The following is a 108,613-nucleotide window of genomic DNA, read 5'->3' on the forward strand; positions in this document are numbered from 1 at the left end:
GGGTCACGGAGGGCAGCCCGCGCAGTGAGGCGAAGGGGCCCGAGGTCGCGCAGGCGCCGCGCGAGAGGCCCGGCTCCTGCACATGGCCGATCACCAGCGCCTTCATCGCCGCGGCATAGCCGAGCGCGCGGGAGAAGACGCGGGTATCGGTGACGACGTGGTCGCAATCGGAAAAGGCGACGGCGCCGGCATCCGAAAGCAGGCCCAGCTCCGTCATCTCGCGGCCCTCGCGGCCCTTGGTGAGGGCGGCCATGGGCAGCACCCGCACTGGCGCATCGGCCTGCGCGCGGCGATGGACGAATTCCAGCGTCTCGGGCGTGTCGATGGCGGGATCGGTGTCGGGGCGGGTGACGATGGTGGTCACGCCGCCGGCGGCGGCGGCGCGGCCGGCGCTGCGGAAGCTTTCCTTGTGCCGCTCGCCGGGTTCGGAGACCTTGACGCCAAGGTCCACGATACCGGGGGCAAGGCAGGCGCCGCGACAGTCGATGCTGCCCTCGGGCGCCGCGCCGGGGGAGAGGAGGGCGGCGATGCGCCCGTCCTCGATCAGCAGGCCGCCCGGACTTTCGGTGCCGGCCTCGGGGTCGATCAGGCGCAGGTTATGCAGGCTCGTTCGGGTCATGGTCCGCCGCTACCGGAAGGGGGCGCGCCGCGGGTCGCGGCGCGCTGGGGCCGGGGGCGGGGCCCCGGCCGGGCGATCAGCCGGCGAGGCCCTGGTCGATCTCGCGGCAGGCCTCGACGAGGCCCTTCACCGAGGCGACCGACTTGTCGAACATCGCCTGCTCGTCCTTGTTGAGCTTGATGTCCACGACGCGCTCGATCCCGCCGGCGCCGATTACCGTGGGCACGCCGACGTAGAAGCCGTCGAGCCCGAGCGCGCCCTTCACATAGGCGGCGCAGGGCAGGAGGCGCTTCTGGTCCTTGAGATAGGCCTCGGCCATCTCGATCGCGCTGGTCGCGGGGGCGTAGAAGGCGCTGCCGGTCTTCAGCAGGCCGACGATCTCGGCGCCGCCGTCGCGGGTGCGCTGGACGATGGCGTCGAGCTTGTCCTGCGTGGTCCAGCCCATCGAGACGAGGTCGGGCAGGGGAATGCCGCCGACGGTCGAATAGCGGGTCAGCGGCACCATGGTGTCGCCGTGGCCGCCGAGGACGAAGGCGGTGACGTCGCGCATGGAGACGTTGAACTCCAGCGACAGGAAGTGGCGGAAGCGCGCGGAATCGAGCACGCCCGCCATGCCGCAGACCTTTTCGTGCGGCAGGCCGGAGTATTCGCGCAGCGCCCAGACCATCGCGTCGAGCGGGTTGGTGATGCAGATGACGAAAGCGTCGGGGGCATTGGCCTTGATGCCCTCGCCGACGGCCTTCATGACCTTGAGGTTGATGCCGAGAAGGTCGTCGCGGCTCATGCCCGGCTTGCGCGGCACCCCGGCGGTGACGATGCAGACATCGGCGCCGGCGATATCGGCGTAATCGCTGGTGCCCTTCAGCTGCGCGTCGAAGCCTTCGGCCGGGCCGCTTTCGGCGATGTCCAGCGCCTTGCCCTGCGGCGTGCCTTCGGCGATGTCGAAGAGGACGATGTCGCCCAGCTCCTTGACCGCGGCGAGATGGGCGAGCGTGCCGCCGATCTGGCCGGCTCCGATGAGGGCAATCTTGGGTCTGGCCATGTCACAGGCTCCTGTCCGTTTTGCTGTCGCGTGGGTGCTAGGCGCCGCCGCGCCGTCGCGCAAGTCCGGTGATGAAGCGCGCCGGGGCCTGCGCGGGTTCCGCTACGGCATATCGGCACGAAAAGGCACATCCTCACGAACAAGCAGGGCGGCACGAAAAAGGCCGCCCCCGAAGGGACGGCCCGTTTGATGCAGGCGAGGCGTGACTTATTCGGTCACTTCCGTGTCGGTGACGGCGCCGGCATCCATGCTGCCGTCAACGGCGGCTGCTTCGGGCTCGTACCGGGGCAGGTTCTTCAGCTCGTCCTCGGTGGCACCGATGTAGACGCGGATGTCGGACCGGTCTTCGTCGGTGAGGATCTGCAGGTCGTCGAAGCTGACCGCGACCGGCTTTTCGCCGATGCCGAGGAAGCCGCCGACGTCGATCACCGCCTCGTCGATGCTGGAGTTATCGGCGGACATCACCAGATCGCCGATGTCGCCGACGTTCTCGTCGTCGAGGCCATAGACCGTGGCGCCGGTCAGCTCGTCGACGCTGAGCTCGCTGGCGTCGGTCAGGGCATAGCCCTCACGCTCGACCATCATGTCGGAGCCAGTCTGCGCTTCGGTGCCGTCGGCCATGGCGGTATCCTCGGCCATGCCGGTGTCACCGACCGCGGTCGTGTCTTCGGCCATGACATCCGCACCTTCCTCGGAGGTGGCGACGGCGTCATCGCTGGCGGCCATCGTGGTGTCTTCGCCGGTCAGGACGGCGTCCTGGCCATTATCGGCGCCGGCCATTGCGGTGTCGGTGGCCATGGCCCCTTCGCCGCCGGTGGTCGTGTCGGTCGCCATGGTGCCGTCCTCGGCCATGGGATCGGCCGGATCGGTGAAGGCGGGCGCCGCTTCAAGCGCCTCGGCGGTGGTGTTCACCACCATGTAGCGGACGCCGCTCTCGTCTTCGTAGGTCTGGATCTCGTCCATGGAGACGGCAACGCGCTTTTCGCCGATGCCGAGGAAGCCGCCGACGCCGACGATCACGGCACCCACTTCACCCTCGGGCGTCAGGACGATGTCGTTGATCTCGCCGATGTCGTCCCAGTCCTGCTGAGCGGCGTCGATCATGCCGTCGGTCTCGGCAACGGATTGGGCAGCATAGACGTCCATGCCCATCAGGTCGCTGGCGAAGAAGTCTTCGGCAGTGATCTCGACGTCGCCCAGGCCGTTGGTCGTGGCGGCGTCCTGTGCATAAGCAGTGGTGCCGAGGGCGAGGGCGGTTGCGGCGGTAGCGAGAAGGATTTTCATCTTGTGTCCTTTCGACTGATGTCCGGGTCAGACGTCGCCGACTGGCAACGTCCCCGGGTTGAAAGGACAACGCGCAAAGGCGCTTTCGGGTTCGCGATCACGCAAGCGTGACAGCGCCCCCGGCAGCGGCGTCAGGCCTGCGGGTCGGTGTTCGGAAGCGCCTCCTTGAGTTCCTCGAAGGCGACGCCGGCGGCGATCATGCAGGTCTGCCCGCCGGGCCGGGTCATGGTGATCGTCCATGTCCCGGTCTCGTCGGCGGCGAAGATCTCGATCACCGCATTGTCCTGCGCCAAAGCGACGGCGTGGCGGCTTTCGCCGTAGCGTTCGGCAAGGCGTGAGGTCATCTCCTGATGGTCGGAGCAGCGGCCTTGCCGCGCCGTCTCGGCGGTGGCGGGCGGCGCCGCGGCCAGGCAGGCGGCGACGAAGAGGGCGGTGCAGCAGGCTTGGCGTGACATCATGACGGGATCCCCGTGCTGAAGGCGCGGCTGGCGGCGCCGCAGAATGGGCGGACCTCTTGCCGTCTTCCCCTGCGGCCCGCGCCGACCCTTGTGCCACGGGCCCGGCAAAGACCGGGTTAAGGCGGCGCGCGTTGCGCGAGGCTTGCAATGCGCGGCGGGCCCGTCATGCTGACCTCGACCCGAAAGCGGCGCGAGGAGGCATCATGCCCGGTCTTGTCCTGGGGCTCCTGCTCTGGAGCCTGCCGCATATGTTCAAGCGCCTCGCCCCCAACGCGCGCGCCAAGCTGGGCGAGCCGGGCAAGGGGCTGGTGTCGCTTTGCCTGGTGCTGGGCATCGTCTGCATGACCCTCGGCTACAAGAGCTGGGCCTCACCGCAGCTGTGGTATCCGGCGCCATGGCTGACGGGGGTGAACAACCTGCTGGTGCTGGTGGCCGTCTACCTCTTTGCCTGTTCCGGCATGAAGACCCTGGTGGCGCGGCGCTGGCGGCATCCGCAGCTGACGGCGGTGATCCTCTGGGCCGTGGCGCACCTGCTGGTGAACGGGGATCTCGCCTCGGTCGTGCTGTTCGGCGGGCTGCTGCTCTGGGCGCTGGCCGAGATCGCCCTGATCGAGGCTGGCGGCCCGCGCGAGGCGGTGCCGCCGCCCGCCGGCCCCCGCAAGGAGATGATGGCGCTCCTGGGGGCTGTCGTGGTCTATGGCCTTATCGGTCTGGTCCACGGTTGGGTCGGGCCCTGGCCCTTCGGAGGATGAGATGAAGGCATACCGATTCCTGAGCGGCGACGACACGAGCGCCTTCTGCCACAAGGTGACCGAGGCGCTGAGCAAGGGCTGGGTGCTGCACGGCGACCCGACCTACGCCTTCGATGCGGCCAATGGCGTGATGCGCTGCGGACAGGCCGTCACCAAGGAGGTCGAGGGGCCCTACGATCCCGAGGTACGGCTGGGCCAGCTGTAAAGCTGTGATCACACCGATCCGGCGCGTGATCACATTCGCCAGTTCATCCGTATAGTGATGGCGTTTTCGCCCCTTCGCCCTTGCCCCGGCAGGGCTGAGGCGCGACAGTCGCGACCAACCGGGCCAGCCAGGGCGCCCGCGCCGCAGCAGGCGCCGCGCCCGCCCGCCGCAGGAGGAGCCGATCATGGCCGACATTCCCCGGGGCAACCGTCCCCTGTCGCCCTACATGCTGGGGCCATACTACCGGATCCAGCTTACATCGCTGACCTCGATCCTGACGCGGATCACCGGGAACGCGCTGATCGTCACCACCGCGCTCATCGCATGGTGGTTCGCGGCGCTCGTCTCGGGGCCCGAGGCCTACGCCACCGCGAACGGTGTGATCACAAGCTGGTTCGGCGATCTGGTGATGACCCTCTCGCTGCTGGGGCTGTGGTACCACACGCTCGCCGGCATCCGGCACCTGATCTGGGACAACCTCGCCATGCTCGAGGTGCCCAAGGCCGAGATGCTGGGCTGGGCCTGCCTGGGCGGCTCGGTGGTGCTGACCCTTCTGACGATCATCATCCTCTGAGGCTGGCCATGCATTTCATCACCGACCGCAAGCGCGCCACCGGCCTCGGGGCCTCGGGCTCCGGCACGACCCGGCACTGGCGCCTGACCGTCACCTCCGTCGCGCTGGTCGCGCTGGTGGTCTTCTTCGTCTTCAGCTTCGGCTTCGCGCTGGGCATGCCCTACGAGGAGGCCGCGGCCTTCTACGGCCGGCCCTTCCCGGCGATCGTCGCGCTGCTGACCTTCGTCGTGGGCATGTATCACTTCCGCCTCGGCAGCCAGGTGATGATCGAAGACTATGCCGGCGGCGCCACGCGTCACTGGCTGGTGATCGGCGCGATCTGCCTGGCCTACCTGCTGCTCGCCATCGGCGCGTTCTCGGTGATCGCGCTGGCCGTCCGGCCGCTGATCGTGCCCGCCGCGCCCCTCGTCCTTCCTGCCTGAGGTTCCCCATGGCCGCCTATGAATACGAGACCCATTCCTTCGACGTCGTCGTGGTCGGTGCCGGCGGTGCCGGGCTGCGCGCGACGCTTGGCATGGCCGAGCAGGGGCTGCGCACGGCCTGTGTGACCAAGGTCTTCCCGACCCGCTCCCATACCGTCGCGGCGCAGGGCGGCATCGCCGCCTCGCTGTCGAACATGGGGCCGGACCACTGGCAGTGGCACCTTTACGACACGGTGAAGGGATCCGACTGGCTGGGCGATACCGACGCGATGGAATACCTCGCGCGCGAGGCGCCCAAGGCAGTCTACGAGCTGGAGCATTACGGCGTTCCCTTCAGCCGCACCGAGGAGGGCAAGATCTACCAGCGGCCCTTCGGCGGCCATACGACGGAGTTCGGCGAAGGCGCCCCGGTGCAGCGCACCTGCGCCGCCGCCGACCGGACCGGCCACGCCATCCTGCACACGCTCTACGGCCAAAGCCTGAAGCAGAAGGCCGAGTTCTACATCGAGTATTTCGCCATCGACCTGCTGATGAGCGAGGATGGCCAATGCCAGGGCGTCCTCGCCTGGAAGCTGGACGACGGCACCCTGCACGTCTTCTCCGCCAAGATGGTCGTTCTGGCGACGGGCGGCTACGGCCGCGCCTACTTCAGCGCCACCTCGGCCCATACCTGCACCGGTGACGGCGGCGGCATGGTCGCCCGCGCCGGCCTTCCGCTGCAGGACATGGAGTTCGTGCAGTTCCACCCCACCGGCATCTACGGCGCCGGCTGCCTGATCACCGAGGGCGCCCGCGGCGAGGGCGGCTACCTGACGAACAAGGACGGGGAGCGCTTCATGGAGCGCTATGCCCCGACCTACAAGGATCTCGCCAGCCGCGACGTCGTCAGCCGCTGCATGACGATGGAAATTCGCGAGGGGCGCGGCGTCGGCGAGAACGGCGACCACATCCACCTGAACCTGTCGCACCTGCCGCCCGAGACGCTGCACGAGCGTCTGCCCGGCATCAGCGAATCGGCCCGCATTTTTGCCGGCGTCGATGTCACGAAAGAGCCGATCCCCGTGTTGCCGACCGTGCACTACAACATGGGCGGCATCCCGACGAACTACTGGGGCGAGGTTCTGAACCCGACCGCAGAGGATCCCGATGCCGTGGCGCCGGGCCTGATGGCCGTGGGCGAGGCCGGCTGCGCCTCGGTCCACGGGGCGAACCGCCTCGGCTCGAACAGCCTGATCGACCTCGTGGTCTTCGGCCGCGCCGCCGCGATCCGCGCCGGCAAGGTCGTCGATCCCGCGACCCCGGTGCCGGATGTGCCCAAGGCCTCGCTCCAGAAGGCGCTGGACCGCTTCGACCACTTCCGTCACGCCAGCGGCGGCACACCGACCGCCGCCCTGCGCGACGAGATGCAGCGCACCATGCAGCAGGACGCCGCCGTCTTCCGCACCGACAAGACGCTGGCCGAAGGCCTCGAGAAGATGACCGCCATCGCCGGCAAGGTGGGCGATCTGAAGGTCACCGACCGCTCGATGGTCTGGAACAGCGACCTGATGGAGACGCTGGAGCTGACCAACCTGATGCCCAACGCGCTGGCGACCATCGCCGGGGCCGAGGCGCGCAAGGAAAGCCGCGGCGCCCATGCGCATGAGGATCACCCGGAGCGTGACGACGCCGAATGGCGCAAGCACTCGCTCGCGCATGTCGACGGCGACAAGGTGACGCTGGACTACCGTCCCGTGCACCTCGATCCGCTGACGCAGGAGGCCGAGGGCGGCATCCCGCTGGCGCGGATCGCGCCGAAGAAGCGGGTCTACTGATGCGCGGCCCTGCCATCGGCGCCGTCCTCGCGGGCTGCCTTCTGGCGGGCTGCGCGCGGGCGCCGATGGATCCGATCTCGGCCGCGGACTACTGCGAGCAGCGCGCCCGCGCGGCGCAGGCCCCGACCGGCAGCGTCGCCGTCGGCGCCAGCAGCGGCGGCCGCGTCCGCAGCGGCGTCTCCATCGGCGTCAGCGCCGATCTTCTGAGCGGGCGCGACCCGACCACCGTCTACAATTCCTGCGTCTTCGAGCGCACCGGCCGGGCGCCGATCCGGCCCCCCAGCCTGCGCCCGTGAGGAAAGGAGCCGATCCATGGTTCAACTGAGACTTCCGAAGAACAGCCGCATCACCACCGGCAAGACATGGCCGCAGCCCGAGGGCGCGAGCCGGATTCGCAAGCTGCGGATCTACCGCTGGAGCCCCGAAGAGGGCGGCAACCCGCGGATGGACACCTACTTCATCGACCAGGACAAATGCGGGCCGATGGTCCTGGACGCGCTGATCAAGATCAAGAACGAGATCGATCCGACGCTGACCTTCCGCCGGTCCTGCCGCGAAGGGATCTGCGGGTCCTGCGCGATGAACATCGACGGGGTGAACACGCTGGCCTGCACCTGGGGTCTCGACCAGGTGAAGGGCGACGTGACGATCTACCCGCTGCCGCACATGCCCGTGGTCAAGGACCTGATCCCGGACCTGACGCACTTCTACGCCCAGCATGCCAGCATCAAGCCCTGGCTCGAGACCTCATCGAACACGCCGGCGAAGGAATGGCGCCAGTCCATCGAGGACCGGCGCAAGCTGGACGGGCTGTATGAATGCATCATGTGCGCCAGCTGCTCCACCGCCTGCCCGAGCTACTGGTGGAACGCCGACCGTTTCCTCGGGCCGGCCGCCCTGCTGCATGCCTGGCGCTGGATCGTCGACAGCCGGGACGAGGCGACGGGCGAGCGGCTGGACGACCTTGAGGATCCCTTCAAGCTGTATCGCTGCCATACGATCATGAATTGCGCCAAGACCTGCCCCAAGGGTCTGAACCCCTCGAAGGCGATCGCGCAGATCAAGCACAAGATGGTCGAGCGGCAGATGTAAGGGCCGGCGGGGGAGGGGGGCTGCCGCCCCCCGGCGCGCTGCGCGCGCCTCCCCCCGCGAGTATTTGAAGAAACATGAAGGGGCGCGCCCTCAGACGAAGGCGGCCTTCAGCGCGACCTCGACCATGGCCTCGAAGCTGCGTTCCCGATCCTCGGCGGGGAGGGCAGCGCCGGTGACGAGATGGTCGCTGACCGTCAGCACCGCCAGCGCCCGGGCGCCGTGGCGCGCGGCGAGGGTATAGAGCTCTGCCGCCTCCATCTCGACCCCGAGGATGCCGTGACGCATCAGCTGCTCGGTCAGGTCGCGGCGTTCGTCGTAGAAGGTGTCGGTGGAGTAGATGCCGCCGACGTGGACGGCCCCCGGCATCTGCTGCGCCGCCTGCCATGCTGCCTGCAGCAGGCCGAAATCGGCGCTGGGGGCGAAGTTGATCTCTCGCATGATGGCGCTGGAGGGGGTCGCGATGCTGGTTGCCGTCATCGCCAGGATCAGGTCGCGCAGGCCCACCTTCTCCTGCATGCCGCCGCAGGAGCCGATGCGGATGATCGTCTTCGCGCCGTAGTCCCGGATCAGCTCGTTCACGTAGATCGAGAGCGAGGCCATGCCCATGCCGCTGCCCTGGATCGTGACGCGCTGCCCCTGCCAGGTGCCGGTGTAGCCCGACATCCCGCGGGTGCGATTGACGAGGATCGGATCGGTCAGGAAGCGCTTGGCGGCCCATTCCGCGCGCAACGGATCGCCTGGCAGCAGCACCGTTTCGGCGATCTGACCGGGTTCGGCTGAAATGTGAACGGTCATGCCTGTCGCCTTGCGCCTGGTTTCCTGTTTATCTTTGCTAGCAAGCTGCTGCAGGAGGTCCAATGCGCAAGGCCATGTTTTTCGCCCTTCTGATCACGATGCCGCAGGCCGCGGCGGCGCAGACACAGACGGAGATCGACTTCGTCAAGGACATGTTTCGCCCGATGCAGCAGGACAGTTTCGCCAAGCGGCGCGAGTATTGCGGTGTGATCGGCTACGATGAAACCGGGGAGCTCGTGGCGACCGAGGCGGCGCCGGGGACGATCGATTCCTGCGACTTGACCTTTCCCGAGGATATCGCGGTCATCGCGAGCTATCACACGCATGGCTCTTTCGAGATCCCGTATTACAACGAGATGCCGAGCGAGATCGACATGCTCTCGGATCAGGCGATGCGGGTGAACGGCTGGATCGCGACGCCGGGCGGACGTCTATGGTATATCGACAGCCGCGCGATGATCGCGCGGCAGATTTGCGGTGTGGGCTGCCTGCCGATCGCCCCCGGCTTCTACAAGGCGCAGGCCGGGGACGTGGCCGAGGAATACAGCTACGACGAGCTGGTCGATCGATTGGGCCGCTGAGGCCTAGATCGCGAAATCCGAAATCGGACGGCCGGCGGATTCGGCCTCGACGATCCAGCGCGGTTTGCGGCCACGACCGGACCAGGTCTGATCGGGATCTTCGGGATTGCGGTACTTCGGCGGCGTCTTGCTGCCGGTTTTCTTGCGCGTCGCGCTCGTGCCGCCGGCGAGATCGGAAACGCTGTAACCGTATTCGGCCGCCGCTTTTTCCATCGCGGCAATCGCCCGTTTCCGGTCGCGATCAGCGGCGGTGGAAAGCGCCTTGTCGACGTCACGGCGCAGGGTCTCAAGCTCCTGGCGGGACAGTGCGTCCAGATCGATTTGCATGATCTTCACCCGTTTCTTCTATCTGCATTACGAATTGAAACGGCTATTGCAGAACAAAGTTCGCCGGGCAAGCGAAAACGGAATGGCATTGGGGCCGGGCCGGAGGCCGCCTCAGTTAAATTTCCGGAGAAATTGTCCGATATTGCCATCGCTCCAATTGTTCGCCGGGCGAACGATCGGCGTGAAAGCCGAGCGAATGACCTCGGACCATTCGTCCGTTGTGGCACCGGCGCGGGCGCAGGCGATGGACGGCCCCATCAGGTTCACACGGCGTTTTGCCGCCTCGCGCAGGGCGAGGAAATACTTTTGCAGGGCATTGCCGTCGCGGCCCGGGTCCGCGGGTTTTCCCATGGTGCTTACCGTTTCCCGGCGCGGGCCTTCGTCGCGCAGCAGCGCCTGCCTTTCGGCGGGAAGCCGCTCCATTATCTGGCGCACATCCTTTTCGGGAAAATTGCTGACGTCATGCAACTGGCTGCTGAATTGCAATTCGGCGTTGCGGCATAGAACGTGACGCAGCATCGCATTGAGCATGAGATCGGAACGATGATCGACATCGAGCAGATCGATGGTTGCGACCATCGAGCGATATTCCGTTGCCTTGCACCGGCGTTTCAATTCCTCGGCGAGGAGCACACCGGCCGCGAGCTGGCGCGCCGCGCCGGCCGGATCGGGGGCGAGGGTCATCATCCGCCAGCCGGGCATGGCCTGGGCACCCCAGTCCGCCGCCTCGGCCACGAGGCGCAGCTGCTCGCGGACCGGGCAGAAGCTGTGCCCGATGCGGCTGACCATCAGGCCGCGCTCGGAGGCGCCCTCGGCAGGCCGCGCCACGTGGTACAGCGCCAGCAGCCAGGGGGCGAGGGTGCCGCCGCAGATCACCGGCCGCGCGGTCCGCGGCGCGCCGGCCAGCAGATCCCGCATCTGGCCCAGGTCGTTGAGACCGCCTGGCAAGCCATCATGGCTGATGACGAAGCTGGGGCGGGGCTGGTCGGTGTCGGTCGGAATGTCAGTCATGGGCCGGTGCGGATATCCCGTCGTTGATGCGCGGCGCGGCAGACTGCCCGCGCCGTTCGCCGCCAATGGCAGCGCGCCCCGCGCGTATCTTGGGGCACCGGGCCGTTTTGGCAAGCCCTTCGGCCGCATCCTCTGGGCTGCGGCGCCGATTGCTGGCAGGATGGCCGCATGTCGCGTACCGTTTCCCTGCCGCTTTGGCTCTTCGGCCTGATCCTGCTCTTCGCGGCAGTGACCTTCGCATCGCACTTCCTCTTCCCGTCGGTCCGCTGGTTCTTCCGCAAGCGGATGGAGCGGGCGGTGGCCCGGCTGAACCGCCGTCTGGCACGCCCCATCGAGCCGTTCAAGCTGGCCCGGCGGCACGACATGATCCAGCGGCTGATCTACGACCCCTCCGTCGTCGAGGCGGCGCTGGAGCATGCGCGCAGCCAGGGCGTGCCCGAAAACGTGGCCTTCGAGCTGGCCCGCGACTACGCGCGCGAGATCGTGCCGGCCTTTTCCGCGACGGTCTATTTCACCTTCGGCATCCGGCTGGCCAAGGCGCTCTCGCGCCTGCTCTACCGCGTTCGCCTGGGCGAGCTGGACATGAAGCGGCTGGAGCGGATCGACCCCGAGGCCTCGGTCATCTTCGTGATGAACCACCGCAGCAACATGGATTACGTGCTGGTCACATGGCTGGCCTCGCGCACATCGGCGCTGAGCTACGCGGTGGGCGAATGGGCGCGGATCTGGCCGCTCTCCGCGATGATCCGCTCGATGGGGGCCTATTTCATCCGCCGCCGGGATCGCACGCATCTCTACCGGCGGGTGCTGGCGCGCTACGTCCAGCTGGCGACGGAAGGCGGCGTGACGCAGGCCTTCTTCCCCGAAGGCGGGCTCAGCCTGACGGGCCGGCAGGCGGAGCCGCGGCTGGGCCTTTTGAACTACATCGTCTCGGGCGCGAGCGAGCGGCGCGACGTGATCTTCGTGCCGGTCGCGATCAACTACGACCGGGTGCTCGAGGATCGGGTCCTGATCGCCGCCGGCGCGCTGGGGCAGCGGCGGTTCAGGGCGCCGATCCGGCCGCTGCTGCGGGGAACGGTCTTCTACCTCTGGCGGCGGGTCACCGGGCGGCTGACCGGCTTTGGCACCGCCTCGGTCGCCTTCGGCACGCCCCTGTCGCTGGCGCAGTTCCGCGCCGGCCACGGCGGAGAGACCACTGCCGCGCTGGCCGAGGAGTTGATGCGCCGCGTCGCCGAGACGGTGCCGGTGCTCCCGGTGCCGCTGGTCTGCTGGCTTTTGCTGGAGCGGCAGCCCCGGACCGAGGCGGTGCTTCTGGAGGAGGTCGGGGCCGCGCTGGACCGGCTGACGGGGCTTGGCGTTCAGGTGCCGCGCCGCGACACGGGAGAGGTTATGGCCGATGCGCTGCGCATCCTGCGCCGGCGGCGGCTGGTTGCGCCGTCCAGCCTGTCCCTTTCGGAAGAGGGCATCCCGCTGCTGCGCTACTATGCCAACAGCATCGCCCATCATTTCGAGGCGCCGGCCCTGCCGGCCCCGACGCTGCGGCCCGAGCAGGTGCTTTAGATCGCGCCCGGCGCCTCTTCACGCGCCAGCTCCAGCGGGGCGGCGGGCGCCTTCAGATCGTCCACCCCCAGCGGCACCGAGGGCCGCGCAAGGCGGTTGCGCACGACCCAGCGCAGTTCACGCTCGGCGCGGGTGACGGCGACATAGGCAAGGCGCTTCCACAGCGGCTGCCCGGCCTCGACCCGCCCGGTGCGCGCCGCGACGAAGAGGTCGGGGGCAAAGACCTGCACCGTGTCCCACTGGCTGCCCTGCGCCTTGTGGATCGTCACGGCGGCGCCATGCAGGAAGGTCGCGCCCATGCGGGCGGCATAGGGGATGAAGGGCTCTGCATCGCCCTCCTGCTCGATCCGCACGATGGACGAGACGCTGACCTGCGGCTCCTCGGCGCCGACCATCCAGAGCTTCGAGAAGCCGGGCCGCCGCCCGGGGCCCATGTAGATCGCCTGCGCGCCCTTGATCAGGCCCCGCGCCTCGAGATCCAGCCGCTTCTTGCGCTGCTTCAGCGGCAGCTCGATCCCGTCGCAGATCAGCGGCTCTCCGGGCAGCAGGTCGTCGACCGGCGCGCCGTAGGCATTGCGGAAGGCGTGGATCAGCCGGATGCGGGTCGCGTTGCGCCAGACAAGGACCGGGCTGCGCGCCATCAGATCGGCCTCGACCCGCTGCGCCATGACCACGCGCTCGTCGCGGGCGGCGGCCTCTTCGACCATGCGCTCGAAATCGGCGAACTCGAGGTCAGGATCGGCGAGGGCATGGGCCAGGTCGAGGATCGGGTTGCCGGCATCCTGCCGGTGGATGCGCGTCAGCTCCATCCGCTGATCCTCGGGCAGGGTCTCGAAGACCATTCCGCCCGAGGATTGCACCGGGGGCAGCTGCGCGGGATCGCCGAAAAGCAGCAGGGTGGGGAAGATCTCGCGCAGATCCTCGAGCTGGCGCGCGTCGAGCATCGAGCTTTCGTCGACGAAGCCGATGTCGAGCGGATCCTCGCGCCGTTTCCAGCCGGTGATGAAATCCGATCCGCGCAGACCCGCGGCGGCCAGCGCCGCCGGCACCGATTCGTGCTTGGCGAAGCTGTCCTTCGCGCGGTCGAGCAGCGCGTCCTCCAGCCCCTCGATGCTGGGCCGCTCCCCCTCGCCGGTCAGCCATTCGGCGATCTTCTCGTACTGCGGATCGTAGACCGGGGTGTAGAGGATGCGGTGGATCGTCGTCGCGGGCACCCCGCGCGTGCGCAGCACGCTGGCGGCCTTGTTCGTGGGCGCCAGCACGGCAAGGGAGCGCCGCTCGCGCTTGCGCTTGCTCTCCCAGTCGCCGGTGATCATCTCGGCGCCCGCATCGCGCAGGGCGCGGGTCAGCTGCGCCAGCAGCATGGTCTTGCCCGAGCCCGCCTTGCCCGTGACGGCAAAGACCGAGGCCGTTCGCGTCGCCTCGTCCTTTTCCGAGGTCAGGAGGTCGGCGTTGTCGATATCGAGGCCGGCATCCGACAGCAGGGCGCTGACGCGATCCCAGGCCTCGGCCTGATCGGGAGAGAATGTCGGAAGCGGCGCTGTCATGACCGGCACAGTAGCGGTCGGGGCGGGCAGGGGCCAGCAGCGCCGTCACTCCCGCGGCGGCAGCGCCCCTTGTGGCGGCGCCCGGCCCGCCTCCTGCAGCGGCAGGCCGATCTCGCGCTGTGCCGTCGCGCTGGCGCCCGCGATCTCGGCGGCAAGGCGCGGCAGATCGTTGCACGCGGCATAGGTTTCGAGATCCGCGAGGACCTCGAGGATCCATCGGTGCTCCATGACCGCGTTCTCCTCGTGATGGGGGGCTTGCGGCGCAGGCTAGCATCGGCCCGGGCCGCTCCCAAACAGGCAACTGTTTCGCATTGCGGGGGCTAAGCCCGCCTTAACGCCGCAGGCCTTAACGCCGCAGCCGTCCGAAAAGGGCAGAGGCCGCCCAGCCCGCCGCGATCGCCAGGATCAGCGAGGTCAGCCCGTAGAAGAAGGCCTGCTCATGCGCGAAGTTGAAGAGCCAGCGTTCCAGCCCGACCTTCTGCACGCCGATGGTGGTGCTGTAGGTATCGACCACCGTGCCGCTGCGGGTCAGCAGGATGCGGACGGTGTAGTTCCCCTCAACGATATTGGCGGGCAGGGCGATGCGCGTGCTGAACAGCGTGCCCTCGGCCAGATCGACCCCCTCGTCGAGAAGCTGGTAGAGATCGTCGTCCTGCCGCAGCCGGATCAGGGCGGCGATGTAATCGCCCGAATTCTCGACGCTGTTGCCGATGGCGCGGATCGCCCGCGGGATGGTCACGGACTGGCGCAGGTTCTCGGTCGCGCTGAGGATATCGTCCAGCGGCGCGGTTCCGGCGACGGCGTAGAAGGAGGGGGCCTGACTGACGTTGACGGCATTGCTGTTGATCCAGATCCCCAGCCGCCGCTCCTTGCGGAAGACGGTCGCGGGGACCGAGGGGCCGGCGACGGTGACGATCACGCCCAGATCGTCGAGATCCATCTCGGCCACCCGGCGGATCGCGCCGAAGATCAGCAGGTCCGACCCGTCGAAGGTGGCGGTGATCGCCACCTCGTCCTGCGACAGGCCCAGCACGATCTGCTCTGGCGGGCGCTGCGCGCTTTCGGGGGCGCCGCGCGGGATGCGCGGACCCGCCGCCTCGTCCTGCGCGGCGGCGGACAGGGGGACCAGCAGCAGCACGGCCAGCAGAAGGGCCAGAGGGCTCATTCCGCGACCTCTCGCGCAGTCTCGACGACCTCGACGTTGTAAAGCTCCGAGGGGCGCAGCACGAGGCCCAGCGCCAGCTGCAGGCAGACGCCCAGCACCAGCAGGGCCAGCAGGATGCGCAGCTGCTCGGCCTTCAGCTTCGCGCCGATCCGTGTGCCGAGTTGCGCGCCGATGACGCCGCCGACGATCAGCAAGAGCGCGAGGATCATGTCGACGGTGTAGTTCGTTGTGGCATGCAGCATCGTGGTGAAGGCGGTGACGAAGATGATCTGGAACAGCGAGGTGCCGATGACGACCTTGGTCGGCATGCCCAGCAGGTAGATCATCGCCGGCACCATGATGAAGCCGCCGCCGACGCCCATGACGGCCGAGAGAACGCCCACCATCATCCCGATCGCCAGCGGCGGGATCACCGAGATGTAGAGGCCCGAGACCCGGAACCGCATCCGCAGCGGCAGGGCATGGACCCAGTTGTGCCGCTTGCGCCGGCCCCGCTTGCCGCCCTTGCGATGGGCGCGGAAAAGGGCGTTCAGGCTTTCGACCAGCATCAGCATGCCGACGCCGCCCAGGAAGAAGACGTAGGACAGCTGCACCAGCAGATCGACCTGGCCGCGCGCCCGCAGCCAGTTGAACAGCACCACGCCAAGGGCCGATCCCACGAGGCCACCTGCTAGCAGGACGCTGCCCATAGGGATATCGACCGTGCGCCTGCGCAGATGCGCCAGCAGCGCCGAGAAGGAGGAGGCGACGATCTGGTTGGTCGATGTGGCGACGGCGACGGCGGGCGGGATGCCGACGAAGAACAGCAGCGGCGTGATCAGGAAGCCGCCGCCGACGCCGAACATGCCCGACAGCACACCCACCAGCCCGCCGATCCCCAGAAGGAGAAAGGCGTTGATCGAGACCTCGGCGATGGGAAGATAAAGCTGCATTATGCCAAAGAGGCGTGGCGCGGGATTTCGGTCAAGGCAAGGGCTAATCGTGTTGGCCCCGTGGCGTCCCCGCCCATCCCCGTCGCCCCGGCAGGCGTGCCGCGATCCTCAGCGCCAGTCGCGCAGGAAGCGGCGCAGCACGGTCTCCAGCTTTTCCGCGCCGATCGGGGCCATGGCCTTGGTATGGGCATGGCTGATCGCCTCGTCCGAAAGGCCCGCGCCCATATTGGTGATCGCCGAAAGGGCGGCGGCGCGCAGGCCGAGGAACCGCGCGAGGATGACCTCGGGCACTGTCGACATGCCCACCGCATCGGCGCCGAGGCTGCGGATCGCCCGGATCTCGGCCGGGGTTTCGAAGCTGGGGCCGGAATACCAAGCATAGACCCCGTCAGCCATCTCGACGCTCTCCGCATCCGCCGCGGCGCGCAGCCCGGCACGCAGGCCCTCGTCATGGGCATCGGTCATCGGTACGAAGCGCGCCTCGGTCGGCTCTCCGATCAGCGGGTTCAGGCCCGAGAAGTTGATGTGATCCGACAGGCACATGATCGAGCCCGGCGGCATCTCGGGGCGCAGGCTGCCGGCGGCATTGGTCGCGATCAGCGCCTCGGCCCCCAGCGCCTTGAGCACCTCGAGCGGCAGGCGCATCGCATCCGGCCGCCCGCTTTCGTAGTAATGCGCCCGCCCGCCGAAGACGGCGACGCGTTGCCCTTCGAGGGTGCCGATGGCCAGCACCGGCACATGGCCCGAAACGCCCGCGTGGGGAAAGCCCGCCAGCCGCTCGTAGGGGATGCGCACGCCATCGACCGCCTCGGCGATATGTCCAAGGCCGGAGCCGAGGATCAGGCCCAGCCGCACCGGCTCTGGCCCGGCCTCTGCCCGGATCAGGCCGGCGAGGCCGGCGACATCAGCGTTCCTTGACATAGGGCTCGCCTCCGGCGCGGGGCGGGATCGCGCGGCCGACGAAGCCGGCAAGGATCACCACCGTAAGGATATAGGGAAGGGCATCGAGAAGCTGCGAGGAGACGTCGATGCGCAGCACCCCCTCCAGCACGTCGGGGCGCAGCGACAGTGCCTGCAGGAACCCGAAAAGCAGCGTCGCCCAGAGTGCGGCCCAGGGCCGCCACTTGGCGAAGATCAGCGCCGCCAGCGCGATGTAGCCGCGCCCGGCGGTCATGTCGCGCACGAAGCCGGCCTGCAGGCCCGTGGCGAGGTAGGCGCCGGCGAAACCGGTCAGCACGCCGCAGATCATCACCGCCGCATAGCGCAGCCGCTCGACCGAGACGCCGGCGGTATCGACGGCGGCGGGGTTCTCGCCCACCGCCCGCAGGCGCAGGCCGAAGCGGGTGCGCTGCAGCACCCACCAGCTGAGGGGCACGCAGAGCAGCGCGACATAGACGAGGATCGAATGGCCCGAGATCAGCTCGTAGTAGATCGGGCCGAGCACCGGCACCTCGCGCAGGGCCTCGGCGCCGGGCAGGGTGATCGAATGGAAGCGCGCGCCGCCCGCCAGCGCCGGGGTGCGGCCCCCCTGGTTGAACCAGCTTTGCGCGATGACCACCGTCAGCCCCTGCGCAAGAAAGTTGATCGCTACCCCCGAGATCAGCTGGTTGCCGCGGAAGGTGATCGAGGCGAGGCCGTGGATCGCCGACATCGACAGCGCGCCGACGATGCCCGCCGAAAGCCCGATCCAGACGCTGCCCGTCACCGCCGCGATGGCGGCGGAAAGGAAGGCCGCGGCCAGCATCTTCCCCTCGAGCCCGATGTCGACGATGCCCGCCCGCTCCGAGAAGAGCCCGGCGAGGCAGGCGAAGAGCAGCGGTGTGGCCAGGCGGACGGTGGTGTCCAGAACCTGCAGGATGGTCGCGAGATCCATGGGCCTTGTCCTATTCCGCCGTCCGGGCCGTGGTGGATTTGCTGTCGGGCTTGGGCGCGCGGCGCAGGGTCGAGAAGACCCGCTCCAGCGGCATCCGCACCATGTTGTCCAGCGCCCCGGTGAACAGGATCACCAGCGCCTGGATCACCACGACCATGTCGCGCGGGATGCCGGTCCAAAGCGACAGTTCGGCCCCGCCCTGGTAGAGGAACCCGAACAGCACCGCCGCAAGGAAGACGCCCAGCGGGTGGCTGCGGCCCATCAGCGCGACCGCGATGCCGATGAAGCCCGCGCCCTCGGCGCTGTTCAGCACCAGTCGCTCGGCCTCGCCCATCACGTTGTTGATCGCCATCATCCCGGCCAGACCGCCCGAGATCAGCATGGTCAGCATGATGATCCGCACCGGGCTGATCCCGGCGTAGCGGGCCGCGGGCTCCGACCAGCCGAAGCTGCGGATTTCGTAACCGAGGCGGCTGCGCCAGATCAGAAGCCAGACCGCGATGCAGGCGAGGATCGCGACGAAGAAGGCGACGTTCGCCGGCGCGCCGCGGAACAGCGGGTTGTCGGGGCTCGAGAACATGTCCTGAAAGGTCGGCAGACGCGCGGCCTCGGGGAAGCGGGCCGTCGCCGGCTCCATCCCGTCGGCCTTGAGCGGGCCGATCAGGAAGTAGTTCAGCAAGGAGGCAGCGATGAAGTTGAACATGATCGTGGTGATCACGATGTGGCTGCCGCGCTTGGCCTGCAGCAGCGCCGGGATCGCCGCCCATGCCGCGCCGAAGACGGCGGCCGTCGCCGCGGCGGCCAGCAGCGCCAGCGTCCAGTGCGGGAAGGGGATGTAAAGGCAGACAAGCGCCACGCCGAGGCCGCCCATCACGGCCTGCCCCTCGCCGCCGATGTTGAACATCTTGGCGTGGTTGGCCACCGCCACGGCGAGGCCGGTGAAGATGAAGTTGGTCGCGTAATACAGCGTGTAGCCCCAGCCGTAGGTGGAGCCGAGCGCCCCCTCGACCATGATCTTCAGCGCCTCCCAGGGGTTCTCCCCGATGGCGAGGATCACCACGGCCGAGAAGAAGGCGGCCAGTATCAGGCTGACCAGCGGGATCAGCAGCACATCGGCCCATTGCGGCATCTTTTGCATCAGGCCTCCTTCTCGGCGCTTGCGCTGCGGCGGGCGAGGTTCGCCTCGATCTCGGCCTCGCTGTGCGGGGCATCGGTGTCGGTGATCCCGGCCATCAGCAGGCCCAGCTCGCGCTCGTTGGTCTCGCTTGCCTGCCGCTCGCCCATGATGCGGCCGTCGAACATGACGGCGACGCGGTCCGAGAGCGACAGGATCTCGTCCAGCTCGACGCTGACCAGAAGCACGGCCTTGCCGGCGTCGCGTAGGGCGACGATCTGCTGGTGGATGAATTCGATGGCGCCGATATCGACGCCGCGGGTCGGCTGGCCGACGAGCAGGAGGTCCGGGTCGCACTCCATCTCGCGGGCGACGACGATCTTCTGCTGGTTGCCGCCGGAAAAGTTCTTGGCCAGCAGGTTCGGGTTCGGCGGCCGCACGTCGAAGCGTTCCATCTTGGCGGCGCAATCGGCCTTGAGGGCGGCGTGGTCCATCAGCGTGCCGCGGCTGTAGCGGTCCGTGTGGTGGTAGCCGAAGCCGACGTTCTCCCAAGCGGCGAATTCCATCACCAGCCCCTCGGACTGGCGGTCCTCGGGCACATGGGCGATGCCGGCGTCGCGGCGCGACCGGCCATCGGCGCCGCGCCCCGAAAGCGGCAGATCGACGCCATTCACCGTGGCGCGCCCGGTGGCGGGGCGGTAGCCGCCCAGCACCTCGAGCAGTTCGGACTGGCCGTTGCCGGCGACGCCCGCGATGCCGAGGATCTCGCCCGCCCGCACCTCGAAGCTGACGCCCTTCACCCGCGCGACGCCGTCATGCTCGACCTTCAGGTCGCTGACCTGCAGCACGGGGGCACCGGGCGTGGCGGGGGTCTTGTCGACCTGCAGCAGCACGGTGCGCCCGACCATCAGCTCGGCGAGCTCGGTGGGGTTGGTGCCGGCGGTCGTGACCGTCTCGATCATCTCGCCGCGGCGCATGACGCTGACGGCATCGGTGGCTTCCATGATCTCGCGCAGCTTGTGGGTGATCAGGATGACCGTCTTTCCCTGGTCCTTGAGGTTGCCGAGGATGCGGAACAGGTGGTCCGCCTCGGCGGGGGTCAGCACGCCCGTCGGCTCGTCCAGGATCAGGATGTCGGCCTGCCGGTACAGCGCCTTCAGGATCTCGACCCGCTGCTGCATGCCGACGCCGATATCCTCGACCACGGCATCGGGGTCGACGTTCAGCTCGTATTCCTCGGCCAGGGCCTTCAGCTCGCGCCGGGCGCGGGCGAGCGAGGGACGCAGCAGGCCGGAATCCTCGGCGCCGAGGACGACGTTCTCGAGGACGGTGAAGTTCGGGACCAGTTTGAAGTGCTGGAACACCATGCCGATGCCGGCGCGGATCGCGGTCTGGCTGTCGGTAATGTCGATCGGCGTGCCATGGATGGTGATCTCGCCCGCATCGGCCTTGTAGAAGCCGTACAGGATGCTCATCAGCGTCGACTTGCCGGCGCCGTTCTCGCCGATGATCCCGTGGATCGTGCCGGGCATCACCTTGAACGAGATGTCCTTGTTCGCCTGCACCGGTCCGAAGGACTTTGAGATGCCTTTCAACTCGATCGCGGGCGCGGCGTCAGCCATGGCGGGCCTTTCGGGCAGAAACGAAAAACGGGGCCGCGCGCAATGGCACGGCCCCGAAGGGATGCTCGATCAGAAGCTGATCGCGTCGCAGGTCTCGTCGGAGGCGTAGTCGTGCACCTCGATCGAGCCGTCTTCGATGCCGGCGCGCGCCTCGTCGAGGGCGGTGCGCATCTCGTCGGTGACGCGGCCCTCGTTGTACTCGTCGATCGCGGCGCCGACGCCCTCGTCGCTGATGCCCATCGTCACCACGCCCGGCTCGAGGCTCTCGCCCGCCGAGAAGGCGTCGTAGACGCTGTTGTCCACGCGCTTGACCATCGAGGTCAGCATGTTGTCGGGGTGCAGGTAGTTCTGGTTGGAATCGACGCCGATGCCCATCACGCCTTCATCGGCGACGGTCTGCAGAACGCCGATGCCGCTGGCCCCGGCGGCGGCGAAGATCACGTCGGCGCCCTGGCTGATCTGCGCCTGCGCCAGCTCCGAGCCGCGGACCGGGTCGGCCCAGGCGGCGGGGGTGGTGCCGACCATGTTGGCCAGAACCTCGGCCTCGGGGTCGGTCGCCTTGACGCCCTGCGCGTAGCCGCAGGCGAACTTGCGGATCAGCGGGATGTCCATGCCGCCGACGAAGCCGACGGTATGCGACTCGCTCGCCATCGCGGCCATCACGCCCACGAGGTAGGAGCCGGTGTGCTCGTCGAACACGACCGAGCGGACGTTGGGCTGGTCGACGACCGAGTCGACGATCATGAAGGTGGTGTCGGGGTAGTCGGGCGCGACCTGCTCGAGCACGGAGGCGAAGGAGAAGCCGGTCGTGACGATCGGGTTCAGCCCCTGCTCGGCAAAGCGGCGAAGTGCCTGTTCGCGCTGCGCTTCGGACTGCAGCTCGACCTCGGCGAAGCTCTCGCCGGTTTCCTCGGCCCAGCGGCTCGCGCCGTTGAAGGCCGACTCGTTGAAGGATTTGTCGAACTTGCCGCCGAGATCATAGATGATCGCGGGCTCGGCCAGCGCGGCGCCGGCGCTCAGCGCGATACCGGCCGCGGCACTGAAAAGTTTGGTGGTCAGCGTCATGATGATCTCCCAGTTGATCCGCGGGACTGTGCCGCCCCGTCCGCGGGCAGGCCATCCCCGCCCCATCATTGCGGAATAAGGCAACGCGCACCCCGGAGGGTCAACTGCTTTCTTAACGGTTTGCGCCACGTTCCGGAGCGTTTGCCGCCTAGCTGACGCCGGGGCAGGGCGGCAGCTCCTTGCGCATCACAACGGCGTCGACCGCGCCGCCGGGCCGCGCGTAGTACCGCCTCCGCCGCCCCGCGGCATCATAGCCCGCCGCCCGGTAAAGCGCGCCCGCGGCAGCGTTGTCCTCGGCCACCTCGAGAAAGACCGAGCGGACCCCGGCGCGGGCCGCAACCTCTTCGAAGGCGGCCAGCGCGGCGCTTGCGCGGCCCTGCCGGCGCTGCACCGGATCGGTGGCGAGGGTCACGATCTCGGCCTCGTCCAGCACGGCGCGGCCGATCACGAAGGCCTGCGCATCGCCCGCGGCAATCGCGCCGGGCGCGGCCAGAAGCTGCGCGAATTCCTCGGCGCTCCAGCCGCGCTCGGGGGCGAAGGCGCGGGCATGGGTCTCGGCCAGGGCCTCGGGGCGCAGGGCGGGGGGCGTCATGCGATCAGCGGCGGCGGCGCCTCGCGCGGCGGGGCGGCATCGGCGGCGCGGATGTAGAAGGGCGCCGGGCGCGGCTGCGGCGTGCCCGCGCGGCCCTGCGCGATGCGCGCCACGGCAAGCGCCAGCGCCTCTGGCGGCGGGGCGGGCCGGGCCTCGGGCGCGTCGGAGGCGGGCAGAAGCTGCGGCGTCTCGGCCCCCGCCTCGGTCAGCCGCTGCACCCAGAGGTGATCGCGCGGGGCCGGCAGGGCGATGGTGACAGGGCGGGGCAGGTCCAGCGCTGCCGCCTCGAAGCCGGTGACGCCCATGGCAGGCACGCCAAGGCCCAGCGCCAGCCCCCGCGCCGCCGAGACGGCGACCCGCAGGCCGGTGAAGTTGCCAGGGCCGGTGCCCACGCCAATGGCGCCAAGATCGCCCCAGGAAAGGCCGGCCTCGGCCAGAACCTCCTCGAGCAGCGGCATCAGCCGCTCGGCCTGTCCCCGTGCCATGGCTTCGGACCGCAGGATCGGGCCATCGTCATGCAGCAAAGCGGCCGCGCAATGCGCGGCCGAGCAGTCGAAGGCGAGGATGGGCGCGTGCACCGGGTCAGGCGGCGACGGGCCGCACCTCGGTCACCTCGGGGATGTAGTGCCGCAGCAGGTTCTCGATCCCCATCTTCAGCGTCAGGGTCGAGGAGGGGCAGCCAGCGCAGGCGCCCTGCATGTGCAGGTAGACGACGCCGCGGTCGAAGCCGTGGAAGGTGATGTCGCCACCATCCTGCGCCACGGCGGGCCGCACGCGGGTATCGAGCAGGTCCTTGATCTGGCCGACGATCTGCGCGTCCTCGCCGTCCTCGGCATGGGCGGCATGGCCGCTGGAGGCCTGCGTGCCCTCGACGGCGGGCTCACCCGACTGCGCGTGATCCATGATCGCGCCCAGAACAGCGGGCTTGATGTGATCCCATTCGATGCCGTCGGCCTTGGTCACGGTGACGAAATCGGCGCCAAGAAAGACGCCCGAGACGCCGCCCACGGCAAAGATGCGCCGCGCCAGGGGCGAGGCTTGCGCCGCCTCCGCCTCGGGGAAGTCTGCGGTGCCTTGTCCCAGCACCTCGGTTCCCGGAAGGAACTTCAGCGTCGCCGGGTTCGGCGTGGATTCGGTCTGGATGAACATGACATCGTCTCCCGTATAGGCCCTCGATATGCGCCCGGCCCCGCCACCTGTCAAGAAAGCTGGAACGATTCCAGATCGCGCAGGCGCTACCTGTCGAAAAAGGGGTTGGACGCGGCGATGTCGACGCGCCGCCGCGCGGCGACCACCTCTCCGCTCGGCCCGTCGTGCAGCAGCACGGCGAAGACGTCGCGCATGGCGTTGCGGTCCAGGTTGATGCGCAGCTGCGTGTCGAGGCCCGGCTCCACCGCGCGGCTGCCGATCACCCGCCCGTCCAGCGTATCGACAATCACCACCCGGCCCGGCGCGCTGCTCTTGACGATCTGCAGCACGACGTCGTTGCCGCGCGGATGCACCGGCCCGGCGATGATGTAATCGGGATCGCCCGCACCCTGTGCCGCCGCCTGCAGCGGCAGGGCGGCCAGCAGCGCGATGAGGGCCAGCACCCGCCGCATCAGTCGCGCCCGATCCGGGCGAGGAAATCCTCGTCGACGATGTTCAGGCGGCGCCGGGCCACGATCTCTCCGTCCTGCACGAGGACGGCGGTGACGTCCTGCGTCACCGGCAGGCCGCGGACCACCACGCGCACGTCGTGATGCGCCCCGGCGGAAATCGCCTGCCGCGAGATGACCTGCTCGCCCCGCAGGATCAGCAACTCGGACGGCGCCGTCGCCATGACGGAGCGGATGTCGAAATAGCCGCCTTCCTCGATGAAGGGATCGGGGACGATGTGGTTTTCGGTCGGGGTCAGCCCCTGCGCCCAGAGGGTGGCGGGGGCCGCGGTCAGGACCAGGGCGGCCATTGCGGCGCGGGCCGTTCGGATCATCGCTCCCTCCCTGAGGTCATTGCACCCTTCACCAGATGGGGCGCTTAGGCGCGATGTCAGCCCCCCGGGGCTGCGCCCTCGCGCCGGCGTGAGACCGTCAGGTGATCGCCTCCAGCCGCTCTTTCGAGATGGCGCCGGGCACGATGGTGATCGGGATCGGCAGCGATCCGGATTGCCGCGTCAGCTGGGTGACCAGCGGGCCGGGGCCGTTGTTGCCGTCGCCCGCGCCCAGAACGAGGACGCCGATGCTGGGATCGTCGCGGATCAGGGCCATGATCTCGGGCACCCGCTCGCCCTCGCGGATCACCAGCTCGGGCTCGACCTTCTGCCGGTCGCGCATCCACTTGGCATAGACCTCGAAATGGACCTCGATCCGCTCCTGCGCCTCCTCGCGCATGATGTCGCCGACGCCGACCCAATGGCCGAACTCGTCCGGCTCGATGATCGACAGGACGGTGACGCCCGCCCCGGTATGGCTGGCGCGCATGGCGGCAAAGCGCATGGCGTTCAGGCACTCGCGGCTCTCGTCCAGAACGACAAGGAATTTACGCATGATCGCCCCCCTCGGCTGTTCGCCGCGCCGCATGATGGAGTTTCAGCCGCGCTCTGGCAACGGGCATCCGCGCCGTCAGGCCCCCGAGAGCGCCCAGTCCCAGTACAGCCGCCGCGCCTGCGCCGCCACCGGGCCGGGCTGGTACTGCACCTCGTCGAAGGCGGTGACGGGCGTCACCTTGGACATGTTCCCGGTCAGGAAGACCTCGTCCGCGGCGCGCACCTCGTCGAAGGTCAGGACCCGCTCCTCGACCGTGACGCCGGCCTGTCGCAGCAGGGCGATATGGCGGTTGCGGGTGATGCCGGCAAGGAAGGTGCCGTTGGGGATCGGCGTGGCGACGACGCCGTCCTTGACGATGAAGACATTGGCCGTCGCCGTCTCGGCGACATTGCCCATGGCATCGGCCACCAGCGCGTTGTCGAAGCCCTTGGACCGCGCCTCCATGATCATCCGCGCGTTGTTGGGGTAAAGCGCCCCGGCCTTCGCATCCAGCACGGCATCGGCCAGCACGGGGCGGTGAAAGCGCGTGGTGGTCAGGCGAACGGTGGCATCCTCGGGCGCCAGCGGCACCGCCTCGAGGCAGATGCAGAAGCCGGTCGCGCCCTGCGGGTCGGGCGCGATGGCCCCGGCGCCGGCGTCGATCGCCCAGTACATCGGCCGGATGTAGAGCGCCGCGTCCGCGGGATAGAGGGCGAGGCCCTCCTGCACGAGGCGCACCATCTCTTCCGCCGTGACGCTGGGCCGGATCATCATCGCCTCGGCCGAGCGGTTGAGGCGGGCGCAATGCAGATCGAGGTCGGGCGCCACACCATGCGCGTAGCGCGCGCCGTCGAAGACCGTGCTGCCCAGCCAGGCGCCGTGGTCGGCGGCGCGCATCACCGCGATGTCGCCCTCGTGCCACTGCCCGTCGAACCAAGTGCGGATATCGCTGCCCGTCGCCATTCCCGGCCTCCTGTCTTGCGTGGCGGAGGCTAGGCGAGGGGCGGGGCAAGGTCCAGACTACCCCGCCGTCGGCCGGGCGGCGGGGGCGCGCACCCGCCCCCCGCGGCTGCCGATCCAGACGCAGCTCAGCACCACGGCGGCGCCCAGCATCTGCACCGGCCCGAGCCGCTCGCCCAGAAGGGCCCAGCCCAGCAGCACCGCCGTCAGCGGGCTGAGAAAGCCGAAGCCGGTGACGGCAGAGGGGCCGAGCCGCTCGATCCCGCGGAACCAGAAGAAGTAGCTCAGCGCCGCTCCGACAAACCCGAGCCAGAGGAACCCGGCGAGGTTTGCCAGGCTGGGCAGCGGCAGCGCCGGCTCCAGCGCCAAGGCCAGCGGCGTCAGCAGCACTCCGCCCGCCGTCAGCTGCCAGGCGGTGAAGGTCAGCGCGGGAACCTCGGGCCGCCACTTGCGCGTCAGCACCACGCCTCCCGCCATCGAGACGGCCCCCACCAGCGCGGCCATCATGCCCAGCGGGTCGAGGTCGGCCCGCGGCCCCAGTACCAGCAGCGCGACGCCGCCGATCCCGGCCAGCGCCGCGCCGATCCCGCGCAGCGTCAGCGGCGATCCCAGCACGAGATGCGACAGGCCCAGCACGATCAGCGGCTGCACCGCCCCCATCGTCGCCGCCACGCCGCCCGGCAGGCGATAGGCGGCGACGAAGAGCGCGGCCCAGAAGATCGCGAAGTTCAGCGCGCCCAAAATCGCCAACCGCCCCAGCCACGCGAGCGGCGGCAGGCTGCGCGTGACGGCCATCAGCAAGAGGCCGGCGGGCAGGGCCCGCAGCGCCGCATCCGTCAGGGGATAGCCCGGCGGCAGCAGCTCAGAGGTGACGATGTAGGTGCTGCCCCAGACGGCGGGCGCGGATGCGGCCAAGATGGCGTCGGTCCTGCGGGTCATGGCGGCTCTCCATTTATCTCGACATCAAGATAAATGGGAATAGCTTGACGTCAAGATAGTACCGCTTTAGGCCCCCGGCATGGATCAGGTGGATCACATCCTCGCCCAGTGGCGGCGCGAGCGTCCGGACCTGGACGTCGGGCCGATGGGCACCTTCGGGCGGCTGAAGCGGCTGGGCGACCACCTCGCGCAGGCATTGGCAGAGGTCTACAAGGCCCACGGCCTGACCGCCGCCAGCTTCAACGTGCTGGCGACGCTGCGCCGGGCGGGCCCGCCGCATGCGCTCAGCCCCTCGGCGTTGATTGCCTGGACGATGGTGACATCGGGCACGATGACGAACCGGCTCGACCGGCTCGAGGCTGCGGGCCTGATCGAGCGGCGGGTCAATCCCGAGGACGGGCGGGGATCGCTCGTGGCGCTGACCGCCGAGGGCTTCGCGCTGATCGAGCGGGTGGTGACGGAGCATGTCGCCAACCAGCACCGACTGGTCGAGGGGCTGCCCCCCGAGCAGCGCGAGCGCATAGACGAGGGGCTGCGGGCCTGGCTGGCCCTTTACGAAAGTGCGCCCTGACCGGGCCCGCGGCGCTTCAGCGCAGCAGGCCCATGATCTCGGTGGTCCGCGCGAGGATCGGATCGGCGATCTCGCGGGCCCGGTCGGCGCCCTTGGCCATGATCCGGTCGATCTCGGCCGGATCGCCCATCAGCCGCGCCATCTCGGCACTGATCGGGGCGAGCTTCTCGACAGCCAGATCCGCCAGCGCCGGCTTGAAGGTGCCCCAGCCGGCGCCCGCATGTTCGGCGATCACCGCCTCCGGGGTGGTGTTCGACAGGGCGGCATAGATCTCGACGAGGTTGCGCGCCTCGGGCCGCTCGGCCAGCCCCTCGACCGTCTCGGGCAGGGGGGCGGGATCGGTGCGCGCCTTCTTGAACTTCTTGGCGATGGTATCGGCATCGTCGAGCATGTTGATCCGCTCCATGTCCGACTCGCCGGACTTGGACATTTTCTTGGTGCCGTCGCGCAGGTTCATGATGCGCATGCCCGGCCCGTCGATCAGCGGCTCGGTCATCGGGAAGAACTCGCACCCGTAGTCGTGGTTGAACTTGGCCGCGATATCGCGCGTCAGCTCCACGTGCTGCTTCTGGTCCTCGCCCACCGGCACATGCGTCGCGTGATACAGCAGGATGTCCGCCGCCATCAGCGAGGGATAGGCAAACAGGCCAAGGCTCTGCTTCTCGGCGTTCTTGCCGGCCTTCTCCTTCCACTGCGTCATGCGGTTCATCCAGCCCATGCGGGCGACGGTGTTGAACAGCCAGGCCAGCTCTGCATGGGCGCCGACGCGCGCCTGGTTGAACAGGATCGAGCGGTCGGGATCGACGCCCGCGGCCAGGTAGCCGGCGGCGACCTCGCGGGTCATGCCGGGCAGCGCCGCCGGGTCCTGCCAGACGGTGATCGCATGCAGGTCGACGACGCAGTAGATCGTCTCGTGCTCCCCGTCCTGCATCTCGACGAAACGCTTGATCGCGCCGAGGTAATTGCCAAGCGTCAGCCCGCCGGAGGGCTTGATGCCGGAGAAGATGCGCGGGGTGAAGCGGGCGCTCGCGCCGCTCGGGGTCGTGTCTGACATGGGGCCGGACCTTCTGGAAAAGGGGCGGGAACTCGCTTAGGCCTGTCCCCGCCAGAGGTCAACCGACGGCACCAGCTCGAAAGGCCCGCAGATGAAGCCCCCGCATTACACGCCCCGGCCCGATCCCAACCACGCGCCGCTGCCAAACCCCTTCAACGCGGTCTCGCCGGTGATCGTGGTGGTGGCGCTGGCGATACTCGGGGTCGAGCTTCTTCTCGACGCGGGCGCCTTCGGCCTCGCCGGCGGGCGGATGGGCGTCGGCTGGCGCATCGCCGCGGTCGAGGACTGGGGCTTCGCGCCCGGCGTGCTGGACCGGCTGGTGCAGGCGCGCGATGTCTCACCGGACATCCTGATGCGCTTCGTTACCTATGCCTTCGTCCATGGCAGCTTCACCCATATGCTCTTCGGCGCCGCCCTCTTGCTGGCGCTGGGCAAGTTCGTGGGCGAGGTGCTGCATCCGCTGGCGCTGGCCGGGCTCCTGCTCGCCTCGACCGTGCTGGGCGCGCTGGCCTTCGGCGCGCTGGCGCCGGGCAACCCGCCGCTGATCGGCATCTACCCGGCGGTCTACGGGCTGATCGGCGGTTTCACCTACCTGACATGGCTGCGGCTGGGGCAGATGGGCCAGAACCAGCTCGCCGCGTTCCGGCTGATCGGCGTGCTGCTGGCGATCCAGCTGGTCTTCGGGCTGGTGCTGGGCAGCGACCCCAGCTGGATCGCCGAGGTCGCGGGCTTCGCCTCCGGCCTCGCGCTCTGCCCCTTCCTGATCCCCGGGGGATGGACCGCGACCCTGCGCCGCCTCCGGCGCCGCTAACCCGCGCCCCCCTTCTTCTCTTTCCAAATATCCCGGGGGGAGGCGCGCCTGCGCGCCCGGGGGGCTGGCCCCCCGTCCCCGGCCCGGGGGCCGCGCTAGCGCTTCACCGCGCGGCGGAACTCCGCCAGCCGGAAGGCCCCCAGAAGGTGCCCGATCCCGAAGTAGGCGATCATGCCGACCGCGATCAGCAGCATCAGCGCAAGATAGCGCGCCCCCGCCGCCTGCAGCATCCCCGAGAGGCCCCAGGCGGCCCCCCAAAGGATCCCCCCCATCAGCACGGAGGCGAGGCAGATCCGCCCCAGCCGGCGGCGGAAGCGGGCGTCGGTCTGCGCCGCCTCTCCCATCGCGCGGCTGCCCCGCCAGAGCAGCCAGACCATCGCCCAGCCCGCCAGCGTGGTGGCCAGCGCCGCCGCGGTCCAGCCGATCAGCGGCGCGAGGCCGAGGGCCACGGCAAGGTTCACCACCATCGCCCAGAGGGCGTAGTGGAAGGGGCTGCGCGTGTCCTCGCGCGCGAAGAACAGCGGCTGCAGCGCCTTTTGCAGCACGAAGGCTGGCAGGCCGAGGCCGTAGATCGCCACGGCCAGCGCCGTTGCCGCCGTGTCGCCCGCATCGAAGCTGCCGCGCTCGAACAGGACCGAGATCAGCGGCACCGGGATCACCACCAGCGCCACGGCGGCGGGCACGGTCAGCGCCAGCGACAGCTCGCAGGCGCGGTTGAAGGCATCGCGCCCGCCGATCGTGTCGCCCGCGCCCAGCCGGCGCGAGAGGTCGGGCAGCAGCACGATCCCCAGCGCGATGCCGACCACGCCAAGCGGCAGCTGGTACAGCCGGTCGGCGTAGTTCAGCCAGCCTACCGCCCCGTCGAAGAAGCTGGCGACCTGCCGCCCGACCAGCAGGTTCACCTGCACCACGCCGCCCGCCAGCGCCGCCGGCGCCGCGATGCGTGCCAGCCGCCGCATGTCCGGCGAGAGGCGCGGCATGCCGGGGCGCAGGTGAAAGCCCGCCCGCTTCGCCGCCCACCAGACCAGCGCCAGCTGCACGAAGCCCGCGAAGGGCACCGAGAGCGCGAGGCTGTCGCCGACCCGCAGCCCCAGCGCCCGGTCGAGGCCGAGGCCAAGGCTTTCCGACGGATCGCGCCCCAGCGCGGCGCCCACCACCACGGCCAGGATGAAGACCATGTTCAGCAGCACCGGCGCTGCCGCCGCCGCGAGGAATCGCCCCGTCGCGTTCAGCACCCCCGAGACGAGCGCCGCGAGCGAGATGAAAAGGATGTAGGGAAAGGCCAGCCGCCCGTAGCTGACGGCCAACTCGAAGCGCTCGTCGCCCCGGAACCCGCTCGCCATGGCGGTGACCAGCAGCGGCATCAGCAGGATCCCGAGGACCGAGAAAAGCGTCAGCAGGAAGGCCATGCCGGCGAAGGCCTGCTGCGCGAAGGCCAGCGCATCCTCGTCCTCGCGCTCGAGCTTCTTCGAGAACATCGGCACGAAGGCCATGTTGAAGGCGCCCTCGGCGAAGAAGCGGCGGAACATGTTCGGCAGCGAGAAGGCGATGAAGAAGGCCTCGGCCACGGGGCCGGTGCCGAGGTAGGCCGCGATCATGATGTCGCGGACAAAGCCGAATACCCGGCTGAGCAGGGTCCATAGGCCGACGGTCAGGAATCCCTGAACCAGCTTAATTGGTTTCAAGATGCGGCCCTTTCGGCGCCGGCTTCGATCGCCTCGCGCAGGCGGCGCTCTAGCACGCGCTGCTTGCCCTCGGAATGGTATTTCAGCCCGAACATGTCCTTGACGTAGAAGCTGTCGACGGCCTGCTCGCCATAGGTCGCGATGACCGAGGAGGAGATGTAGACATTCGCCGCCGCCAGCACCCGCGTCAGGTCGTAGAGCAGGCCGGGCCGGTCACGCGTGTCGACCTCGATGATGGTGAAGATGTCCGAGCCCTCGTTGTCGAAGGCGATGGAGGTCGGCACCTGGAAGCCGCGCTCGCGGCGGCGCATCTTGTCGCGGTCCTTGATCGCCTCGCGGGCGACGACCTCGCCCTTGAGCGTGCGCTCGATCATGCTGCGCAGGCGGGGCAAGCGGCTTTCCTCGAAGGGCTTGTCCTCGGCGTCCTGGATCCAGAACACGGCCGAGAAATAGCCGTCCTTCGAGGTATAGCCGCGCGCATCTACGATGCTCGCCCCGACCAGCGCCAGCGCGCCGCAGATGCGGCTGAAGAGCCCCGGATGATCGGCGACGGCAAAGGCGGCGCGGGTGGCATCGCGCCCCTCGTCGGGCTCAAGGTCCATGCGGATCTCGGATTCGCCGAGATCGCGCAGCATCTTTGCGATCACCACGTGCACCCCGGCCGGCAGACCCTGCCAGTAGGGGCCGTAATGCCGCGCCACCTCGGCACGGATCTCCTCGCGGCTCCAGCCGTCCAGCGCCTCGCGCAGGGCGCGCTTGGCCTCGGCCTCGCGGGTGTCGCGATTCAGCGCCTCGAGCCCGCCGTCCAGCGCCGCCTCTGTCGCGCGGTAGAGGCCGCGCAGCAGCATGGCCTTCCAGTTGTTCCAGGTGGTCGGCCCGACGCCGCGGATGTCGCAGACCGTCACCACGGTCAGCAGGTCCAGCCGCTCCTTGGACTTCACGGCCTTGGCGAAATCGCGCACCGTGCGCGGATCGGCGATGTCGCGCTTCTGCGCGGTGTCCGACATCAGCAGGTGGTAGCGCACCAGCCATTCGACCGTCTCGGTTTCCTTCTTCGACAGGCCGAGGCGCGGGCAGACGCGGCGCGCGATCTGCGCCCCGAGGACAGAGTGATCCTCGGGCCGTCCCTTGCCGATGTCATGCAGCAGCAGCGCGATGAACAGCACCCGCCGGTTGGCCCGGCTCATGATCTCGGTGGCGACGGGCAGCTCATCGGCCATGGCGCCGGTCTCGATCCGGTGCAGCTGGCTGATCGTCTGAATGATGTGCTCGTCCACCGTGTAGCTATGATACATGTTGTACTGCATCATCGCGACGACGGGCGCGAACTCGGGGATGAAGGCGCCGAGCACGCCGATCTCGTTCATCCGGCGCAGCGCGCGCTCGGGATTGCCCCGCTTCAGCAGCAGGTCGAGGAAGATGCGGTTCGCCTCGCGGTCCTCGCGCATCTTGCCGTCGATCAGCTGCAGGTTCGCGGTGATCAGCCGCAGCGCATCGGGATGCAGCAGCGTGCCGGTGCGCATCGATTCGTCGAAGATGCGCAGAAGGTTCACCGGCTCGGCGAGGAAGCTCTCCTCGTCGGCCACGGTCAGGCGGCTGTGCTTGATGGCATAGGGCGGGCGCGCCTTCTTGCGGCGGCCCAGAAGGCGCTGCAGCACCGGCTCGGACTTCAGGTGCGTCGCCTCCTGCGCCACCAGGAAGATGCGCGTCAGCTCGCCCACGCGGGTGGCGTGGCGGAAGTAGTCCTGCATGAAGTGCTCGACCGCGCGGCGCCCGCCGTGATCGGCATAGCCCAGCCGGTCCGCCACCTCGACCTGCAGGTCGAAGGACAGCGTGTCGGTGGCGCGCCCGGTGATCAGGTGCAGATGGCAGCGCACGGCCCAGAGGAAATCCTCGGCCCGCAGGAATTCGCCGTATTCGTCGTCGCTGAAGACGCCGCGCGCCACGAGGTCGGCGGCATCGTCGACGCCGTAGACGTATTTGCCGATCCAGTAGAGCGACTGCAGGTCGCGCAACCCGCCCTTGCCCTCCTTCACGTTGGGCTCGACGACGTAGCGCTGGCCGCCCTGCTTCTGGTGGCGCGCGCTGCGCTCGGCCAGCTTGGCCTCGATGAACTGCGGCGCGGTGGTGCGGAAGAGCTCGGACCAGAGCGTCTCGCGCAGGCTCTGCGACAGGCGCTCGTCTCCGGCGAGGTGGCGGCACTCCAGCAGGCTGGTGCGGATCGTCATGTCCTCGCCGGCGAGGCGCAGGCAATCGCGGGTGGTGCGGGTGGCGTGGCCGACCTTCAGCTTCAGGTCCCACAGGATGTAGAGCATCGATTCGACGACGCTCTCGGCCCAGGGGGTGATCTTCCAGGGCGTCAGGAACAGCAGGTCGACGTCCGATTGCGGCGCCATCTCGCCGCGGCCGTAGCCGCCGACGGCCAGCAGGGCCAGCCGCTCTCCCTCGGTCGGGTTCGGCGCCGGATGCAGCCGGCAGGCGGCGTCGAAGGCAGCAAGGATGATATGGTCGGTCAGCACCGCATAGGCCCGCGTCACGGGGCGCGCGGCGAAGGGCCTGTTGGCGAAGGCCGTCTCGATCGCGGCGCGCCCGCGCTCCCGTGCCGCGCCGAGCGTGGCGACGGCGGCGCGCCGGGCGGCGACGGAGTCTTGGCGGTGGGGGCGATCCTCGCCCCCCTCCGCGGCCGCGCCGAGGGCCGCATCGAGCGCGGCCGACACCGTGGCGGCATCGAAGATCTCCGCCTCGGGGCAGATCAGCTCACCGGGTGCGGCGCCCGTCCCGAGGATCGGGGCGGGGGCGAAGGCGGGGCGGGCGGCGGCGCGCCCGCCGCTCTCAGAAGCCCGCGCCGCCAAAGCTGCGGGGCGCCGGTTCGAGGATGTTGACACGGTTGTTCCGGATCTCGGCCACGGCAAGGCCGCGGGTATTGGTGCCGTCGCGGTTCAGTCGGAAGATTCCCGAGGTGCCGGAGAAGCCCTGGCCCTGGGTCAGCGCGCCGCGGCTGAGCGCATTGGCGTCGCCGCGGGCGACGAGCGCGCCGATCGCGGCGATGCCGTCGTAGGCGAGGCCGGCCAGCGGATGCGGCGCCTGACCGTAGCGGGCCTGGTAGCGGCTTTCGAAGGCGGCGGTGGTGCTCTGGTCGGGCAGGGCGAAGAGACCGCCCTGCAGGCCGGGCTGCGACAGCGCCTGCGGCGCGGCGTCCCAGCGGGTAAGGCCCAGCAGGCGGGCGCCGTCCAGCGCGCCCTGCTCGTAGAGGCCCGTCGACAGCGCCGGCAGGTCGGCGGCGACATTGGCGGTGGTGAAGACAGCATTGGCGCCGGTGGCGTCGATCTGGTTGGTGATGCCCGGCACCGCCGAGAGGATGCCCTGCTGCGATAGCGGGTAGCCCTGCTGGCCCGCGACCTCGGCCGAGGCACGGCCGATGGCGCCGGCGATGGCATCGCGCCCGACGCGCCCGGCATTGTCATCCGAGTAGACGATCATGTAGCGGGTCAGCCCATGACGCATGCCGTAGCCGACCAGCCGCTCTGCCGCGGAATCGAAGGTCGCCCCCAGAATGAAGACATTTCCGCCGGCGACGTCGGGATTGTTCGAGAAGGCGAGGACGTTGGTCCCGCTGGGCGCCGCCGCGATGCCGGCCGCCGCGGCCGAGCCGGCGTAGAGCGGGCCGAGCAGGATCTTCGCGCCGTCGTTGATCGCCTGGGTCGCGGCATTGGCCGCACCCTGGTCGCTGGCGCCGGTCGGATAGACGCGCAGGTCGATCTGCGCGCCCTGCAGGTCCGCGATCGCGAGGCGGGCGGCATTCTCGAAATTGCGGGCCAGAAGGGCGTCGGTCTGGTTGCCCGAGCCGTTCGGCACGAGAAGCGCGACCTGGACGGGGGCATCGGGATCGATGCGCGGCCCGCCGCCCGACATGCCCGTGGGTTCGCAGGCGGCGAGCCAGATCAGGGCGAGAAGGGCGGTGGCGCGGGCCGCGATGCGGCGCAGCGGCGTGTCGGTCGAGGGCATGGTCGTGCTCCGTTCGGTCATCGGCCTGGTCTTCGGCGGGGTCGGGCGCATCATAAGGTGGGCAGCAGAGGGGTCCAGCGATGAATCACGAAGATCGTCCGGTTGCGCCCGGACTGCACCTTGTCGCGACGCCGATCGGCAACGCCCGCGACATCACGTTGCGGGCGCTGGACATCCTTGCCGGCGCCGGCGCGATCGCCGCCGAGGATACCCGGACGGCGCGCAAGCTGATGGAGATCCACGGCGTCGCCCTGAACGGCCGGCCGCTCTGGGCCTATCACGATCATTCCGGCGCCTCCGACCGGGCGCGGATCGTCGACTTCCTGTCGCAGGGCGGCTCGGTCGCCTACGTCTCCGAGGCCGGAACGCCGCTGATCGCCGATCCCGGCTACGCCCTGGCGCGCGAGACGATCGCGGCGGGCCTGCCGGTCGCCGCGGCACCCGGCGCCTCGGCCGTGCTGGCGGCGCTGGCCGTGGCGGGCCTGCCGACGGATTGCTTCTCCTTCGTCGGCTTCCTGCCGCCGGCCGAGGTGCAGCGAAAGACCCGGATCGCCGAGCTGAAGGCGCTGCCCGGAACGCTGGTGCTCTATGAAAGCCCGAAGCGCGTTCAGGACTTGTTAGGTAATTTGGTGGAAGTCTTGGGAGAGCGGCGGCGCGTTGTGCTGTGCCGCGAGTTGACGAAGCGCTTCGAGGAGGTGCGGCGCGGCACGGCGGCAGAGGTCCTTGCCAACGTGATCGAGACGCCCGTCCGTGGCGAGGTGGTCGTGCTCATAGACCGCGCCTCCGAGGAGGAAGCCTCCGAGGCGGATGTCCATGCGGCGCTGAAAGAGGCGATGGAGACGATGCGCATGAAGGACGCAGCGACGGCGGTTGCCGGTGCCCTGGGTCTGCCGCGGCGGCAGGTTTACCAGATGGCCCTCGGCCTGCAGGACAAGGAGTGACGCGATGCCCCTGGACATGATGGATGGCGGTTGGGGCGCTGAGCCCGGGCGGATCGCGCGCCAGCAGCGCGCCCGGCGCGGGCGCCGGAGCTACTGCGCCGGTGCCGCGGCCGAAGAGATCGTGGCCCGTGACTACGAGGGCCGGGGAAGCGGCATCGCCCATCGGCGCTGGCGCGGGAGGGGCGGAGAGATCGACCTGATCGCCCGCGAGGGCGACCGCGTCGTCTTCATTGAGGTGAAGCAGGGCAAGAGCTTCGATGCAGCGATCCAGCGGCTCGGCCCGCGGCAGATGCAGCGCCTCTGCGCCTCGGCCTCCGAGTTTATCGGGGGCGAGCCGGCCGGGCAGTTGACGGAGATGCGGTTCGATCTGGCGCTGGTCGATGGGCAGGGCGCGGTGCGCATCATCGAGAATGCCTTCGGCGAGGTCTGACGCTTCTCCATCCTCCGGCGCGTGATTGCACCCGCCGGCGCGGTGAGGCATGGAGCGGGGGTCGCCGCCGTCTGACGCCCGTCGTGCCAGGCCGCGGCCTGACGGGAGGGTCGCCATGCCGCTCAGCGTAGCCATTATGATGGATCCGATCGGCGCGATCGACATCCAGGCCGATACCACGTTCCGCCTTGCCGAAGAGGCGCAGGCGCGGGGCCATTCCCTGTTCTACTACACGCCCGACCGGATGGCCTGGCAGGAGGGCCGCCTCGTCGCCCGCGGCTGGCCGCTGGAGCTGCGGCGCGAGCCGGGAAATCATTACACCCTCGGGGCGGAAGAGACGCGCGACCTGAGCACGGTAGACGTGATCTGGATGCGCCAGGATCCGCCTTTCGACATGGCCTATATCACCTATTCGCACCTGCTGGAGCTGGTGGGCCCGCGCACCCTGGTGCTGAACGACCCCTTCTGGGTTCGCAATTCGCCCGAGAAGCTGCTGGTCCTGCAGTTCCCGGATCTGACCCCGCCCACCGCCGTCGCCCGCGATCTCGCCGCGCTGCGCGCCTTCCGCGAGAGGCATGGCGACATGATCCTCAAGCCGCTCTACGGCAATGGCGGGGCCGGCGTCTTCAAGCTGGCGCAGGGGGACGGCAACCTCGCCGCCCTGCACGAGATGTTCGCCCAGGTCAGCCGCGAGCCGGTGATCGTGCAGAAGTTCCTGCCCGACGTGACCAAGGGCGACAAGCGCGTCATCCTCGTCGAAGGAGAGCCGGTGGGCGCGATCAACCGTATCCCGGCCGTGGGCGAGACCCGATCCAACATGCATGTCGGCGGCAAGGCCGAGCAGGTCGCCCTGACCGAGCGTGACCGTGAGATCTGCGATGCCATCGGCCCGGTCCTGCGCGAGAAGGGCCTGCTCTTCGTCGGGATCGACGTGATCGGCGACTGGCTGACCGAGATCAACGTGACCTCGCCCACCGGCCTGCAGGAGCTGGAGCGCTTCGAGGGGCGTAATATCGCCGGCCTCGTCTGGGAGGCCGCCGAGGCCCGGCTGGCGGAGAAGCGGCGCTAGGACCCCTCGCCCGAGGTCAGGCGAAAGCTCACGGCCTCGGCGACATGGGGGCGGCGCACGCCCTCCGATCCGTCGAGGTCGGCAATCGTCCGTGCGACCCGCAGCACCCGGTGATAGCCCCGCGCCGAGAGGCCGAAGCGGTCAGCCACCCGGCCCAGCAGCGCCCGCCCCTCGGCATCGGGGGCGGCGACCTTGTCCAGCACCTGCCCTTCTGCTGCCGCGTTGCAGCGCGCGCCGCCGTAGCGGGCCTGCTGCAGGGCCCGCGCCGCGGCGACGCGGGCGGCGATCTGGGCTGTGCCCTCGTCGGGCGGCGGTAGGTCGAGGTCGGTGAAGGAGACCGGCGGCACCTCGACCCGCAGGTCGATGCGGTCCATCAGTGGCCCCGAGATCCGGCTCATGTAATCGGCGCCGCAGCCCGGCGCCCGGGGGCAGGCGCGGCCCGGATCGGAGAGGTGGCCGCAGCGGCAGGGATTGGCCGCCGCCACCAGCATGAAACGGCAGGGGTAGCGCACATGCGCATTGGCCCGCGCCACCACCACCTCGCCCGTCTCGATGGGTTGGCGCAGCGTCTCCAGCACCTGGCGGTCGAACTCCGGTCTTATGTAGCAAACGCACCAACTAGAACGGAGAATTTTCAGCGCGTTTGCAGTACCTTGGGTGCATGTCAAACCTGCCCAAGCCCGAACGCCCGAACACGCTATCCGGCCTCGTTGCCAAACACGCCGAGCTGGTCTCGCTACGCGAGCAGTACCACGATCAGGTCCGCAAATTGACGGTGGACATAGACCACCTAGACGCAGCAATACGGCTGTTCGATGGGACAGCAGGCCACCGCGCCCCCGGCGAGTATGTCACCAAGCACAAGGCGAGAAAGGGCACTGTGACGCGGTTTGTGTTGCAGCAGTTCCGCGAAGCGACCGGGCCCCTTACATCACGCGATATCACCATCGCATGGTGCCAGGATCGCGGTCTGGTGGCTGATGACGAGACCTATGCCGTGCTGCGCAAGCGCATCGGTGCATGCATCAAGCAGTGCGCACTACGCGGGCTGATTGAGGATCGCGGGTGGAGCGAAGATCACGGCGAGAGCGGGCCGTACAAGCTGTGGGTGATGGTTGGGCGTTAAGACGGTGTTGGTGGTCAAGAAGCGCACGATCTTGTGTGTGAGGCCTGCTATGCGACCAGATGGAGCGGTGTTTGGGGACCAAATCGAGCCCACTTGGAGAGCTCTGGCGCCCTTCACTACCCTCATGCTAGTCACTTGGCATGAGGGTGGAAAAGTGATGAAATTACCGGAAAAGTTTAAGGACCTTCCATGGGCAAAGATCAACTGGTTCTTACATGGTTTTTGGGCGCTTCTTATATTGTATCTACTCAACGCTAAGGGTGGAGTGCAAGACAGCAACGCCTTAGCCGCTTCAGTGACTATCCTGCAAGCCGTACTTGTCGTGGCTTTGGTTGGTGGATTTTGGATCATACGGCCTGAGGTAAAGGAAGCTGCAACGCAAACCGCCGAGGAGATTGCGGAGAGGTTGGCCGCCCCAGCGGCCCGTCGTGCTGCACTTGAGTGGATTGAAGCGCAAGGAGAGCGTAGAGCGGTAGATAATCAATCTCTGGTTGATGCACTGGGCGAGGAAGATGAAAATGGCACGTGAAAGCGAGATGAAGACAGTCCAGCGGTACCTTTTTTCAGATCCGCCGGTTGATGTAATTAGTTTAATTCGCGAGTTGGGCATCGAGTACAGAGAACAGCCGCTTGGGCCGGAAAACTCTGGACGCATTGACCGTAATAATGGGGAGTTCGTTATTACGGTCAATTCCGAAGAAAGCCCCCAAAGACGTCGGTTTACCGCTGCTCACGAACTAGCACACTACCTTTTGCACCGTGATCTCTTGAAGCACGGACACGCCGACAGGCTGTTCGGGGCTGGTGCACGTCACAACGCAACCGAGCCGTTTACGAGTGGGCATGAGGTTCAAGCCAACAAATATGCGGCGGATATCCTCATGCCGAAAGCTGCCATAGATCGCGTCTGGCAAAGAGAGGCTGACAATTTCGCAGAAGTTGCGCGTAAGTTTGGCGTCTCAATGAAGGCTATGAAAATTCGGCTGAACAATTTGGGCCTAAGGGCAACGGCAGATTAGGCCGCCCGCTGCCAGTAGCCCTTCCACGAACGGCTGACCGGCGCACCCATCGAGTTCGACACCATGATGTGCGCCAGCGTTCCGTTGTCGGTGCGACGGTTGTCTTCAAGCCAAGCGGCGTGGTTCGCATACTGATGGAGGTAGCGGGCGCTGACGTGGTGGTGCTGACCACCGACCATACGGCGTAGGCGCGAGAAGAACGACTCCACCATGTTCGTGTGCTTGCCGTGGTCGCTGTAGATTTCCGAGTGGTTCACCCGGTCGACCATCCAGCCGGCGTGCAGCATGTCCCAGTGGGACGCCTCGTCGGCCGACATGGTGGCGGTGTGGCTGACGTTCTCAATAGCGAACGCGACGCCCTCGCCTTCGTGCATCGCGACGAAGGGCAACGTGCGGCCCGCGCGCTCGCGGAGCGTGACGACAACGCGACGCTGGCCAGTCTGGTGACGCTTCAAGCGGCGATCAACGCGCTCGCTCTTGAGGTTGGCGGGGCGGATGTGACCGCCAAAGTAAGCGCCGTCGATTTCAACGTGCCCATGTAGGACAACGCCGGTCTGCACTTCCGTCGCCATCGCTTCTCGCAGCTTGTGCGCCAGGACAAACGCAGTCTTGTACTGGCAATCCAAATCGCGGGAGAGTTGAACCATGCTGACGCCCTTGGAGGCGTTCACGAGGATGCAGATCGCGGCTAGCAGGTCTACAAAGTCCATTTTACGGCTGGCGAAGATCGTGCCGCTGGTGACACTGAACTGGTGGTGGCAAGCCTTGCACTTGAACTTGCGGCGGGTGGTGATGCTATAGGCTTCGTCATGGCTGCAACGAGGGCAGATCGGAGCGCCATCGGTCTCGGCCCAACGCATCTTGCAGAACGTCTCGTAAGCCGCCTGCTCGCCGGCCTTGTAGATAGCACGAAGGCTAAGGGTGCGGGACGCTGCAGAAAGAAGGAAGTGCTGTGCCATAGTACTATATCCAATGCCTATGCATCGTATGTAGTACGTTGACGCACTATGCACAAGTGCATAAATACTGCAAACAGTACATTTGCAGCTAGGACAGTACATGCCGGGTCAGACGGACTGGGAGCGGAGGGCGGCGAACCTTCTCAAGGCCGAGCTAAAGCGCCAGGGTGTGACCTACGCGCAGCTTGCCGAGCGCATCGGGGACAAGGAAGCGAACGTGCGAAACAAGCTGTCCCGAGGCAAGTTCAGCGCGGCCTACCTACTCCAGTCGCTGGAGGCAGTGGGCGCAAAAGAGCTTCGGCTCTAATCGTCTAGAAGGTCGATAACTTGGTGAAGATGCGTAACGGAGTAGGCGACTGGTCGCGAGCCAGAGAAGACGAGGTTCAGATCTACGATGAATCCTCGCTTGTAGATGTTTTCGTCCGAATTCCGAATGACATCTTTGATCTGCTCCTCTGCCAGATCAGAGCCGTAAACGAGCGGTCTGTGATTCTCCGACAGATCATCAACGACAACGCGCTCACCTGATCTTTTGCCTACGGCGGCATTACCCACGTCAGAGCGCGTGAAGCGCATCAGAATGCGAGAATGATCAGACGTCGTGGTTTTCTCAAGATCTCGCCTTTGGATATCTATGGTGTCCAGAGCTTGGCGCGCTTCCTTAGCTGTAAACGTCGCCTCAAACTCGGTCGTGAACAGCCCGTTCTTGTAACGCAGTCCCTTGATAGCCATGGTGCCATTGTTGTCTTCGGCTACGGCCCTAACAGTCTTGGTGATGTCGTTAAGCTGTGGCTTACTTGTGTCTTCCAGCTGCTTGCCCTGTACAAGGTCGCGAAGCCGCCGGTTGAATATTGCGCCGAAGCCTAGGACGATCAGAGCGCCGTCCATGATTCCTATAAGGTCAGGAATTTCCGCAAACAGGGCTGCGATCACAGAGCCCTTCCGAACCTCTTTAACGTACATACGAGCCGCGCCAGCCATCTCTGGCTTCTCGCGCGCAAGATACCTCTCGAACTCGGCACCCAGACCAGCGAACAGTGCGGCGAAGTCGGTGATCTCTATCGGATCATTTAGATCCAGAGTGACTTCAAGGTATGCGTCGGAACTGCTCATAAGGCTAGAATAGTTCATAGATTTTTCCTGCTGTCACGGGCGTTTCTCCTTATGGTGCGCTTGCTACATAAGGCCGTCGAACTCCGGCAGTTCGTCGAGGAAGAGCACGCCGTTATGCGCCAGGCTGATCTCGCCCGGCTGCGCGCCGCGTCCGCCGCCGACGATGGCGGCGCGGCTGGCGGTGTGATGCGGCTCCCGAAAGGGGCGGGCGCGGCTGATGCCGCCGGCCGTCAGCAACCCGGCGAGCGAATGGATCATCGAGGTCTCCAACGCCTCTGAGGCCGCGAGCGGCGGCAGGATGCCCGGAATGCGCGAGGCGAGCATGGATTTGCCCGAGCCCGGCGGGCCCACCATCATCAGGTGATGATGCCCCGCTGCTGCCACCTCGAGCGCGCGCTTCGCCCGCTCCTGTCCCCGCACGTCGCGCAGATCGCGCACCCCCGCCTCGCCCTGCACCACGCCGGCCTGTGCCGGGGTCAGCGGCGCCTGTCCGGTGTAATGCCGGATCGCCTCGCCCAGGCTGCGGGCGCCGAGGACGGTCGTCGCCGTGACCCAGGCCGCCTCCGCGCCGCAGGCGGCGGGGCAAAGCAGCGTCCGGTCGTCCTCGGCCGCCGCCATGGCCGCCGGGAGCGCGCCGATCACCGGGACCAGCCGCCCCTCGAGCGACAGTTCCCCGAGCGCGACGGTCTGGGACACCTCATCATGCGGCAGGATGTCGAGCGCGGCCAGCAGAGCCAGGGCAATCGGCAGGTCGAAGTGAGAGCCCTCCTTCGGCAGGTCCGCGGGCGAGAGGTTCACTGTGATCCGCTTGCTCGGCAGGGCGATCGCCATGGCCGAGAGGGCCGCGCGCACCCTCTCTCGCGCCTCGCTCACCGCTTTGTCCGGCAGGCCGACGATGGCGAAGCCGGGCATGCCCGGCGTCACCGCGCATTGCACCTCGACCAGCCGCGCCTCGACCCCTTCGAAGGCCACAGTATAGGCCTGCGCCACCATGCACCCGCACTCCTTTGCCGGGCAGGGTGGCGAGGGCGTGGTTTAGGATTGGTTAACGGCGGTCTCCTGCGGGCCGGGCCAGGGGCGTTGCGGCAGGTCCTGATCATAGGGCTCCGCCTCGTAGCGGTCCTGAAGCCCGCGCGCCCGCCAGGCTTGCAGGGCGGGCAGGGCCAGCGCCTCGGCGACATAGGCCTGCGCCTCAGGTCCCGCTGGCAAGCCATAGGTCGCGATGCGGGTGGCGGCGGGCAGGTAGAAGACATCCGCCATCGACCAGGCGCCGAAGAGCCATGGGCCCGAGGCGCCGGCATGGGCGCGGGCGCGGCACCACAGATCCTCCAGCCTCGCGAGGTCGGCGGCAAGGGCGTCCGAGACGGCGAAGCCGCTCCAGGCATGGCGCAGATCCATCGGGCAGTCGCCGCGCAGGGCGGGAAAGCCCGAGTGCATCTCTGCCACCATCCAGCGGGCAAGGGCGCGGGCGGCGGGATCGTCGGGCCAGAGCTGCAGCTCCGGGTGCCGCTCTTCCAGAACGGCGGCCATGGCGGCGGTATCGCCGACCACCACGCCCTCGGGGGTGCGCAGGACCGGCACCAGCCGCGCCGGGGCCAGCGGCGCGAGGTCCTGCGCCAGAGTTCCTGCATAAAGCCCTGCCTCGTGCAGCTGCACGGGCAGGCCGAAGGTCTCGAACATCAGCCAGCCGCGCAGGCTCCAGCTGGAAAAGCTGCGGTCGCCGATCCAAAGGTCGTAGGTCATCGCGTGATCTCCGGTTTTCGGCGCAACGTTAGGCGGCGGGCAGGGGGTCAGGTCAACGCGGTTTCGCGCGCAGCAGCTGCCATCCCCGCTCCAGAGGATGGCGACAGGCGCGGGGTAGAGCTGGAGTGCCGCCAGCAGTGGGTTTGGCGGCGATACACCGGCTCACTTGGCCGGGACCGTTTCACTAAGAGCGACAAATGCGAGGGTCGAGGTCAGGTCCAGCGACGCCTCGCGCCCGCGCTATCCCGCGCCACGACTCTGGCGGAGCAGGGCGATGGCCCGGTTTATCTTGGCGTAGATAGGCCCTGCCGCGGCGCTGCGAAACGCGGGTCGCCCCGTCTCCGTCGCTCGCCTGTCGGCATAGCAAGATTGGCCCGAAGCGGCGGCGCCTAGCACCAAGGTGAGGTTTAGCAAGGGCGAGGCTGAACCTTTGGGCAAGCGGCGGCGTTAGGGCCGTGGAACGTCAGTAGCAGCTGCGCGCGGAGGCTCCATCCGCGCCGCTTGACTGACAGGGGATGTCGACGGCTTCGGGAAAAACATCATGGCTCTTGACGGATTTGCAGATCAGCGACTGACACGCAGCGCGATGAAGGCCGAGCTTCTGGACGCGGAAACCGAGCTTGAGCTGGCCTATGCCTGGCGCGATCACCGCGACGAGGCGGCGCTGCATCGCCTGATCACCGCCTACATGCGGCTCGCGATCTCCATGGCCTCGAAGTTCCGCCGCTACGGCGCGCCGATGAGCGATCTGGTGCAGGAGGCGAGCCTCGGCCTGATGAAGGCCGCGGACAAGTTCGACCCGGATCGCGGCGTGCGCTTCTCGACCTATGCCGTCTGGTGGATCAAGGCCTCGATTCAGGACTACGTGATGCGCAATTGGTCGATGGTCCGCACCGGATCGACCAGCAGCCAGAAGTCTCTCTTCTTCAACATGCGCCGGGTCCAGGCCCGGATCGAGCGCGAGGCCGCCGCCGAGGGGCGCACTCTGGACGGCGCGACGGTGCGCAAGATGATCGCGACCGAGGTCGGCGTGCCGCTGCACGACGTCGAGATGATGGAGGGGCGGCTCTCCGGCTCCGACTTCTCGCTCAACGCGACGCAATCCTCGGACGAGGATGGGCGCGAATGGATCGAGGCGCTGGAGGACGACGCTCAGCAGGCCTCTGAATCGGTCCAGATCAGCCATGACATGGACATGCTGCGCAACTGGCTCGGCACGGCCCTGTCGGGGCTGAACCAGCGCGAGCAGTTCATCGTCCGCGAGCGCAAGCTGCGCGAGGATCCCCGCACGCTCGAAAGCCTCGGCGGCGAGCTTGGTCTCTCGAAGGAGCGGGTGCGCCAGCTCGAGGCCGCGGCCTTTGGCAAGATGCGCAAGAGCCTCGAGGGGCAATCGCGCGAGGTCTTCGGCTTCTTCGCCTGAGGCGGGCGCGGATTGCGGCTTTGGCCCCGGCGCCCTATCCTTGGGCGCTGTCGGTAGCGGAGCGCGCGTGGCCCATATCCTCCTGATCGTCGGCGGCGGGATCGCCGCCTACAAGAGCCTCGAGTTGGTGCGCCTTCTGCGCCGCCGGGGCGACCGCGTGACCCCCGTCCTGACCCGGGCGGGGGCGGAATTCGTGACGCCGCTGTCCCTCTCGGCGCTTTGCGAGACCAAGGTCTACGACGATCTGTGGAGCCTGACGGACGAGGCCGAGATGGGGCACATCCAGCTCTCTCGCGCCGCCGACCTGATCGTCGTGGCCCCAGCGACGGCCGATCTCATGGCCAAGATGGCGGGCGGGGCGGCGGACGATCTTGCCTCGACCGTGCTGCTGGCGACGGACACGCCGGTGCTGATCGCGCCGGCGATGAACGTGCGGATGTGGCAGCACCCGGCGACGCAGCGCAACCTCGCGCTGCTGCGCGGCGACGGCATTCATTCCGTCGGCCCCGACGAGGGGGCCATGGCCTGCGGCGAATACGGCCCCGGCCGCATGGCAGAGCCTGCGGCGATCCTCGAGGCCATCGACGCGGTCCTGCGGCCTGCCGTGCGGCCCCTCGCCGGGCGGCGCATCCTCGTGACCTCCGGCCCGACGCATGAGCCGATCGACCCGGTGCGCTACATCGCCAACCGCTCCTCCGGGCGGCAGGGCACGGCCATCGCCGCCGCGCTGGTGGCGCTGGGCGCCGAGGTCACCTTCGTGACCGGCCCGGCCGAGGTGCCGCCGCCCCCGGGCGTGCAGGCGATCCGGGTCGAGACGGCGGCGCAGATGCTGGCCGCTGTCAGGGGCGCGCTGCCGGTGGAGGCTGCCGTCTTCGCCGCCGCCGTCGCCGACTGGCATGTGACGGGGGCAGGGGACCGCAAGATCAAGAAGGGCGCCGAGGCGCCTTCGCTGGCGCTGGCGCAGAACCCCGACATTCTTGCCGACGTGGCGGGCCTGGCCGAGGGGCGCCCGCGCCTTGTCGTCGGCTTTGCCGCCGAGACCGACGATGTGCTGGCCCATGCGCGGGCCAAGCTGACGCGCAAGAAGGCGGACTGGATCGTCGCGAACGATGTCTCGCCCGCCTCGGGCGTGATGGGCGGCACGGAGAACACCGTGACGCTGGTAACTGCCCAGGGCGACGAGGGCTGGCCGCGCCTGTCGAAGGAGGCGGTGGCCGAACGTCTGGCCGCCCGCATCGCCGAGGCTTTGACCGAAGGACCCGCATGACCGAGATTTTGCTGAAGCTGCTGCGCGACGAGGGGGCCGACCCCGAGGTGCCGCTGCCCGAGTACCAGACCGCCGGTGCCGCCGGCGCCGACCTGCGCGCCAACCTGCCCGAGGCGCAGCGCGGCACGGGCATGCTCCTCGCGCCGGGCGCGCGGGCGCTGGTGCCGACGGGCCTGCGCCTTGCCATCCCCGAGGGCTACGAGGTGCAGCTGCGCCCGCGCTCGGGCCTCGCGCTCAAGCACGGGATCACGCTGCCCAATTCCCCCGGCACCATCGACAGCGATTATCGCGGACCGCTGGGGGTGATCGTGATGAACGCCGGCGAGGCGCCCTTCACCGTCGAGCACGGGATGCGGATCGCGCAGATGGTGCTGGCGCCGGTGCTGCGCGCCCGCTTCGAACTGGCCGAGGCGCTGGACGAGACCACGCGCGGCGGCGGCGGCTTCGGCTCCACCGGGGCGGCATGATCCTCGTCGCCGTCATGGCGGCGGTCATGTGGGGCATCGGCGCCGCCACCGGCGCGCCGCGCCGCGCCCGCTGGTCGATGATCGGCGTTCTGCTGGCGGCGGTGATCCTCGTGCAGGTGACACTGCCGCGGGGCCACCCGCTGCGCGAGGCGACGGGGTCGGAACCGGCGCTCTGGCTGCTGATCCTTGGCTTTGTCGCGCTGTTCTGGGCCTACGGGCGGGGGCTGGCGGCGGTCCGCCGCCGCAGCCGCACTGCCGAACCCGCGTCCGGCGAAAGGGGGGCCGAAGCCGCGCCCCCGGGCCGGATGACAGAGGCGGAGCTCGAGCGGCAGGCCCGCCACATCGTCCTGCGCGAGATCGGCGGGCCGGGGCAGCGCCGGTTGCGCGAGGCGCGGGTGCTGATCGTGGGCGCCGGGGGCCTCGGCGCGCCGGCCTCGCTCTACCTTGCCGCCAGCGGGGTGGGCACGCTGGGGCTGATCGACGGCGATACCGTCGACCGCTCGAACCTCGGGCGGCAGGTGCTGTTCAACGAGGCCGACATTGGCCGCCCCAAGGTGCAGGCCGCGTATGACCGGCTGGTGGCGCAGAACCCCGCCGTCGCCCTGCGCCCCTATCACCGCAGCCTGACCGAGGAGATCGCCGAGGCGCTTTTCGAGGATTACGACCTGATCCTCGACGGCTCGGACAACTTCGCCACGCGGCACCTCGTCAACCGCACCGCGGTGCAATTGGGCAAGCCGCTGATCGCCGCCGCGCTGACGCAGTGGGAGGGGCAGATCTCGCTCTACCATCCTGCCGCTGGCGCGCCCTGCTATGCCTGCATCTTCGAGGATGTGCCCGATCCCGCGCTGGTCCCCAGCTGCGCCGAGGCGGGTGTGCTGGGGCCGCTGCCGGGGGTGATCGGCGCGATGATGGCCGCAGAGGCGATCAAGCACCTGACGGGGGCGGGGCAGACGCTGGCCGGGCGGCTGGCGATCCACGATGCGCTCTGGGCCGAGACGCGGGTGATTGGCATCGCCCGCCGCGCGGATTGCCCGGTCTGCGGCGCGGGCGCGCAGCCCGCCTGACGCCGCCGCCACCTTGCCCGAAGGCGAAAGCTTGGCCATGCTCGGGCCGACAGCATCAGGGGACGCCAGATGACACGCACCGCCTTCATTGCCGCCACGACGCTTGCCGCCGCCATCGCCGCCGCGCCGGCACTCGCGCAGGATCTGCCTGACCTCGAGGGGCAGGAGATCACCGTCGCGGTCGAGAACGCCTATCCGCCGCTGCAATTCGTCGAACCGGGCAGCGGCGAGGCCATCGGCTGGGAATACGACGCCATGGAGGAGATTGCCGAGCGTCTGAACCTGACCGTGAACTACGCCACCACCAGCTGGGACGCGATGATCCCGGCGGTCTCGCAGGGGCAGTACGATCTGGGCATGACCGGTATTACCATCCGCGAGGACCGCGCCGAGGTGGTCGATTTCTCGGCCCCGTACATGACCAGCCAGATGGTCATGCTGGTGCGCGGGGACGAGGACCGCTTTGACGATGCCGAGAGCTTTGCCGGGGACGCCGACCTGCAGATGGGCGCGCAGCCCGGCACAACGCCCTTCTACGTCGGCGTCTACGACGTCCTCGACGGGGACGAGGCCAATCCGCGCATCACCCTGCTCGAGACCTTCGGCGCGCAGGTGCAGGCGCTGCGGACCGGCGACGTGGACATGGTGCTGACCGATGCCACGGCGGGTCAGGGCTACGTCGATGCCTCGGACGGCGCGCTCAAGCTGGTGGGAGAGCCCCTGGGCACCGAGGACTTCGGTTTCATCTTCCCGCAAGGCTCGGACCTCGTGGCGCCGATCGACGCCGCCATCGCCGCGATGCGGGAGGACGGCACGCTGGACGCGCTGAACCGGACCTGGTTCCTCGACTACAAGATGGGCGAATAGGGGCACCATGCGGTCTCGCGATCCCGGCCGCCGGGACTTTCCCTGGTGGCTGGTCGTCGTGGGGCTGACGCTGGCCTGGCTGTTCTGGCAGGTCTCCACGCGCGAGGTCTATGCCAGCGTGCTGAGCACCCTCTCGCGCGGCATCGGCATCACCGTGCTCGTCACGGTGGTCGCCTTTCTGGGCGCGGCGCTGCTGGGGATGCTGCTGGCGCTGGGGCAGCTGTCGCGGTTCCGCGTCCTGCGGCAGCTCTGCCGGCTTTACGTTGAGGTGATGCGCGGCATCCCGATCCTTGTGCTGCTGCTTTACGTGACCTTCGTCTTGGCCCCCGCCATGGTCGCCGGCTGGAACGCGCTGCCAGAGGCGCTGTCCCTGCCGGACTGGCGCACTCGCGACTTCCCGCTCCTGTGGCGGGCGGTGCTGGCGCTGTGCCTCGCCTATGCCAGCTTCCTCGCGGAGGTGTTCCGGGCGGGGCTCCTCTCGGTCGAGGAGGGCCAGGTCGAGGCGGCCGAGGCGCTGGGGCTGAGCCCCTCGCAACGCTTCCGCCTGATCGTCCTGCCGCAGGCGATGCGGGTGATCCTGCCGCCGATGGGCAACGACTTCGTCGCCATGGTCAAGGACAGCTCGCTCGTCTCGGTGCTGGGGGTGACGGACATCACGCAGCTGGGCAAGGTTACCGCCGCCGGAAATTTCCGCTACTTCGAGACCTACAACGTCGTCGCGCTGATCTACCTGACGATGACGCTGGGCCTGTCGCTGGCGCTGCGCGGGGTCGAGCGGCGGCTGCGGGCGGGGCGCTGAGGCTGCGCCCGGACCGCGGTTTTCAGGCCCATCGGCGCGCGGGGGACGTAGTCGATTGACCCCGCCCGCCAAGGTGCCGCATGCAGAGCCCGAGAGATGACAATACCCGGAGCCCCTCATGTCGTTCAGATTGACCCAAGTTCTTTGCCTTGCCGCCCTGCCGCTGCTTGCCGGCTGCGACGAGATGATGACGACCATGCCGGGGGCTCAGCCCGCCGAGCCCGAGGGTCCGCCGCCGCTGCCCGCCGCCGTCGTCGCGGCGCTGCCCGAGGGGACGCCGCGCTCGGTCGTGTTCCAGAACACGGACGGTTGCTGGCTGTTCTCGATCGAGGAAACCGACCCGCCCTCGGGCTACCAGATCCGCGACAGCGCCGGCACGCCCATCTGCGGCGCTGCCGAACCCTCCGAGCAGCCCGCGGTGGAGCTGTCCTCGCAGCTTGATCCGGTGCCGGAGACGCTCTGAGACCTAGAGGGCCCGAGCTTACGGGCCCGAACCGGCCCCGCCCGTTTTCACGGGCCGGGGCCGACACTCGTTAAACCACACGGGGACCGCCAGCCCGCGCCGCCGTGTCCGGCAGCCCAATAGCGACGATACAACCGGGGACAGTCACGCAGCGGCCAGGGGCGGAGTTTCGGGCGGACGGCAGGAATTTCCGCTAACGTCGGGTAAGACGCGCGCGCCCGTCACAGGGCGGGGCGCGGCTCTCCGGAGGCTTTCTGCTGCGGCTTGGCGAAGGCGTCGCCGCCCTCGATGTAGCGGGCGATGATCGCGCGCAGGGCCAGCGTGTCATGCTCGGCCACGGCGCTGCGCAGGGCCTTGAGGCTGGCGGCGACCTCGATCTCGCTCAGCCCGGTCTCGCGGGCCAGCATGATCTTGGGGTGGGCCGTGGTGGTCTGCCCGGCGCCCAGCAGCAGTTCCTCGTGCAGCTTCTCGCCGGCGCGCAGGCCGGTCAGCCGGATCTCGATGTCGCCCGCGGGGTTCTTCTCGTCGCGCAGGCTGTAACCGGCGGCCTCGATCATCTGGCAGGCGAGGGAGTGGATCGAGACCGGCTCTCCCATGTCCAGCACGAAGACCTCGCCGCCGCTGGCAAAGCTGCCGGCGACCAGCACCAGCCGCGCCGCCTCGGGGATGGTCATGAAGTAGCGCGTGACTTCCTTGTGGGTCAGCGTGATCGGGCCGCCCTTGGCGATTTGCTCGCGGAACAGCGGCAGCACCGAGCCCGAGCTGTCGAGCACGTTGCCGAAGCGGACCATGGAGAAGATGGTGTCGCCGCGCGCCGGATTGCTGCGGCTGGCCATGTCCTGCATCACGAGTTCGGCCAGCCGCTTGGAGGCGCCCATCATGTTGCGCGGCCGCACCGCCTTGTCCGTCGAGATCAGGGTGAAGCGGGCGACGCCCGCCTCGACGGCGGCGGTGGCGAGGACCTGCGTGCCCAGCACGTTGTTGGCAAAGCCGCTGAGGGGGTTCGCCTCGACCAGCGGCACGTGCTTGTAGGCGGCGGCGTGCAGGACGACGTCGACCTCGTACTCGGCCAGGGTCTGGCGCACCAGCGGCGCCGAAACCACCGAGCCAAGGACGGGCACGATCTCGACGCCCATGCCGGCGGCCAGCGTCCTGACCTCGCTCTCGAGCTGGTAGAGCGCGAATTCCGACAGCTCCAGCAGGACGATGCGGCGGGGGCGGCAGCTTAGCAGCTGGCGGCAGAGTTCAGAGCCGATGGAGCCGCCGGCACCGGAGACGAGGATCGACTTGCCGGCATAGCTCTCGGAGCCGCCGCGCAATTCGTCGTCGAGCGGCGCGCGGCCAAGGAAGCGGCCGGGCAGGACCGGCGTCAGCTGCTCGACCAGCCGCGCGCCGTTGCCGGCCAGCTGCGCGAAGGAGGGCAGCGTCTGCACGTCGAGGCCCATGTCCTCGAGCCGGCGCGACAGCTGTGCCAGCTTCGGGCGCGAGACCGAGGGCATGGCCAGCAGCACCCGGTCGACCGAGCGGTCGCGCACCAGCGATTGCAGCGCGACGGGGGCATAGACGTGCAGCCCGTGGACGATGGTGCCCTGCAGCTGCTTGGCATCGTCGATGAAGGCCACCGGCGACACGGTCGGCTCCGTCCGCAGGGCCGCGACCAGCTGCTGGCCGGTCCGCCCGGCGCCGTAGATCAGCACCCGCTTCTGCGGCTGCCCGGCGCGGTAGATCGAGAGCAGCATCTGCAGCATCAGGTGCCGGCAGCCGGCGACCATCAGGAAATAGACCATCGTGAAGCTGACGAAGGTGGCAAAGGGCGTGCCGTAGCCCGCCAGCCCGTCGAGGGCCGCGGTCGCAAGGCCCAGCAGCACGGCATGCAGCCCGGTCAGCAGCATGGAGCGGCCGTCGTAGGCCTTCAGCTGGACCTTGTGGATGTCCATCGTGATGATCAGCAGGCCCGAGATCGTCATCAGCAGCGGGATCGACTGCCAATGCGTCAGCAGGTTGCGCATCGGCGGCATGCCGTTGTGCTGCAGCGCGAGGGCGAAGATCAGCGCCGCCGGCACCAGTATCACGTCGACCGCCAGCACGATTCCCTGCTTCGCGCGCCGCGGCAGGCGGGTGAACCCCGTCAGGCGGGAAAAGCGGTTTCGGGAGGGCGACTGGGCGCTATCGGGCAAGGCTGAAACGTTCCGGTGACGTCGTGATGACGCTGGCTGACACTATTCCTTTATCGAAATAAGGGAACTGTCCCAAACCCAAACCGGTCTGCCAGTGACCTCTTGGCCACAATTCGCCGAAACGGGCCTGCTACGGGGTCGTTTCGTGATCGGTCTCGCCCCGCCTCCCGCGCCGGAACAGGCCCTGCAGCGGCCGGCGCGCGGTCTCGCCGATCAACGCGAGGTCGAAGCATAGGCTGCGCCGGCTGGCATAGATCAGGTCGAGCGTCGCCTTGCGCGGCACGCAGCGGCGCCGGTAAACCGCGTCGGTCTCCTCGGGGCTGCGGCAGGCGGCGAGCAGGCGTTCCTCATGCGCGTGAAAGCGCAGCGAGGCGAGGCCGGTCACGCCGGGACGGCTGCGCAGCACCCTTGCATAGGTCTCGGGGAAGGCCTCGACATAGAGGCGCAGCGGCGGGCGCGGGCCGACAAGGCTCATGTCGCCGCGGATCACGTTCCACAGCTGCGGGATCTCGTCGGCGCGGCTGGCGCGCAGCAGGCGGTGCAGGCGCGACATGCGGGCGGACTTGTCGCCGCCCGTCACGCCGGCCTCCGTCCCCGGGGGGGAGGGGCGCATGGTGCGCAGCTTGACCAGCGCGAAGGGCTGCTGCGGCGTCTTCATCCGCTCGGCGATGTAGAAGATCGGCCGCCCCTCGGTGGCCCAGAGCAGGGCGATCAGCACCAGCAGAAGCGGCGCGAGGACAGCTGCCAGCAGCAGCGACAGGCCAAGGTCGAGGGCGCGTTTCGAGGCGGTCATGCCGCGCGGCTCCAGCCGGCGGCGCGCGCCTCGGTCACCAGCGCCTTGGCCGAAATCTCGGGCAAGGGGGGGGCGAGCAGCCCCTGCAGCAGGCCGGTGTCCAGCCGCATCGCGCGCAGCGCCGTCTCGGGCGCGGGGCGCCAGGACCAGTCCGCCCCCGCCTCGCGTAGCACCGCGTCCATTGCCGCCGTGCCCGGCGCGGCGAGGTTCAGCACCCGCGGCAGCGCGGGTGCCGCGATCAGCCGCGTCAGTGTCTGCGCCAGCGTCAGCGGCCCGATATAGGCCCGCTGCGGCGCGGTGCCGTCCGCGAAGCGGTCCAGCACGACCGGCCCCGAGGCCATGGCCCCGAAGAGCGCGTCGCTCCCCGCGACATTGGCCAGCCGCAGGCAGCAGGCCCCCGGCGCGTCGGCGACCGCGCGCTCCATCTCCAGCTTCGATTCTCCATAGGCGGCGGAGGGGGCGGGCACGTCGTCCTCGCTCCAGGCCCTCTCGCCGCCGCCGTAGACCGCGGCGGTCGAGAGCAGCAGCACCGGCCCCAGCCCCTCGCGCCGCGCGAGGGTCAGGGCGGCGCGGGCGAGGGCGGCGTTCTGCGCCAGCACCTGCGGATCGCCCGAGGTGCGCCCGGCCAGAACGATCACGCCGCGGCAGCGGGCCAGCCGCGGATCGGCGGGCGCCTCCTCGGCCAGCATGTCCCAGGCGTAATCGCCCTGCCGCCCGTGCCACAGAGCCTCCGCGCCCCCCTCCCAGGCGCCGCTATCCGCCAGTTGCCGCAGCGCCCGGCCAAGCCGGCCCCCGGCGCCGAGGATCAGCGGCCCGCTCACCGGAACACCCGCCGCGCGCCGATCAGCCGCAACGCCCCGCTGAGGTAGCACAAGGCCCCGAAGACCCAGGCGCAGGGCGCGAAGCCCCCGGGCCAGAGGCAGATGAGCACGAAGAAGGCGATGGTCTCGGTCCCCTCCAACAGCCCGTTCGAGAAGTAGAGCGACTTGATCCCCTGCGCCGCGGTCTCGATCCCCCGCCGCTCGGCGAGGATGGCGTAGCCGAGGAAGGTCGTGCCGTTGAAGTAGAAGGAGGCGAGGATGAAGGCCCCCGCCGCGCCGTTCGTCGCCGGATCGGCCAGCACGAAGGCCAGCGGCAGCGCGCCGTAGAAGGCGAAATCGCAGGCGATATCGAGGTATCCGCCGTAGTCGCTGCGCCGCGTCGCCCGCGCCACCGCCCCGTCGAGGCCGTCGGCAAGGCGCGAGGCCGCCAGCGGCAGCAGCGCCCACTGCGCCGCGCCGAGGGCCACCAGAAGCGCGGCCAGCAGCCCCAGCACGAGGCCGGCCAGCGTCACCCCGTCGGCCGTGGCCCCGGCCCGCGCCAGCGCCCGGCCCATCCGGTTCAGCGGCGGGTCGATCAGGCGGCGGGCTTGGGCGTCGAGCATCGGGGACCTTTCGCGGGGCGTGCGGGCCAATCTGGCCTGCCGCGCGCGCCGCGGCAACGGCGCCCGCGCCGGCTGACGCAACGGTGAGTGGCCGTCTTGCATCGGCGCGGCGGCGGGGGCATCCCTTTGCGGCAGCCAGAAAGGACCCCGCCGATGACCGCAGACTGGATCGCCCCCGAGGGCCTTTTCGATGGCCAGCGCCTGCATACCGGGCTCGCCCTGCGGCTCGAGGATGGCCGCGTCGCCGAGGTGGCCCCGGCGCCCGAGGGGGCGCGGCCCCTCGCCGGTCTCGTCACGCCCGGCTACGTCGATCTTCAGGTCAACGGCGGCGGCGGCGTCCTTCTGAACCGCGATCCCAGCGCCGAGGGGATGGAGGCCATCGCCGCCGCCCATCGCCGCTTCGGCACCGTGGCGATCCTGCCCACCGTCATCACCGACGCGCCAGAGGTCATGGAGGCAGCCGCCGAGGCTGCCATTGCCGCCAAGGGCCGCGAGGGGCTGATCGGCCTGCATATCGAGGGCCCGCATATCGCGCTGGCCCGCAAGGGCACCCATGCGCCGCAGCACATCCGCCCGCTGGACGAGGCGACGCTGGCCGTGGTCGAGAAGACCCGCGCCGCCGGTGTGCCCGTCCTCATCACCCTCGCCCCCGAGGCGGTGCGCGAAGGGCAGATCGCCCGCCTCGCCGCCACGGGCGCCAAGGTCTTCATCGGCCATAGCGACGCCACGGCCGAAGAGGCGCGCGCGGCCTTGGCCGAAGGGGCGGTGGGCTTCACCCATCTCTTCAACGCCATGAGCCAGATGACCCACCGCGCGCCCGGCGTCGTCGGCGCGGCGATCACCTCGAAGGCCTATGCCGGCATCATCGCCGACGGTCACCACGTGCTGGACGAGATGGTGGCCCTCGCGATCCGCGCGCGGCCTCTGCCGGACCGCATGTTCCTCGTCTCCGACGCGATGCCGACGGTGGGCGGACCGGATCACTTCACGCTTTACGGGCAGGAGCTGCACCTGTCGGAGGGCCGCCTCGTCAATGCCGAGGGCTCGCTCGCCGGGGCGCATGTGACCATGGCAGACAGCGTCGCGCGGCTGGTGCGCGTGCTGGGCCTTTCGCCGGAAGAGGCGCTGCGCATGGCCGTCACCGTCCCGGCCGAGGCGATGGGCCTGCCCGATCTGGCCCGGATCGAGGGGCGGGCGGCGCGCGACGTGCTGGTGCTGGACGGCGACATGCAGGTGACCGCCACGCTGGACGGCCCGCTGTGACCCTTGCCCGCGCCGCCAGCCCGTCGCAGTCTGCCCAATGGCAACCGGCACGAGGCGCAGCATGAGCGACGGCTACCTGACAACCCATGTCCTCGACACCGCGCGCGGCCAGCCCGCCGCCGGCCTGCGGATCGAGCTTTTCGCCCTGGACGGCGCCCCGCGGCCCCTGGCCGATGTGACGACCAATGCCGATGGCCGCACAGACACACCGATCCTGCCGAAGGCCGATTTCGCGACGGGGCGGTTCGAGCTGGTGTTTCACGTGGGTCATTGGCTGGCGGCTGAGGGGCTGGATAGCGGCCCCGCCTTTCTCGACGAGGTGCCGATCCGCTTCGCGATGACCGAGGCGCAGCATTACCACGTGCCGCTGCTCCTCTCGCCCTATGGCTACACCACCTACCGGGGCAGCTGATGCACGACCTGACGATCCTCTACGCCTGGCTCGAATTCGCGGTCCGCTGGACCCATGTGATCGTCGCGATCGCCTGGATCGGCTCCTCCTTCTACTTCATCGCGCTGGATCTCGGGCTGCACCGCGACCGCGACCTCGCTTCCGGCGCGGACGGAGAGGAATGGCAGGTCCATGGCGGCGGCTTCTACCACATCCAGAAATACCTGATCGCGCCCGAGCGGATGCCGGGCGATCTGACCTGGTTCAAATGGGAAAGCTACGCGACCTGGCTCTCGGGCTTTGCGATGCTGATCCTCGTCTACTACATCGGCGGGCGGCTGTTCCTGATCGACCCGGCGGTCGCCGACCTCGCGCTGTGGCAGGGGATCGCGATCTCGCTGGCCAGCCTCGCCTTCGGCTGGCTGGCCTACAACCAGCTGTGCAAGTGGTTCGTGAATGCCGACCAGACGCTGCTGATGCTGGCGCTCTTCGGCGTGCTGGTGGGCATGAGCCTGTTCTACACCAGCGTCTTCTCGGGCCGGGCGGCGCTGCTGCACCTTGGTGCCTTCACCGCGACGATCATGTCGGCCAACGTCTTCATGGTGATCATCCCGAACCAGAAGATCGTGGTCGCCGACCTCAAGGCGGGGCGAAAGCCGGACGCGATCTACGGCAAGATCGCCAAGCAGCGCAGCACCCACAACAATTACCTGACGCTGCCGGTCATCTTCCTGATGCTGTCGAACCACTACCCGCTGGCCTTCGCGGGGCAGAACACCTGGGCGATCGGAAGCCTGGTGTTCCTCATGGGGGTGACGATCCGGCACTGGTTCAACACCCACCATGCACGCAAGGGCAACCCGCACTGGACCTGGGGCGCGACCGTCATCATCTTCCTGGTGATCGTCTGGCTCTCGACCCCTCAGGCCTTCTTCTACGAGGAAGAGGCCGCCGCCGATCTGAACCCCCAGGCGCAGCGTCTCGCCAGCGCCGAGGGGTTCTCGCATGTCGCGCAGATCGTGCAGGGGCGCTGCGCGATGTGCCACGCGGCCGAGCCGACCTGGCCCGGCCTCTACTGGCCGCCCCGCGGCGTCGAGCTCGAGACAGAGGCCCAGATCGCCACGCAGGCGCGGCAGGTCTACCTGCAGGCCGGCGTCACCCATGCCATGCCGCCCGCCAATGCCAGCCTGATGGAGCCGGCAGAGCGGGCGGCCATCGCCGCCTGGTACCGCGCCGCGAACTAGTAGACCGCGCCCAGCCCCTCGGGCTTGAGCGAGGGCAGGACGATGACCTTGGCGTGGTGCGGCACGCGGTCGTAGATATCGATCGCGTCCTGGTCGAGCAGGCGGATGCAGCCGGAACTGACGGCCTTGCCCAGGTACTCGGGCTCGCAGGCGCCGTGGATGCGGTAGAGCGTGTCCTCGCCGTTCTTGAACAGGTACAGCGCCCGCGCGCCCAGCGGGTTCTCGGGCCCCGGCGGCATGCCGCCATTGGCGACGGAATAGGGCTCGAGCTCGGGGCGCCGCTCGATCATCTCCTGCGGCACGCGCCAGGTCGGCCATTCGCGGCCGTATTGCACCACCGCCTCGCCGTCCCAGTCGAAGCCGGCGGCCCCGACACCGGCGCCATAGCGCCAGGCGCGGGAAGGGTTGTCCTGCACGAGGTGCAGGAAGCCGGCATCGGGATCGACGATGACGGTGCCCGGCGCTTCGTTGGGGAAGGGGTTGTCGACCTCCTGCCGCCAAAGCTCCTCGGGCACGACGCCGGCGGGGACGGCGGGCACGGGATAGGGCTCGTCGAGAACGGCGCCGTAGCGGGCCGGCATCGGCGGGGGCGGCGGCGGGGCCGGCGGCAGCTCGGGCAGCGGCGCGGGCTCGGGCGCCGGGCGGGCGCAGGCCGCCAGGGCCCCGGCGGGCGCTGCGGCAAGGAAGGTGCGTCTGGTCAGCATGCCCCCCTTCTTTCGCAGGAACGCGCGAAACACCAGCCGGATGAGGCCCGCGCCCGATCACAAGCGCGCGCCCCCGTCTTCTCTTTGCAAATATCCTGCGGGGGTCCGGGGGTGCAAAACCCCCGGCGCCTGCGGCCTGCACGGCCGCCACGGTCCAGCCGCCCGCGCCGCCGCCCTAGTCCTGCGCCCGCAGCACCCGCGCCGGCCGCGCCGCCAGCGGCCCCAGCGCAAAGCCCAGCCCCGCCAGCAGGCTCGCCAGCGCCCCGCCAAGCACGACCACCAGCGCATTGGGCCAGATCACCGTGAACTCCGTCTCCAGCACGAAACGCGCCACGGCCCAGCCGCCGAGGATCCCGGCTCCCAGCGCGACGAGGCCCGCCGCCGCGCCCAGAAGGCCCGCCCGCAGGGCGAAGCTGCACAGGATACGCCCGCGCGATGCGCCGAGTGTCTTGAGCACAGCCGCCTCCTGCCTGCGCGCCCGTACCCCCGAAGAGGCGGCGCCGATCAGCACCAGCGCCCCGGTCAGCAGCGTCGCCAGCGCGCCGTAGCGGGCGGCGCCCGCGATGCCCTCGACCACGCGGGACACCGTCTCGATGGCGTCGCGGATGCGGATCGCTGTGATGTTGGGGTAGGCCTCGGCCAGATCGCGCAGGATCCGCCCCTCGGCCTCTTGCTCGGCATAGACCGTGGCGATCCAGCTATGCGGCGCTCCCGCCAGCGCGGCGGGGTTCATCGCCATGACGAAGCCGATGCCCATGGTCTCGAAGTTCACCTCGCGGAAGCTGGCGATCTCGGCTGTGATCGGGCGGCCCAGGATGTCGATGGTCACCGTATCGCCCAGCGAAAGGCCGATCTCGCCCGCCTCTTCGGCGGAGAAGCTGACGAGCGGCGGGCCGTCGTAGTCCTCGGGCCACCATGTCCCCGCCGTCAGCGTCGTCCCCTCGGGCGGGGCGGCGGAATAGGTCAGGCCGCGGTCGCCCTGCACCACCCAGCTGTCGGTCACCTCCTGCGCCGGCTGGCCATTGATCTGCGTCACGACCCCGCGCAGCATCGGGGCGGCATCGACCGAGGTCACCGCGGGATCATCGGCAAGCCGGGCTCGAAACCCCTCGATCTGGTCCGGCTGGATATCGACGAAGAAGTAGGAGGGCGCGATCGCGGGCACCTCCTGCGTGATCGCGCGGCGCAGGGTGCCGTCGATCTGCCCCACCGCCGCCAGCACCGACAGGCCCAGGCCCAGCGACAGCACCACGCTCGTCGTCTCGCCGCCGCGCGCGGTGATCGCCGCCAAGGCCAGCCGCAGCGCCGGGCGCCCCTTCGCCAGGGGCCGGGCCAGCCGCGCGAGCCAGCGCATGACCTGCGCTGCCAGCGCCAGCACGGCCAGCGCGCCAGCGATGCCGCCCGCGGTCCAGACCGTCAGCCGCCATGTCCCCGAGAACCAGATCGCCAGCGCGATCAGCAGCGCCAGCAGCAGCGCCGTGGCCAGCAGGTAGCGCGCGCGGGGCAGGGCGCCGCCCGCGCCGCCCATCCCGCGCAACAGGGTCGCGGCCCGGATCTGCTCGACCCGCGCCAGCGGCCAGAGCGTGAAGATCAGCGCGACCAGCAGCCCGTAGAGCGCCGCCTCGATCAGCGGACGGGGGTAGAGCGCGAATTCCGCCGGGATCGGCAGCGCGGCATCGATCACAGGCCCCAGCGCCAGCGGGATCCCGGCGCCAAGGACCAGCCCCAGCGCGAGGCCCAGCAGGGTGATCGCGCCGATCTGCAGGAAATAGGTGCCGAAGATCACGCCGCGCGTCGCGCCCAGCGTGCGCAGCGTGGCAATGGTCGCGGTCTTCCCCGCAAGATAGCTGCGCACCGCCGAAGAGATGCCGACGCCTCCCACCGCCAGCCCGGAGAGGCCGATCAGCACGAGAAAGGCGCCAAGGCGGTCCACGAAGCGCTCCATCCCGCCGGCGCCATTGCGGATGTCGCGCCAGCGGATGCCGGTAAAGCGGCTCTCGGCCTCGTCTTCCAGCGCCTGCAGATCCGCGCCCTCGGGCAGGTCCAGCCGGTAATCGGCATCGAAGAGCGTGCCCTCCTCCAGCAGACCCGATGCAGCGAGGTCGTCCCGCAGCACCAGCGTCCGCGGGCCGAGGGCGAAGCCGCCCGCGCTGTTGTCGGGGTAGCGTGCCAGCACCGCCGACAGGACGAAGTCCTGCGTGCCCAGCCGGACGGTATCGCCCGGCGCCAGCGCCAGCCGGTCGCTCAGCGCGCGTTCCATCACAAGGCCGGGCAGATCGCCTGTGCCGGCAAAGGCCTCTGCCAGCAGCATCGCCGGCTCCAGCGTGACCTGCCCGACGAGGGGGTAGAGCGCGTCCACCGCCCGTATCTGCGTCAGCGCCCGGTCGGCGCCGGCATCACCGGCGACGGCCAGCGACCGGAAGTCCACGGTTTCCGAGACCCGCTCGGAGACGGAGCGCATCCAGTCCAGCTCCTCCTCGCGGGCGGTGCGGTAGGTCAGCGAGACCTGCGCATCGCCGCCGAGGATCGCGCCGGCTTCGCGGTCGAGCCCGGCCTCGATGGCGCTGCGCACCATGCCGACGGCGCAGATCGCCGCCACCCCGAGGGCGAGGCAGGCGATGAAGATGCGAAAGCCGGCGAGGCCTCCGCGCAGCTCTCGCCGGGCGAAGGTGAAGGCGGGGCTCACGCCTCGATCCGCCCGTCGCGCAGGCGCACGGTGCGGTCGCAGCGGGCGGCCAGATCCTCGGCATGGGTGACCATGACCAGGGTCGAGCCGTGCCGGTCGCGCAGCCCGAAGAGCAGGTCCATGATCGCCGCGCCCGAGGCGGCGTCGAGGTTCCCCGTCGGCTCATCGGCGAGCAGGATCTTCGGCCTCGGCGCGGCGGCGCGGGCCAAAGCGACGCGCTGCTGCTCTCCGCCAGAGAGCTGGCCGGGATAATGCCCGCCGCGATGCGCAAGGCCCACGGCCTCGAGCTCGGCCCGGGCGCGGGTGCCCGCATCCGCCACCCCGGCCAGTTCAAGCGGGGTCGCGACGTTTTCAAGCGCGGTGAGTGTCGGGATCAGGTGGAAGGACTGGAAGACCACCCCCATATTGTCCCGGCGGAAGCGGGCCAGCGCGTCCTCGTCCAGCGCCGTCAGATCGTGGCCCAGCGCCGTGATCTGGCCGGCACTCGCGCGTTCGAGCCCGCCCATGAGCATGAGGAGAGACGATTTGCCCGATCCGCTCGGCCCCACCAGCCCCAGCGTCTGCCCCACCGGCACCTCGAGGGTGACGGCATGCAGGATGTCCACCGGCCCGGCATTGCCGTCCAGCGACAATGCGACCTCATCCAGTCGGAGCGCGGTCTCTTGGCGGGCGGTCGCGGGGGGGCTGTCTGTCATCGGCAGTGTCCTTCTGGCGCGCCTTCCGGGATATGGGGCGCCCGCCCTGCGCAGCAAGCTGGCCGGTCTGGCGCTGCTGCTCGGGGCGCCGCTCGCGGCGTCGGCGCAGCAGGTGACGGTGGCGGCGCTGGGCGACAGCCTGACGGCGGGATACGGCCTGCCGCAGGACGCGGGCTTCGTGCCGGTGCTGCAGGACTGGCTCGATGCGCGCGGCGCCGATGCGGACCTCGTGAACGCCGGCGTCTCGGGCGACACCACGGCGGGCGGCCTTGCGCGGCTGGACTGGACGCTGACCGAGGATGTCGATGCGCTGATGGTCAATCTGGGCGGCAACGACTTCCTGCGGGGCCTTGATCCGGCGGAGGTGCGTGCGAACCTCTCGGCCATCCTTGGCGGTGCGGCCGAGCGGGATCTGCCTGTGCTGCTGGTCGGGATCGAGGCGACGGCGAACTACGGCGCGGAGTATCAGGCGCGCTTCAACGCGGTCTATGCCGATCTCGCGCAGGAGTACGAGGTGCTCTACTACCCCTCGTTCTTCGCGCCGCTGACGGCGGGCGGCGATCTGGACGATGCGCGGCAGCGCTACATGCAGGACGACGGAATCCACCCCAATGCCGAGGGCGTCACCCTGATCGTCGAGGCCATCGGTCCCTCGGTGGAAGCGCTGGTGGACGAGGCGCGCGAGGGCCTCTGACCGGGGCCAAGCAGGCGCCGCGGCTCGCGCGGCGCCTGCCGGAGCGGGCTCAGTCCAGCGGCTTGAGGTCCACGGCGGATTCGCGGCCGTCGCGGCCTGCCTGGATCTCGAACTCCACCTTCTGGTTGTCGCGCAGGCCGGTCAGGCCAGAGCGTTCGACGGCGGAGATATGGACGAACACGTCTTTCTTGCCGCCCTCGGGGGCGATGAAGCCGTAGCCCTTCGTGGTGTTGAACCATTTGACGGTGCCGGTGGTCATGTCGGTCTGTCTCTTCGGTCTGTGGGGGTCATTTCCGCTCGCACCATGCAGCGGCGTGGCTCGGTCAGTGCTGATCTTCAGTCGTTTGCCGTCTTTTACGGGACCGTCAGGATGATCGACGCCCGGAAAGGCTAGGATAGCCCCGAAAACGACTCAAGACGATTCGCGGCCCGCGTGCATCGCTGCAGTCGCACGCCGGGACTGGCCGGCGCCGGCGCGCTGGTGCAGGGTGGCCTGCGCAAAAGAGGCTCGTGATGACAGGCAGATCCCGCATTCTTCATGCCCGCAGACCCGGCGGCGCGCCTTGCCGCGACCGCCTGGCCCGGACCTCGCGCGGTTTGCATGACGAAAACGTGACCCTGACGCGGGGCGCTTGCGCAGCCCGCCGGCGGGGTTGAGCCATGCGCAGGGGGTTTCCCGTGGCGCGTGCGGGGCAGTCGGTGGGGCTGCTGGGCGGATCCTTCGATCCGGCGCACGAGGGGCACGTGCAGATCACGCTCGCGGCGCTGCAGCGCCTGCGGCTGGACCGGGTCTGGTGGCTGGTCAGCCCGGGCAACCCGCTCAAGCCGCGGGGGCCGGCGCCCATGGAGGAGCGCATCGCCGCGGCGCGCGCGGTCATGCGCCACCCGCGGGTCGCCGTCACGGATATCGAGGCGCGGATCGGCACGCGCTACACCGCGCAGACGCTGCGGCGGCTGCAGCAGCTGTATCCCGGCGTCGATTTCGTCTGGATGATGGGCTCGGACAACCTCGTGCAGCTGCACCGCTGGCAGGACTGGCGGCAGATCATGGATACGGTGCCGGCCTGCGTCTTCGCCCGGCCGGGCACGCGGCTCTCGGCCAGGCTCAGCCGGGCGGCGCGGGTCTATCGCGGCGCGCGCCTGCCCGCCCATGCGGCAGAGCGTCTGGTCCGCGCCGCGCCGCCGGCCTGGGCCTATCTGAACCTGCCGCTGAACCCCGCCTCCTCGACCGAGATTCGCGCGCGCGAGGCCATCGCTCGCAGCCGCGGTCCCGAGGCCGTGAAGCCACTGGCCGTTGCCGCCGGTGATGCGGCTGACTAACCTGCGCCGCAAGACCAAGACCGAAAGGGCAGGCAGAGTGGCGGCAGGCAGCAGGATCACCCGGCGGGCGTTACTGGCGGGGGGCATCGGCAGCATCGCCGGCGCGGCCCTGGCCGAGGGCCCGCTGCGCAGCCTGCGCCCCATGGCGCGCAGCGGCGCGGCGCCCGCGATTTCCACCGGCCCTGTCGTCACGGATCTGCGCCCGCAGGCGCGGCTGTCGCTGGCCGGCATCATCGAGGAGGCGCGGCTGTCGGGCGCGACCTCGGTCGCCGTGGCCGACAGCAACACGGGCCGCATCCTCGACGCCCATGCCGATACCCTGCGCCTGCCGCCCGCCAGCGTGACCAAGGCGCTGACGACGCTTTACGCCATCGACGCGCTGGGCGCGGATCACCGCTTCGCCACCCGGCTGATCGGCACCGGTCCGATCAATGGCGGCGTGCTCGAAGGGGATCTCGTGCTTTCGGGCGGCGGCGATCCGACGCTGACGACGGACGATCTGGGCGCGATGGCGCAGGCGCTGCGCGATGCGGGCGTGGCGCAGGTGCAGGGCGCCTTCCGCGTCTGGGGCGGCGCGATCGAGGGCCGGCGCGAGATCGATCCCCAGCAGCTGCCGCACCTTGGCTACAACCCCGCCGTCTCGGGGCTGAACCTCAATTTCAACCGCGTGCATTTCGAATGGGCGCGGCAGGGCGGCGATTGGCGCGTGACGATGGACGCCCGCGCCAGCCAGTACCGCCCCGAGGTGCGCAGCAGCCGGATGACCGTCGCCGACCGCAGCACCCCGGTCTATACCTACCGGGACGTCGAGGGGGTCGATACATGGACCGTGGCCTCCGGCGCGCTGGGCACCGGCGGATCGCGCTGGCTGCCGGTGCGCAACCCCGCGCTCTACGCGGGCGAGGTGCTGCGGGTACTGGCGCTGGCGCAGGGCCTCGACCTGCCCGAGCCGCAGGTGCAGGACACCGCGCCCGAGGGCGCCACGCTGGCCGAGCATATGTCCCAGCCGCTTGCCCCGATGCTCGAGGAGATGCTGCTCTATTCCACCAACCTCACGGCGGAATGCATCGGCCTTGCCGCCAGCGCCGCGCGCGCCGGGGTGCCGCAGGGGCAGGCGGCCTCGGCCGGGATGATGAACGACTGGCTGCGAGAGGTCTTCGGGGCCGAGGCGCGCTTCGTCGATCATTCGGGCCTTGGCCAGGCCTCGCGCATCAGCGCGGCGCAGATGGTCACGATCCTTGCGACGGATCGGGCCAAGCGCGACCTGCGCCCGCTTCTGAAGTACATCACGCTGATCGACGGGCAGGGAGAGGCGCTGGCCACCCCGCCGGGCATCGTGCAGGCCAAGACCGGCACGCTGAACTTCGTCAGCGCGCTGGCGGGCTACGAGCGGACACGCGACGGCGTCGACCTGGCCTTTGCCATCTTCAGCGGCGATCCCGAGCGGCGGCAGGCAGCCTACGAGGCGGGGGACGAGATCCCCGAGGGCGCGCGCGGCTGGAACGGGCGGGCCAAGTGGATGCAGCAGCGGCTGCTCCAGCGCTGGGGCTTCGCCTTCTCGCAGCGCGCCGCCGAGATCGAGGATGCGGCGCAGGGCGCGAGCCTCGTCGATCTGCCGGCCGACCCGCCCGCCGCGTTGCTGGAGGACGACAGCGACCTGCGCGGCGGCGACTGACGGCGGGCCTCTAAGGGCGGCGTGGACGGGTAGTGGGGGAACGTTTGCCCCGCGAAAATCGTTTGCATTTGTCCCTTGGCACGCCGGCCCTCGGATGCCCCAAGGAGACGTCCGTTGGTCCAAGCCCATATCAACCGCATCGCCACAGCCGTGCCCGATCACCAGGTGCACGACTATTTCCTGGCCTTCGCCGCGGCCAATCTGCGTGCCACCCCGCGCGAGCAGGCGACCTACCTGAAGATGGCCGCCCGCTCGGGCATCGAGCGGCGCTATTCCTGCATCCACCCCAGCCCCGACCCCGAGGGACCCACAGTGGATGTGGACGGCTTCTTCCCGCGCGGCGCCTTTCCCGCGACCAGCGCACGGATGGATTTCTATGAGCGACATGCCGGCGATCTGGCGATGCGGGCCATCGAGGCGCTGGACCTTGGCGCCGGGGCTGCGGGGATCACCCACCTCGTCGTCGCCAGCTGCACCGGCATGGCGGCGCCGGGCCTCGATCTGGAGATCGTGCATCGCGCCGGGCTGAACCCCTCGGTCGAGCGGACGCTGATCGGCTTCATGGGGTGCTATGCCGCGATCAACGCGCTGAAATACGCCCATCACGTCGTCCGGTCCGAGCCCAAGGCCCGCGTCCTCGTCGTGAACTGCGAGCTTTGCACGCTGCATCTGAAGGAAACCCGCGACCTCGAGCAACTGCTGACCTTCAGCATCTGGGGTGACGGCGCCTCCGCCGCGCTGGTGACGGCAGAGCCGCAGGGCATCGCGCTGGACGGCTTCCACGCGTTGCTGGCCCGCGCGGGGCGCGAGTTGATGACATGGTCCGTGCGCGACGACGGCTTCGACATGGTGCTGTCGGGGCAGGTGCCGGGCGCGGTGCGGCAGGTGCTGGGTGAGAACCGGGAGGCCTTTCTCGGCGGGCGCGAGCCCGATCAGATCGCGCTCTGGGCGGTGCATCCGGGCGGGCGGTCGGTGCTGGACGCGGTGGAGCGGGTGCTGGACCTGCCGAAGACGGCGCTGGACCCCTCGCGCCGGGTGCTGCGCGAGAATGGCAACATGTCCTCTGCCACGGTGATGTTCGTGCTTGCAGCGATGCTTCGGGACGGTCGCGCAGGGGAGGCCGGCTGCGGCATGGCCTTCGGGCCGGGGCTGACGGCCGAGACCATGACCTTCCACATGGCCGCCTGATGGCCAGCCTCGCCGCCCGCAGGCTGACACCCGAGAGGCTGGACGATCTGCCGCCCTCCGATCCGGCCGCGCGGGCCTCGCGCCGGGACCTGCGGCGGATCAACGCGCTGATGGCGCAAGGGAAAATCGGGGCGGACCTCGTGCGCGCCCATGCCGCCACGCCGCCGCGCCGCATCGCCGACCTCGGCTGCGGCGACGGTACCGGGGCGCTGCGGCTGCTGCGCCGGCTGGGCCGCGCGCCCGAGGGCGGGACGCTTGTCCTTACCGACCGGCAGCCGGTGGTGACCTCGGCGGCGCTGGACCCCTTGGCCGCGCTGGGCTGGCAGGTAGACGTCGTGGCGGCGGATGTCTTCGACTACCTGGACGCGGGCGGGCGGCACGACCTGATCGTTACCAACCTCTTCCTGCATCATTTCGAGGGGCCGGAGCTGACCCGGCTGCTGCATGCTGTGGCCGGCGCCAGTGATCTTTTCGTCGCGACCGAGCCGCTGCGCAGCCGCCTCGCCCTCTGGCCCAGCGCGCTGCTGGGCCTGATCGGGGCCAATGGCGTCACCCGCCACGATGCCCGTGTCAGCGTCGAGGCCGGCTTTCGCGGGCAGGAGATGTCGGACCTCTGGCCCGGCACGCCGCTGGCCGAGGGGCGGCGCGGCGCCTTTACCCAAGGCTTCGCCGGAAGGGGGCTGCATGGCTGACGCCATCGTCATCGGCGGCGGCCCTTCGGGCGGCGCGGCGGCCATCGCGCTTGCAGCACAGGGCCGGGAGGTGGTGCTGATCGAGAAGGCGGCCTTCCCGCGCCGCAAGGTCTGCGGCGAGTTCCTGTCGGCCACCAGCCTGCCGGTCCTCGCGGATCTGGGCATTGGCGCGGATTGGGCCGCGCAGGCTGGGCCGGAGGTGCGGCGGCTGGCCCTTTTTGCCGGGCGCCGCACCGTCGAGGCGCCGATGCCGGGCGGGCAGGGCTATGGCCGTGCGCTGGGCCGCGACGTGCTGGACGAGATGCTTCTGGACCGCGCCCGGGCGCTGGGGGTTCAGGTCCTGCAGCCCGAGCGGGCGGAGCGCATCGCGCGGGAGGGCACGATGGGCGTGGTCACGACCGCCTCGGGTGCCGCGCTGCGCGCCCCGCTGATCGTCGCCGCCCATGGCAGCTGGGAGCGGGGCGGCCTGCCCAGCCACCTGCCCAAGCAGCACGCGCCGGGCGACCTGATGGGGTTCAAGGCGCATTTCCACGCGGCGCGGCTGGCGCCCGACCTGATGCCGCTGCTCGCCTTTCGCGGCGGCTTCGGCGGAATGGTCTGGGCCGATGCGGGGCGGATGTCGGTCTCCTGCTGCATCAGGCGGGACGTGCTGGCAGAGGTGCGCCGGCCCGGCGAGGCCGCGGGAGAGACGCTTGAACGGCACCTGATCGCCGAATGCCGCGGCGTCGCCGAGGTGCTGGAGGGCGCGCAGCGGATCGGGCCCTGGCTGGCCGCCGGACCGATCCGCCCGGGCCTGCGCCCGGGGTTCGAGGAGGGCATTTTCCGCGTCGGCAACCTTGCCGGGGAGGCGCATCCCGTCGTGGCCGAGGGCATCGCCATGGCCGTGCAATCGGGCTGGATGCTCGCGCGCGCGCTGGAGGGGGCGGCGCTGGAGGATCCGGCGGCGCTGGCGGCGGCGGGCGCGGCCTATGAGCGGGCCTGGCGGCGGCAGTTCGCGGGGCGCATCCGTGCGGCGGCGCTGTTTTCTGCCTTGACGATGCACCCCTCGATCAGCGCGCCGCTGGCGGGCGTGGTGGCGCGGGCGCCTTGGGTGCTGACGCAGGGCGCGCGGCTGAGCGGCAAGACGCGGGCGATCCGGCCCCCGCGATCGGGGCGGGTCGCGGGAGAGTCTTTCTAGGCGGCGCGGGGCGCGCCGCGCAGGGGGCGCTGCCCCCTGGGGCCTGCGGCCCTACCCCCGGGATATTTGCCAAGAGAAGAGGGGGCGCGGCTTACAGCGTCATGTGGCGGGCGCGCGCGCCGCGTTCGATGGCGGCGGCATGCAGGCGGTCGATCTCGAGCTCGTAGCGGATTTCCTCGAGCATGCGGCCCTCGCCCTCGGTGACGGTGCCGTCGGAGGCCGCGACATCGCAGGAGAGCGCATAGGCTGTCTCGAAGAGCCGTTCGGGCAGCGCCTCGCGGATCAGGCCGAAGAGCGCGTCGAGGCCATCTTCCTGCTCGAGCAGGTCGAAGACGAGGTCGGCGACGGGGCGCATGTGATCGGCGTCGTAATCGGCGAAGACCGGCAGGTGATTGACGATGGTGGTGATGCGCACGAGCTCGGCGGTGCGGATCGTCTCGTCCGCGGCCGAGACGGCGATCATCAGCGCGCAGAGCGCGTCCTGGGCGGTCAGCGAGGCCGTGTCGTTCATGGCGCGTCTCCCGGTCTGCGCGATCTTACCCGGGTTTACGGGCAGCGGGCCCGCCCGGCAAGCCGCGGCGCGGGCCTGCCGGATTGACGCGCGGCCGCGCCGGGGCCTAGAAGTCCGCGGTTTTTGAAGGAGTGCTGCACGATGGCCGATCTGCGCGACGTGGCGATGACGAGCAAGGCCTGGCCCTTCGAGGAGGCGCGCGCGCTGCTCAAGCGCTACGACAAGGCCCCGCCGGAAAAGGGCCACGTGCTGTTCGAGACGGGCTACGGCCCCTCGGGGCTGCCGCATATGGGCACCTTCGGCGAGGTGCTGCGCACCACGATGATCCGCCGCGCCTTCGAGGTGATCTCGGAGATCCCGACGCGGCTGATCTGCTTCTCGGACGACATGGACGGCATGCGCAAGGTGCCCGAGAACGTGCCGAACCAGCAGATGATGCAGGAGAACCTGCAGCGCCCGCTGACGGATGTGCCCGATCCCTTCGGCACCCACGACAGCTTTGGCGGGCACAACAACGCGATGCTGCGCCGGTTCCTGGACGAATTCGGCTTCGAGTACGAATTCGTCAGCGCGACGGAGTTCTACCGCTCGGGCCGCTTCGACGAGACGCTGCGCCGCGCGGCCGAGAAATACGACGAGATCATGCAGGTCATGCTCGCCAGCCTGCGCGAGGAGCGGCAGCAGAGCTACTCCTGCTTCCTGCCGATCCACCCCGAGACGGGGCGCGTCCTTTACGTGCCGATCAAACATGTCGACCCGAAGGAGGCGACCGTCACTTTCGACGACGAGGAGGGGCGCGAATGGACCCTTCCGGTCACGGGCGGCAACGTGAAGCTGCAGTGGAAGCCGGACTTCAGCGCCCGCTGGGCCGCGCTGGGCGTCGATTTCGAGATGTACGGCAAGGACCACGCCGCCAATACGCCGCTTTACGACAAGATGTGCCGCATCCTTGGTGGGCGGGCGCCGAACCACTTTACCTACGAGTTGTTCCTTGACGATCTCGGGCAGAAGATCAGCAAGTCCAAGGGCAACGGCCTGACGATGGACGAATGGCTGACCTACGCGGGCACCGACTCCTTGAGCTACTTCATGTACCTCAAGCCCAAGACCGCCAAGCGGCTGCATTTCGACGTGATCCCGAAGATGGTAGACGAATACCACCAGCAAGTCCGCGCCTTCGAGGGGCAGGACGAGAAGGCGCGTCTGGCCAACCCGGCCTGGCACATCCACCGCGGCAACGTCCCGGCAAGCGACATGGTCGTGCCGTTCCAGATGCTGCTGAACCTCGCCACCGTGGCGGGGGCCGAGGACAAGGAAACGCTCTGGGGCTTCATCCGCCGCTATGCGCCCGAGGCCTCGCCCGAGACGCATCCGGGGCTGGACGGCGCCGCCGCGCGAGCCGTGCGCTATTACAATGACCGGGTGAAGCCGACGCGGACAGTGCGCCAGCCCGACGAGAAGGAGCGTGCCGCGCTTGAGGATCTGGCGCAGCGCCTGCGGGGCTGGGACGAGGCGCCGGACCCCGAGGCGCTGCAATCCATGGTCTTCGCCGTCGGCAAGGAGCACGGGTTCGAGCCGCTGCGCGACTGGTTCAAGGCGCTTTACGAGGTGCTGCTGGGCGCCAGTGAAGGGCCGCGCTTCGGCGGCTTCATCGCGCTTTACGGCGTCGCGCCCACGGCCGAGCTGATCGAGGCGGCGCTGACCCGCGAGGGCTGAGGCGCAGCGTCAAGCCGTCTCGGCGGACCTGTCGCGCAGCTTCCACAGCCGCTTCCAACGAGCGGCGAGAGCCTCGGGGCTTTCGGCCAGAAGGCGCGGGCCTAGGGCAAATGCGCGCTCCTCGATCAGGGCGCGCTCGTCCCAGACCGCCTGCATCAGGGCCTGCTTCGGGCCATCGGCCAACTCGGCCTGCCGCAGGCGCGGCTCGAAGGCGTCGAGGTCGTGGTGCTGACCCAGCAGGTCGGCCAGGGTTCTGGCGGCCTTGCGGTGGCTCTTCATCCCCTCGGGCCAGAGGAGGGACAGAAGCCGCGTGTGGTACCAGTGGTCCTTCACGCGCTTGCGCCAGTCGTGCAGCGCCTCGGCGTCGCGGCTGCGCTCGGCCTGGCGCATGGCGGTTTGCGCCCGCTCGTAGGACCGCGCCAGCCCCGGCTCGATGGCGGACCAGCCCTTCGGCTTGATGTGCCAGTGCGCGGCACTGTCGTGGATGTCCTGAAGGGCGCCGCGGAAGCGGTCGATCCGCTCCTCGATATCGGCGGTGCCATCTGCGGCCTCGCGATCCTCGGTCAGCTGCCGGCGCAGGGGCGTCAACCTACGGCGGTCCAGCCGGTCGGCATGGGCCGCCGAGACACGCTCGAAGGTTTCGAGCAGGACGGCGCGGTCGCGCTGGCTGGACAGCAGGCGTCCTGCCTCGCGCAGATGGTCGTTCTGCGCCTTGTAGTCCGAAAAGCCTCCGCGGATCAGGCGCAGCAGACCCCGCGTCTTCTTCACCGCTTTGCGCGCCTCGTGCACCGCGGCATGGGGATCAGTCGGCGCCTCCAGCCCCGCGACGGCTGCGGACAGCTCTTCGCGGGCGATGCGGCGGGCACCCTCGGCGAGGCTGGGGTCGGTCGGGGCGAAGCGGTAACTCATCCTCCTCAACCGGCTGCGGCGCGGCGGGGTTCCCGCAAGGCTTGCGCCGGGGCAGGGGCGGGGATAGGACGCAGCGGCTTTTCAGGAGGGCGCTATGGGCTTTCGCATGGGAATCGTCGGGCTGCCGAATGTCGGCAAATCGACGCTGTTCAACGCGCTGACGAAGACGGCGGCCGCGCAGGCCGCGAATTTTCCGTTCTGCACGATCGAGCCGAACGTCGGCGATGTCGCGGTGCCGGACAGCCGGCTGGACGCGCTGGCGAAGATCGCCGGATCGAAGCAGATCATCCCGACGCGGATGACCTTCGTCGATATCGCGGGCCTCGTGAAGGGCGCGAGCCGGGGCGAGGGCCTTGGCAACCAGTTCCTCGCGAACATCCGCGAGACCGATGCCATCGCCCATGTGCTGCGCTGTTTCGAGGACGGCGACGTGACCCATGTCGAGGGGCGCGTGGACCCGGTCGAGGATGCCCAGACCGTCGAGACGGAGCTGATGCTGGCTGACCTCGAGTCGGTGGAAAAACGCATCGCCGGCCTGTCCCGCAAGATCCGCGGCGGCGACAAGGAGGCGGTCGATCAGGACCGCCTGCTGCGCGCGGCGCAGGAGGCGCTCTCCGACGGACGCCCGGCCCGCACGGTCGAGATCTCCGAGGACGACCGCAAGACCTGGCGCGGCCTGCAGCTGCTGACCTCCAAGCCCGTCCTCTACGTCTGCAACGTCGAGGAGGCCGCGGCCGAGTCCGGCAACAGCCAGTCCGCCCGCGTGGCCGAGATGGCCGCCGCCGAGGGCAATGCCCATGTCGTGATCTCGGCCCAGATCGAGGAAGAGATCGCCCAGCTCGACCCTGAAGAGCAGGCGATGTTCCTGTCCGAGATGGGGCTGGAGGAGCCGGGCCTCGACCGGCTGATCCGCGCTGGCTACGCGCTGCTGCACCTCGAGACCTACTTCACCGTGGGTCCCAAGGAGGCGCGCGCCTGGACGATCCCGGCGGGCACGATGGCGCCGCAGGCCGCCGGCGTGATCCACGGCGATTTCGAGAAGGGCTTCATCCGCGCCGAGACCATCGCCTACGGTGATTTCGTCACCCTGGGCGGCGAGGGGCCGGCGAAAGAGGCCGGCAAGATGCGCTCCGAAGGGAAGGGCTATACCGTCAAGGACGGCGACGTGATGCACTTCCTCTTCAACACCTGAGGGCGGTTGCGGCGCGGTCGGGCCTGTTGCAGTCATGGCGGGGAAGGGAGCCCCGCCGATGACCGACCTCAGCCTGCGCCGCAACCGGGAGCGTGACCTTGCGCCGCTGTCCCGCCTTCTGACCGACGAGGCGGAGCTGCGGCTGGTCAATCCCAGCGCCAAGTTCCCCTTCGATCCGCTCGAATGGCAGGAGAAGTGGCTGGGCGATCTGGACGACGAGTCCTTCTACCTGCTGGACGCGCAGGGGCAGGAGGTCGGCTTCTTCGCCCTGCGCCCCGGCATCGGCCCCGAGCAGCGCCACCTGGCCTATGTCTTCGTCGCCGAAGAGGCGCGCGGCGGCGCGGGCGAGCAGGTCGCCGCCCTGGTCGAAGAGGCCGCGCGCGCCCTGCGCGCCCTGACCGTGACCCTGAAGGTCGAGGCCGACAACCTGCCCGCCCATGCCGCCTATGTCTCGGCCGGCTACGAGGAGATGTCGCGCAGCGGCGACATGGTGACGATGCGGCTGGACCTCGATTAACCCGGCGCCGCGGGGCGCATCGCCTCGATCACCGCGCTGAGGGCGCGGCCGGGCTGGCGCTGGCCATGCCGCAGCATGGTGAAGGCGCGCGGCGGCAGCGGCAGGTCGACGCGGCGCAGCGCGCCGGTGGCGATCAGCGGCCCGGCGACACTGCTTGAAAGGGCCGCGGCAGCCGGCCCCTGCACCGCGTTGAGCACCGCCTCGTTCGAGGGCAGCACCAGCCCGATCCGCAGATCGCGCGGCGCGACCCCAAGAGCCGCGAGGGCGGCCTCGAATTCCGACCGCGTGCCGGAGCCTTCCTCGCGCATGATCCAGGCCGCGCCCTGCGCAAGATCGGCCAGCTTCGGCGGCGTCCCGGCCCAGGGGTGATCCGGCGCGACGAGGACCACCAGCTCGTCCGTCGCGATCACCTCGGCCAGAAGGGCGGGGGCCGCGACGAGACCCTCGATGAAGCCCAGCTCTGCCCGGCCCTCGCGCACCGCCTGCGTCACCTGCGCCGTGTTGCCGAGGGTCAGCCGCAGGTCCAGCCCCGGCTGCGCGGCATGCAGCCGCATCAGCCGCGGCGGCAGCCAGTGGTTGGCGATGGTCTGGCTGGCGTGGATCTCGACCGTGCCGCGCAGCGCCCCGCCGGCGCCATGCTCGGCCAGCGCGGCCTCGGCGTGGTGGGCCGCCGCCAGCACGGCGCGGGCCTCGGGCAGAAAGGCGCGGCCGGCGCGCGTCAACTCGATCCCGCGGCCGACGCGATCGAAGAGGCGGGCGTTCGAGCGATCTTCGAACGCGCGGATCGCGGCGCTGGCAGCCGAGGGCGTCATGTTCAGCACCTGCGCGGCGCGGGTCAGGTGCTGCCGCTCCGCCACGGCGACGAAGATGCGAAGCTGGTCGAGGGTCATGACAGACCGTTCATCTTAGCCGAACGATATGTCAAGAACTATTCGATTTACCTTCAAGGCCCATAGGCGCATGGTCTCCGGCAGCCGAAAGGATCCCTGTCCATGCCCGCCCCGCTCGCCCGCATCCTGCCGGGCCTTGCCCTGTCGCTGCTGATCGCCCTTGCTGCCCTCGCGCTCGAGCGGGCGGAGCTGGCGCTGTTCGGCGGCGCCTGGATCGAGGGGCTGGTGCTGGCGATCCTGCTGGGCACCGCGCTGCATACCGCCATGGGTCTGCCCGAACGGGTGGAGGCGGGCGTGGATTTCGCCGCCAAGCCGGTGCTCGAGGTGGCGATCGTGCTGCTGGGCGCCTCGGTCAGCCTCTCGGCCATCGCGGCGGCGGGCTGGGCGCTGCCGCTGACGGTGGTGGCGATCACCTGCGCCGCGCTGGGCCTCGGCTATGGCATCGGGCGGGCGCTGGGCCTTGCGCCGCGGCTGGCGATCCTCGTGGCCTGCGGCAATGCGATCTGCGGCAATTCCGCCATCGTCGCTGCCGCCCCCGCCATCGGCGCCGAGGCGGACGATGTCGCTGCCTCCATCGCCTTTACCGCCGCGCTGGGGGTTGTGGTGGTCGTGGCGCTGCCGCTGGTCGCGGCGCTGGTGGGGCTGAGCCAGGCGCAGACGGGGGTGCTGGCGGGGCTGACGGTCTATGCAGTGCCGCAGGTGCTGGCCGCGGCGGCGCCGGCGGGCGCGCTGGCGGTGCAGACAGGCACGCTGGTCAAGCTGATGCGCGTGCTGATGCTCGGCCCCGTCATCCTGCTGCTGGGCCTGACCGCCGGGCGGCTGCGCGGAGAGGCAGAGCCGGCGCGCCTGCCGATCACGCAGCTGGTGCCGCCCTTCGTGCTTGGGTTCCTCGCGCTGATGGGCCTGCGCTCGCTCGGCCTGCTGCCCGAGGGGCTGGTCGCCCTCAGCGCCCGCGCGTCGGAGGCGCTGACACTTGTCGCCATGGCGGCGCTGGGCCTGTCGGTGAACCTGCGCAGCGTGCTGTCGTCCGGGCTGCGCGTGCTGGGGGCGGGGGCGCTGGCGCTGACGGGGATCGCGGCGATGGCGGCTGTGGCCGCGATGCTGCTGCCGCTCTAGGCCGCGAGGCTGTCCAGATAGGCACGCGCCGCGGCGAGGTCGGCGCGGAAGGCCTCCGTCCCCTCTTCCTGCGCCTTGGCATCGGGCAGGCGCAGCAGGTAGGAGGGGTGGACCGTCAGGAAGACCGGAACGCCGTCGCGCCCCTCTTCGACATGGCCGCGCCGCTTGAGGATGCCGGCGCGCTTGCCGGTCAGCGTCTCTGCCGCGGTGCCGCCCATCGACAGGATCATCGCCGGGCGCAGCAGCCGGATCTCCTGGTCCAGCCACCAGCGCGCATGCTCGATATCGCCGGTGGAGGGCGTCTGGTGCAGCCGCCGCTTGCCGCGCTGCACGAACTTGAAGCGCTTCACGGCATTGGTGACATAGGCGGCAGAGCGGTCGAGCCCGGCCTCGGCGGCGATGCGGTCGAACATCTGGCCCGCCGGGCCGACGAAGGGGCGGCCCTGCTGGTCCTCCACGTCGCCCGGCTGCTCGCCCACGACCATCAGCCGCGCGTCATGCGGGCCCTCGCCCAGCACGAGGCGGCCGTAGCCTTCGCGCCCGTCGCGGCTTTCCTCCTCGGCCTTCTGCCGCAGCGCGTCCCAATCCATCGCGGTGTCTCCGCCCTTTCCATGCAGCCGGTCGAGGATTTTCTGAGAACGCAGGGGCGGCAGCGTCGGCGCGGCCTCCTGCATCGCGCGGGCGCGGGCCGGGGCGCCGGCGATCATCTCGGGGATATGCTTCGCCTCGGGCAGGTTGGCCCAGTACTTCTTCGGCATCTCGGAGGTCATGGCCGAGACCTTGAGCCGGGCCGGGTTGAAGATGTTGCGGAAATAGGTGCCCCAGAGCTCTTCCGCCGCGTCCTCTGGCAGGTCGGGGCGCGGGAGTCCGTCCGACAGGGACAGGCTGCCATCCTCGAAGCTCGCGGTCAGGTCCGGCGTCGCGATCATCCAGTCCATGTCGGCAAAGCGCCGCGCGAAGAAGGGGGCCGAGGCCTCGAGCGAGTAATGCTCGGGCTCGAACCAGGCGCCGAAGCGGCGGCGGGGTCCGTTCGTCGGCACCTCGCGGAAGCGGACGAAGGCATGGGTCTTGTGCACGTCGCGGCGGATCGCCTTCTCCATCTCGCGCAGCTTGGCGAGGGCCGGGTCGCCGCGATCCTCGATCAGCCCCTTGTTGTCCTTCAGCCGCCAGAGAAAGGTATAGAGCCGGGCGAAGCGTTCGGGATCGGAATGCCAGACGACCTTGTTCGCCAGCGCCACGAAATCGCGTGGCACGGTCAGCGGGCTGGCGGCGGCGGGCGCCTCGGCCGGGGCGCCGTCGAAGAGGCCGGGCATCGCCTCTTCGCCCCGGCTCCAGCTGACCCGCTCGGGCGGCTCCTGCGCCGCAATCAGCCCGCGCGCGGCGTCGCGCCAGGCCGTGTCGGTGCCGATCTTGGGGAGGGAGACATGGGGCATGGCCGCTGAACGCGCCTGCGCGCGCGCCCGTTCCCGCTACAGCAGCTGAAGCTGCTGCGGCTGCGGCGCGAAGCGGGCGCGCAGGCCGGCGCTGTCCGTCAGGCCGCCGGGGCTGTAATCGAGGCAGGTGATGAAGGGCTTCGCCGTCTTCATCGTCGCGCCGATCCGCACCAGATCGTCCCAGCGCAGTCGGCGATGCCGCCGCGTGGCGATGATCCGCCCCACCGTCTTGGTGCCGAAGCCGGGGACGCGCAGCAGCACCTCGCGCTCGGCGCGGTTCACGTCGACGGGAAAGCGGTCGCGGTGGCGCAGGGCCCAGGCGAGTTTCGGATCGACCTCGAGGTCGAGGTTCGCCTCTGTCCCGGTGATCTCGCCGGCCTCGAAGCCGTAGAAGCGCATCAGCCAGTCCGCCTGATACAGGCGATGCTCGCGCAGCAGCGGCGGCTGGACCAGCGGCAGCTTGGCGCTGCTGTCCGGGATCGGCGAGAAGGCGGAGTAGTAGACCCGCCGCAGCCCGTAGTCGTCGTAGAGCCGCGTCGACTGGTTCAGAATCACCGCGTCCGTGGAATCATCCGCGCCGACGATCATCTGCGTCGACTGGCCGGCGGGCGCGAATTTCGGCGGGCGCTTGCCCGTATGGCTCCGCTCCTTCGCGGCGGCGCGGCCCTGCCGCACCTGCCCCATGGTGCCGCGGATGCTCTCGGGTTTCTTCTCGGGGGCATAGGCGGCGACGGCGGCGTCAGTCGGAAGCTCCACGTTGATCGACAGGCGGTCGGCGTAGAGGCCGGCCTCGGCGATCAGCTCGGGCGAGGCGTCGGGGATCGTCTTGAGGTGGATGTAGCCGCGGAAATTCTCGCGCGTGCGCAGGGTGCGGGCGATGCGCACCATCTCTTCCATCGTCGCATCGGGCGAGCGGATGATGCCGGAGGAGAGGAACAGCCCCTCGATGTAGTTGCGGCGGTAGAACTCCAGCGTGAGGGAGACGACCTCCTCGACGGTGAAGCGGGCGCGCTGCGTGTTCGAGGAGACGCGGTTCACGCAATAGGCGCAGTCGAAGATGCAGAAGTTCGTCAGCAGGATCTTGAGAAGGCTGATGCAGCGCCCGTCCGGCGCATAGGCGTGGCAGATCCCCATGCCTTCGGTGGAGCCGAGGCCCTTCCCGTCTTTGGAATCGCGCTTCGACGTCCCCGACGAGGCGCAGGAGGCGTCGTAGCGGGCGGCGTCCGAGAGGATCGCGAGCTTTGTGTTCAGGTCCAGCGGCATGGTTCACCATATGTTCCGTCGGCACCGAAGGGCAATGGCCTGCGAATGACGATCACGCGCTGGTGAGTCAGTCCCGGTCCGGGCGGTGGTATCGCGCGCGGAGATTCTATCACTTTTATGATTGAAGTCGGCCTATCATAGCTTAGACTTATCATAACATCGAAAGGGCAGGGGCTGAGGGAAGGCATGGAAAGCACGCGGCGGCAGGTCTGGATCGGGACTAGCTGGAAGATGAACAAGACCCTCGCCGAGGCGCTGCGCTTTGCCGACAGGCTGAAGGCAGAGCCGACGCCCGCGGGCATCCAGCGCTTTGTCGTGCCGCCCTTCACCACCGCGCGCGAGGTGGCGGCGCGGCTGGACGGCAGCGACACCCTCGTCGGGGCGCAGAACATGCACTGGGCCGCGGCGGGCGCCTGGACCGGAGAGATCTCGGCTTCGATGCTGGTCGATTGCGGGCTGGATCTCGTCGAGCTGGGCCATTCCGAGCGGCGGCACCACTTCGGCGAGACCGACGAGACCGTGGGCCTCAAGGTCGCGGCCGCCGTCGCGGAGGGGCTGACGCCGCTGATCTGCATCGGCGAGACGGCAGAGGAAAAGGACGCGGGCGAGGCCGACGCGGTGCTGCGCCGACAGGTCGAGAGCGCGCTGGCGCTGCTGGACGAAGACCAGCGCGGCGCGCGGATCCTGCTGGCCTACGAGCCGGTCTGGGCGATCGGCGATGCCGGTGTGCCCGCCGATCCGGGCTATGCCGCCGCGCGCCACGAGGCCATCGCCGAGGTGGCGCGGCAGGCCCTGGGACACAAGGTGCCCTGCCTCTACGGCGGCAGCGTCAACGCCGGCAATTGCACCGATCTCATCACCCGCCCGTCCATCGACGGGCTTTTCATCGGCCGCGCGGCCTGGGCGGTCGAGGGCTACCTCGACATCCTCTCGCGCTGCGCGGCGGCCTTGCAGGAGGAGACGACATCATGAAACTCGCCATCGCGGGAGACAGCGCCGGCAAGGGGCTGGCACAGGCTCTGGCCGAGCATCTGGGGGGCCGAGAGGGGCTGGAGGTCAGCGACCTCTCGCTGCCGCCCGAGGGCCAGTCCGAGCTTTACGCCAACCTCGCCGACCGGGTCTGCCAGGGCATCCTGGACGGCAGCTATGACCGGGCGATCCTGTGCTGCGGCACCGGCATCGGCGTCGCGCTCTCGGCCAACAAGGTGCCGGGCATCCGCGCCGCGCAGACGCATGATACCTATTCGGCAGAGCGCGCGGCCCTGTCGAACAACGCGCAGGTCATCACCATGGGCGCGCGGGTGATCGGCAGCGAGCTGGCCAAATCCGTGGCCGAGGCCTTTCTGGCGCAGGAGTTCGACCCCGAGGGACGCTCCGCCGGCAATGTCGCCGCCATCGACGCGCTGGACGAGAAGTACACGGCCTGAGACCGGGCCGGGCGACCGTCAGCGCGCTGCCATGGCGGCGGCGACGGGCGCCACATCCACCGCGATCCCTTTGCCGCGCAGCCGCTCTAGGTGCTCGGGGTCGATGCCGTCGTCGACGATGACGCGGTCGAATTCCAGCAGCGGGGCGAAGCCGTGCAGGGCGCGCCGCTCGAACTTGGTGTGATCGATCAGCAGGATGCGCCGGGCGGCGCTGTCGAACATCGCGCGCTTGGTCTCGACCATCTCGGGCGACTGGTGAAAGACGATGTCGTCGGTCACCGCCGCCATCGACAGGAACAGCGTGTCGGCGCGCAGCCGCGCGATCTCGGCGGTGGTCATCCGGCCCATGAAGGCATTAGCCCAGGCATGGTACTGCCCGCCAAGGCCCAGCAGCGACAGCTCGGGCAAGCCGCGCAGCTGCGTCATCAGGGTCAGCGAATTGGTGATGACCGTCAGCGGCGCCTTGTCCTGCAGGTGCGGCGCCATGGCCAGCACGGTGGTGGAATCGTCGAAGAAGATCGCCTGCCCGGGTTCGACATAGGCCATGGCGGCCAGGGCGATGGCGCGCTTCTCGGCCTCTTGCCGGCTGGAGCGGTAGACGTCGCTCGATTCGATCAGGCTGGTCGCGGCGGCAGAGACGACGCCGCGCGTCTTGCGCAGAAGCCCGCGTCCGACAAGCTCGTCGAGGTCGCGGTGCACGGTCATCAGGCTGATCCCGAAGCGGTCGGTCAGATCCTCGATCCGCATCGCGCCCTCGGTCATCACCGTCTCGGCGATCATCTGGCGGCGGCTGAGCTGACGCGCCTGGCGGCTGTCCGCCGGCACCTCTTCGGTCATCAGGCGCTGGACGGCGGCGGGCATGGCGGTGGGCTGTTTCATGGCATCGGTTCTTGCTGCGGGCGCGCCATTGTGGCCCGGACAGGCGGCGATGGCAAAGCCCGTGATGCGGCGGGCCATGCCGGCGGAGGCGCCGGCGCAGGGTCAAGCCCCGCGCCGGCGCGGTTGCGCCCTTACTGCGACAGGGTGAAGGCGGCGGTGTACTGATCGACGTTGTCGGCAGTGATCAGCAGGCAGTCGAAGAGCTGCTTTTCCGCGTCGACGCCGGTCTCGCCGGTGCGGATCACGCTGTCGGCCTGGCGCACGGCCTCTTCTGCGAAGATGGCGACCGGCTGCAGCACGGTATAGGCCATCTCGCCGGCCCGCACCGAGTCCACCGCGTCGGACGAGCCGTCGAAGCCGCCGACGACGACGCCGTCGAGCTGGCCGGCTTCCTTCAGCGCGGCGATGGCGCCGAGGGCCATCTCGTCATTGCCGGAGATCACGCCCGAGATGTCGGGGTTGGCCTGCAGCATGGACTGCATCTTGTTGTAGCCCTGCGTGCGGTCCCAGTTGGCAACCTCTTCGGCGACCTTCTCGAACTGCGGATACTGGCTGAGCACCGTCTCGTAGCCGTTGGAACGGGTCTGCGCGTTGTTGTCCGACGGCGCGCCGAAGAGCTCGACGTACTGGCCGCCGTCGCCCATCTCCTGCGTCCACTGCACGGCGCCGAGGGCGGCGCCCTGCGCGTTGTTCGAGACGAGCTGCGCCTGCGCGAGGCCGCTTTCGTTGATCTCGGCATTGACGATGATCACCGGGATGCCCGCGTCCACGGCCTTGCGCACCGCGCCGATGGAGCCGTCGGCATTCGCCGGATCGAGGATGATCGCCGCCGACTGGTTGGTGATCGCGGTGTCGATCAGATTGCTCTCGGTATTGGTGTCGCCGGTATGGGCGCCGACGGTGGCGGTATAGCCCATCTCTTCGGCGGTGGTGCGGGCGACCTCGCCTTCGGTGAACCAGTAGGGGTTCGAGGGATCGTTGACGATGATGCTGATCAGCCCGCCGTCCTGCGCCATGGCGGCGCCGGCAAAGAGCGGGGCTGCGGCGATACCGGCCAGCAGGGCGCGTCTCGTGGTCTTGAACATGGTGTCTCCTCCCAATGTTTCGTGGTCTGCCGACGATGCGGCGGGGGTCTCCGCGCCTTGGGCCTCAGGCGGCCTTCGGCGGGGAAGCTTTGCGCGGCGCGCGGCTGCCGCGGCCGCCGTACTGGATCGAGTTCAGCAGCACGGCGAGGACGATGACGGCGCCGGTGAAGACGGTCTGCCAGTAGGAGCTGACGCCGATGATCACGAGGCCGTCCGACAAAAAGCCGATGACGAAGGCGCCCAGCATCGTGCCGCGCACGTTGCCGCGCCCGCCGGTCAGGGCGGCGCCGCCGATCACCACGGCGGCAATCGCCGTCAGCTCGTAGGTGGTGCCGGCGGTCGGCCCGGCCGAGGTCAGCTGCGAGGACAGGACAAGCCCGGCGATGGCGGCGCAGACGCCCGAGGCCATGTAGACTGCGATGGTCGTCAGCTTGACCGGCACGCCCGACAGCTCTGCCGCGCGGGCATTGCCGCCGGTGGAATACACCCAGCGCCCGAAGGCAGTGCGCGTCAGCACCAGCGAGCAGAGGATGGCGACGGCGGCCAGCACCAGAACGCCGATCGGCACGCCCCAGAGGCGGTTGAAGCCAAGCCAGGCGAAGCCGGTATTGCCCAGCTCCTCGCGGCCGCCGAGGTTGTTGTAGGTCAGCCCGTTGGTCATCAACAGCGCGATGCCGCGCGCGACGTAAAGCAGGCCGAGCGTGGCGACGAAGGCGGGCACCTTGAAGATCGCGATCAGCACGCCGTTGACCAGCCCGACCAGCGCGCCGAGGCCCAGCGTCAGCACCACCACGACCCAGACCGAGGGATAGAGCGTCAGGCCCATCGCCTGGATCTCGACCCCCTGCATGAGCGCGCCGGCGACCACACCGGCCAGCCCGAGGGTCGAGCCGACGGAGAGGTCGATGCCGCCCGTCAGGATCACCAGCAGCATCCCCAGCGCCAGCAGGCCGAAGATGGCGACATGGCTGGACATGATCAGCAGGTTGCCGGTCGTGAAGTAGTAGGGCGACTGGTAGCTGAAGAAGAGGATGATCGCGATCAGCGCGAAGAAGGCGCGCCCTTCCAGCAGCAGTCGGCCCAGATCGAAGCCGCCCGAGAACAGGCCCTTGCGGGCGGGGGCGGTGCTTTGGTCGCTCATTGGGGTGCTCCGCTTGTTGTATGGGTCATGCCGCTACCTGCTCGCCCGAGGCGGCCATGATCTCTTCCTTGGTGACGTCGGCGCCGAACTCTGCGGCGATCCGGCCGCGCCGCATCACCACGATGCGGTGCGCGATCGACAGGCATTCGCCGACCTCCGAGGTGGAGTAGATGACGCCGATGCCGGCCTTCGCGCGCTCTGCCAGCAGGCGGAAAACCTCGGCCTTGGCGCCGATGTCGATGCCGCGGCTGGGCTCGTCCAGCAGGACCACGCGCGGGTGGGTGGCCAGCATCTTGCCGATCACCACCTTCTGCTGGTTGCCGCCCGAGAGCGATCCGATGGCCGCGCCGCCGCCGTCCGTCTTGATCGTCACGTCGCGAATGGAGGCGTCGACCAGCCCGCGCTCCGTCCGGCGCGAGGTGAAGAGACCGCGGGTGAAAGCGCCGATGGAGGCGAGCGAGAGGTTCTGCCCGACGCTCATCGTCTGCACGAGGCCGTCGCGCTGCCGGTCCTCGGGCACGAGGACGAGGCCGCGGGCGATCCGCTCGGCGATGGAGAGGCGGCGCATGTCCTCGCCCTCGAAGACGATGGCGCCGGACTGCGGGGCGGTGCGCCCCGCGACGCATTCCAGAAGCTCGGTTCGCCCCGCGCCCATCAGCCCGTAGATGCAGACGATCTCGCCGGCCCGAAGGTCCAGCGACAGATCCTCGACCGCCAGCCGCGTGCCATTGGCCGACGGCACCGAGAGCCCGCGCAGGCTGAGGGCGGCGTCGCCCATCTCGTAGCCGGTGGGCGGGGAGCCGAGGTCGAAGTTCTCGCCCACCATGTTGCGCACGATCCAGTCGAGGTCGATCTCCTCGCGCGGGGCGCTGGCGGTCATCGCGCCGTCGCGCAGGACCACGGCGTGATCGGTGATCGTCAGCGCCTCTTCGAGGTGGTGCGAGATATAGACGATGGCGACGCCGCGCGCGGTCAGGTCGCGGATCACCTTGAACAGCACCTCCACCTCAGAGGCCGAGAGGGCCGAGGTCGGCTCGTCCATGATCAGGATGCGGCTGTTGACCGAGAGGGCGCGCGCGATCTCGACGATCTGCTGCTGGCCGAGGCGCAGATCCTCGACCGGGGTGGCGGGGTCGATGTCCTCTTCCAGCTCTTCCATCAGGGCGCGGGTCTGGCGCGCCTCTTCGGCGTAGTCGACGGCGCCGCCGCGGGTGATCTCGCGCCCCATGAAGACGTTGTCGCGCACCGACATGTTCGGCGCGAGGCTCAGCTCCTGATGGATGATCGAGATGCCGCGCGCCGTCGCCTCCTTGGCCGAGGCGAAGCGGAGGGTCTGCCCGTCCAGCACGATCTCGCCCGAGGAGGGAGAGATGACGCCCGAGAGGATCTTCATCAGCGTGGACTTGCCCGCCCCGTTCTCGCCGAAGAGCGTCGTCACCTGCCCGCGGCGAATGTCGAAGTTCACGCCTTTCAGCGCCTGGATCTGGCCGTAGGACTTGCCGACGTTGCGGGCCGAAAGGACGACCTCGCCCCTGCCGGTCTCTTGCGAAGGGGCAGTCATTGCACGGCCATCTCGACCGGCGTGACCAGCCAGTTCGCGGGATTGATCATCTTGAACACGCCAGTGACCGCGATGGTGCTGCCGGTCAGGTCCGAGGTGTCGAGCGGGGCGAGCACCTGCTCCTTCATCGCGTCGTTGATCGCGGCGCCGGCGTCCTGGTACTCGATCTGGTTGGTGAACTGGCCGAAGGTGATCTCGCCGGTGCTGTCGCGCAGGTCGGTGCCGTTGATCGCGGGGCCGGTCTGGACGCGGATCGTCACGTCATCGGGCACGCCATCGACCGCGACCGCGTAGATGCCCGCGCTGCCTTCGAGCACGGTGCCGGTGAAGCTGACGGGGAAGACCGGGCCGATGCCGCCGGGCACGCCGTACTCCTCGCCGGCGGCGGCCTTGTCGGTCGCGATCGCCTCGGCCAGGGTCGGCGCCTCGACCGCGCGCTCCTGCACGCTGGCCTGGATCACAGGAAAGGTCTCGGCCCCGTAGGCCTCGGGCGAGAAGCCCTGCGCCTGCAGGTCCAGATCGGAGCCGTCGCGGACCACGGTGGTGTCAAGGGCCATGGCGGCCAGAAGCGCGATCAGCGCCACGGCACCGATGCCGATGCGCAGGCCGGAACGCGCGGGCCGGGCGGTGGGGATATCGGCGTGCTGGGTCATTCGGTCGGGCCTTTCAGCGAAGGGGCTGCGCCGGGCAGGCAGGCCGGCTGTGCGGCCTTGCGACGGGGCGAGCCCGGAGGGGGCGCTGTGTCATGACGATATCCTCCCACTGCACCGGTGCGACGATCTCCCCCCGTCACGGCCGATGCCTGCATCCGCTGTCACATCCCTTGTGCTAGGACTGTGATAGCAACTTACCAAGTCATGTTACCAAAGCGCCGGCCTGTCAATCGCCCTCTTTGTCGAAAATGACGGCCTAACCCCGCCATACCTTGCCGGATCGCCTTGTAATATAGATGACGAGAGCAAGATTCTCTCGGCGCCTCCTCGGGCGAGGGTCAGCAGTGTCCGGGATACTCATGTGATCTTGTTGACTTCTTCCGGCTGACGATGAAAGATATTTCTGATATCGAAATTTACTTCACCAATGCGGGGCGGGATCATGTCACCGACGGCAGTGCCGCAGCAGCCCGACGATAGCCTCGCCATCCGCGCGGCCTGGTTGCATTACGCCGGCGGGCTGACGCAGGCCCAGGTCGCGCAGCGGCTGGGCGTGTCCAGCGTCAAGGCGCATCGCCTCGTGGCGCGGGCCAACCAGAGCGGCGCGGTCAAGGTGCGGATCGACGGCGCCGTGGCCGAATGCGCCGCGCTCGAGGCGCGGCTGTCCGAGATTTTCGCGCTGGCGCAGGTCGAGGTGGTCCCCGACCTCAGCGAAGAGGGGCTGCCGCTGCGGGCGCTGGGCACCGCCGGCGCTGCCTTCCTGCAGCGCGAGATCGGCGCCGGGGGGGCGGGGCCGATCGGCGTCGGCCATGGCCGCACGCTGTCCGCCGCGATCCGCGCGCTGCCGCGCCTCGCGGCGCCCGAGGCGCGCTTCGTCTCGCTCATGGGCGGGCTGACGCGGAACTACGCCGCCAATCCGCATGATGTGATGCACCGGCTGGCCGAGAAGACCGGCGCCGAGGCGCATGTCATCCCTGTCCCCTTCTTCGCCAATTCGCCCGCCGATCGCGACGTGCTGCTGGCGCAGCGCGGCGTGGCCGAGGTGATGCGCATGGCCGCGGAGGCGCCGCTGATGGTGGTGGGCATCGGCACCGCCCAGCCCGACGCGCAGCTCGTCGCCTCGCGGATGATCGACCTCGAGGAGATCGCCGAGGTGCGGCGGCTGGGCGGCGTCGGCGAGGTGCTGGGCCATTTCTTCGACGAGGCCGGGCGCGTGGTCGACAGCGCGCTGAGCGCGCGCACCGTCTCGCCGCCGGTCGGCAGCCTGGGCGGCCGCCGCCTCGTCGCCATCGCGGGCGGAATCGAGAAGCTGCGCGGCATCCGCTCGGTCCTGCGCAGCGGGCTGGTGACCGGGCTGATCATAGACGAGCGCACGGCGCAGGCGCTGGCCGAGGATCACGCCGGCTGACCCGCGCCCGACAGGGTGCGCGGCTTGGGGAGGAGCCGAGGATGGACAACACGATGCAAGAGGCGGCGGAGGCCGGGGGCGAGATCCTGATCGGGATCGACGCCGGCACCTCGGTCGTGAAGGCGGTGGCCTTCGACCTGCGCGGCAGGCAGCTGGCCGAGTCCGCCGTGCCGAACAGCTACGACAGCGGGCCGGGCGGCAGCGTCACCCAATCCATGGACCGCACCTGGGCCGATTGCGCCGAGGCGCTGCGTCGGCTGGGCGGCAAGCTGCCCCGGCTTGCCGCGCGCTGCGCTGCCGTCGCAGTGACGGGGCAGGGCGACGGGACCTGGCTTGTGGGGGCGCAGGATCGCCCGGTGGGCGAGGCCTGGATCTGGCTCGATGCGCGGGCGGCGCCGACGGTGCGCCGCCTTGCCGCCGGCGCGGGTGAGACGTCGCGCTTCGCCGCCACCGGCACCGGGCTGAACACCTGCCAGCAGGGCGCGCAGCTGGCCCATATGGCCGAGGTGGCGCCCCAGATGCTGGACCGGGCCGAGGCCGCGCTGCACTGCAAGGACTGGCTCTATCTCAAGCTGACCGGTCAGCGCGCGACCGATCCGTCCGAGGCCAGCTTCACCTTCGGTGATTTCCGAAAGCGCGCCTACGACGATGCGGTGATCGCGGCGCTGGGGCTGGAGCGCTACCGCCACCTGCTGCCGCAAATCGTCGAGGGCACGGAAGAGACCCATCCGCTGACCGAGGCCGCCGCCGAGGAGACCGGCCTGCGCGCCGGAACGCCCGTCTGCCTGGGCTATGTCGACATGGTGATGACGGCGCTCGGCGCCGGCGTTCATACCGGCGAGGCGGGCATCGCCTGCTCGACCATCGGCTCGACCGGGGTGCACATGCGCGCCGTGCGGGCCGAGGACGTGGTGCTGAACGATGCGGGGACGGGCTACGTCATCGCGCTGCCGGTGCCGGGCGTGGTTACGCAGGTGCAGACCAACATGGCCGCGACGCTGAACATCGACTGGGCGCTGGCGCTGGCGGGCGACCTGCTGGCCAGCTTCGGGCAGGAGGTGCCGCGCGCCGAGCTGGTCGCGCGGATCGACGGCTGGCTGGCCGAGACCGCGCCGGGGCAGCTGCTTTATCATCCCTACATCTCGCAGGCCGGCGAGCGCGGGCCCTTCACCGATGCCGAGGCGCGGGCCGGGGTGATCGGGCTTGAGGCGCAGCACCGTTATCCCGACCTGCTGCGCGCCGTGGCCGAGGGGCTGGGCCTTGCCACCCGCGATTGCTACGCCGCGATGGGCCCGCTGCCGGAGGAATTGCGGCTGACCGGCGGTGCCGCCCGCTCGCGCGCGCTGCGCGGCGTCATCGCCGCCGCCACCGGCGCGCAGGTCCGCGTCTCGTCCCGGGAAGAGGCCGGCGCGGCGGGCGCGGCGATGATGGCCGCCGTCGCGATCGGCGCCTATCCCGACATGCAGGCCTGCATCGACGACTGGGTCGCCCCGCTTCTCGGCGCGCCCGAGCCGCCGGACACGGCGCTGCAGGACACCTACACCCGCCTATTCGAACCCTACCGCACCGCGCGGCAGGCGCTGACCCCGGTCTGGCACGACCTTGCGGAGCATCGCCGCCAGACGCCCGCCCCGGCACAGCAGCAGGAGAGCTGACATGAGCGACACCGACCTTGATCTTTTCGTGATCGGCGGCGGCATCAACGGCGCCGGCATCGCCCGCGACGCCGCGGGCCGCGGCCTCTCGGTCGTCCTGTGCGAAAAGGACGATCTGGCCGAGGGGACCTCCTCGCGCTCGGGCAAGCTGGTCCATGGCGGGTTGCGCTACCTCGAATACTACGAGTTCCGACTTGTCCGCGAGGCGCTGATCGAGCGCGAGGTGCTGATGAACAACGCGCCGCACATCATCTGGCCGATGCGCTTCGTGCTGCCGCACAGCCCGCAGGACCGGCCCGCCTGGCTCGTCCGGCTGGGGCTGTTCCTCTACGACAATCTCGGGGGCCGGAAGCAGCTGCCGGGCACCCGCACGCTGGACCTGCGGCGGGCACCCGAGGGCGCGCCGCTGAAGGACAGCTATCGCCGGGGCTTCGAATATTCGGACTGCTGGGTCGATGACGCGCGGCTCGTGGTGCTGAACGCGCTGGGCGCCGCCGAGAAGGGCGCCGAGGTGCTCACCCGCACCGAATGCGTCAGCGCCCGGCGCGAGGACGGCGCCTGGACCGTGATAACCCGCAACAGCATCACCGGCAAAGAGCGGCGCTTTCGCGCGCGCTGCATCGCCAATGCCGCCGGCCCCTGGGTCAGCCAGGTCATCACCAATGTCGCGGGCGGCAATTCCGCGCGCAACATCCGCCTCGTGAAGGGCAGCCATATCGTCGTGCCGAAGTTCTGGGAGGGTCAGCAGGCCTACCTCGTGCAGAACCACGACAAGCGGGTGATCTTCATCAACCCCTACGAGGGCGACAAGGCGCTGATCGGCACCACCGACACCCCCTACGAAGGCCGCGCCGAAGAGGTGCAGCCCGACCAGGGCGAGATCGACTACCTGCTGGCCGCCGTGAACCGCTACTTCAAGGAGCAGCTGACACAGGACGACGTGCTGACCAGCTTTGCCGGGGTGCGACCGCTCTTCGACGACGGGCAGGGCAACCCCTCGGCCGTGACGCGCGACTATGTCTTCGACCTCGACGAGACGGGCGGGGCGCCCTTGCTGAACGTCTTTGGCGGCAAGATCACCACCTACCGCGAGCTGGCCGAGCGGGGGATGCACAAGCTCAAGGGCGTCTTCCCGCAGATGGGCCCGGACTGGACCGAGAAGGCCCCGCTGCCGGGCGGCGAGATCGAGAACGCCGATTACACCGCCTTCTTCCAGGAGATGCGCGAAGCATATCCCTGGATGACGCGCGAGCTGCGGCGGCACTATGGCCGCCTTTACGGGGCGCGGGTCCATGCCATCGCCGGGGAGGCCGGATCGCTCGAGGGGCTGGGCCGGCACTTCGGCGGCACCCTCTACGAGGCCGAGGTGCGCTATCTCGTGGCGCATGAATGGGCGCAGCGCCCGGAGGATGTGCTCTGGCGCCGGTCCAAGCACCGTCTGCACATGACCGAGGCCGAGCAGGAGGCATTCGCCCGCTGGTTCGAGGCCGAGTTTCCGCAGCCCGCGCCCGCGCGGGGGGCCGCCTGATGGCCCTGACCCTGTCGCTGAACACCAACCCGCTGGTGAACCGCTTCGCCGATCCGGGCGAGCTGATCGAGACCGTCGCCCGCGAGGTGCGCATCCGCGACCTGCAGCTGACGCATGAGTTCATCAACCCCTCCTGGCCAGCGCCGGTGATCCGCCGGCTGACGCGGCAGATGGGCCGGGCGCAGGCCCGGACCGGGGTGCGCGTGACCTCCGGCATGACGGGGCCCTACGGGCGGCTCAACCACTTCGGCCACCCGGACCGGGACGTGCGGCGCTACTACGTGGATTGGTTCAAGACCTTTGCCGATATCACCGCCGATCTCGGCGGCACCTCGGTCGGGACGCAATTCGCGATCCTGACCTACGCCGATTACGACGATCCCGCCCGGCGCGAGGAGCGGATCGACTGCGCCATCGACTGCTGGGCCGAGGTTGCAGAGCATGCGAAGGCCGCCGGCCTGACTTCGGTCTTCTGGGAGCCGATGAGTGTCGGGCGCGAGTTCGGCGAGACGATCGAGGCGGCGATGGCCCTGCAAGAGCGGCTGACGGCGGCCGAGATGGCGGTGCCGATGTGGATGATGGCCGATATCGACCACGGCGACGTCACCAGCCCGAACCCGAGTGACACCGACCCCTATGCCTGGGCGCGCGCGGTGCCCAAGGTCTCTCCCATCATCCACATCAAGCAGTCGATGATGGACAAGTCCGGGCATCGTCCCTTCACGGCTGACTACAACGCCAAGGGCGCGATCCAGCCTGATCCGCTGCTGGCGGCGCTGGCCGACGGCGGCGCGGGGGACAACGAGATCTGCCTCGAGCTGTCGTTCAAGGAGCGGGAGCCGAACGATCGACAGGTGATCGCGCAGATCGCCGAAAGCGTCGCCTTCTGGGCGCCGCATATCGACAGCGGCGCCTCGGACCTGAAAGTCTGAGGCAGGCCGCGGCGGCAGGGGAGGGCCAGCCATGACCGAAGAGACACGCACCAAGAAGCTGATCAACGCGCCCGAGGCGGTGATCGACGAGATGATCGAGGGGCTGCTCGCCGCCCATCCCGACCTTCTGCGCCGGGACGGAGAGACCCTGCGCGCCGTCGCGGCGGTGGACGGCCCGCGCGAGGGCAAGGTCGGCATCGTCGTCGGCGGCGGCTCGGGCCACGAGCCGGCCTTCGTCGGCTACGTCGGGCGCGGCCTCGCCGATGCGGCGGCAATCGGCAATGTCTTCGCCTCGCCCAGTCCCGCGCAGGTGGCCGATGCGGTGCGGGCCGCCGATGGCGGCGCCGGGGTGCTGATGCTCTACGGCAATTACTCGGGCGACGTGATGAACTTCGGCATGGCCGCCGAGATGCTCGAGGAGGAGGGGATCGCGGCGCGCAGCCTGCTGGTCACCGACGACGCCGCCTCGGCCCCCATCGGGCGCGAGGGTGAGCGGCGCGGCATCGCGGGCGGTTTCTTCGTGTTCAAGGCGGCTGGGGCCGCCGCCGATCTGGGCCATGACCTCGATGAGGTCGCGCGCCTCGCCGCCCATGCCAATGCCCGCACCCGCTCGATGGGCGTCGCGCTGGGCGCCTGCTCCCTGCCGCAGACGCGGCGGCCGAATTTCACCATCGGCGCGGACGAGATGGAGATCGGCATGGGCATCCATGGCGAGCCGGGGATCGAGCGGACGCAGCTCGAGACGGCCGATGCCGTGGCCGAGAGACTGCTGGCGCCGATCATTCAGGAGCTGGCCTTGGGGCAGGGCGACCGCGTCGCGGTGCTGGTCAACGGCCTCGGCTCCACCAGCCTGATGGAGCTTTACATCCTGCACCGCCATGTTGCCGGGCGGCTGGAGGCGCTGGGCGTGGCGCAGGCCTGCTGCTGGGTGGGCAACTACGTCACCGCGCTGGAGATGGCCGGCGCATCTCTCTCGGTCCTGAAACTGGACGATGAACTCGAGCCGCTGATCGCCCATCCCTGCCGCACGCCCGCGCTTCAGGTCGGCCTGCCCGCGGCCCCCACCTCCGCGCCCGCCGCGCGGCCCGTTCGGCAGCGGCCCGAGATGCGATCCGAGGCGCCCCAGGGGCCGCTTGAGACCGGCGGAGAGATCTCCGCCGCCCTCTTCCGCACCATGCTTCTGGCCGCCGGAGAGCGGGTCATCGCCGAGGCCGACGTGCTGTCGGCGCTCGACGGGGCACTGGGCGACGGCGATCACGGCGTGACGATGGAGACGGGCTTTCGTGCCGTGGCGCGGGCGCTCGATGCGCTGCCGCAGGACGCTGCGCCGAACGTGCTTTGCGACGCCGCGGCGCAGGCCTTCCTCGATGCCGTCGGCGCCTCGGCCGGGCCGCTCTATGCCACCGGCCTGCGCCACGCCGGGCGCGCCGTCGCCCATCGCGGCGATCTGGACGCGGCTTCGCTCACCGCCTGGATCCGCGCCATGGCCGAGGGCATCGCCGAGCGCGGCGGCGCCCGTCCCGGCGACAAGACGATGCTCGACGCCTGGGCGCCCGCCGCCGAAGCCGCGGAGGACGCGCTGCGGGACGGGGGCGGCGCCGAGGCTTGCCTCGCCGCCGCGGCACAGGCCGCTCAGGCGGGCCGCGACGCGACCGAGGCGATGTGGGCCAGACGCGGCCGCGCGGCCAAGCTGGGCGACCGCGCCCTCGGCCACATAGACCCCGGCGCCGCCTCCGCCGCGCTGATCCTGGCGGCGATGAGCGCCGCGCAGGGGCGGGACATCTAGCGCGGCACGCGACCAGCTTCGGCACCCCCGGTTCCGAAGTCCCGCCGCCTCCGCGCCTGCATTTGTTCGGTGGTTTCGCTCACTGCCGGTGCTCCCAGGGCGCCGGCCGTTCCCGCTCGCCCTGCCATCTCGGTGCGCCCCTTGCGCCGCTCGTCAGGCAGGCGCGACGTAACGACGACGCGCAGGATTTTGGCCTTGTTTCTCTGGGACCACCTCTCTAGACGGGTCGGCGGAGACGTGGCCGAGTGGTCGAAGGCGCTCCCCTGCTAAGGGAGTAGGCGGGAAACCGTCTCGAGGGTTCGAATCCCTTCGTCTCCGCCACAAGGCCTTTTGCGACGCCCCCTGACCCGGCTGCGTCCGGAGGTCATCCTTTCACCGCTCTTTGATTGCTCGACCGGCGCGCTGGCTCCTGTCGCGCAGGGCAGCCCCTCGCGCGACATCCGTAAGCACGGAAGCCATGGCGCGGCCTGCCCCCGCACAGCCTGCGAGCAGCGTGCGCCTAGAGGCGCAGTGCCATCGGGACGATGAGGAGAAGCGCGAAGATGCGTGCGAAATGGTGCACGGCCACGAAGGCGGGATCGAAGCCGAGGGACAGGCCGATCGCGGCCATGGCCTCCACCCCGCCGGGCGCATAGGCGATCCAGACCTGCGAGAGGGGCAGGCCCGTGACAGCCTGCGCGACGAGCGCGGCGGCGAGCGAGATCACGAGCGAGGTCGCGACCACGCAGACCCCGGCAAGGGCGTAGCGCCTTGCCTGCGCCATGGTCACGCGGCTCATCCGGGCGCCGAGGACGGCCCCCGTCACGGCGAAGGCGCCGGCGATGGCCCAGCCCGGGGCGAGGCCATGGACCAGCCCGGTCGCATGGCCGCTCGCGCTCAGGATCATCCCGGCAAGCAGGCTCGCGGCGGGGATGCCGGCGCGGCCGCCGAGCAGGCCCAGCACCGTCGCGAGGGCGAGGAGCAGGGCGAAGGGGACCAGCGCCATGGCAGGAGCCGCCGTCCCGCCCGCTGTGGCCGATCCGTCGAGCACGACGGCCAGCGGCGGAATGGCGAGGACGAGGAACAGCAGGCGCATCAGCTGCAGGAACATCACCGCGGTCGGATCGCCGCGGCCCTCGCTGGCGATGGCGATGGCATTGGACATCGTGCCCGGAGAGCTGGCGAGGACCGCGGTCTCGCGATCGAGGCCGAACCAGCGGGTCAGCAGGACGCGGCCCGTAAGGATCGTGGCGACGAGCGAGGCCGTCAGGATCACGAGGCTGACGGCCCATGTGCCGAGCTGGCCGAAGAGCCCCTCGTCCACGCCCGAGCCGAGGGAGACGCCGATGGTCGCGAAGGCGACGTCCCGAAGCCGTGTCGGCAGGCCGACGGCGGGGCCCGCCGCGGCGAGGGCGGCGACGGCCAGCGTGCTGCCGATCAGCGCGCCGGCCGGAACGCCGAGGAGGGCGGCCAGAGCCGCCCCCGCAAGGGCCGCGGCCAGCGTGGCCGCGTATCGGGTCAGGTCCCGGGCCATGGGTCAGCCCCTGGGGTCCGCATCGCCTTCCATGGCGCGCGCCCGGCGGGAGAGCCAGATCGGCGCCACCACGACGATCAGCGCGAGGGCGTAGAGCACGATGCTCTTGTAGTCCTGCAGCAGGATGCCCCAGTCCCCGCCCGAGATCGACAGCGCCCGGCGCAGGTTGTTCTCGAACAGGCTGCCAAGCACGAAGCCGAGGATCACCGGCGCGAGGCTGAAGTCCAGCTTGCGCAGGATCCATCCGAAGACGCCCAGGCCGGTGATCAGCAGCAGGTCGAAGGGATTGCCGACGATCGTGTAGATCCCGATGAAGGCGAGGATCGCGATCAGCGGCGTCAGGTAGTGCTGCGGGATCGTCAGCATCCGGGCGAAGAGGCCCACCAGCGGCAGGTTGATGACCAGCAGCGCGACGTTGCCGATGTACATCGAGGCGATCAGGCCCCAGGCCACGTCGGGCCGCTGGGTGAACATCATCGGACCGGGCTGGATGTTGAACATCAGCAGCGCGCCCAGAAGGATCGCCGTGGTGCCCGAGCCGGGGATGCCCAGCGTCAGCATCGGCACCATCGCACCGCCGGCGGCGGCGTTGTTGGCGGCCTCGGGCGCGGCAAGGCCGCGCACGTCGCCGGTGCCGAAGGTCTTCTCGGAGTCCGAGATCCGCTTTTCCGTGCCATAGGCCACGGCCGAGGCGACGGAGGCGCCGGTGCCGGGCAGGATGCCGATGAAGAAGCCGAGGATCGAGGAGCGCACGATGGTCCACTTGCACTTGGCGAGATCGGCCATGCGCACGAAGCTCTTGTCGACGGGCAGGGACTTGAGCTTGCCCGAGACCTGATGCTCGACCAGCGTCAGAAGCTCGGCCATGCCGAAGAGGCCGACGACGACGATCAGGAAGTCGATGCCCGCGAGGATGTCGGGAATCCCGAAGGTGAAGCGCGGCACGCCGGTATTGGCGTCGATGCCGATGGTCGCCAGCATCAGGCCGATCACGGCGCCCAGCAGCGTCTTCACCGTGCTCTTGCCCACGAGCGAGGCGAGCGAGGCGAAGGCGAAGACCATCAGCGCGACGTAGTTCGCGGGCGAGAAGGTGACCGCGAAACTGGCCAGCAGCGGCGCGAAGAGCGACATCAGGATCACCGCGAAGGTGCCGCCGACGAAGGAGGCCACCGCCGAGAGCGAGAGGGCGCGCCCCGCCTCGCCCTTCCGGGCCATGGGGTTGCCGTCGAGCGTGGTCATCACCGCTCCCGCGTCTCCCGGCACGTTCAGCAGGATCGAGGAGATGCGCCCGCCGTATTCGGCGCCGTAGTAGATGCCCGCCAGCAGGATCAGCGCGGATTCGGGGCCGAAGCCCAGCCCGTAGGCGATAGGCAGCAGGATCGCGACGCCGTTGATCGGCCCGAGGCCGGGCAGGGCGCCGATCAGCGTGCCGGCGAAGCAGCCCGCCAGAACGAGGAACAGGTTGAACGGGTCGAGGGCGACACCAAAGCCGGTCGCAAGGCCGGTGAAGACGGCATCCATCAGGAGGCTCCTTCCTGGGCGGTGGCATCCATGATCGCTTCGATCAACTCACCCTCGGGCAGGTTCAGATCGAGCAGCGTCACGCACAGCAGGTAGCCGCCGATACCGGCGGCGAATCCGAAGACGATGGACCGGACAAGGCCCGCCCCGAGCATGGCGCAGAGCGCGGTGCCGAAGAGGATCGTCGCCAGCACGAAGCCCAGCGGCTCGTAAAGCTCGGAATAGGCGCAGAGCATGAGGACCGTGGCGCCCAGGCGGAACCAGGTCTTGCACGCCACGCCCATCTCCGTCGCGTCGGGCCTCCACAGGATCACGAGAAGGCAGGCCATGGCGACCAGCGACAGGATCTGCGGCCAGCTTTCCGGGCCGAGCGGATCGTATTGGAAGGGGGCTTTGATGGCGGTGAATGCGATGACCGCGTAGGCCAGCGTCACGATCAGAAGCACCCCGGCAAAAATGCGATCGACCATGAGCGGTCTCCTCGTATCGATGGGGTGGGACGAAAAAAGGCCCGGCCGCCTCTGCGAAAGAGGGGCCGGGCCAGGCGTGCTATCAGTTGGAGAGCAGGCCGACCTCGGTCGCGATCTCGCGCAGGTTCTGCACGCGCTCCTCGATGGAGGCCTGAAGCTCGTCGCCCGCCATGTTGAGCGGCAGCAGGCCACGCTCGGCCTGAACGGCGGCGAACTCCTCGGTGGCATAGGCCGCCTCGAAGGCATCGACCCAGGCCTGGTAGTCCGCGTCCGAAACCTCGCCGCCCATGTAGAAGCCGCGCAGGATCGTCCATTCGACGTCGTAGCCCTGCTCCATCGCGGTCGGGATCTCGGCGAAGGGCGCCTCGAGACGCTCGGGCGACATCACGCCAAGGATGCGCATCTGGCCGGACTCGAGGTGCGGGACCATCTCGCCGACATCGCCCATGTAGACCTCGATGGAGCCGCCGAGCAGCGCCGCGATGGCATCGCCGCCGCCGTCGAAGGCGACGTAGCGCATGTCCATCGGCGAGGCGTCGGCCTCGCGCAGGAGCAGCGCGCCCTTCATCCAGTCCTGCGAGCCGACAGAGCCGCCGGCGCCCACGACGACCGAAGACGGGTCGGACGAGAAATCGTCCATCAGCTGGCTCAGATCCTCGTACTCGCTGTCGGCGCGCACGACGATGGCGCCGAAATCGGCGCCGGCGGTGCCGACCCAGCGCACGTCGGTCTCGTCGAAGGCGCCGTACTTGCCGGTGACGATGTTCAGAAGCGAGCCGGTCGAGAAGGCGACGATGGCCGAGCCGTCGTCGGTGCGGGTGGTGTTGAACAGGTTATAGGCCACGGCGCCGATGCCGCCGGGCATGAAGGTCACCTGGATCGGCTCGCTCACATGCGGCTCGAGCCCGGTCTGCACCACGCGGCAGGTCAGGTCGAAGCCGCCGCCGGGGTTGGCCGGGGCGACGCATTCGGGAGAGTCGATCTCGCTCTGCGCGAAGGCAGGCATGGCGAAGGCGGTAGCGGCAACGAGGGTGGTCGCGCCGAGACGTGCGAATGACATGGATGTCCTCCCAATATGTCGAGACCGGGTCCTCCACCCGGCTGGCGCCTGTATCACCACGCAGGCTGAGCGGACCCTGACGCGAAACTGACACGACGCTGACACGGCCTTGTCGCGGAATGCCGTCGCTTCCCGGAGAAGGGCGGGGCTGCTAGATCTTGGCCATGCGGATGCTGCTCGTGGAAGACAACGACGACCTGGCGGAGACGATCATCGATCGGCTGCGGGCCGAGGGACATTCCGTTGACCGCGAACGCGACGGCAACGAGGCGAACGAGCTTCTGCGTCACTTCAAGTTCGACATCGTCCTGCTGGACGTGAACCTGCCGGGGCGCAGCGGCTACGAGGTGCTGCGCAGCCTGCGCAACCGCCTCGACGAGACGCCGGTCATCATCCTGACCGCGCGCAGCCAGATCGACGACCGGGTGATCGGCCTCGATGCCGGGGCCGACGACTACATGATCAAGCCCGTCGATTTCCGCGAGTTGTCGGCCCGCTGCCGCGTGCTGGCCCGCCGCCGCGCGGGCAACGCCAGCAATGTCTTCACCGCCGGGCCGCTGGTCTTCGACCGCGCCGCCAAGCAGGCCAAGATCCATGGACGCGACACCGGGATGCGCGCGCGGGAGATCCAGCTGCTGGAGATCATGATCGACAACATGGGCCGGATGCTGACCAAGGAGGATGTCGCCGACAGGCTTTATACCTTCGAGGACGCGCCCAGCCTCAATGCCGTCGAGCAGCTGGTGACGCGGCTCAGGCGCAAGCTCGAGGGCACGCCGCTGGTGATCAAGACGGCGCGCGGCCTGGGCTACATCGCCTATCTGGCCGAAGATGACTGAGGGCGGCGGCCATTCGCTCCAGCGCCGGCTGCTGGTGACGATGGCCACGGGATTCGCGATCCTGCTGCTGCTGATCTCGGCCCTTTTGTGGACCTACGCGCGGGCCGCCGCGAACCGGCCGCAGGACCTGCTTCTGGCGGGCACGGCGCTGTCGATCCTCGAACGCATCTCCGCCGGCCCCGAGGGGGCGACGGTCGATCTGCCGAACTCGGCGATGGAGATCCTGTCGCTCAACCCCATCGACCGGGTGCAGTACCGGGTCTTCCTGCCGGGCGGGCCGACCCTGACCGGTACGGAGGGGCTTCCCGTGCCTCCGGGCCTCGCCCCCTCCGGCGCCCCCGTCTTCTTCGAACAGGCCTTTTCCGGCACGGTCTTCCGCTTCGTGCTGCAGGCGCGGCAGCTCACCACCGCGGAGGGGCGGCAATGGGTGGCGGTGCAGGTCGGCCAGACCGTCGAGGCGCGCGACGCGGAGCAGCGCTCCTTCTTCGTGGCCGGGCTGATCGGGCTGGCGGGGCTGTCTCTCATCGGGCTGGGCTTCGTCTGGGTCGCGATCCGCACCTCTCTGGCGCCGCTGCGGCAGGTGGCTGCCGATCTCGCGCAGCGAGAGCCGGCCGACCTCGGCGCGGTCGGGGGGGCGCCGCCGCGCGAGATCCGGGGCCTGTTCGATGCGATCAACGGCTTCATCGCCCGCCTCAGCCGCAGCCGCGCGCTGACCGAAACCTTCATCGCCGACGTGGCCCACCAGACGCGCACCTCGCTCTCGGCGCTGCAGGGGCACCTGTCGCTGGCCGTCGATGCGGAAACGCCCGAGCAGATGCGCAGCCGGCTGGTCAAGGCGGACCGTCAGGCGACGCGCACGGTGCGGCTGACGAACCAGCTTCTGGCCAATGCCATGGTCATCCACCGCTCCGACAGGTCGAGCCTGCAGCCGCTGGCCCTGAAGCCGCTGGTGCGCGACACCCTTGCCCAGACGCTGCGCGACAGCCGCATGCGGCATATCTCGCTCTCCTTCGTCGACGAGGGGATCGAGCCGGGCGGGGACATTGTCCTCGGCGACGCGGTCTCGATCCGCGAGGCGCTGCGCAACCTGATCGAGAATGCCGTTCGCCACGGCCCGCCAGACAACACGATAACGATCTCGCTCGTCGCATCGAACGAGGCGCTGGTGCTGAGCGTCGAGGACGCCGGTCCCGGCATCGCGGAGGCGGACCTGCCGCGGGCGACCGAGCGGTTCACCTCCCTGTCCCAGAACTCCACCGGCTCGGGCCTCGGGCTGTCGATCGTGAAGGCGGTGACGGATGGCCACGGGGCAGAGCTGCGGCTCGGGCGTTCCCCCTTGGGAGGACTCTGCGTGACACTGATCTTCAAGCGGCTTCTGGCCGTTCTCCTGCTGGCGCTCTGGCCGCTGGTCTCCGGCGGCGGCGCGGCGCGGGCGGAGGCGCTGGTGATCCACAGCGCGACCGATACCGCGGCGATGCGCCCCCTGATCGAGGCCTTCGAGGCCCGCACCCCCGGCGTCGAGGTCGACTACGTAGAATACCAGACCCTCGATCTTTACCGCGCGATGCTGCGGGAGGCAGAGGGGCCGGGGCCGGACCTCGTCATTTCCTCGGCCATGGATCTGCAGGTCGATCTGGTCAATCGCGGTCTCGCCCGGCGCCTCCAGCTGCCGTTCCAGACCGAGTCCCCCTCCTGGGCCGTCTGGCGGTCCGAGCTTTTCGGCTTCACCTTCGAGCCGGCGGTGATCGTCTACGACACCCGCGCGATCTCGCGAGAGGAGCTGCCCGCGTCCCACCGCGATCTCGCGACCTTCGTCCGCGAGAACGAGGACCGCTTCCGCGGCCGCATCGGGACCTACGACATCGCGCAATCCGGCATCGGCTACCTCTTCGCCTCGCAGGACGGCCTTCAGGGTCCGCAGATGCTGCGCCTCTTCGAGGTTCTCGGCCGCGCCGACCTCAAGACCTACTGCTGCACCTCGCAGATGGTCGAGGCGACGGCGCGGGGGGAACTGGCCTTCGCCTTCAATACCATCGGCTCCTACGCGGCGGCGCAGATCGAGGCAGAGCCGCATCTCGGCCTGCATTTCTTCGACGACTACAACCTCGTGATGACGCGGACCGCCTTCGTCCCCGCGGCCGCGCGCCAGCCAGAGGTGGCGGCGCTCTTCATCGCCTTCCTGCTCTCGCGCGAAGGGCAGGGCATCATCGCGGAGCAGACGCCGCTCATTCCCCTCAGCCCGGAGCAGGCGATCCCGCCGCCCATCGGCCCCGAGATGCGGGCCCGCAGCGGAACCTTCCTGCCGATCAGGCTGACACCCGGTCTGCTGACCTACCTAGACGCGCTGAAGCAGCGCGACTTCCTCTCGGCCTGGGAGGCGTCGCTGGGGCGGTGAGCGCCCGGCCTTGGCTATCGCCCTGCGCCGGGCGTCGCCCTACCATCGCGGGTCACATGCACCCGGGCCGGAGACCGCCATGCAGTCGCTCTTTCACCTTGCCATCCATGTCACCGATCTCGACGAGGCGTGCGCCTTCTACGGCGGCGTTCTGGGCTGCCGCGAGGGCCGCTCTGCCGAGACATGGGTCGATTTCGACTTCTTCTCGCACCAGCTCTCGCTGCACCTCGGCACGCCCTTCGCGACGACGCGGACGGGGAAGGTGGGCGATCACATGGTGATGATGCCGCATATCGGCGCCGTCCTGCGGCTGGAGGACTGGCTTGCGCTGGCAGACCGGCTGCAGGAGGCGGGCGTGGCCTTCGACATCCCGCCGGTCGTCCGCTTCGAGGGAGAGCCGGGGGAGCAGCGGACGATGTTCTTCTTCGACCCTTCGGGTAATCCGATCGAGATCAAGGGTTTTCGGGACTTCGACGGCCTCTTCGCCGCCTAGCCGGGCAACCCTTCGATATGCCGCGACCGGCCGCAGGGGGCCGGTCGCGGGTCGTGTCGTCAAGGTCCGGGCACCTACGGCGCCCCGGCGGCTTACTGGCCCAGAACGGCGGCCAGACGGGTGCGCGCATCCTCGTTCAGCCACTGCGACCAGGTGTCGGTGTTGGTCGTCAGGAAGTGCACCGCGGCCTCTTCGGTGGTCGCGTTGTTCTCGTCGCGCCAGGCGAGCAGGGCGCTCATCTCGTCGGTGCCGAAGCTGACGTTGCCGATCATCTCGGCGACCTCGGGGTTCGCTTCGACGAACTCGGTGGTCGCGACGGTATAGACCAGGCTCGGGGGATAGGCGCTGGGCTGCGGGTCGGCGACATTCTCGTCGAGGTTGCCCTCATGCGCCTCGAGATCGACCCCGCCGATATCGACCATGGTCATGTCGAGGCGGCCCATCAGAGCGGTCGGCTCCCAGTAGTAGCCGAACCAGGGCTCCTCGTTCTCGTAGGCGGCGGCCAGCGAGGCGGCCAGCGTCTCGCCGCTGCCGTGATCGAAGACCTCGATCCCGGCCTCTTCAAGGCCGTAGGCGCGCGCGATGTTGCGGTTGATGGTCGAGCAGACCCAGCCGCCCGAGGGGCAGTTGTTGAAGCGGTTGCCGACCAGATCCGGGTTGTCGATGATCCCCTGGATCGTCGTCAGCTCGGGGTGCTCTTCGGCGAGGTAGGTCGGGATCCACCAGGCTTCGATGCCGCCCGGCTCGAGCACCTCGGCGAGATCGGTGATCACGCCGTCGGCCTTCAGCCGGTCGTAGACGGCCCCGGCGGAGTTCACCCAAAGCTCGGTGACGATGTCCGGATCGCCGTTCTCGGACAGCGAGGTCAGGGCCGGGATCGTGTCCGAGGGCACCCGCGTGACCTCGCAGCCGTAGCCGTTCTGCATGAGGAACGACGCGATCTCCGTCGTGATGATGGCGGAGGAGAAGCTCATCTCGGTGATGCTGACTTCACCGCACTCTGCGGCAGCGACGCTGGGCGCAGCGGCCGCCAGGACCGCGACGGAAAGGGCTCGTTTCATCATTGGCAAGGCTCTCTGTTGTTTCAATCGCGACCCTATAGCGCATTGGAACGACAAAGACCAATGCGGCGGGCATGCGCTGCCGCCACGCCCGCCGCAGCCCGGGGGGCTAGAGCGCCGGGCCGGGCCGGATCGGGCTGCCGTCGGTGAAGCGCGAGAAGCGGAAGCGCGACAGATCGTGACCCGGCGGGTCCCCTGCGACGAGGTCCGCCAGCACCCGCCCGAAGCCCGGCCCGATGCCGAAGCCATGCGCCGACATGCCCGTGCCGATGGTCAGCCCCTCCAGCGCCTCGCAGCGCGAGGCGATGGGCACCACGTCGGGCATCGCGTCGATCATCCCGGCCCAGGCCGCGCGCAGCGTGATCGGGCCAAGCTGCGGGAAGAGCGCGGCGAAGTTGCGCTGCATCGCCGCCGCGGCGCGGGCGTTCGGCGCCGGGTTCAGCACGCGCATCCGCTCGAAGGGTGTGACCTCGTCGGGGCCGAAGCGGCGCGGGGTGCGCCAGGCGTCGGGGAACCCGGCGGGGGCCGCAAGGCGAGGCCGCGTGCCGAAGGGATCGGTCCGCCAGGTGGCGAGGTAGGCGCGCATGTGGCGCAGCAGGTCGCGGCCCATGTAGGCCTCGTGAAAGCCCGCGGGGCCTAGCGTGTAGCCGCCGTCCTGCCGGCGGCGAAAGGCGATGCGGGCATCCGTGGCGGCACCGGCGTGGATCTCGGGCAGCGGCCCGGTCGCCGCGACGGTGCCGCGCACGGCCAGCTGCGGGATGCGGATGCCGGCCTGCCGCAGCAGCAGCGAGGACCAGGCGCCGCCGGCCACCAGCACCTGCGGCGCGCGCAGGCGCCCGGCCTCTGTCGCGACGCCGGCGATGCGCCCGGCCTCGACCTCGAGGCCCCGCACCGCGCAGCCCTCGCGGATCAGCACGCCTTCGCGGGCGGCAAGGCGGGCGAGGGCGGGCACGGCCTTCCATGGCTCGCCGCGCATGTCCGAGGGGGTGCGCATCGCGCCCAGCGGCTTGCCCGTCATGCCGGGGATCAGCGCCTCGGTCTCGGCGGCACTCAGCATGGTGGTATCCACGCCCTGCGCCTTGGCATGGGGCAGCCAGTCCTCGAACTCTGCCAGCTCGGCCTGGCTATGGGCGATGTAGGTCGTCCCGCCGGGCGCGAGGCCGATATCCTCGCCGCACTCCGCGGAGAGCTGTTTCCACAGCGCGATCGCCTCGGTCGAGATCGGCAGCTCGTCCGGGTCGCGGCCCTGCTGCCGGATCCAGCCCCAGTTGCGCGAGGATTGCTCGCCCGCGATGCGGCCCTTTTCCAGCAGGGTGACGCGCAGCCCCTTGCGGCGCAGGAAGAGCGCGGCGGTCACGCCGATCACCCCGCCGCCGACCACGACGACATCGCATTCCGCCGGCAGGGCGGCGGCATGCTCGATCGGCTGGGCCTCCGAAATCGGAAAACTCATCACGCGGCTCCCGTTTCTGTGGGCGCTGCGGCCCGCGACAGGATCGCCATGCTCTCGACCGCCTCGAGCAGCACATCGTCCGGCACGGTCAACGCCACCCGGATCAGGCTGCCGCCGCCCTCGCCGAAGGCGCTGCCGGGCATGACGGCGATGCCGTGCTCTTCCAGCAGGCGCCAGGCGAAGGCCTCGCCGTCCATCCCGGTCTGCGCCACGTCGATCATCGTGAACATGCCGCCCGCCGGCATCGCCGAGGACAGCGCCGGGATCGCCTGCACCCGCTCGTGCACCAGCCGCGCACGGCGGCCCAGCGCCTCTCGCAGGAGGGCCGAGGTCGGGTAGGCCCCGCGCAGCGCCGCCTCGGTCATGTCGGCGATGAAGGGCTGGTTGCCGAAGAGCATCACCTCCGAGATGGGCAGCAGCCGGCGCGAAAACGCCGCCGGGCCGATCGACCAGCCGCTGCGGAAGCCGGTGGCGGCATGGCTTTTGGAGATCGAGGAGACGACGACCGTGCGTTCGCGCAGGCGCGCGATCTCGAGGGGGGAGGCAAAGCTGCCCTCGAAGATCAGCGCCTCGTAGACCTCGTCGCAGACGATCCAGAGGTCGTTCTCGATGCAGATGTCGCCCAGCGCCTCGAGCGTCTCGCGGCGCAGCACCGCGCCGGTGGGATTGTGCGGCGTGTTCAGCAGCAAGACGCGGCTGTCCGGGGTGACGGCGGCGCGCAGATCCTCGGGCCGCATCTCGAAGCCGGCCTCGATCCGCAGCGGCACCGGCTGGACGTGGGCGCCGGTGGCCTGCACCACGCCCTCGTAGGTGGCGTAATAGGGATCGCCGATCAGCACGCCGTCGCCGGACCCGGTCAGCGCGGTGAAGACGGCATAAAGGGCCGTCTGCGTGCCGGGAAAACACAGCACGTTGTCCGCCGTGATCTCCGGGTGGCGCGGGCGGTAGCGCTCGACCAGCGCATCGACCAGCCCCGGCTCTCCCTGACCGTTGGAATATCGGGTGCGCCCGGCGCGCAGTGCGGTGATGCAGGTCTCGACCAGCGCGGGATCGGGCGTGATGTCCGGCTCTCCGATGGTCAGGTCGGTGACGGTCTCGCCGGCCTCGGTGCGGGCGCGGGCGGCGTTGTGAACGGCCCATTTGTCGCCGCCAAGGTCGTAAAGACGGTCGGTGATCGCGGCATAGCGCATGGCGGGTCCTTTCTGGGGTCGGTCAGTCCTGCGGCGGCAGGTCGGTCAGGTGGCGCAGCAGGGCGGTGTCGGGCAGCCGCAGCAGCCCCTCGGCGGCGCTGAGGGCGATGCCCGGCAGGCGGTGCGGGTCGTAAAGGCCGTGGTCGAGCGATCCTTCCAGCCAGAGCCCGTCGATCAGCCCGTTCAGGGCGATGGCGAGGCTGCGGCAGGCCTCGGGGCTGCTCGGGCGGCCGTGCTTGACGAGGACTGGGTGGATCAGCCGCGTCAGCACCTCGAGGAACTCGCGGTAGCTGTCGCGGTGGATGACGGAATAGCCCGCCTCCCCGTCGACCCGTCCGATGAAGGTCGCCCAGAGCGACACCTTCCGGGGCGAGAGGTTCGGCTGCATCACGTTGGCCGCGACAAAGCGGGCGAGGGCCGCCTCTGGGCTGTCGCCGCCGGCCCGTGCGGCCTCTGCCGCCTCGGAGGTGAGCTGCGTCATCAGGTGGGCGTAGGCCTGGCGCACCATCTCGTCCATGGAGCCGAAGTGGTGACGGATCAGCCCGGCGGTCACGCCGGCACGCTCGGCGATGCGGCGCGCGCTGGCGCCGCTTGCCCCGGCCTCGCCGATGCAGTCCAGCGTCGCCTCCAGAAGCGCGCGGCGCCGGTCGGCATCCGCGAGGCGCTGAAAGCTCTTGCGCGTCGGCGTGACGGCCTTTGGGCTGTGCAGTTGCTCATTCTGGGGGCGCTGTGCCGGTTTATTGACCATCGCGCTTTTCTCTCCTGGGGCGGACGGGTAGATATTCCCGGCTGATTTGCTTTGTCGGCCTCGTTCTTTATACAGTCGTATAACAGACGAAAAAAAACAAGAGGCGCGCCGCTTGGACGGTGCGACTGCTGCGGGAGAGGCAATGACCGACCAGCCAGCCATCCAGGTGGAGGATCTTCACAAGCGCTTCGGCACCGTCGAGGTGCTCAAGGGGGTCTCCCTGACCGCCCGGCCCGGCGATGTCGTGGCGGTGATCGGCGGCTCCGGCTCCGGCAAGTCGACGATGCTGCGCTGCATCAACCTGCTCGAGACGCCGAGCGCCGGGCGCATCAGCATCAAGGGCGAGGCCTACGAGATGCGCTCCGTCCGCGGCGAGATGGAGCCCGCGAACCGCAAGCAGGTGCAGCGCATCCGCGCGCACCTCGGCATGGTGTTCCAGTCCTTCAACCTCTGGCCGCACCGCACCGTTCTGGGCAACGTGACAGAGGTGCCGATCCACGTCCTGGGCGTGAAGCGCGCCGAGGCCGAGGCCCGCGCCATCGCCGTGCTCGAGCGTGTGGGCCTTGGCGACAAGCGCGACGCCTGGCCGGCGCAGCTGTCTGGCGGGCAGCAGCAGCGCTGCGCCATCGCCCGCGTCCTCGCGGTGGAGCCGACCGCGATGCTTTTCGACGAGCCAACCTCCGCCCTCGATCCCGAGCTGGTGAACGAGGTGCTCTCGGTGATCCGCGACCTCGCCAGCGAGAAGCGGACGATGATCCTCGTGACCCACGAGATGGCCTTCGCCCGCGACGTCGCAACCCACGTGATCTTCCTGCGCGACGGCCGGATCGAGGAGGAGGGCCCGCCCGAGCAGATCTTCGGCGCCCCCCGCTCGCCCCACCTGCAACAGTTCATCCGCTCGGTCGCCTGACGGCTTTTGCCGCCCGGCGCCCCTGCGACCGCATCCCTCACCACGGAGAAGGAGACTTCATGATCAAGACCCTCGCCCTCTCGCTGACCGCCGCCGCCGCGCTGGCCGGTCCCGCCATGGCCCAGACCTACAACGTCGGCATCTCGGCTGAGCCCTATCCGCCCTTCTACGCCCCCGATGCCTCGGGCGCCTGGAGCGGCTGGGAGATCGACTTCATGAACGCGGTCTGCGACCGGATCGGCGCCGAATGCGTCGTCACCCCCGTCGCCTGGGAGGGGATCATCCCGGCCCTGAACACCGGCAAGATCGACATGATCATCGGCTCCATGGGCATCACGCCCGAGCGGGCCGAGCAGATCGCCTTCTCGGACAAGTACTACGACACCCCCACCGGCGTCGTCGCGCTGGCCTCGACCGACGTGCAGCCGACGCCCGAGGGCGTCACGGGCGCCTATCTCGGCGCGCAGTCCGGCTCCATCCAGGAGAACTACGTCGCGCAGTACTTCGCCGAGACGGCCGCCGACGTGCGCATCTACCAGACCCTTGACGAAGAGCTTCAGGATCTGGCCGCCGGGCGCATCGACGCCGTCGTCGGCGACACGCTGGCGATGCAGCCCTTCATCGACAGCGAGGCCGGTCAGGCCTGCTGCGAGTATCGCGGCGCGGTCGAGAACGACCCCGACGTGCTGGGCCGCGGCGTCGGCATCGGCCTGCGCAAGGACGACACCGAGCTTCTCGAGACGGTGAACGCCGCCATCGCCGAGATCCGCTCCGACGGGACCTACGAAGAGATCAGCGCGCCCTACTTCGGCGACCTCGACATCTACGGCGAATGATCCGTCTGCCGGGCCCCCTGACCGGGGCCCGGCCCTTCGTCCCACGGCAATGAGGTTTCGATGCTCGACGGCATAGATTTCAGCCTGCTCGCCCTCGACTCCCCGGGCTGGGGCGGCGCGCTTCTGGAGGGGTTCCTCGTCTCGATCCAGCTTGCCGCGGGCGGCTACCTGCTGGGGCTGGCCATCGGGATTTGCGGCGCGGTCGCCAAGCTTTACGGCGGGCGGGTGACGCGCGACCTAGCCGAGATCTACACCATCGTTATCCGCGCCGTCCCCGAACTGGTGCTGATGCTGCTGTTCTACTACGTCGGCACCGACCTCGCGAACCGGGCGATGCAGGCGATGGGCTATTCCGGCTTCGACATCGACGGGCTGACCGCGGGCATCCTGGTGATCGGCCTCGTTCAAGGCGGCTACGCGACCGAGGTGATCCGCGGCGCGATCCGCGCCGTGCCGCATGGCCAGATCGAGGCGGCGCAGGCCTTCGGCATGGCGCCGCTCAAGGTGCTGCGCCGCGTGACGCTGCCGGCGGCGACGCCGCATGCGATCCCGGGCATGGCGAACCTGTGGATGATCGCGACCAAGGACACCGCCCTCCTCGCTGTCATCGGCTTTTCGGAGCTGACGCTGGTGACGCGGCAGGCGGCCTCGGCCACGCGGGCCTATTTCCTGTTCTTCCTCGCCGCCGGCGCGCTTTACCTGCTGCTGACGCTGGTCTCGAACCTCGGGCTGCGCCTGTTCGAGAAACGGGCCCGGCGCGGCCTCGCGGAGGTGCGCTGATCATGCCCGATATCGACATCCCCGCACGGCCCACCCCCGCCTCGCCCGCCCGCATCCTTGCCCGCGGTGTCCGCGGCCTGATGATGCCGCACCGCATCGCCATGGCGCTTGTCGCCCTTGCCGGTCTCGTCGCGATGGTCCTGATGATGGACTGGAGCTGGCTGCCGGCCTACCTGCCGCGGCTCTGGGCCGGGCTGGGCATGACGCTGGCGATGCTGGGCGCCAGCGTCGTCTTCGGCTTCCTGATCGCGCTGCCTCTGGGGGTGGCGCAGGTCATCGGCCCGCGCCCCCTGCGCTGGCTGGCGCTGGGCTTCTGCACGGTGATCCGCGGCACGCCGCTGCTGCTTCAGCTCTGGCTGATCTACTTCGGCCTCGGGTCCCTCTTCGCGCAGTTCCCCGAACTGCGGGAGACATGGCTCTGGCCCTACCTGCGGCAGGCCTGGCCCTATGGCCTCTTCGCGCTCACGATCTCCTTCGCCGCTTACCAGGGCGAGGTGATGCGCGGCGCCTTCGCGGGCGTCCCCTATGGCGAGCTCGAGGCCGCGCGTGCCTTCGGCATGTCGCGCGGCAAGGTCTTCCGCCGGGTCTGGTTCCCGCGCGCGCTGTACCGGGCGCTGCCGACGCTGTCGGGCGAGATTATCCTGCAACTGAAGTCGACGCCGCTGCTCGCGACGATCACGGTGACCGACCTTTACGCCGTCATCACCCGGGTCCGGCAGGCGACCTTCCTGACCTACGAGCCGCTGCTCTTCCTCGTCGCGGTCTACCTGTGCCTGAGCGCGGTGCTGATCGGCGTCCTGCGCTGGATGGAGACGCGGGTTCCGCAGCACGGCTGAAACTCGGGGCCGCCGGATGCTCCGGCGGCCCCGGGACCGGATCAGGCTCTGTAGTCCGGGTGCAGGTCCTCGAGCAGGCGCAGATGCGCGGCCCATTCCAGCGCCACGTCGTCATCCTCGCCCATGCTGCCCTTGTACTGGTCGGCGACGTGCCGGGCGAGGTCCTCGGGCACCTGTCGCAGCGGCTGTCCCATCGAGAGGGTCGCGACCTGAATCTCGCAGGCCCGCTCGAGGTAGAACATCGTGTTGAACATCGCCGCCGCCGTCGGCCCGGTGGCCAGCAGCCCGTGGTTGCGCAGCACCAGTGCCGGGTTGCCGCCGAGGCTGGCGACCAGCCGGTCCCGCTCGCTCAGGTCGAGGGCGATGCCCTCGTAGTCGTGGTAGGAGATCTGGCCGTAGAACTGCAGCGCGATCTGGTTGAGCGGCAGCAGCCCCTCCTCCAGCGTCGAGACGGCGACGCCGGCCCGCGAATGGGTGTGCATGATCCAGGCTGCCTCGTGGCTGGCGCGGTGGATCGCCGAATGGATGGTGAAACCGGCGGGGTTCACGCCATGCGGGCTGTCCTCGACCTTGTTGCCGTCCACGTCGATCTTGACCAGCGAGGAGGCGGTGATCTCTTCCCAGCGCAGGCCGTAGGGGTTGATCAGGAAATGCCCCTCCTCGCCCGGCACTCGGGCGGTGATATGGGTATAGATCAGGTCGGTCAGCCGGAAATGCGCGGCCAGCCGGTAGCAGGCTGCAAGGTCTTCGCGCGTTTTGCGTTCCGCATCGCTCATCGGCATGGGGTCTCTCCTTCTTTTTGGGTCAGTAGCCGCGGGCGGGGTCCACGGCATAGGTCAGGGGGGTGCCGTCGCGCAGCGCGCGGGCGGTCTCGATCGCCTGCGCCACGACGATCTCGGGGATCGAGTCGCTGGCCACATGCGGCGTGATGCGCAGCCGGTCGTCTTGCCAGAAGGGGTGATCCTTCGGAAGCGGCTCCTCGCGGAAGACGTCGAGCGTCGCGCCGGCCAGCTGCCCGCCGTCCAGCGCCGCGGTCAGGTCGGCCTCGACGAGGTGCTC

Annotated in this window: 111 protein-coding genes, 1 tRNA gene and 2 pseudogenes (2 of these 114 cut by a window edge); 53 read left to right on the forward strand and 61 right to left on the reverse strand. The window is 69.5% G+C overall.

The features are described from left to right. The 4 genes from pyrC to DFP88_RS07440 form a co-directional block, all read right to left on the reverse strand. Positions 1–619 carry the start of a dihydroorotase gene (gene pyrC, locus DFP88_RS07425; RefSeq protein WP_110813809.1) on the reverse strand. Its footprint begins 659 nt before the window's first position, so only the first 619 of its 1,278 coding nucleotides appear in the window; its start codon is at positions 617–619; its stop codon lies off the left edge, out of view. A gap of 76 nt (positions 620–695) precedes the next feature. Further along, on the reverse strand, positions 696–1,661 hold the full coding sequence (gene mdh, locus DFP88_RS07430) for a malate dehydrogenase (RefSeq protein WP_110813810.1): 966 nt from the start codon (positions 1,659–1,661) through the stop codon (positions 696–698). 207 nt (positions 1,662–1,868) lie between these two features. Next, a complete protein-coding gene (locus tag DFP88_RS07435; protein ID WP_110813811.1) occupies positions 1,869–2,945 on the reverse strand; it encodes a PRC-barrel domain-containing protein in 1,077 nt (358 codons plus the stop codon). Positions 2,946–3,076: 131 nt separating this feature from the next. Next, the gene (locus DFP88_RS07440) at positions 3,077–3,403 is read right to left on the reverse strand and encodes a hypothetical protein (RefSeq protein ID WP_245904729.1); all 327 of its coding nucleotides are present in this window, start codon (positions 3,401–3,403) and stop codon (positions 3,077–3,079) included. 203 nt (positions 3,404–3,606) lie between these two features. On the opposite strand from DFP88_RS07440, the gene DFP88_RS07445 reads away from it, so the two are divergent. From DFP88_RS07445 to DFP88_RS07475, 7 genes are all read left to right on the forward strand, one after another. Further along, positions 3,607–4,155 carry an NnrU family protein gene (locus DFP88_RS07445; RefSeq protein WP_110813812.1) on the forward strand — a complete coding sequence of 183 codons (549 nt, stop codon included), beginning with the start codon at positions 3,607–3,609 and terminating at the stop codon, positions 4,153–4,155. 1 nt (position 4,156) lies between these two features. After that, the gene (locus DFP88_RS07450) at positions 4,157–4,360 is read left to right on the forward strand and encodes a DUF1737 domain-containing protein (protein WP_110813813.1); all 204 of its coding nucleotides are present in this window, start codon (positions 4,157–4,159) and stop codon (positions 4,358–4,360) included. Between the two features lie 184 nt (positions 4,361–4,544). Continuing rightward, positions 4,545–4,934: a succinate dehydrogenase, cytochrome b556 subunit gene (gene sdhC / locus DFP88_RS07455; RefSeq protein WP_110813814.1), complete on the forward strand. Its 390-nt coding sequence runs from the start codon at positions 4,545–4,547 to the stop codon at positions 4,932–4,934. 8 nt (positions 4,935–4,942) lie between these two features. Continuing rightward, complete coding sequence (sdhD, locus tag DFP88_RS07460) at positions 4,943–5,356, forward strand: succinate dehydrogenase, hydrophobic membrane anchor protein (RefSeq protein ID WP_110813815.1); 414 nt, start codon at positions 4,943–4,945, stop codon at positions 5,354–5,356. An 8-nt stretch (positions 5,357–5,364) separates the two neighbouring features. Next, positions 5,365–7,170, forward strand: a complete 1,806-nt coding sequence (gene sdhA, locus DFP88_RS07465; RefSeq protein WP_110813816.1) for a succinate dehydrogenase flavoprotein subunit — start codon at positions 5,365–5,367, stop codon at positions 7,168–7,170. After that, positions 7,170–7,466: a hypothetical protein gene (locus tag DFP88_RS07470; protein WP_110813817.1), complete on the forward strand. Its 297-nt coding sequence runs from the start codon at positions 7,170–7,172 to the stop codon at positions 7,464–7,466. Before sdhA ends, DFP88_RS07470 begins: the two co-directional genes overlap by 1 nt. 16 nt (positions 7,467–7,482) lie before the next feature. Next, positions 7,483–8,262, forward strand: coding sequence for a succinate dehydrogenase iron-sulfur subunit (locus tag DFP88_RS07475; protein WP_110813818.1), 780 nt, complete (start codon positions 7,483–7,485; stop codon positions 8,260–8,262). A gap of 90 nt (positions 8,263–8,352) precedes the next feature. Here the strand turns inward: DFP88_RS07475 and deoD are convergent, their stop codons facing one another. Then, positions 8,353–9,057, reverse strand: a complete 705-nt coding sequence (gene deoD, locus DFP88_RS07480) for a purine-nucleoside phosphorylase (protein ID WP_110813819.1) — start codon at positions 9,055–9,057, stop codon at positions 8,353–8,355. A 74-nt stretch (positions 9,058–9,131) separates the two neighbouring features. Here deoD and DFP88_RS07485 point away from each other — a divergent pair, with 74 nt between their 5' ends. After that, positions 9,132–9,638: a DUF4329 domain-containing protein gene (locus tag DFP88_RS07485; protein WP_245904730.1), complete on the forward strand. Its 507-nt coding sequence runs from the start codon at positions 9,132–9,134 to the stop codon at positions 9,636–9,638. A gap of 3 nt (positions 9,639–9,641) precedes the next feature. Here the strand turns inward: DFP88_RS07485 and DFP88_RS07490 are convergent, their stop codons facing one another. After that, positions 9,642–9,965 carry an H-NS histone family protein gene (locus tag DFP88_RS07490; RefSeq protein ID WP_110814186.1) on the reverse strand — a complete coding sequence of 108 codons (324 nt, stop codon included), beginning with the start codon at positions 9,963–9,965 and terminating at the stop codon, positions 9,642–9,644. A gap of 111 nt (positions 9,966–10,076) precedes the next feature. Continuing rightward, positions 10,077–10,976 (reverse strand): hypothetical protein, encoded by a 900-nt coding sequence (locus DFP88_RS07495; RefSeq protein ID WP_110813821.1) that lies wholly within the window; start codon positions 10,974–10,976, stop codon positions 10,077–10,079. 168 nt (positions 10,977–11,144) lie between these two features. Between DFP88_RS07495 and DFP88_RS07500 the strand changes: the two genes are divergently transcribed. Then, positions 11,145–12,536 (forward strand): 1-acyl-sn-glycerol-3-phosphate acyltransferase, encoded by a 1,392-nt coding sequence (locus tag DFP88_RS07500; RefSeq protein ID WP_110813822.1) that lies wholly within the window; start codon positions 11,145–11,147, stop codon positions 12,534–12,536. Here the strand turns inward: DFP88_RS07500 and DFP88_RS07505 are convergent. The 17 genes from DFP88_RS07505 to DFP88_RS07585 all read right to left on the reverse strand — a co-directional run bounded on the left by DFP88_RS07505 (position 12,533) and on the right by DFP88_RS07585 (position 26,849). Beyond that, positions 12,533–14,083 (reverse strand): ATP-dependent DNA helicase, encoded by a 1,551-nt coding sequence (locus DFP88_RS07505; protein ID WP_110814187.1) that lies wholly within the window; start codon positions 14,081–14,083, stop codon positions 12,533–12,535. The two genes, DFP88_RS07500 and DFP88_RS07505, sit on opposite strands and share 4 nt — an antisense overlap. A 45-nt stretch (positions 14,084–14,128) precedes the next feature. After that, complete coding sequence (locus tag DFP88_RS07510; protein ID WP_110813823.1) at positions 14,129–14,311, reverse strand: hypothetical protein; 183 nt, start codon at positions 14,309–14,311, stop codon at positions 14,129–14,131. Between the two features lie 118 nt (positions 14,312–14,429). After that, complete coding sequence (locus tag DFP88_RS07515) at positions 14,430–15,248, reverse strand: TIGR02186 family protein (protein WP_110813824.1); 819 nt, start codon at positions 15,246–15,248, stop codon at positions 14,430–14,432. Then, positions 15,245–16,180 carry a sulfite exporter TauE/SafE family protein gene (locus DFP88_RS07520; RefSeq protein WP_110813825.1) on the reverse strand — a complete coding sequence of 312 codons (936 nt, stop codon included), beginning with the start codon at positions 16,178–16,180 and terminating at the stop codon, positions 15,245–15,247. The genes DFP88_RS07515 and DFP88_RS07520 overlap by 4 nt, the downstream gene beginning before the upstream one ends. Before the next feature lie 108 nt (positions 16,181–16,288). Continuing rightward, a complete protein-coding gene (locus tag DFP88_RS07525) occupies positions 16,289–17,101 on the reverse strand; it encodes a purine-nucleoside phosphorylase (protein ID WP_110813826.1) in 813 nt (270 codons plus the stop codon). Next, complete coding sequence (locus DFP88_RS07530) at positions 17,085–18,053, reverse strand: ABC transporter permease (RefSeq protein ID WP_110813827.1); 969 nt, start codon at positions 18,051–18,053, stop codon at positions 17,085–17,087. Before DFP88_RS07530 ends, DFP88_RS07525 begins: the two co-directional genes overlap by 17 nt. Positions 18,054–18,063: 10 nt before the next feature. Then, positions 18,064–19,191: an ABC transporter permease gene (locus DFP88_RS07535; protein ID WP_110813828.1), complete on the reverse strand. Its 1,128-nt coding sequence runs from the start codon at positions 19,189–19,191 to the stop codon at positions 18,064–18,066. Beyond that, positions 19,191–20,789, reverse strand: a complete 1,599-nt coding sequence (locus DFP88_RS07540) for an ABC transporter ATP-binding protein (RefSeq protein WP_110813829.1) — start codon at positions 20,787–20,789, stop codon at positions 19,191–19,193. The genes DFP88_RS07535 and DFP88_RS07540 overlap by 1 nt, the downstream gene beginning before the upstream one ends. 69 nt (positions 20,790–20,858) lie before the next feature. Beyond that, positions 20,859–21,854, reverse strand: coding sequence for a BMP family lipoprotein (locus DFP88_RS07545; RefSeq protein WP_110813830.1), 996 nt, complete (start codon positions 21,852–21,854; stop codon positions 20,859–20,861). Positions 21,855–22,002: 148 nt separating this feature from the next. Next, a complete protein-coding gene (locus DFP88_RS07550) occupies positions 22,003–22,446 on the reverse strand; it encodes a GNAT family N-acetyltransferase (protein WP_110813831.1) in 444 nt (147 codons plus the stop codon). Beyond that, positions 22,443–23,024, reverse strand: a complete 582-nt coding sequence (gene tsaB / locus DFP88_RS07555) for a tRNA (adenosine(37)-N6)-threonylcarbamoyltransferase complex dimerization subunit type 1 TsaB (RefSeq protein WP_110813832.1) — start codon at positions 23,022–23,024, stop codon at positions 22,443–22,445. The genes DFP88_RS07550 and tsaB overlap by 4 nt, the downstream gene beginning before the upstream one ends. Positions 23,025–23,028: 4 nt before the next feature. After that, on the reverse strand, positions 23,029–23,595 hold the full coding sequence (locus DFP88_RS07560) for a NifU family protein (RefSeq protein ID WP_110813833.1): 567 nt from the start codon (positions 23,593–23,595) through the stop codon (positions 23,029–23,031). A gap of 86 nt (positions 23,596–23,681) precedes the next feature. After that, positions 23,682–24,038, reverse strand: coding sequence for a hypothetical protein (locus tag DFP88_RS07565; protein WP_146227444.1), 357 nt, complete (start codon positions 24,036–24,038; stop codon positions 23,682–23,684). Between the two features lie 8 nt (positions 24,039–24,046). After that, on the reverse strand, positions 24,047–24,418 hold the full coding sequence (locus DFP88_RS07570; RefSeq protein ID WP_146227446.1) for a hypothetical protein: 372 nt from the start codon (positions 24,416–24,418) through the stop codon (positions 24,047–24,049). 97 nt (positions 24,419–24,515) lie between these two features. After that, positions 24,516–24,971, reverse strand: coding sequence for a universal stress protein (locus DFP88_RS07575; RefSeq protein ID WP_110813836.1), 456 nt, complete (start codon positions 24,969–24,971; stop codon positions 24,516–24,518). Positions 24,972–25,046: 75 nt separating this feature from the next. Then, positions 25,047–25,913, reverse strand: a complete 867-nt coding sequence (locus tag DFP88_RS07580; protein WP_110813837.1) for a branched-chain amino acid aminotransferase — start codon at positions 25,911–25,913, stop codon at positions 25,047–25,049. Positions 25,914–25,970: 57 nt separating this feature from the next. Further along, positions 25,971–26,849, reverse strand: a complete 879-nt coding sequence (locus DFP88_RS07585) for an EamA family transporter (protein WP_110813838.1) — start codon at positions 26,847–26,849, stop codon at positions 25,971–25,973. 79 nt (positions 26,850–26,928) lie between these two features. Between DFP88_RS07585 and DFP88_RS07590 the strand changes: the two genes are divergently transcribed. Beyond that, positions 26,929–27,420 carry a MarR family winged helix-turn-helix transcriptional regulator gene (locus DFP88_RS07590; RefSeq protein ID WP_110813839.1) on the forward strand — a complete coding sequence of 164 codons (492 nt, stop codon included), beginning with the start codon at positions 26,929–26,931 and terminating at the stop codon, positions 27,418–27,420. Between the two features lie 16 nt (positions 27,421–27,436). On the opposite strand, the gene trpS is transcribed toward DFP88_RS07590, so the two are convergent. Beyond that, positions 27,437–28,474: a tryptophan--tRNA ligase gene (gene trpS, locus DFP88_RS07595; RefSeq protein ID WP_110813840.1), complete on the reverse strand. Its 1,038-nt coding sequence runs from the start codon at positions 28,472–28,474 to the stop codon at positions 27,437–27,439. A 91-nt stretch (positions 28,475–28,565) separates the two neighbouring features. On the opposite strand from trpS, the gene DFP88_RS07600 reads away from it, so the two are divergent. Further along, positions 28,566–29,285, forward strand: a complete 720-nt coding sequence (locus tag DFP88_RS07600) for a rhomboid family intramembrane serine protease (protein WP_110813841.1) — start codon at positions 28,566–28,568, stop codon at positions 29,283–29,285. A gap of 95 nt (positions 29,286–29,380) precedes the next feature. Here DFP88_RS07600 and murJ read toward each other — a convergent pair whose 3' ends face one another. From murJ to DFP88_RS07615, 3 genes are read right to left on the reverse strand one after another with little or no spacing between them, the layout of a single operon-like run. Then, entirely contained in the window at positions 29,381–30,970 is a 1,590-nt protein-coding gene (gene murJ, locus DFP88_RS07605; RefSeq protein ID WP_110813842.1) for a murein biosynthesis integral membrane protein MurJ, read from the reverse strand. Then, complete coding sequence (locus tag DFP88_RS07610; protein WP_110814188.1) at positions 30,967–33,756, reverse strand: [protein-PII] uridylyltransferase; 2,790 nt, start codon at positions 33,754–33,756, stop codon at positions 30,967–30,969. The genes murJ and DFP88_RS07610 overlap by 4 nt, the downstream gene beginning before the upstream one ends. Before the next feature lie 46 nt (positions 33,757–33,802). Beyond that, on the reverse strand, positions 33,803–34,975 hold the full coding sequence (locus DFP88_RS07615; RefSeq protein WP_110814189.1) for a penicillin-binding protein activator: 1,173 nt from the start codon (positions 34,973–34,975) through the stop codon (positions 33,803–33,805). A gap of 80 nt (positions 34,976–35,055) precedes the next feature. Here DFP88_RS07615 and rsmI point away from each other — a divergent pair, with 80 nt between their 5' ends. The 3 genes from rsmI to gshB all read left to right on the forward strand — a co-directional run bounded on the left by rsmI (position 35,056) and on the right by gshB (position 37,415). Continuing rightward, positions 35,056–35,916 carry a 16S rRNA (cytidine(1402)-2'-O)-methyltransferase gene (rsmI, locus tag DFP88_RS07620; protein WP_110813843.1) on the forward strand — a complete coding sequence of 287 codons (861 nt, stop codon included), beginning with the start codon at positions 35,056–35,058 and terminating at the stop codon, positions 35,914–35,916. 19 nt (positions 35,917–35,935) lie between these two features. Next, entirely contained in the window at positions 35,936–36,346 is a 411-nt protein-coding gene (locus DFP88_RS07625) for a YraN family protein (protein ID WP_110814190.1), read from the forward strand. A gap of 115 nt (positions 36,347–36,461) precedes the next feature. Next, a complete protein-coding gene (gene gshB, locus DFP88_RS07630; RefSeq protein ID WP_110813844.1) occupies positions 36,462–37,415 on the forward strand; it encodes a glutathione synthase in 954 nt (317 codons plus the stop codon). On the opposite strand, the pseudogene DFP88_RS07635 reads toward gshB, so the two are convergent. Beyond that, positions 37,412–38,011: pseudogene (locus DFP88_RS07635) on the reverse strand (ATP-binding protein); the annotation flags it as partial. The gene gshB and the pseudogene DFP88_RS07635 sit on opposite strands and share 4 nt — an antisense overlap. A gap of 65 nt (positions 38,012–38,076) precedes the next feature. Here DFP88_RS07635 and DFP88_RS07640 point away from each other — a divergent pair. The 3 genes from DFP88_RS07640 to DFP88_RS07645 all read left to right on the forward strand — a co-directional run bounded on the left by DFP88_RS07640 (position 38,077) and on the right by DFP88_RS07645 (position 39,560). Continuing rightward, positions 38,077–38,541, forward strand: coding sequence for a hypothetical protein (locus DFP88_RS07640; protein WP_110814191.1), 465 nt, complete (start codon positions 38,077–38,079; stop codon positions 38,539–38,541). A gap of 157 nt (positions 38,542–38,698) precedes the next feature. Next, a complete protein-coding gene (locus DFP88_RS16835) occupies positions 38,699–39,070 on the forward strand; it encodes a hypothetical protein (protein ID WP_146227448.1) in 372 nt (123 codons plus the stop codon). Further along, entirely contained in the window at positions 39,060–39,560 is a 501-nt protein-coding gene (locus tag DFP88_RS07645; protein WP_181418588.1) for an ImmA/IrrE family metallo-endopeptidase, read from the forward strand. Before DFP88_RS16835 ends, DFP88_RS07645 begins: the two co-directional genes overlap by 11 nt. Here the strand turns inward: DFP88_RS07645 and DFP88_RS07650 are convergent. Beyond that, the gene (locus DFP88_RS07650) at positions 39,557–40,519 is read right to left on the reverse strand and encodes an IS1595 family transposase (RefSeq protein ID WP_110813846.1); all 963 of its coding nucleotides are present in this window, start codon (positions 40,517–40,519) and stop codon (positions 39,557–39,559) included. The genes DFP88_RS07645 and DFP88_RS07650 overlap by 4 nt on opposite strands. 100 nt (positions 40,520–40,619) lie before the next feature. Between DFP88_RS07650 and DFP88_RS07655 the strand changes: the two genes are divergently transcribed. Further along, positions 40,620–40,826 carry a DUF6471 domain-containing protein gene (locus DFP88_RS07655; RefSeq protein WP_110813847.1) on the forward strand — a complete coding sequence of 69 codons (207 nt, stop codon included), beginning with the start codon at positions 40,620–40,622 and terminating at the stop codon, positions 40,824–40,826. Here DFP88_RS07655 and DFP88_RS07660 read toward each other — a convergent pair. The 3 genes and pseudogenes from DFP88_RS07660 to DFP88_RS07670 all read right to left on the reverse strand — a co-directional run bounded on the left by DFP88_RS07660 (position 40,823) and on the right by DFP88_RS07670 (position 43,375). After that, positions 40,823–41,632: a hypothetical protein gene (locus DFP88_RS07660; RefSeq protein ID WP_146227450.1), complete on the reverse strand. Its 810-nt coding sequence runs from the start codon at positions 41,630–41,632 to the stop codon at positions 40,823–40,825. The genes DFP88_RS07655 and DFP88_RS07660 overlap by 4 nt on opposite strands. A 78-nt stretch (positions 41,633–41,710) precedes the next feature. Beyond that, positions 41,711–42,625, reverse strand: a pseudogene (locus DFP88_RS07665) (YifB family Mg chelatase-like AAA ATPase); the annotation flags it as partial. 42 nt (positions 42,626–42,667) lie between these two features. Then, complete coding sequence (locus tag DFP88_RS07670; RefSeq protein ID WP_110813850.1) at positions 42,668–43,375, reverse strand: glutathione S-transferase; 708 nt, start codon at positions 43,373–43,375, stop codon at positions 42,668–42,670. A gap of 541 nt (positions 43,376–43,916) precedes the next feature. On the opposite strand from DFP88_RS07670, the gene DFP88_RS07675 reads away from it, so the two are divergent. The 7 genes from DFP88_RS07675 to DFP88_RS07705 all read left to right on the forward strand — a co-directional run bounded on the left by DFP88_RS07675 (position 43,917) and on the right by DFP88_RS07705 (position 49,725). Further along, a complete protein-coding gene (locus DFP88_RS07675) occupies positions 43,917–44,795 on the forward strand; it encodes an RNA polymerase factor sigma-32 (protein WP_110813851.1) in 879 nt (292 codons plus the stop codon). Between the two features lie 67 nt (positions 44,796–44,862). Further along, complete coding sequence (gene coaBC, locus DFP88_RS07680; RefSeq protein ID WP_110813852.1) at positions 44,863–46,062, forward strand: bifunctional phosphopantothenoylcysteine decarboxylase/phosphopantothenate--cysteine ligase CoaBC; 1,200 nt, start codon at positions 44,863–44,865, stop codon at positions 46,060–46,062. After that, positions 46,059–46,529: a dUTP diphosphatase gene (dut, locus tag DFP88_RS07685; RefSeq protein ID WP_110813853.1), complete on the forward strand. Its 471-nt coding sequence runs from the start codon at positions 46,059–46,061 to the stop codon at positions 46,527–46,529. The genes coaBC and dut overlap by 4 nt, the downstream gene beginning before the upstream one ends. Next, positions 46,526–47,596 (forward strand): HesA/MoeB/ThiF family protein, encoded by a 1,071-nt coding sequence (locus DFP88_RS07690; RefSeq protein WP_110813854.1) that lies wholly within the window; start codon positions 46,526–46,528, stop codon positions 47,594–47,596. The genes dut and DFP88_RS07690 overlap by 4 nt, the downstream gene beginning before the upstream one ends. A gap of 69 nt (positions 47,597–47,665) precedes the next feature. Continuing rightward, positions 47,666–48,463: a transporter substrate-binding domain-containing protein gene (locus DFP88_RS07695; protein ID WP_110813855.1), complete on the forward strand. Its 798-nt coding sequence runs from the start codon at positions 47,666–47,668 to the stop codon at positions 48,461–48,463. A gap of 7 nt (positions 48,464–48,470) precedes the next feature. Continuing rightward, positions 48,471–49,262: an amino acid ABC transporter permease gene (locus DFP88_RS07700; RefSeq protein WP_110813856.1), complete on the forward strand. Its 792-nt coding sequence runs from the start codon at positions 48,471–48,473 to the stop codon at positions 49,260–49,262. A 118-nt stretch (positions 49,263–49,380) separates the two neighbouring features. Next, positions 49,381–49,725: a hypothetical protein gene (locus DFP88_RS07705; RefSeq protein ID WP_181418589.1), complete on the forward strand. Its 345-nt coding sequence runs from the start codon at positions 49,381–49,383 to the stop codon at positions 49,723–49,725. A 221-nt stretch (positions 49,726–49,946) separates the two neighbouring features. Here the strand turns inward: DFP88_RS07705 and DFP88_RS07710 are convergent, their stop codons facing one another. The 4 genes from DFP88_RS07710 to DFP88_RS07730 all read right to left on the reverse strand — a co-directional run bounded on the left by DFP88_RS07710 (position 49,947) and on the right by DFP88_RS07730 (position 54,118). After that, positions 49,947–51,812, reverse strand: coding sequence for a polysaccharide biosynthesis protein (locus DFP88_RS07710; protein ID WP_245904732.1), 1,866 nt, complete (start codon positions 51,810–51,812; stop codon positions 49,947–49,949). Positions 51,813–52,032: 220 nt separating this feature from the next. Next, complete coding sequence (locus DFP88_RS07715) at positions 52,033–52,695, reverse strand: sugar transferase (RefSeq protein WP_110813857.1); 663 nt, start codon at positions 52,693–52,695, stop codon at positions 52,033–52,035. Next, a complete protein-coding gene (locus DFP88_RS17020; RefSeq protein WP_181418590.1) occupies positions 52,692–53,516 on the reverse strand; it encodes an NAD-dependent epimerase/dehydratase family protein in 825 nt (274 codons plus the stop codon). The genes DFP88_RS07715 and DFP88_RS17020 overlap by 4 nt, the downstream gene beginning before the upstream one ends. Further along, positions 53,513–54,118, reverse strand: a complete 606-nt coding sequence (locus DFP88_RS07730) for a CDP-alcohol phosphatidyltransferase family protein (RefSeq protein WP_110813859.1) — start codon at positions 54,116–54,118, stop codon at positions 53,513–53,515. Before DFP88_RS07730 ends, DFP88_RS17020 begins: the two co-directional genes overlap by 4 nt. A gap of 153 nt (positions 54,119–54,271) precedes the next feature. Between DFP88_RS07730 and DFP88_RS07735 the strand changes: the two genes are divergently transcribed. The 3 genes from DFP88_RS07735 to DFP88_RS07745 all read left to right on the forward strand — a co-directional run bounded on the left by DFP88_RS07735 (position 54,272) and on the right by DFP88_RS07745 (position 57,016). After that, positions 54,272–55,381 (forward strand): N-acetylglucosamine-6-phosphate deacetylase, encoded by a 1,110-nt coding sequence (locus tag DFP88_RS07735; RefSeq protein WP_110813860.1) that lies wholly within the window; start codon positions 54,272–54,274, stop codon positions 55,379–55,381. A gap of 61 nt (positions 55,382–55,442) precedes the next feature. Further along, the gene (uraH, locus tag DFP88_RS07740; protein ID WP_110813861.1) at positions 55,443–55,793 is read left to right on the forward strand and encodes a hydroxyisourate hydrolase; all 351 of its coding nucleotides are present in this window, start codon (positions 55,443–55,445) and stop codon (positions 55,791–55,793) included. Beyond that, positions 55,793–57,016 (forward strand): urate hydroxylase PuuD, encoded by a 1,224-nt coding sequence (locus DFP88_RS07745; RefSeq protein WP_110813862.1) that lies wholly within the window; start codon positions 55,793–55,795, stop codon positions 57,014–57,016. Before uraH ends, DFP88_RS07745 begins: the two co-directional genes overlap by 1 nt. Here DFP88_RS07745 and DFP88_RS07750 read toward each other — a convergent pair. The 3 genes from DFP88_RS07750 to DFP88_RS07760 all read right to left on the reverse strand — a co-directional run bounded on the left by DFP88_RS07750 (position 57,013) and on the right by DFP88_RS07760 (position 61,101). Then, positions 57,013–57,720 carry a L,D-transpeptidase gene (locus DFP88_RS07750; RefSeq protein WP_110813863.1) on the reverse strand — a complete coding sequence of 236 codons (708 nt, stop codon included), beginning with the start codon at positions 57,718–57,720 and terminating at the stop codon, positions 57,013–57,015. The genes DFP88_RS07745 and DFP88_RS07750 overlap by 4 nt on opposite strands. 175 nt (positions 57,721–57,895) lie before the next feature. Beyond that, positions 57,896–60,406, reverse strand: coding sequence for an ABC transporter permease (locus DFP88_RS07755; protein ID WP_110813864.1), 2,511 nt, complete (start codon positions 60,404–60,406; stop codon positions 57,896–57,898). Next, positions 60,403–61,101 carry an ABC transporter ATP-binding protein gene (locus tag DFP88_RS07760; protein ID WP_110813865.1) on the reverse strand — a complete coding sequence of 233 codons (699 nt, stop codon included), beginning with the start codon at positions 61,099–61,101 and terminating at the stop codon, positions 60,403–60,405. Before DFP88_RS07760 ends, DFP88_RS07755 begins: the two co-directional genes overlap by 4 nt. 13 nt (positions 61,102–61,114) lie before the next feature. Between DFP88_RS07760 and DFP88_RS07765 the strand changes: the two genes are divergently transcribed. Next, positions 61,115–61,795 (forward strand): arylesterase, encoded by a 681-nt coding sequence (locus tag DFP88_RS07765; protein ID WP_425450825.1) that lies wholly within the window; start codon positions 61,115–61,117, stop codon positions 61,793–61,795. Positions 61,796–61,844: 49 nt separating this feature from the next. On the opposite strand, the gene DFP88_RS07770 is transcribed toward DFP88_RS07765, so the two are convergent. Beyond that, entirely contained in the window at positions 61,845–62,054 is a 210-nt protein-coding gene (locus DFP88_RS07770; RefSeq protein ID WP_110813866.1) for a cold-shock protein, read from the reverse strand. 401 nt (positions 62,055–62,455) lie between these two features. On the opposite strand from DFP88_RS07770, the gene DFP88_RS07775 reads away from it, so the two are divergent. The 5 genes from DFP88_RS07775 (at position 62,456) to DFP88_RS07795 (ending at position 67,847) form a co-directional block, all read left to right on the forward strand. Further along, positions 62,456–63,115, forward strand: coding sequence for a nicotinate-nucleotide adenylyltransferase (locus DFP88_RS07775; RefSeq protein ID WP_110813867.1), 660 nt, complete (start codon positions 62,456–62,458; stop codon positions 63,113–63,115). Positions 63,116–63,152: 37 nt separating this feature from the next. Further along, positions 63,153–64,790: a D-alanyl-D-alanine carboxypeptidase/D-alanyl-D-alanine endopeptidase gene (gene dacB / locus DFP88_RS07780; RefSeq protein WP_245904733.1), complete on the forward strand. Its 1,638-nt coding sequence runs from the start codon at positions 63,153–63,155 to the stop codon at positions 64,788–64,790. A 114-nt stretch (positions 64,791–64,904) separates the two neighbouring features. Further along, positions 64,905–65,978 (forward strand): type III polyketide synthase, encoded by a 1,074-nt coding sequence (locus DFP88_RS07785; RefSeq protein WP_110813869.1) that lies wholly within the window; start codon positions 64,905–64,907, stop codon positions 65,976–65,978. Continuing rightward, a complete protein-coding gene (locus DFP88_RS07790; RefSeq protein ID WP_110813870.1) occupies positions 65,978–66,670 on the forward strand; it encodes a methyltransferase domain-containing protein in 693 nt (230 codons plus the stop codon). Before DFP88_RS07785 ends, DFP88_RS07790 begins: the two co-directional genes overlap by 1 nt. Next, positions 66,663–67,847, forward strand: coding sequence for an NAD(P)/FAD-dependent oxidoreductase (locus DFP88_RS07795; protein WP_110813871.1), 1,185 nt, complete (start codon positions 66,663–66,665; stop codon positions 67,845–67,847). The genes DFP88_RS07790 and DFP88_RS07795 overlap by 8 nt, the downstream gene beginning before the upstream one ends. 91 nt (positions 67,848–67,938) lie before the next feature. Here the strand turns inward: DFP88_RS07795 and DFP88_RS07800 are convergent, their stop codons facing one another. Beyond that, positions 67,939–68,358 (reverse strand): tellurite resistance TerB family protein, encoded by a 420-nt coding sequence (locus DFP88_RS07800; RefSeq protein WP_110813872.1) that lies wholly within the window; start codon positions 68,356–68,358, stop codon positions 67,939–67,941. 141 nt (positions 68,359–68,499) lie between these two features. Here DFP88_RS07800 and DFP88_RS07805 point away from each other — a divergent pair, with 141 nt between their 5' ends. Then, positions 68,500–70,074 (forward strand): lysine--tRNA ligase, encoded by a 1,575-nt coding sequence (locus tag DFP88_RS07805; RefSeq protein WP_110813873.1) that lies wholly within the window; start codon positions 68,500–68,502, stop codon positions 70,072–70,074. A 9-nt stretch (positions 70,075–70,083) separates the two neighbouring features. Here the strand turns inward: DFP88_RS07805 and DFP88_RS07810 are convergent, their stop codons facing one another. Next, positions 70,084–70,983, reverse strand: a complete 900-nt coding sequence (locus tag DFP88_RS07810) for a CHAD domain-containing protein (RefSeq protein ID WP_110813874.1) — start codon at positions 70,981–70,983, stop codon at positions 70,084–70,086. Positions 70,984–71,077: 94 nt separating this feature from the next. Here DFP88_RS07810 and ychF point away from each other — a divergent pair, with 94 nt between their 5' ends. Further along, positions 71,078–72,175 (forward strand): redox-regulated ATPase YchF, encoded by a 1,098-nt coding sequence (ychF, locus tag DFP88_RS07815; RefSeq protein WP_110813875.1) that lies wholly within the window; start codon positions 71,078–71,080, stop codon positions 72,173–72,175. A gap of 58 nt (positions 72,176–72,233) precedes the next feature. After that, positions 72,234–72,692, forward strand: coding sequence for a GNAT family N-acetyltransferase (locus DFP88_RS07820; protein ID WP_110813876.1), 459 nt, complete (start codon positions 72,234–72,236; stop codon positions 72,690–72,692). On the opposite strand, the gene DFP88_RS07825 is transcribed toward DFP88_RS07820, so the two are convergent. After that, the gene (locus DFP88_RS07825) at positions 72,689–73,582 is read right to left on the reverse strand and encodes a LysR family transcriptional regulator (protein WP_110813877.1); all 894 of its coding nucleotides are present in this window, start codon (positions 73,580–73,582) and stop codon (positions 72,689–72,691) included. The genes DFP88_RS07820 and DFP88_RS07825 overlap by 4 nt on opposite strands. A 102-nt stretch (positions 73,583–73,684) precedes the next feature. Here DFP88_RS07825 and DFP88_RS07830 point away from each other — a divergent pair, with 102 nt between their 5' ends. Next, positions 73,685–74,698: a YeiH family protein gene (locus DFP88_RS07830; RefSeq protein ID WP_110813878.1), complete on the forward strand. Its 1,014-nt coding sequence runs from the start codon at positions 73,685–73,687 to the stop codon at positions 74,696–74,698. Here the strand turns inward: DFP88_RS07830 and DFP88_RS07835 are convergent. Both DFP88_RS07835 and DFP88_RS07840 read right to left on the reverse strand, forming a co-directional pair. Then, positions 74,695–76,131 (reverse strand): UdgX family uracil-DNA binding protein, encoded by a 1,437-nt coding sequence (locus tag DFP88_RS07835; protein ID WP_110813879.1) that lies wholly within the window; start codon positions 76,129–76,131, stop codon positions 74,695–74,697. The genes DFP88_RS07830 and DFP88_RS07835 overlap by 4 nt on opposite strands. Positions 76,132–76,167: 36 nt before the next feature. Further along, on the reverse strand, positions 76,168–77,394 hold the full coding sequence (locus DFP88_RS07840) for a putative DNA modification/repair radical SAM protein (protein WP_110813880.1): 1,227 nt from the start codon (positions 77,392–77,394) through the stop codon (positions 76,168–76,170). Between the two features lie 186 nt (positions 77,395–77,580). On the opposite strand from DFP88_RS07840, the gene DFP88_RS07845 reads away from it, so the two are divergent. Beyond that, a complete protein-coding gene (locus DFP88_RS07845) occupies positions 77,581–78,366 on the forward strand; it encodes a triose-phosphate isomerase (protein WP_110813881.1) in 786 nt (261 codons plus the stop codon). After that, positions 78,363–78,821 carry a D-erythrulose-4-phosphate isomerase gene (derI, locus tag DFP88_RS07850; protein WP_110813882.1) on the forward strand — a complete coding sequence of 153 codons (459 nt, stop codon included), beginning with the start codon at positions 78,363–78,365 and terminating at the stop codon, positions 78,819–78,821. Before DFP88_RS07845 ends, derI begins: the two co-directional genes overlap by 4 nt. A gap of 18 nt (positions 78,822–78,839) precedes the next feature. Here derI and DFP88_RS07855 read toward each other — a convergent pair whose 3' ends face one another. From DFP88_RS07855 to DFP88_RS07875, 5 genes are all read right to left on the reverse strand, one after another. Continuing rightward, on the reverse strand, positions 78,840–79,700 hold the full coding sequence (locus tag DFP88_RS07855; protein ID WP_220032302.1) for a DeoR/GlpR family DNA-binding transcription regulator: 861 nt from the start codon (positions 79,698–79,700) through the stop codon (positions 78,840–78,842). Positions 79,701–79,831: 131 nt separating this feature from the next. Further along, positions 79,832–80,785, reverse strand: a complete 954-nt coding sequence (locus tag DFP88_RS07860; RefSeq protein WP_110813883.1) for a D-ribose ABC transporter substrate-binding protein — start codon at positions 80,783–80,785, stop codon at positions 79,832–79,834. Positions 80,786–80,849: 64 nt separating this feature from the next. Continuing rightward, on the reverse strand, positions 80,850–81,926 hold the full coding sequence (locus DFP88_RS07865; protein ID WP_110813884.1) for an ABC transporter permease: 1,077 nt from the start codon (positions 81,924–81,926) through the stop codon (positions 80,850–80,852). A gap of 25 nt (positions 81,927–81,951) precedes the next feature. Then, positions 81,952–83,487: a sugar ABC transporter ATP-binding protein gene (locus tag DFP88_RS07870; protein ID WP_110813885.1), complete on the reverse strand. Its 1,536-nt coding sequence runs from the start codon at positions 83,485–83,487 to the stop codon at positions 81,952–81,954. Further along, positions 83,484–84,140 (reverse strand): DUF2291 family protein, encoded by a 657-nt coding sequence (locus tag DFP88_RS07875; RefSeq protein ID WP_110813886.1) that lies wholly within the window; start codon positions 84,138–84,140, stop codon positions 83,484–83,486. The genes DFP88_RS07870 and DFP88_RS07875 overlap by 4 nt, the downstream gene beginning before the upstream one ends. A 442-nt stretch (positions 84,141–84,582) precedes the next feature. Between DFP88_RS07875 and DFP88_RS07880 the strand changes: the two genes are divergently transcribed. The 6 genes from DFP88_RS07880 to DFP88_RS07905 all read left to right on the forward strand — a co-directional run bounded on the left by DFP88_RS07880 (position 84,583) and on the right by DFP88_RS07905 (position 91,770). After that, entirely contained in the window at positions 84,583–85,548 is a 966-nt protein-coding gene (locus tag DFP88_RS07880) for a sugar-binding transcriptional regulator (protein WP_110814195.1), read from the forward strand. A 41-nt stretch (positions 85,549–85,589) separates the two neighbouring features. Then, a complete protein-coding gene (locus tag DFP88_RS07885; protein WP_245904734.1) occupies positions 85,590–87,203 on the forward strand; it encodes an FGGY-family carbohydrate kinase in 1,614 nt (537 codons plus the stop codon). 1 nt (position 87,204) lies between these two features. After that, the gene (locus DFP88_RS07890; RefSeq protein WP_110813887.1) at positions 87,205–88,731 is read left to right on the forward strand and encodes a glycerol-3-phosphate dehydrogenase; all 1,527 of its coding nucleotides are present in this window, start codon (positions 87,205–87,207) and stop codon (positions 88,729–88,731) included. Beyond that, entirely contained in the window at positions 88,731–89,663 is a 933-nt protein-coding gene (locus DFP88_RS07895) for a sugar phosphate isomerase/epimerase family protein (RefSeq protein WP_110813888.1), read from the forward strand. Before DFP88_RS07890 ends, DFP88_RS07895 begins: the two co-directional genes overlap by 1 nt. Positions 89,664–89,694: 31 nt before the next feature. Then, entirely contained in the window at positions 89,695–91,449 is a 1,755-nt protein-coding gene (gene dhaL, locus DFP88_RS07900) for a dihydroxyacetone kinase subunit DhaL (RefSeq protein WP_110813889.1), read from the forward strand. Between the two features lie 231 nt (positions 91,450–91,680). After that, a tRNA-Ser gene (locus DFP88_RS07905) sits at positions 91,681–91,770 on the forward strand. Positions 91,771–91,948: 178 nt separating this feature from the next. Here DFP88_RS07905 and DFP88_RS07910 read toward each other — a convergent pair. The 4 genes from DFP88_RS07910 to DFP88_RS07925 all read right to left on the reverse strand — a co-directional run bounded on the left by DFP88_RS07910 (position 91,949) and on the right by DFP88_RS07925 (position 96,013). After that, positions 91,949–92,962, reverse strand: a complete 1,014-nt coding sequence (locus tag DFP88_RS07910) for an AbrB family transcriptional regulator (RefSeq protein WP_110813890.1) — start codon at positions 92,960–92,962, stop codon at positions 91,949–91,951. A gap of 3 nt (positions 92,963–92,965) precedes the next feature. After that, positions 92,966–94,483: a tripartite tricarboxylate transporter permease gene (locus tag DFP88_RS07915; protein WP_110813891.1), complete on the reverse strand. Its 1,518-nt coding sequence runs from the start codon at positions 94,481–94,483 to the stop codon at positions 92,966–92,968. Further along, positions 94,483–94,953: a tripartite tricarboxylate transporter TctB family protein gene (locus DFP88_RS07920; protein ID WP_110813892.1), complete on the reverse strand. Its 471-nt coding sequence runs from the start codon at positions 94,951–94,953 to the stop codon at positions 94,483–94,485. Before DFP88_RS07920 ends, DFP88_RS07915 begins: the two co-directional genes overlap by 1 nt. 82 nt (positions 94,954–95,035) lie before the next feature. After that, the gene (locus DFP88_RS07925; protein ID WP_110813893.1) at positions 95,036–96,013 is read right to left on the reverse strand and encodes a Bug family tripartite tricarboxylate transporter substrate binding protein; all 978 of its coding nucleotides are present in this window, start codon (positions 96,011–96,013) and stop codon (positions 95,036–95,038) included. 164 nt (positions 96,014–96,177) lie between these two features. Between DFP88_RS07925 and DFP88_RS07930 the strand changes: the two genes are divergently transcribed. The 3 genes from DFP88_RS07930 (at position 96,178) to DFP88_RS07940 (ending at position 99,740) form a co-directional block, all read left to right on the forward strand. Continuing rightward, positions 96,178–96,852 (forward strand): response regulator transcription factor, encoded by a 675-nt coding sequence (locus DFP88_RS07930; protein WP_110813894.1) that lies wholly within the window; start codon positions 96,178–96,180, stop codon positions 96,850–96,852. Beyond that, the gene (locus tag DFP88_RS07935; RefSeq protein ID WP_245904735.1) at positions 96,845–99,247 is read left to right on the forward strand and encodes a sensor histidine kinase; all 2,403 of its coding nucleotides are present in this window, start codon (positions 96,845–96,847) and stop codon (positions 99,245–99,247) included. Before DFP88_RS07930 ends, DFP88_RS07935 begins: the two co-directional genes overlap by 8 nt. A gap of 79 nt (positions 99,248–99,326) precedes the next feature. Continuing rightward, positions 99,327–99,740, forward strand: coding sequence for a VOC family protein (locus tag DFP88_RS07940; protein WP_110813895.1), 414 nt, complete (start codon positions 99,327–99,329; stop codon positions 99,738–99,740). Positions 99,741–99,832: 92 nt separating this feature from the next. Here DFP88_RS07940 and DFP88_RS07945 read toward each other — a convergent pair whose 3' ends face one another. From DFP88_RS07945 to DFP88_RS07960, 4 genes are all read right to left on the reverse strand, one after another. Next, positions 99,833–100,804 carry an ABC transporter substrate-binding protein gene (locus DFP88_RS07945; RefSeq protein ID WP_342767701.1) on the reverse strand — a complete coding sequence of 324 codons (972 nt, stop codon included), beginning with the start codon at positions 100,802–100,804 and terminating at the stop codon, positions 99,833–99,835. A 106-nt stretch (positions 100,805–100,910) separates the two neighbouring features. Then, positions 100,911–102,254, reverse strand: coding sequence for an NAD(P)/FAD-dependent oxidoreductase (locus tag DFP88_RS07950; RefSeq protein ID WP_110813896.1), 1,344 nt, complete (start codon positions 102,252–102,254; stop codon positions 100,911–100,913). Then, the gene (locus tag DFP88_RS07955; RefSeq protein WP_110813897.1) at positions 102,254–103,444 is read right to left on the reverse strand and encodes a pyridoxal phosphate-dependent aminotransferase; all 1,191 of its coding nucleotides are present in this window, start codon (positions 103,442–103,444) and stop codon (positions 102,254–102,256) included. The genes DFP88_RS07950 and DFP88_RS07955 overlap by 1 nt, the downstream gene beginning before the upstream one ends. 22 nt (positions 103,445–103,466) lie before the next feature. Continuing rightward, entirely contained in the window at positions 103,467–104,192 is a 726-nt protein-coding gene (locus tag DFP88_RS07960) for a TetR family transcriptional regulator C-terminal domain-containing protein (protein WP_110813898.1), read from the reverse strand. Between the two features lie 142 nt (positions 104,193–104,334). Between DFP88_RS07960 and DFP88_RS07965 the strand changes: the two genes are divergently transcribed. From DFP88_RS07965 to DFP88_RS07980, 4 genes are read left to right on the forward strand one after another with little or no spacing between them, the layout of a single operon-like run. Next, positions 104,335–105,102: an ABC transporter ATP-binding protein gene (locus DFP88_RS07965; RefSeq protein WP_110813899.1), complete on the forward strand. Its 768-nt coding sequence runs from the start codon at positions 104,335–104,337 to the stop codon at positions 105,100–105,102. Between the two features lie 59 nt (positions 105,103–105,161). After that, complete coding sequence (locus tag DFP88_RS07970) at positions 105,162–105,938, forward strand: transporter substrate-binding domain-containing protein (RefSeq protein ID WP_110813900.1); 777 nt, start codon at positions 105,162–105,164, stop codon at positions 105,936–105,938. Between the two features lie 60 nt (positions 105,939–105,998). Next, positions 105,999–106,718: an ABC transporter permease gene (locus tag DFP88_RS07975; protein WP_110813901.1), complete on the forward strand. Its 720-nt coding sequence runs from the start codon at positions 105,999–106,001 to the stop codon at positions 106,716–106,718. A gap of 2 nt (positions 106,719–106,720) precedes the next feature. Continuing rightward, entirely contained in the window at positions 106,721–107,554 is an 834-nt protein-coding gene (locus DFP88_RS07980; RefSeq protein ID WP_110813902.1) for an ABC transporter permease, read from the forward strand. 41 nt (positions 107,555–107,595) lie between these two features. Here DFP88_RS07980 and DFP88_RS07985 read toward each other — a convergent pair whose 3' ends face one another. Both DFP88_RS07985 and DFP88_RS07990 read right to left on the reverse strand, forming a co-directional pair. Continuing rightward, positions 107,596–108,336, reverse strand: coding sequence for a class II aldolase/adducin family protein (locus DFP88_RS07985; RefSeq protein ID WP_110813903.1), 741 nt, complete (start codon positions 108,334–108,336; stop codon positions 107,596–107,598). A gap of 22 nt (positions 108,337–108,358) precedes the next feature. Further along, positions 108,359–108,613, reverse strand: partial view of an NAD(P)-dependent oxidoreductase gene (locus DFP88_RS07990; RefSeq protein ID WP_110813904.1) — the end only. 699 nt of this gene lie beyond the right edge of the window; only the last 255 of its 954 coding nucleotides appear in the window; its start codon lies off the right edge, out of view — the gene reads right to left on this strand; it ends in the stop codon at positions 108,359–108,361.

It is taken from the genome of Pseudoroseicyclus aestuarii, from assembly GCF_003217255.1.
Taxonomy (GTDB): domain Bacteria; phylum Pseudomonadota; class Alphaproteobacteria; order Rhodobacterales; family Rhodobacteraceae; genus Pseudoroseicyclus; species Pseudoroseicyclus aestuarii.

Excerpts from the sequence above, each read along its gene's own strand:
- DFP88_RS07950 (WP_110813896.1), bottom strand. The coding sequence starts at position 102,254 with ATGAGTTTTCCGATTTCGGAGGCCCAGCCGATCGAGCATGCCGCCGCC.
- DFP88_RS07535 (WP_110813828.1), bottom strand. The coding sequence starts at position 19,191 with ATGCAAAAGATGCCGCAATGGGCCGATGTGCTGCTGATCCCGCTGGTC.
- DFP88_RS07600 (WP_110813841.1), top strand. The coding sequence starts at position 28,566 with ATGAAGCCCCCGCATTACACGCCCCGGCCCGATCCCAACCACGCGCCG.
- DFP88_RS07790 (WP_110813870.1), top strand. The coding sequence starts at position 65,978 with ATGGCCAGCCTCGCCGCCCGCAGGCTGACACCCGAGAGGCTGGACGAT.
- DFP88_RS07920 (WP_110813892.1), bottom strand. The coding sequence starts at position 94,953 with ATGGTCGATCGCATTTTTGCCGGGGTGCTTCTGATCGTGACGCTGGCC.
- DFP88_RS07470 (WP_110813817.1), top strand. The coding sequence starts at position 7,170 with ATGCGCGGCCCTGCCATCGGCGCCGTCCTCGCGGGCTGCCTTCTGGCG.
- DFP88_RS07775 (WP_110813867.1), top strand. The coding sequence starts at position 62,456 with ATGCGCAGGGGGTTTCCCGTGGCGCGTGCGGGGCAGTCGGTGGGGCTG.
- DFP88_RS07705 (WP_181418589.1), top strand. The coding sequence starts at position 49,381 with ATGTCGTTCAGATTGACCCAAGTTCTTTGCCTTGCCGCCCTGCCGCTG.
- DFP88_RS07870 (WP_110813885.1), bottom strand. The coding sequence starts at position 83,487 with ATGACTGCCCCTTCGCAAGAGACCGGCAGGGGCGAGGTCGTCCTTTCG.
- derI (WP_110813882.1), top strand. The coding sequence starts at position 78,363 with ATGAAACTCGCCATCGCGGGAGACAGCGCCGGCAAGGGGCTGGCACAG.
- DFP88_RS07730 (WP_110813859.1), bottom strand. The coding sequence starts at position 54,118 with ATGCTCGACGCCCAAGCCCGCCGCCTGATCGACCCGCCGCTGAACCGG.
- DFP88_RS07560 (WP_110813833.1), bottom strand. The coding sequence starts at position 23,595 with ATGTTCATCCAGACCGAATCCACGCCGAACCCGGCGACGCTGAAGTTC.
- DFP88_RS07545 (WP_110813830.1), bottom strand. The coding sequence starts at position 21,854 with ATGACGCTGACCACCAAACTTTTCAGTGCCGCGGCCGGTATCGCGCTG.
- DFP88_RS07970 (WP_110813900.1), top strand. The coding sequence starts at position 105,162 with ATGATCAAGACCCTCGCCCTCTCGCTGACCGCCGCCGCCGCGCTGGCC.
- uraH (WP_110813861.1), top strand. The coding sequence starts at position 55,443 with ATGAGCGACGGCTACCTGACAACCCATGTCCTCGACACCGCGCGCGGC.
- DFP88_RS07625 (WP_110814190.1), top strand. The coding sequence starts at position 35,936 with ATGGATGGCGGTTGGGGCGCTGAGCCCGGGCGGATCGCGCGCCAGCAG.
- DFP88_RS07540 (WP_110813829.1), bottom strand. The coding sequence starts at position 20,789 with ATGGCTGACGCCGCGCCCGCGATCGAGTTGAAAGGCATCTCAAAGTCC.
- DFP88_RS07830 (WP_110813878.1), top strand. The coding sequence starts at position 73,685 with ATGCCCGCCCCGCTCGCCCGCATCCTGCCGGGCCTTGCCCTGTCGCTG.
- DFP88_RS07890 (WP_110813887.1), top strand. The coding sequence starts at position 87,205 with ATGAGCGACACCGACCTTGATCTTTTCGTGATCGGCGGCGGCATCAAC.
- rsmI (WP_110813843.1), top strand. The coding sequence starts at position 35,056 with ATGAATCACGAAGATCGTCCGGTTGCGCCCGGACTGCACCTTGTCGCG.
- DFP88_RS07660 (WP_146227450.1), bottom strand. The coding sequence starts at position 41,632 with ATGAGCAGTTCCGACGCATACCTTGAAGTCACTCTGGATCTAAATGAT.
- DFP88_RS07440 (WP_245904729.1), bottom strand. The coding sequence starts at position 3,403 with ATGATGTCACGCCAAGCCTGCTGCACCGCCCTCTTCGTCGCCGCCTGC.
- DFP88_RS07735 (WP_110813860.1), top strand. The coding sequence starts at position 54,272 with ATGACCGCAGACTGGATCGCCCCCGAGGGCCTTTTCGATGGCCAGCGC.
- DFP88_RS07820 (WP_110813876.1), top strand. The coding sequence starts at position 72,234 with ATGACCGACCTCAGCCTGCGCCGCAACCGGGAGCGTGACCTTGCGCCG.
- sdhA (WP_110813816.1), top strand. The coding sequence starts at position 5,365 with ATGGCCGCCTATGAATACGAGACCCATTCCTTCGACGTCGTCGTGGTC.
- ychF (WP_110813875.1), top strand. The coding sequence starts at position 71,078 with ATGGGCTTTCGCATGGGAATCGTCGGGCTGCCGAATGTCGGCAAATCG.
- DFP88_RS07940 (WP_110813895.1), top strand. The coding sequence starts at position 99,327 with ATGCAGTCGCTCTTTCACCTTGCCATCCATGTCACCGATCTCGACGAG.
- DFP88_RS07945 (WP_342767701.1), bottom strand. The coding sequence starts at position 100,804 with ATGATGAAACGAGCCCTTTCCGTCGCGGTCCTGGCGGCCGCTGCGCCC.
- DFP88_RS07855 (WP_220032302.1), bottom strand. The coding sequence starts at position 79,700 with ATGAAACAGCCCACCGCCATGCCCGCCGCCGTCCAGCGCCTGATGACC.
- sdhD (WP_110813815.1), top strand. The coding sequence starts at position 4,943 with ATGCATTTCATCACCGACCGCAAGCGCGCCACCGGCCTCGGGGCCTCG.
- DFP88_RS07760 (WP_110813865.1), bottom strand. The coding sequence starts at position 61,101 with ATGACAGACAGCCCCCCCGCGACCGCCCGCCAAGAGACCGCGCTCCGA.
- DFP88_RS07835 (WP_110813879.1), bottom strand. The coding sequence starts at position 76,131 with ATGCCCCATGTCTCCCTCCCCAAGATCGGCACCGACACGGCCTGGCGC.
- DFP88_RS07530 (WP_110813827.1), bottom strand. The coding sequence starts at position 18,053 with ATGGATCTCGCGACCATCCTGCAGGTTCTGGACACCACCGTCCGCCTG.
- DFP88_RS07670 (WP_110813850.1), bottom strand. The coding sequence starts at position 43,375 with ATGACCTACGACCTTTGGATCGGCGACCGCAGCTTTTCCAGCTGGAGC.
- DFP88_RS07895 (WP_110813888.1), top strand. The coding sequence starts at position 88,731 with ATGGCCCTGACCCTGTCGCTGAACACCAACCCGCTGGTGAACCGCTTC.
- DFP88_RS07935 (WP_245904735.1), top strand. The coding sequence starts at position 96,845 with ATGACTGAGGGCGGCGGCCATTCGCTCCAGCGCCGGCTGCTGGTGACG.
- DFP88_RS07435 (WP_110813811.1), bottom strand. The coding sequence starts at position 2,945 with ATGAAAATCCTTCTCGCTACCGCCGCAACCGCCCTCGCCCTCGGCACC.
- DFP88_RS07800 (WP_110813872.1), bottom strand. The coding sequence starts at position 68,358 with ATGAACGACACGGCCTCGCTGACCGCCCAGGACGCGCTCTGCGCGCTG.
- DFP88_RS07645 (WP_181418588.1), top strand. The coding sequence starts at position 39,060 with ATGGCACGTGAAAGCGAGATGAAGACAGTCCAGCGGTACCTTTTTTCA.
- DFP88_RS07840 (WP_110813880.1), bottom strand. The coding sequence starts at position 77,394 with ATGCCGCTGGACCTGAACACAAAGCTCGCGATCCTCTCGGACGCCGCC.
- DFP88_RS07715 (WP_110813857.1), bottom strand. The coding sequence starts at position 52,695 with ATGACCGCCTCGAAACGCGCCCTCGACCTTGGCCTGTCGCTGCTGCTG.
- DFP88_RS07655 (WP_110813847.1), top strand. The coding sequence starts at position 40,620 with ATGCCGGGTCAGACGGACTGGGAGCGGAGGGCGGCGAACCTTCTCAAG.
- DFP88_RS07650 (WP_110813846.1), bottom strand. The coding sequence starts at position 40,519 with ATGGCACAGCACTTCCTTCTTTCTGCAGCGTCCCGCACCCTTAGCCTT.
- DFP88_RS07615 (WP_110814189.1), bottom strand. The coding sequence starts at position 34,975 with ATGCCCTCGACCGACACGCCGCTGCGCCGCATCGCGGCCCGCGCCACC.
- DFP88_RS07930 (WP_110813894.1), top strand. The coding sequence starts at position 96,178 with ATGCGGATGCTGCTCGTGGAAGACAACGACGACCTGGCGGAGACGATC.
- DFP88_RS07550 (WP_110813831.1), bottom strand. The coding sequence starts at position 22,446 with ATGACGCCCCCCGCCCTGCGCCCCGAGGCCCTGGCCGAGACCCATGCC.
- DFP88_RS07675 (WP_110813851.1), top strand. The coding sequence starts at position 43,917 with ATGGCTCTTGACGGATTTGCAGATCAGCGACTGACACGCAGCGCGATG.
- DFP88_RS07795 (WP_110813871.1), top strand. The coding sequence starts at position 66,663 with ATGGCTGACGCCATCGTCATCGGCGGCGGCCCTTCGGGCGGCGCGGCG.
- DFP88_RS16835 (WP_146227448.1), top strand. The coding sequence starts at position 38,699 with ATGAAATTACCGGAAAAGTTTAAGGACCTTCCATGGGCAAAGATCAAC.
- DFP88_RS07575 (WP_110813836.1), bottom strand. The coding sequence starts at position 24,971 with ATGCGTAAATTCCTTGTCGTTCTGGACGAGAGCCGCGAGTGCCTGAAC.
- DFP88_RS07960 (WP_110813898.1), bottom strand. The coding sequence starts at position 104,192 with ATGGTCAATAAACCGGCACAGCGCCCCCAGAATGAGCAACTGCACAGC.
- DFP88_RS07965 (WP_110813899.1), top strand. The coding sequence starts at position 104,335 with ATGACCGACCAGCCAGCCATCCAGGTGGAGGATCTTCACAAGCGCTTC.
- DFP88_RS07770 (WP_110813866.1), bottom strand. The coding sequence starts at position 62,054 with ATGACCACCGGCACCGTCAAATGGTTCAACACCACGAAGGGCTACGGC.
- DFP88_RS07505 (WP_110814187.1), bottom strand. The coding sequence starts at position 14,083 with ATGACAGCGCCGCTTCCGACATTCTCTCCCGATCAGGCCGAGGCCTGG.
- DFP88_RS07690 (WP_110813854.1), top strand. The coding sequence starts at position 46,526 with ATGATCCTCGTCGCCGTCATGGCGGCGGTCATGTGGGGCATCGGCGCC.
- DFP88_RS07500 (WP_110813822.1), top strand. The coding sequence starts at position 11,145 with ATGTCGCGTACCGTTTCCCTGCCGCTTTGGCTCTTCGGCCTGATCCTG.
- DFP88_RS07810 (WP_110813874.1), bottom strand. The coding sequence starts at position 70,983 with ATGAGTTACCGCTTCGCCCCGACCGACCCCAGCCTCGCCGAGGGTGCC.
- DFP88_RS07975 (WP_110813901.1), top strand. The coding sequence starts at position 105,999 with ATGCTCGACGGCATAGATTTCAGCCTGCTCGCCCTCGACTCCCCGGGC.
- gshB (WP_110813844.1), top strand. The coding sequence starts at position 36,462 with ATGCCGCTCAGCGTAGCCATTATGATGGATCCGATCGGCGCGATCGAC.
- deoD (WP_110813819.1), bottom strand. The coding sequence starts at position 9,057 with ATGACCGTTCACATTTCAGCCGAACCCGGTCAGATCGCCGAAACGGTG.
- DFP88_RS07695 (WP_110813855.1), top strand. The coding sequence starts at position 47,666 with ATGACACGCACCGCCTTCATTGCCGCCACGACGCTTGCCGCCGCCATC.
- DFP88_RS07585 (WP_110813838.1), bottom strand. The coding sequence starts at position 26,849 with ATGACCCGCAGGACCGACGCCATCTTGGCCGCATCCGCGCCCGCCGTC.
- DFP88_RS07590 (WP_110813839.1), top strand. The coding sequence starts at position 26,929 with ATGGATCAGGTGGATCACATCCTCGCCCAGTGGCGGCGCGAGCGTCCG.
- DFP88_RS07825 (WP_110813877.1), bottom strand. The coding sequence starts at position 73,582 with ATGACCCTCGACCAGCTTCGCATCTTCGTCGCCGTGGCGGAGCGGCAG.
- DFP88_RS07985 (WP_110813903.1), bottom strand. The coding sequence starts at position 108,336 with ATGCCGATGAGCGATGCGGAACGCAAAACGCGCGAAGACCTTGCAGCC.
- DFP88_RS07880 (WP_110814195.1), top strand. The coding sequence starts at position 84,583 with ATGTCACCGACGGCAGTGCCGCAGCAGCCCGACGATAGCCTCGCCATC.
- DFP88_RS07700 (WP_110813856.1), top strand. The coding sequence starts at position 48,471 with ATGCGGTCTCGCGATCCCGGCCGCCGGGACTTTCCCTGGTGGCTGGTC.
- DFP88_RS07510 (WP_110813823.1), bottom strand. The coding sequence starts at position 14,311 with ATGGAGCACCGATGGATCCTCGAGGTCCTCGCGGATCTCGAAACCTAT.
- DFP88_RS07860 (WP_110813883.1), bottom strand. The coding sequence starts at position 80,785 with ATGTTCAAGACCACGAGACGCGCCCTGCTGGCCGGTATCGCCGCAGCC.
- DFP88_RS07925 (WP_110813893.1), bottom strand. The coding sequence starts at position 96,013 with ATGTCATTCGCACGTCTCGGCGCGACCACCCTCGTTGCCGCTACCGCC.
- DFP88_RS07475 (WP_110813818.1), top strand. The coding sequence starts at position 7,483 with ATGGTTCAACTGAGACTTCCGAAGAACAGCCGCATCACCACCGGCAAG.
- trpS (WP_110813840.1), bottom strand. The coding sequence starts at position 28,474 with ATGTCAGACACGACCCCGAGCGGCGCGAGCGCCCGCTTCACCCCGCGC.
- dut (WP_110813853.1), top strand. The coding sequence starts at position 46,059 with ATGACCGAGATTTTGCTGAAGCTGCTGCGCGACGAGGGGGCCGACCCC.
- dhaL (WP_110813889.1), top strand. The coding sequence starts at position 89,695 with ATGACCGAAGAGACACGCACCAAGAAGCTGATCAACGCGCCCGAGGCG.
- DFP88_RS07915 (WP_110813891.1), bottom strand. The coding sequence starts at position 94,483 with ATGGATGCCGTCTTCACCGGCCTTGCGACCGGCTTTGGTGTCGCCCTC.
- DFP88_RS07910 (WP_110813890.1), bottom strand. The coding sequence starts at position 92,962 with ATGGCCCGGGACCTGACCCGATACGCGGCCACGCTGGCCGCGGCCCTT.
- DFP88_RS07485 (WP_245904730.1), top strand. The coding sequence starts at position 9,132 with ATGTTTTTCGCCCTTCTGATCACGATGCCGCAGGCCGCGGCGGCGCAG.
- DFP88_RS07865 (WP_110813884.1), bottom strand. The coding sequence starts at position 81,926 with ATGAGCGACCAAAGCACCGCCCCCGCCCGCAAGGGCCTGTTCTCGGGC.
- DFP88_RS07490 (WP_110814186.1), bottom strand. The coding sequence starts at position 9,965 with ATGCAAATCGATCTGGACGCACTGTCCCGCCAGGAGCTTGAGACCCTG.
- DFP88_RS07750 (WP_110813863.1), bottom strand. The coding sequence starts at position 57,720 with ATGCTGACCAGACGCACCTTCCTTGCCGCAGCGCCCGCCGGGGCCCTG.
- DFP88_RS07580 (WP_110813837.1), bottom strand. The coding sequence starts at position 25,913 with ATGGCGACGGGCAGCGATATCCGCACTTGGTTCGACGGGCAGTGGCAC.
- DFP88_RS07805 (WP_110813873.1), top strand. The coding sequence starts at position 68,500 with ATGGCCGATCTGCGCGACGTGGCGATGACGAGCAAGGCCTGGCCCTTC.
- DFP88_RS07845 (WP_110813881.1), top strand. The coding sequence starts at position 77,581 with ATGGAAAGCACGCGGCGGCAGGTCTGGATCGGGACTAGCTGGAAGATG.
- DFP88_RS07885 (WP_245904734.1), top strand. The coding sequence starts at position 85,590 with ATGGACAACACGATGCAAGAGGCGGCGGAGGCCGGGGGCGAGATCCTG.
- DFP88_RS07980 (WP_110813902.1), top strand. The coding sequence starts at position 106,721 with ATGCCCGATATCGACATCCCCGCACGGCCCACCCCCGCCTCGCCCGCC.
- DFP88_RS07875 (WP_110813886.1), bottom strand. The coding sequence starts at position 84,140 with ATGACCCAGCACGCCGATATCCCCACCGCCCGGCCCGCGCGTTCCGGC.
- DFP88_RS07525 (WP_110813826.1), bottom strand. The coding sequence starts at position 17,101 with ATGTCAAGGAACGCTGATGTCGCCGGCCTCGCCGGCCTGATCCGGGCA.
- DFP88_RS07445 (WP_110813812.1), top strand. The coding sequence starts at position 3,607 with ATGCCCGGTCTTGTCCTGGGGCTCCTGCTCTGGAGCCTGCCGCATATG.
- DFP88_RS07495 (WP_110813821.1), bottom strand. The coding sequence starts at position 10,976 with ATGACTGACATTCCGACCGACACCGACCAGCCCCGCCCCAGCTTCGTC.
- mdh (WP_110813810.1), bottom strand. The coding sequence starts at position 1,661 with ATGGCCAGACCCAAGATTGCCCTCATCGGAGCCGGCCAGATCGGCGGC.
- DFP88_RS07450 (WP_110813813.1), top strand. The coding sequence starts at position 4,157 with ATGAAGGCATACCGATTCCTGAGCGGCGACGACACGAGCGCCTTCTGC.
- DFP88_RS07515 (WP_110813824.1), bottom strand. The coding sequence starts at position 15,248 with ATGAGCCCTCTGGCCCTTCTGCTGGCCGTGCTGCTGCTGGTCCCCCTG.
- DFP88_RS07640 (WP_110814191.1), top strand. The coding sequence starts at position 38,077 with ATGTCAAACCTGCCCAAGCCCGAACGCCCGAACACGCTATCCGGCCTC.
- DFP88_RS07520 (WP_110813825.1), bottom strand. The coding sequence starts at position 16,180 with ATGCAGCTTTATCTTCCCATCGCCGAGGTCTCGATCAACGCCTTTCTC.
- DFP88_RS07955 (WP_110813897.1), bottom strand. The coding sequence starts at position 103,444 with ATGCGCTATGCCGCGATCACCGACCGTCTTTACGACCTTGGCGGCGAC.
- DFP88_RS07745 (WP_110813862.1), top strand. The coding sequence starts at position 55,793 with ATGCACGACCTGACGATCCTCTACGCCTGGCTCGAATTCGCGGTCCGC.
- DFP88_RS07570 (WP_146227446.1), bottom strand. The coding sequence starts at position 24,418 with ATGATCCGAACGGCCCGCGCCGCAATGGCCGCCCTGGTCCTGACCGCG.
- sdhC (WP_110813814.1), top strand. The coding sequence starts at position 4,545 with ATGGCCGACATTCCCCGGGGCAACCGTCCCCTGTCGCCCTACATGCTG.